Annotated in this window: 108 protein-coding genes (2 of these 108 cut by a window edge); 84 read left to right on the top strand and 24 right to left on the bottom strand. The window is 55.9% G+C overall.

Features of this window, described 5'->3' with window-relative positions:
- A protein-coding gene (locus tag ACK2JC_RS20575; protein ID WP_178621367.1) for a GNAT family N-acetyltransferase crosses the window boundary here: on the top strand, nucleotides 1-100 show its 3' portion. It extends 392 nt beyond the left edge of the window; the window shows 100 of its 492 coding nt (coding positions 393-492); its start codon lies beyond the left edge, outside the window; the stop codon is at nucleotides 98-100.
- 62 nt (nucleotides 101-162) lie between these two features.
- Here the strand turns inward: ACK2JC_RS20575 and ACK2JC_RS20580 are convergent, their stop codons facing one another.
- Nucleotides 163-921 (bottom strand): helix-turn-helix transcriptional regulator, encoded by a 759-nt coding sequence (locus tag ACK2JC_RS20580; protein WP_320937740.1) that lies wholly within the window; start codon nucleotides 919-921, stop codon nucleotides 163-165.
- Nucleotides 922-1129: 208 nt separating this feature from the next.
- On the opposite strand from ACK2JC_RS20580, the gene ACK2JC_RS20585 reads away from it, so the two are divergent.
- Together ACK2JC_RS20585 and ACK2JC_RS20590 are read left to right on the top strand one after the other, a co-directional pair.
- Nucleotides 1130-1297, top strand: a complete 168-nt coding sequence (locus tag ACK2JC_RS20585; protein WP_164468343.1) for a DUF4177 domain-containing protein — start codon at nucleotides 1130-1132, stop codon at nucleotides 1295-1297.
- 28 nt (nucleotides 1298-1325) lie between these two features.
- Nucleotides 1326-1607, top strand: coding sequence for a hypothetical protein (locus ACK2JC_RS20590; RefSeq protein ID WP_320937739.1), 282 nt, complete (start codon nucleotides 1326-1328; stop codon nucleotides 1605-1607).
- 125 nt (nucleotides 1608-1732) lie between these two features.
- Here the strand turns inward: ACK2JC_RS20590 and ACK2JC_RS20595 are convergent, their stop codons facing one another.
- Nucleotides 1733-2908 (bottom strand): IS110 family transposase, encoded by a 1176-nt coding sequence (locus tag ACK2JC_RS20595; RefSeq protein ID WP_368272759.1) that lies wholly within the window; start codon nucleotides 2906-2908, stop codon nucleotides 1733-1735.
- A gap of 300 nt (nucleotides 2909-3208) precedes the next feature.
- Between ACK2JC_RS20595 and ACK2JC_RS20600 the strand changes: the two genes are divergently transcribed.
- The 9 genes from ACK2JC_RS20600 to ACK2JC_RS20640 all read left to right on the top strand — a co-directional run bounded on the left by ACK2JC_RS20600 (nucleotide 3209) and on the right by ACK2JC_RS20640 (nucleotide 13426).
- Nucleotides 3209-4456, top strand: a complete 1248-nt coding sequence (locus tag ACK2JC_RS20600) for a hypothetical protein (RefSeq protein WP_368272396.1) — start codon at nucleotides 3209-3211, stop codon at nucleotides 4454-4456.
- A gap of 23 nt (nucleotides 4457-4479) precedes the next feature.
- On the top strand, nucleotides 4480-5544 hold the full coding sequence (locus ACK2JC_RS20605) for an AAA family ATPase (RefSeq protein WP_368272394.1): 1065 nt from the start codon (nucleotides 4480-4482) through the stop codon (nucleotides 5542-5544).
- Nucleotides 5537-6226, top strand: a complete 690-nt coding sequence (pnuC, locus tag ACK2JC_RS20610) for a nicotinamide riboside transporter PnuC (protein WP_320937799.1) — start codon at nucleotides 5537-5539, stop codon at nucleotides 6224-6226. Before ACK2JC_RS20605 ends, pnuC begins: the two co-directional genes overlap by 8 nt.
- Nucleotides 6227-6512: 286 nt before the next feature.
- On the top strand, nucleotides 6513-7817 hold the full coding sequence (locus ACK2JC_RS20615) for an ABC transporter substrate-binding protein (RefSeq protein WP_276952484.1): 1305 nt from the start codon (nucleotides 6513-6515) through the stop codon (nucleotides 7815-7817).
- 20 nt (nucleotides 7818-7837) lie between these two features.
- Nucleotides 7838-10354, top strand: a complete 2517-nt coding sequence (locus ACK2JC_RS20620) for an ATP-binding protein (protein WP_368272392.1) — start codon at nucleotides 7838-7840, stop codon at nucleotides 10352-10354.
- A 6-nt stretch (nucleotides 10355-10360) separates the two neighbouring features.
- Nucleotides 10361-10525 (top strand): hypothetical protein, encoded by a 165-nt coding sequence (locus tag ACK2JC_RS20625; RefSeq protein WP_368272390.1) that lies wholly within the window; start codon nucleotides 10361-10363, stop codon nucleotides 10523-10525.
- Between the two features lie 87 nt (nucleotides 10526-10612).
- Nucleotides 10613-11659 (top strand): ABC transporter ATP-binding protein, encoded by a 1047-nt coding sequence (locus ACK2JC_RS20630; RefSeq protein WP_276850428.1) that lies wholly within the window; start codon nucleotides 10613-10615, stop codon nucleotides 11657-11659.
- Between the two features lie 3 nt (nucleotides 11660-11662).
- Nucleotides 11663-12565: a carbohydrate ABC transporter permease gene (locus ACK2JC_RS20635; protein WP_118756041.1), complete on the top strand. Its 903-nt coding sequence runs from the start codon at nucleotides 11663-11665 to the stop codon at nucleotides 12563-12565.
- Between the two features lie 15 nt (nucleotides 12566-12580).
- Nucleotides 12581-13426, top strand: a complete 846-nt coding sequence (locus tag ACK2JC_RS20640; RefSeq protein ID WP_227167952.1) for a carbohydrate ABC transporter permease — start codon at nucleotides 12581-12583, stop codon at nucleotides 13424-13426.
- Between the two features lie 191 nt (nucleotides 13427-13617).
- Here ACK2JC_RS20640 and ACK2JC_RS20645 read toward each other — a convergent pair whose 3' ends face one another.
- Nucleotides 13618-14889: an IS110 family transposase gene (locus ACK2JC_RS20645; protein ID WP_411337726.1), complete on the bottom strand. Its 1272-nt coding sequence runs from the start codon at nucleotides 14887-14889 to the stop codon at nucleotides 13618-13620.
- Nucleotides 14890-15180: 291 nt separating this feature from the next.
- Between ACK2JC_RS20645 and ACK2JC_RS20650 the strand changes: the two genes are divergently transcribed.
- The gene (locus ACK2JC_RS20650) at nucleotides 15181-16476 is read left to right on the top strand and encodes an alkaline phosphatase family protein (RefSeq protein WP_368271338.1); all 1296 of its coding nucleotides are present in this window, start codon (nucleotides 15181-15183) and stop codon (nucleotides 16474-16476) included.
- 59 nt (nucleotides 16477-16535) lie between these two features.
- Complete coding sequence (locus ACK2JC_RS20655) at nucleotides 16536-17882, top strand: ABC transporter substrate-binding protein (protein ID WP_118756038.1); 1347 nt, start codon at nucleotides 16536-16538, stop codon at nucleotides 17880-17882.
- Between the two features lie 466 nt (nucleotides 17883-18348).
- Here the strand turns inward: ACK2JC_RS20655 and ACK2JC_RS20660 are convergent, their stop codons facing one another.
- Both ACK2JC_RS20660 and ACK2JC_RS20665 read right to left on the bottom strand, forming a co-directional pair.
- Entirely contained in the window at nucleotides 18349-19740 is a 1392-nt protein-coding gene (locus tag ACK2JC_RS20660; protein ID WP_320938342.1) for a helix-turn-helix domain-containing protein, read from the bottom strand.
- Nucleotides 19741-19764: 24 nt separating this feature from the next.
- Entirely contained in the window at nucleotides 19765-21474 is a 1710-nt protein-coding gene (locus ACK2JC_RS20665) for a sensor histidine kinase (protein WP_320938343.1), read from the bottom strand.
- Between the two features lie 376 nt (nucleotides 21475-21850).
- On the opposite strand from ACK2JC_RS20665, the gene ACK2JC_RS20670 reads away from it, so the two are divergent.
- Entirely contained in the window at nucleotides 21851-22573 is a 723-nt protein-coding gene (locus ACK2JC_RS20670) for an MgtC/SapB family protein (protein WP_092367160.1), read from the top strand.
- Nucleotides 22574-22639: 66 nt separating this feature from the next.
- Here the strand turns inward: ACK2JC_RS20670 and dcd are convergent, their stop codons facing one another.
- Nucleotides 22640-23173, bottom strand: a complete 534-nt coding sequence (gene dcd, locus ACK2JC_RS20675; protein ID WP_092367163.1) for a dCTP deaminase — start codon at nucleotides 23171-23173, stop codon at nucleotides 22640-22642.
- A 154-nt stretch (nucleotides 23174-23327) separates the two neighbouring features.
- Between dcd and ACK2JC_RS20680 the strand changes: the two genes are divergently transcribed.
- From ACK2JC_RS20680 to ACK2JC_RS20730, 11 genes are all read left to right on the top strand, one after another.
- Nucleotides 23328-24434, top strand: a complete 1107-nt coding sequence (locus ACK2JC_RS20680; RefSeq protein ID WP_320938344.1) for a DUF2185 domain-containing protein — start codon at nucleotides 23328-23330, stop codon at nucleotides 24432-24434.
- Between the two features lie 160 nt (nucleotides 24435-24594).
- On the top strand, nucleotides 24595-25452 hold the full coding sequence (locus tag ACK2JC_RS20685) for a DUF6179 domain-containing protein (RefSeq protein WP_320938345.1): 858 nt from the start codon (nucleotides 24595-24597) through the stop codon (nucleotides 25450-25452).
- An 11-nt stretch (nucleotides 25453-25463) separates the two neighbouring features.
- Nucleotides 25464-26024 carry a DUF6323 family protein gene (locus ACK2JC_RS20690; protein WP_320938346.1) on the top strand — a complete coding sequence of 187 codons (561 nt, stop codon included), beginning with the start codon at nucleotides 25464-25466 and terminating at the stop codon, nucleotides 26022-26024.
- A gap of 123 nt (nucleotides 26025-26147) precedes the next feature.
- Nucleotides 26148-26351, top strand: coding sequence for a helix-turn-helix transcriptional regulator (locus ACK2JC_RS20695; protein ID WP_024735778.1), 204 nt, complete (start codon nucleotides 26148-26150; stop codon nucleotides 26349-26351).
- Entirely contained in the window at nucleotides 26348-26788 is a 441-nt protein-coding gene (locus ACK2JC_RS20700; RefSeq protein WP_227167943.1) for a hypothetical protein, read from the top strand. Before ACK2JC_RS20695 ends, ACK2JC_RS20700 begins: the two co-directional genes overlap by 4 nt.
- Nucleotides 26789-27020: 232 nt before the next feature.
- Nucleotides 27021-28289: a helix-turn-helix transcriptional regulator gene (locus ACK2JC_RS20705; RefSeq protein WP_320938347.1), complete on the top strand. Its 1269-nt coding sequence runs from the start codon at nucleotides 27021-27023 to the stop codon at nucleotides 28287-28289.
- On the top strand, nucleotides 28279-28653 hold the full coding sequence (locus ACK2JC_RS20710; RefSeq protein ID WP_320938348.1) for a DUF3592 domain-containing protein: 375 nt from the start codon (nucleotides 28279-28281) through the stop codon (nucleotides 28651-28653). The genes ACK2JC_RS20705 and ACK2JC_RS20710 overlap by 11 nt, the downstream gene beginning before the upstream one ends.
- Before the next feature lie 121 nt (nucleotides 28654-28774).
- Nucleotides 28775-29053, top strand: coding sequence for a TfoX/Sxy family protein (locus tag ACK2JC_RS20715; protein WP_227167940.1), 279 nt, complete (start codon nucleotides 28775-28777; stop codon nucleotides 29051-29053).
- Between the two features lie 60 nt (nucleotides 29054-29113).
- Nucleotides 29114-29620 (top strand): helix-turn-helix transcriptional regulator, encoded by a 507-nt coding sequence (locus tag ACK2JC_RS20720; protein ID WP_368271339.1) that lies wholly within the window; start codon nucleotides 29114-29116, stop codon nucleotides 29618-29620.
- 301 nt (nucleotides 29621-29921) lie between these two features.
- The gene (locus ACK2JC_RS20725; RefSeq protein ID WP_320938350.1) at nucleotides 29922-31850 is read left to right on the top strand and encodes an endonuclease MutS2; all 1929 of its coding nucleotides are present in this window, start codon (nucleotides 29922-29924) and stop codon (nucleotides 31848-31850) included.
- A 58-nt stretch (nucleotides 31851-31908) separates the two neighbouring features.
- A complete protein-coding gene (locus ACK2JC_RS20730) occupies nucleotides 31909-32904 on the top strand; it encodes an SPL family radical SAM protein (protein WP_118756027.1) in 996 nt (331 codons plus the stop codon).
- 96 nt (nucleotides 32905-33000) lie between these two features.
- Here ACK2JC_RS20730 and ACK2JC_RS20735 read toward each other — a convergent pair whose 3' ends face one another.
- Complete coding sequence (locus ACK2JC_RS20735; protein ID WP_411337732.1) at nucleotides 33001-33891, bottom strand: LysR family transcriptional regulator; 891 nt, start codon at nucleotides 33889-33891, stop codon at nucleotides 33001-33003.
- A 197-nt stretch (nucleotides 33892-34088) separates the two neighbouring features.
- Between ACK2JC_RS20735 and ACK2JC_RS20740 the strand changes: the two genes are divergently transcribed.
- The 12 genes from ACK2JC_RS20740 (at nucleotide 34089) to ACK2JC_RS20795 (ending at nucleotide 46311) form a co-directional block, all read left to right on the top strand.
- A complete protein-coding gene (locus ACK2JC_RS20740) occupies nucleotides 34089-35447 on the top strand; it encodes an acyclic terpene utilization AtuA family protein (RefSeq protein ID WP_320938351.1) in 1359 nt (452 codons plus the stop codon).
- Nucleotides 35448-35459: 12 nt separating this feature from the next.
- Nucleotides 35460-35774 carry a DUF4387 domain-containing protein gene (locus ACK2JC_RS20745; RefSeq protein ID WP_276952511.1) on the top strand — a complete coding sequence of 105 codons (315 nt, stop codon included), beginning with the start codon at nucleotides 35460-35462 and terminating at the stop codon, nucleotides 35772-35774.
- A 52-nt stretch (nucleotides 35775-35826) separates the two neighbouring features.
- Nucleotides 35827-36894, top strand: a complete 1068-nt coding sequence (locus ACK2JC_RS20750; protein WP_320938352.1) for a tripartite tricarboxylate transporter substrate binding protein — start codon at nucleotides 35827-35829, stop codon at nucleotides 36892-36894.
- A 33-nt stretch (nucleotides 36895-36927) separates the two neighbouring features.
- Nucleotides 36928-37422 carry a tripartite tricarboxylate transporter TctB family protein gene (locus ACK2JC_RS20755; protein WP_276952515.1) on the top strand — a complete coding sequence of 165 codons (495 nt, stop codon included), beginning with the start codon at nucleotides 36928-36930 and terminating at the stop codon, nucleotides 37420-37422.
- Nucleotides 37423-37503: 81 nt separating this feature from the next.
- A complete protein-coding gene (locus ACK2JC_RS20760; protein WP_302325610.1) occupies nucleotides 37504-38997 on the top strand; it encodes a tripartite tricarboxylate transporter permease in 1494 nt (497 codons plus the stop codon).
- A gap of 226 nt (nucleotides 38998-39223) precedes the next feature.
- Nucleotides 39224-40414: a phosphopentomutase gene (locus ACK2JC_RS20765; RefSeq protein WP_107436409.1), complete on the top strand. Its 1191-nt coding sequence runs from the start codon at nucleotides 39224-39226 to the stop codon at nucleotides 40412-40414.
- 159 nt (nucleotides 40415-40573) lie between these two features.
- Nucleotides 40574-41359 carry an SIMPL domain-containing protein gene (locus ACK2JC_RS20770; RefSeq protein WP_092367199.1) on the top strand — a complete coding sequence of 262 codons (786 nt, stop codon included), beginning with the start codon at nucleotides 40574-40576 and terminating at the stop codon, nucleotides 41357-41359.
- Between the two features lie 25 nt (nucleotides 41360-41384).
- On the top strand, nucleotides 41385-41753 hold the full coding sequence (locus ACK2JC_RS20775) for a VOC family protein (protein ID WP_092367202.1): 369 nt from the start codon (nucleotides 41385-41387) through the stop codon (nucleotides 41751-41753).
- Nucleotides 41754-42091: 338 nt separating this feature from the next.
- Nucleotides 42092-42757: a transcriptional regulator gene (locus ACK2JC_RS20780; RefSeq protein WP_092367205.1), complete on the top strand. Its 666-nt coding sequence runs from the start codon at nucleotides 42092-42094 to the stop codon at nucleotides 42755-42757.
- A gap of 14 nt (nucleotides 42758-42771) precedes the next feature.
- On the top strand, nucleotides 42772-44082 hold the full coding sequence (locus tag ACK2JC_RS20785) for an amidohydrolase (protein WP_368271337.1): 1311 nt from the start codon (nucleotides 42772-42774) through the stop codon (nucleotides 44080-44082).
- Nucleotides 44083-44370: 288 nt separating this feature from the next.
- A complete protein-coding gene (locus tag ACK2JC_RS20790; RefSeq protein ID WP_320938355.1) occupies nucleotides 44371-45891 on the top strand; it encodes an AbgT family transporter in 1521 nt (506 codons plus the stop codon).
- A gap of 18 nt (nucleotides 45892-45909) precedes the next feature.
- Nucleotides 45910-46311 (top strand): Rid family detoxifying hydrolase, encoded by a 402-nt coding sequence (locus ACK2JC_RS20795; RefSeq protein ID WP_320938356.1) that lies wholly within the window; start codon nucleotides 45910-45912, stop codon nucleotides 46309-46311.
- An 89-nt stretch (nucleotides 46312-46400) separates the two neighbouring features.
- Here ACK2JC_RS20795 and ACK2JC_RS20800 read toward each other — a convergent pair whose 3' ends face one another.
- The 4 genes from ACK2JC_RS20800 to ACK2JC_RS20815 form a co-directional block, all read right to left on the bottom strand.
- The gene (locus ACK2JC_RS20800; protein ID WP_320938357.1) at nucleotides 46401-46994 is read right to left on the bottom strand and encodes an NYN domain-containing protein; all 594 of its coding nucleotides are present in this window, start codon (nucleotides 46992-46994) and stop codon (nucleotides 46401-46403) included.
- Nucleotides 46995-47165: 171 nt separating this feature from the next.
- Nucleotides 47166-48515 carry an MATE family efflux transporter gene (locus ACK2JC_RS20805; protein WP_092372070.1) on the bottom strand — a complete coding sequence of 450 codons (1350 nt, stop codon included), beginning with the start codon at nucleotides 48513-48515 and terminating at the stop codon, nucleotides 47166-47168.
- Between the two features lie 99 nt (nucleotides 48516-48614).
- On the bottom strand, nucleotides 48615-49415 hold the full coding sequence (locus tag ACK2JC_RS20810) for a helix-turn-helix domain-containing protein (protein WP_118756026.1): 801 nt from the start codon (nucleotides 49413-49415) through the stop codon (nucleotides 48615-48617).
- A complete protein-coding gene (locus tag ACK2JC_RS20815; protein ID WP_227167930.1) occupies nucleotides 49412-50128 on the bottom strand; it encodes a FadR/GntR family transcriptional regulator in 717 nt (238 codons plus the stop codon). Before ACK2JC_RS20815 ends, ACK2JC_RS20810 begins: the two co-directional genes overlap by 4 nt.
- A gap of 291 nt (nucleotides 50129-50419) precedes the next feature.
- Between ACK2JC_RS20815 and ACK2JC_RS20820 the strand changes: the two genes are divergently transcribed.
- The 15 genes from ACK2JC_RS20820 to ACK2JC_RS20890 all read left to right on the top strand — a co-directional run bounded on the left by ACK2JC_RS20820 (nucleotide 50420) and on the right by ACK2JC_RS20890 (nucleotide 68063).
- On the top strand, nucleotides 50420-51709 hold the full coding sequence (locus ACK2JC_RS20820) for a sugar ABC transporter substrate-binding protein (protein ID WP_368271336.1): 1290 nt from the start codon (nucleotides 50420-50422) through the stop codon (nucleotides 51707-51709).
- 197 nt (nucleotides 51710-51906) lie between these two features.
- On the top strand, nucleotides 51907-52662 hold the full coding sequence (locus ACK2JC_RS20825; protein WP_227167929.1) for a carbohydrate ABC transporter permease: 756 nt from the start codon (nucleotides 51907-51909) through the stop codon (nucleotides 52660-52662).
- Nucleotides 52655-53503: a carbohydrate ABC transporter permease gene (locus ACK2JC_RS20830; protein WP_368271335.1), complete on the top strand. Its 849-nt coding sequence runs from the start codon at nucleotides 52655-52657 to the stop codon at nucleotides 53501-53503. The genes ACK2JC_RS20825 and ACK2JC_RS20830 overlap by 8 nt, the downstream gene beginning before the upstream one ends.
- Before the next feature lie 18 nt (nucleotides 53504-53521).
- Complete coding sequence (locus ACK2JC_RS20835) at nucleotides 53522-53977, top strand: HIT family protein (protein WP_092366527.1); 456 nt, start codon at nucleotides 53522-53524, stop codon at nucleotides 53975-53977.
- Complete coding sequence (larA, locus tag ACK2JC_RS20840; protein WP_368271334.1) at nucleotides 53974-55263, top strand: nickel-dependent lactate racemase; 1290 nt, start codon at nucleotides 53974-53976, stop codon at nucleotides 55261-55263. The genes ACK2JC_RS20835 and larA overlap by 4 nt, the downstream gene beginning before the upstream one ends.
- Nucleotides 55260-56030, top strand: coding sequence for a glucosamine-6-phosphate deaminase (locus ACK2JC_RS20845; protein ID WP_320938231.1), 771 nt, complete (start codon nucleotides 55260-55262; stop codon nucleotides 56028-56030). Before larA ends, ACK2JC_RS20845 begins: the two co-directional genes overlap by 4 nt.
- 18 nt (nucleotides 56031-56048) lie before the next feature.
- Nucleotides 56049-57245, top strand: coding sequence for an N-acetylglucosamine-6-phosphate deacetylase (nagA, locus tag ACK2JC_RS20850; protein ID WP_320938232.1), 1197 nt, complete (start codon nucleotides 56049-56051; stop codon nucleotides 57243-57245).
- 7 nt (nucleotides 57246-57252) lie between these two features.
- Nucleotides 57253-58713 (top strand): AGE family epimerase/isomerase, encoded by a 1461-nt coding sequence (locus tag ACK2JC_RS20855; RefSeq protein ID WP_320938233.1) that lies wholly within the window; start codon nucleotides 57253-57255, stop codon nucleotides 58711-58713.
- 323 nt (nucleotides 58714-59036) lie between these two features.
- On the top strand, nucleotides 59037-60650 hold the full coding sequence (locus tag ACK2JC_RS20860; protein WP_320938234.1) for a glutamate synthase-related protein: 1614 nt from the start codon (nucleotides 59037-59039) through the stop codon (nucleotides 60648-60650).
- 539 nt (nucleotides 60651-61189) lie between these two features.
- Entirely contained in the window at nucleotides 61190-62521 is a 1332-nt protein-coding gene (gene aspS / locus ACK2JC_RS20865; protein WP_320938235.1) for an aspartate--tRNA(Asn) ligase, read from the top strand.
- Nucleotides 62522-62571: 50 nt separating this feature from the next.
- Nucleotides 62572-62865, top strand: a complete 294-nt coding sequence (gene gatC / locus ACK2JC_RS20870) for an Asp-tRNA(Asn)/Glu-tRNA(Gln) amidotransferase subunit GatC (RefSeq protein ID WP_107435594.1) — start codon at nucleotides 62572-62574, stop codon at nucleotides 62863-62865.
- 11 nt (nucleotides 62866-62876) lie between these two features.
- Nucleotides 62877-64376, top strand: a complete 1500-nt coding sequence (gene gatA / locus ACK2JC_RS20875) for an Asp-tRNA(Asn)/Glu-tRNA(Gln) amidotransferase subunit GatA (protein WP_320938236.1) — start codon at nucleotides 62877-62879, stop codon at nucleotides 64374-64376.
- Nucleotides 64373-65821, top strand: coding sequence for an Asp-tRNA(Asn)/Glu-tRNA(Gln) amidotransferase subunit GatB (gene gatB / locus ACK2JC_RS20880; protein ID WP_320938237.1), 1449 nt, complete (start codon nucleotides 64373-64375; stop codon nucleotides 65819-65821). Before gatA ends, gatB begins: the two co-directional genes overlap by 4 nt.
- Before the next feature lie 184 nt (nucleotides 65822-66005).
- The gene (locus tag ACK2JC_RS20885; protein WP_320938238.1) at nucleotides 66006-67295 is read left to right on the top strand and encodes an aminotransferase; all 1290 of its coding nucleotides are present in this window, start codon (nucleotides 66006-66008) and stop codon (nucleotides 67293-67295) included.
- 171 nt (nucleotides 67296-67466) lie between these two features.
- Nucleotides 67467-68063, top strand: a complete 597-nt coding sequence (locus tag ACK2JC_RS20890; RefSeq protein WP_276953251.1) for a hypothetical protein — start codon at nucleotides 67467-67469, stop codon at nucleotides 68061-68063.
- Nucleotides 68064-68155: 92 nt separating this feature from the next.
- Here the strand turns inward: ACK2JC_RS20890 and ACK2JC_RS20895 are convergent, their stop codons facing one another.
- Together ACK2JC_RS20895 and ACK2JC_RS20900 are read right to left on the bottom strand one after the other, a co-directional pair.
- The gene (locus ACK2JC_RS20895; RefSeq protein ID WP_092366496.1) at nucleotides 68156-69343 is read right to left on the bottom strand and encodes an iron-containing alcohol dehydrogenase; all 1188 of its coding nucleotides are present in this window, start codon (nucleotides 69341-69343) and stop codon (nucleotides 68156-68158) included.
- A 199-nt stretch (nucleotides 69344-69542) separates the two neighbouring features.
- Nucleotides 69543-70466 carry a LysR family transcriptional regulator gene (locus ACK2JC_RS20900; protein WP_092366493.1) on the bottom strand — a complete coding sequence of 308 codons (924 nt, stop codon included), beginning with the start codon at nucleotides 70464-70466 and terminating at the stop codon, nucleotides 69543-69545.
- A gap of 223 nt (nucleotides 70467-70689) precedes the next feature.
- On the opposite strand from ACK2JC_RS20900, the gene ACK2JC_RS20905 reads away from it, so the two are divergent.
- From ACK2JC_RS20905 to ACK2JC_RS20940, 8 genes are all read left to right on the top strand, one after another.
- Entirely contained in the window at nucleotides 70690-71151 is a 462-nt protein-coding gene (locus tag ACK2JC_RS20905) for an Lrp/AsnC family transcriptional regulator (RefSeq protein ID WP_092366490.1), read from the top strand.
- Nucleotides 71152-71187: 36 nt separating this feature from the next.
- The gene (locus tag ACK2JC_RS20910) at nucleotides 71188-72024 is read left to right on the top strand and encodes an aminotransferase class IV (protein WP_092366487.1); all 837 of its coding nucleotides are present in this window, start codon (nucleotides 71188-71190) and stop codon (nucleotides 72022-72024) included.
- A gap of 208 nt (nucleotides 72025-72232) precedes the next feature.
- On the top strand, nucleotides 72233-73210 hold the full coding sequence (locus ACK2JC_RS20915) for an FAD:protein FMN transferase (protein WP_411338523.1): 978 nt from the start codon (nucleotides 72233-72235) through the stop codon (nucleotides 73208-73210).
- A gap of 148 nt (nucleotides 73211-73358) precedes the next feature.
- Nucleotides 73359-73799: a GtrA family protein gene (locus ACK2JC_RS20920; RefSeq protein WP_092366567.1), complete on the top strand. Its 441-nt coding sequence runs from the start codon at nucleotides 73359-73361 to the stop codon at nucleotides 73797-73799.
- A gap of 7 nt (nucleotides 73800-73806) precedes the next feature.
- The gene (locus tag ACK2JC_RS20925; RefSeq protein WP_331681302.1) at nucleotides 73807-77043 is read left to right on the top strand and encodes a YfhO family protein; all 3237 of its coding nucleotides are present in this window, start codon (nucleotides 73807-73809) and stop codon (nucleotides 77041-77043) included.
- Nucleotides 77044-77055: 12 nt separating this feature from the next.
- The gene (gene argH, locus ACK2JC_RS20930; RefSeq protein ID WP_320938239.1) at nucleotides 77056-78435 is read left to right on the top strand and encodes an argininosuccinate lyase; all 1380 of its coding nucleotides are present in this window, start codon (nucleotides 77056-77058) and stop codon (nucleotides 78433-78435) included.
- Between the two features lie 184 nt (nucleotides 78436-78619).
- Nucleotides 78620-79309 carry a Crp/Fnr family transcriptional regulator gene (locus ACK2JC_RS20935; protein WP_024735744.1) on the top strand — a complete coding sequence of 230 codons (690 nt, stop codon included), beginning with the start codon at nucleotides 78620-78622 and terminating at the stop codon, nucleotides 79307-79309.
- 237 nt (nucleotides 79310-79546) lie between these two features.
- Nucleotides 79547-80221, top strand: coding sequence for a FadR/GntR family transcriptional regulator (locus tag ACK2JC_RS20940; RefSeq protein ID WP_276850520.1), 675 nt, complete (start codon nucleotides 79547-79549; stop codon nucleotides 80219-80221).
- 48 nt (nucleotides 80222-80269) lie between these two features.
- Here the strand turns inward: ACK2JC_RS20940 and ACK2JC_RS20945 are convergent, their stop codons facing one another.
- Nucleotides 80270-80764 carry a GNAT family N-acetyltransferase gene (locus tag ACK2JC_RS20945; protein ID WP_320938240.1) on the bottom strand — a complete coding sequence of 165 codons (495 nt, stop codon included), beginning with the start codon at nucleotides 80762-80764 and terminating at the stop codon, nucleotides 80270-80272.
- A 122-nt stretch (nucleotides 80765-80886) separates the two neighbouring features.
- Between ACK2JC_RS20945 and ACK2JC_RS20950 the strand changes: the two genes are divergently transcribed.
- Both ACK2JC_RS20950 and ACK2JC_RS20955 read left to right on the top strand, forming a co-directional pair.
- The gene (locus ACK2JC_RS20950) at nucleotides 80887-81039 is read left to right on the top strand and encodes a hypothetical protein (RefSeq protein WP_368280907.1); all 153 of its coding nucleotides are present in this window, start codon (nucleotides 80887-80889) and stop codon (nucleotides 81037-81039) included.
- Between the two features lie 92 nt (nucleotides 81040-81131).
- Entirely contained in the window at nucleotides 81132-81764 is a 633-nt protein-coding gene (locus tag ACK2JC_RS20955; protein ID WP_118756007.1) for a chloramphenicol acetyltransferase, read from the top strand.
- Nucleotides 81765-82031: 267 nt separating this feature from the next.
- Here ACK2JC_RS20955 and ACK2JC_RS20960 read toward each other — a convergent pair whose 3' ends face one another.
- Genes ACK2JC_RS20960 through ACK2JC_RS20975 form a run of 4 tightly spaced genes read right to left on the bottom strand, consistent with a single transcriptional unit; the run spans nucleotide 82032 to nucleotide 86398 of the window.
- Nucleotides 82032-83030, bottom strand: a complete 999-nt coding sequence (locus ACK2JC_RS20960; protein ID WP_320938241.1) for a DUF4340 domain-containing protein — start codon at nucleotides 83028-83030, stop codon at nucleotides 82032-82034.
- 12 nt (nucleotides 83031-83042) lie between these two features.
- Entirely contained in the window at nucleotides 83043-84491 is a 1449-nt protein-coding gene (locus tag ACK2JC_RS20965) for a Gldg family protein (RefSeq protein WP_320938242.1), read from the bottom strand.
- Between the two features lie 34 nt (nucleotides 84492-84525).
- Nucleotides 84526-85392: an ABC transporter permease gene (locus ACK2JC_RS20970; protein WP_092366469.1), complete on the bottom strand. Its 867-nt coding sequence runs from the start codon at nucleotides 85390-85392 to the stop codon at nucleotides 84526-84528.
- Entirely contained in the window at nucleotides 85376-86398 is a 1023-nt protein-coding gene (locus ACK2JC_RS20975) for an ABC transporter ATP-binding protein (protein WP_320938243.1), read from the bottom strand. Before ACK2JC_RS20975 ends, ACK2JC_RS20970 begins: the two co-directional genes overlap by 17 nt.
- A 276-nt stretch (nucleotides 86399-86674) precedes the next feature.
- Here ACK2JC_RS20975 and ACK2JC_RS20980 point away from each other — a divergent pair, with 276 nt between their 5' ends.
- Entirely contained in the window at nucleotides 86675-87130 is a 456-nt protein-coding gene (locus ACK2JC_RS20980; protein WP_320938252.1) for a putative ABC transporter permease, read from the top strand.
- 177 nt (nucleotides 87131-87307) lie between these two features.
- Here ACK2JC_RS20980 and ACK2JC_RS20985 read toward each other — a convergent pair whose 3' ends face one another.
- A complete protein-coding gene (locus ACK2JC_RS20985) occupies nucleotides 87308-88567 on the bottom strand; it encodes an argininosuccinate synthase (RefSeq protein ID WP_118756130.1) in 1260 nt (419 codons plus the stop codon).
- A gap of 278 nt (nucleotides 88568-88845) precedes the next feature.
- Between ACK2JC_RS20985 and argC the strand changes: the two genes are divergently transcribed.
- From argC to ACK2JC_RS21010, 5 genes are all read left to right on the top strand, one after another.
- Nucleotides 88846-89886, top strand: a complete 1041-nt coding sequence (gene argC, locus ACK2JC_RS20990; RefSeq protein ID WP_320938244.1) for an N-acetyl-gamma-glutamyl-phosphate reductase — start codon at nucleotides 88846-88848, stop codon at nucleotides 89884-89886.
- Between the two features lie 164 nt (nucleotides 89887-90050).
- Entirely contained in the window at nucleotides 90051-90515 is a 465-nt protein-coding gene (locus ACK2JC_RS20995) for a GNAT family N-acetyltransferase (protein WP_368272381.1), read from the top strand.
- A gap of 25 nt (nucleotides 90516-90540) precedes the next feature.
- Nucleotides 90541-91773, top strand: coding sequence for a bifunctional ornithine acetyltransferase/N-acetylglutamate synthase (argJ, locus tag ACK2JC_RS21000; RefSeq protein ID WP_320938246.1), 1233 nt, complete (start codon nucleotides 90541-90543; stop codon nucleotides 91771-91773).
- Between the two features lie 14 nt (nucleotides 91774-91787).
- Nucleotides 91788-92684: an acetylglutamate kinase gene (gene argB / locus ACK2JC_RS21005; RefSeq protein WP_276953766.1), complete on the top strand. Its 897-nt coding sequence runs from the start codon at nucleotides 91788-91790 to the stop codon at nucleotides 92682-92684.
- Nucleotides 92677-93921: an aspartate aminotransferase family protein gene (locus ACK2JC_RS21010; protein WP_320938247.1), complete on the top strand. Its 1245-nt coding sequence runs from the start codon at nucleotides 92677-92679 to the stop codon at nucleotides 93919-93921. Before argB ends, ACK2JC_RS21010 begins: the two co-directional genes overlap by 8 nt.
- Before the next feature lie 177 nt (nucleotides 93922-94098).
- Here the strand turns inward: ACK2JC_RS21010 and ACK2JC_RS21015 are convergent, their stop codons facing one another.
- Entirely contained in the window at nucleotides 94099-94695 is a 597-nt protein-coding gene (locus tag ACK2JC_RS21015) for a TetR/AcrR family transcriptional regulator (RefSeq protein ID WP_118756000.1), read from the bottom strand.
- Nucleotides 94696-94861: 166 nt separating this feature from the next.
- Between ACK2JC_RS21015 and ACK2JC_RS21020 the strand changes: the two genes are divergently transcribed.
- Genes ACK2JC_RS21020 through ACK2JC_RS21030 form a run of 3 tightly spaced genes read left to right on the top strand, consistent with a single transcriptional unit; the run spans nucleotide 94862 to nucleotide 98578 of the window.
- Complete coding sequence (locus ACK2JC_RS21020; RefSeq protein WP_320938248.1) at nucleotides 94862-96853, top strand: FAD-dependent oxidoreductase; 1992 nt, start codon at nucleotides 94862-94864, stop codon at nucleotides 96851-96853.
- 17 nt (nucleotides 96854-96870) lie between these two features.
- Nucleotides 96871-97773, top strand: coding sequence for a hypothetical protein (locus tag ACK2JC_RS21025; RefSeq protein ID WP_320938249.1), 903 nt, complete (start codon nucleotides 96871-96873; stop codon nucleotides 97771-97773).
- A 52-nt stretch (nucleotides 97774-97825) separates the two neighbouring features.
- Nucleotides 97826-98578, top strand: a complete 753-nt coding sequence (locus ACK2JC_RS21030) for a hypothetical protein (RefSeq protein ID WP_118755998.1) — start codon at nucleotides 97826-97828, stop codon at nucleotides 98576-98578.
- 81 nt (nucleotides 98579-98659) lie between these two features.
- Here the strand turns inward: ACK2JC_RS21030 and ACK2JC_RS21035 are convergent, their stop codons facing one another.
- Nucleotides 98660-98857 carry a hypothetical protein gene (locus tag ACK2JC_RS21035; protein WP_320938250.1) on the bottom strand — a complete coding sequence of 66 codons (198 nt, stop codon included), beginning with the start codon at nucleotides 98855-98857 and terminating at the stop codon, nucleotides 98660-98662.
- A 401-nt stretch (nucleotides 98858-99258) separates the two neighbouring features.
- Between ACK2JC_RS21035 and ACK2JC_RS21040 the strand changes: the two genes are divergently transcribed.
- Genes ACK2JC_RS21040 through ACK2JC_RS21060 form a run of 5 tightly spaced genes read left to right on the top strand, consistent with a single transcriptional unit; the run spans nucleotide 99259 to nucleotide 105327 of the window.
- The gene (locus ACK2JC_RS21040) at nucleotides 99259-100662 is read left to right on the top strand and encodes an efflux RND transporter periplasmic adaptor subunit (RefSeq protein WP_368271194.1); all 1404 of its coding nucleotides are present in this window, start codon (nucleotides 99259-99261) and stop codon (nucleotides 100660-100662) included.
- Nucleotides 100663-100670: 8 nt separating this feature from the next.
- On the top strand, nucleotides 100671-101561 hold the full coding sequence (locus ACK2JC_RS21045) for an ABC transporter ATP-binding protein (RefSeq protein ID WP_302325633.1): 891 nt from the start codon (nucleotides 100671-100673) through the stop codon (nucleotides 101559-101561).
- Complete coding sequence (locus ACK2JC_RS21050) at nucleotides 101555-102766, top strand: ABC transporter permease (RefSeq protein ID WP_227167899.1); 1212 nt, start codon at nucleotides 101555-101557, stop codon at nucleotides 102764-102766. Before ACK2JC_RS21045 ends, ACK2JC_RS21050 begins: the two co-directional genes overlap by 7 nt.
- A gap of 13 nt (nucleotides 102767-102779) precedes the next feature.
- Entirely contained in the window at nucleotides 102780-103979 is a 1200-nt protein-coding gene (locus tag ACK2JC_RS21055; protein WP_320936226.1) for a TolC family protein, read from the top strand.
- Between the two features lie 34 nt (nucleotides 103980-104013).
- Nucleotides 104014-105327 (top strand): TolC family protein, encoded by a 1314-nt coding sequence (locus ACK2JC_RS21060; protein ID WP_320936225.1) that lies wholly within the window; start codon nucleotides 104014-104016, stop codon nucleotides 105325-105327.
- Nucleotides 105328-105619: 292 nt separating this feature from the next.
- On the opposite strand, the gene ACK2JC_RS21065 is transcribed toward ACK2JC_RS21060, so the two are convergent.
- Complete coding sequence (locus ACK2JC_RS21065) at nucleotides 105620-106321, bottom strand: response regulator (RefSeq protein ID WP_092366403.1); 702 nt, start codon at nucleotides 106319-106321, stop codon at nucleotides 105620-105622.
- A complete protein-coding gene (locus tag ACK2JC_RS21070; RefSeq protein ID WP_368271193.1) occupies nucleotides 106314-107915 on the bottom strand; it encodes an ATP-binding protein in 1602 nt (533 codons plus the stop codon). The genes ACK2JC_RS21065 and ACK2JC_RS21070 overlap by 8 nt, the downstream gene beginning before the upstream one ends.
- A gap of 258 nt (nucleotides 107916-108173) precedes the next feature.
- Between ACK2JC_RS21070 and ACK2JC_RS21075 the strand changes: the two genes are divergently transcribed.
- The 7 genes from ACK2JC_RS21075 to ACK2JC_RS21105 all read left to right on the top strand — a co-directional run bounded on the left by ACK2JC_RS21075 (nucleotide 108174) and on the right by ACK2JC_RS21105 (nucleotide 115230).
- On the top strand, nucleotides 108174-109466 hold the full coding sequence (locus ACK2JC_RS21075) for a TrkH family potassium uptake protein (RefSeq protein ID WP_368271192.1): 1293 nt from the start codon (nucleotides 108174-108176) through the stop codon (nucleotides 109464-109466).
- 35 nt (nucleotides 109467-109501) lie between these two features.
- Complete coding sequence (locus tag ACK2JC_RS21080; RefSeq protein WP_092366394.1) at nucleotides 109502-110182, top strand: potassium channel family protein; 681 nt, start codon at nucleotides 109502-109504, stop codon at nucleotides 110180-110182.
- 126 nt (nucleotides 110183-110308) lie between these two features.
- Entirely contained in the window at nucleotides 110309-110716 is a 408-nt protein-coding gene (locus ACK2JC_RS21085; protein WP_276950573.1) for a hypothetical protein, read from the top strand.
- Between the two features lie 98 nt (nucleotides 110717-110814).
- Nucleotides 110815-111384: a Uma2 family endonuclease gene (locus tag ACK2JC_RS21090; RefSeq protein WP_302325643.1), complete on the top strand. Its 570-nt coding sequence runs from the start codon at nucleotides 110815-110817 to the stop codon at nucleotides 111382-111384.
- A gap of 270 nt (nucleotides 111385-111654) precedes the next feature.
- Nucleotides 111655-114012 (top strand): GH25 family lysozyme, encoded by a 2358-nt coding sequence (locus ACK2JC_RS21095; RefSeq protein ID WP_368271191.1) that lies wholly within the window; start codon nucleotides 111655-111657, stop codon nucleotides 114010-114012.
- Nucleotides 114013-114029: 17 nt separating this feature from the next.
- Nucleotides 114030-114662 carry a hypothetical protein gene (locus tag ACK2JC_RS21100; RefSeq protein ID WP_368271190.1) on the top strand — a complete coding sequence of 211 codons (633 nt, stop codon included), beginning with the start codon at nucleotides 114030-114032 and terminating at the stop codon, nucleotides 114660-114662.
- Between the two features lie 22 nt (nucleotides 114663-114684).
- Nucleotides 114685-115230 (top strand): hydrolase, encoded by a 546-nt coding sequence (locus ACK2JC_RS21105; RefSeq protein WP_320936221.1) that lies wholly within the window; start codon nucleotides 114685-114687, stop codon nucleotides 115228-115230.
- A gap of 112 nt (nucleotides 115231-115342) precedes the next feature.
- Here ACK2JC_RS21105 and ACK2JC_RS21110 read toward each other — a convergent pair whose 3' ends face one another.
- Nucleotide 115343, bottom strand: partial view of a hypothetical protein gene (locus tag ACK2JC_RS21110; RefSeq protein ID WP_320936220.1) — a 1-nt sliver only. Its footprint extends 662 nt past the window's final position; a 1-nt sliver of its 663-nt coding sequence is all that appears in the window; the start codon falls outside the window, past its right edge; only part of the stop codon is in view: it crosses the right edge, with 1 base visible at nucleotide 115343.

Consider the following 115343-nt stretch of genomic DNA (forward strand, 5'->3'; position numbering starts at 1 on the left):
GGGCGCAAAGCAAGACGGAATGTGGCGGTCGTCCATTGACGGACGTTCGATACCGCATTTTGTTTACAATGATAATCAGCCCCATCCATCTAAAACATAAACGTTGAAAATCCGCAGCATAACCGCCAATCCGGTTGCGCTGCGGATTTTGCCGTCTCAAAATTAAAACGCGCTGAAGATATCGGCTATAATCCCCCACGTACCCGGAAACATTTCCGTGATCGCCCGTCTCACATCCCCGGAGCGAAAGCCCTGCTCAAATCGAAACACGATGTCCCCCGTCGCCCGGTCCCCGATGGCGATAGGGCCGTGGGCGTAACCGCCGGCTGCGATCTTCGAGGCAATGGCACAGCCGCCGATGGAATAGACGCCAAAGGCGCAGCCTCCCACGGCGAACAGCCCGATTGCCAGCCCGCCAAAGGCCAGCGAGCCCACTGACAATCCGCCAGCGGAGACTAAAAGTCCCAGTGAGAGGCCGCCCAGTGAGAACATACCCAGGGAACAGGCGCCAAAGGACAGAATACCCACGGCCAGCCCGCCGATAGCGATCACCCCCCGGGACAAGTTTCCTACGGCAATGATACCTCTGGCCCGGCGGGGGCCATGTCCGAGATTGATATGAACCAGAGGGGCTCCGAACAAGGTTCTTTTACTCTTATATTCGTAATGCCAGACAGCGGGCACACCGTTTATTTCCACGGCCCTATCGCCGTGGTTCTCCGCCGCATGCCCCACCAGCTCATCTACCGAAATCTGGAAATAGTCGCTGAGCTGTACCAGCTTTCCAAGCTCCGGCGTCGTGTCGCCCAGCTCCCATTTTGATACCGTCTGCCGTGTGACGCCCACGGCTGCCCCCAGTTGTTCCTGGGATAAGCCCTTTTGTTTTCTCAATTTGATAAGCCGCTCGCTGAATGCCGTCATTCGTGTCCTCCTCATAACTGATTTCAGAAGAAGTATAACAATTTCCAACCATAATTTCTACCAGGAAGGCCGGGAAAACTGTCAACTGAAGTTAACATTGGCGTTTGGAAGTGAATTTTGCGTTGAATTTCAACATAATCTCCCATATAATTAGGATCATATAAGAGCAGCACGGCTGATACAGGCAGAGGAAACGGAGGTGTGAGGAATGAAGCAGTATGAATACAAATTTGTCAAATCCAAACTTAAAGTGGGATTTGATTATGACAAAAAAGTGGCGGATATGGAAGCGGAGTGGAACGAGCTGGGCTCCCAGGGGTGGAAATTCTGCACATGGGCAAATGATGTGATGGTGTTTATGAGGGAGCGCCAGTGACTGAACCGAAGCCGGGAGGGGAGAACAAATGAACTACGAGGACTACATTGAGCAGGGGTTAAACGGCGAGGCTCCGTTAAAGCTGATTATGCGTGGAAGCATCCAAAATTCAGGCAATGAAAAGGTGGGGGTGGTGTCGGTGGCATACGCCACCCTGGACAAAAAACTGGCGGAGAGCAAAATAAGGGAGCTGGCGGCTGAAAATCCCAGCCATTACTATATGGTGTACAGCGTCCCGCTGGATGTGGACCTTACAACCCTGTCCCATTATCCGTCTATCGCGATATCAGGAGACGATTTGAAGGATTGAGGTGACAAACTATAAATAGTCAAGAGGATTTTGAAAAAATTTTCCTTTAGTAAAAATGGGTAACTTTAATAGACCATCTGAATGCAGTGTATTTCAGATGGGAAAAGGGTTATTTATGTAAGTAGCTATCTGAGCTTCAGCGCGTTAAAGTCTACCCCCTGCCTCTCCAATGCATAGATGACTCTAACAAGCTTCTTCGCCACATGGGTGACAGCAACCCTGTGTGGCTTGCCTTCTCCTCGTTTTTTGGCATAGTAAGCAGCAAATGTCATATCGAAACGGATTAGAGGAAGGCAGCAATTAATAAGGACATACCGGAGCTGAGACGAGCCGTGTTTCACCATCCGCCCTCCGTGTGATTCGGTTCCAGAATCGTTTATACCGGGTTCAATACCTGCAAATGCGAGCATCTGGGCCGGTGTTGAAAAGTTTGATATATCTCCGTATTCCGAATAAATGACGGCGGCAGATATAGGCCCGATGCCGGGAACAGACATATAGTGAGGATGCACTTCCTCGATCAGCCGGTTGATTTCCTTTTCAAGTGTGTCAATCTCTTTTATGAGAGACTTATATAGGGCAAGCAGGCTGTTCAGTTCCACATCAAAGATGGAGTTGTTTACGCCGACCGTATTGGCAGCAAGCTCCTTTAACCGAATGAACTGCTGGGGAGAAAATTTTCCTCTTGACAGGGAGCGTAGCTTCTCATAGGCTGCAGAATTCATTTTTACCATTTTTTCAGCAGAACCATAGTTTTCAAGAAGATAGAGAGCAGTCTTGGATAAGCGCTCATGAAAAAACGGCTTGAATTCAGGGAATGTGTGATCCAAGACATTTGTGATTTTCACAAGATAAAAAGAGCGCTGGCGAATGAGCCGATCTCTTAAACGTGTTAGTGACTTTAAGGAATAAGAGTGGTAAAATCCTTTTGAATGGGGTTTGTATTCAACAGTCATTAACCACCGAGCTATTGATTCGCAGTCAACAGAGTCGGTTTTGGTACGCCTGAGAGATGTGGATTTCTTGTATTCCTTGATAAGAAGTGGATTAATTTCCATGAAGCTGTGGTGGGCATTTTCAAGGAAGAGTTCAAGATTGAGGGCATAGTGTGCTGTTGATTCAAACCCTATTTTTATGTTATCTGGATTGGAGAGGGAATTAAAAACAGTAAGCAACTGTTCAAAGCCAGCTTTATCATTTTTAACGGTAAGTTTTGAAACAATCTTTTGATCAACTGCCGATATAATACAGCAATCGTGTTTGTACTTGGAAATATCAATTCCGACAAAGTACATGGCCATAGAGTAATACCTCCTGATAAAAATATTTTGAGCACTGTTGTCTTCCACAGGGAATTCGGCTGTGTAATCACGTAAATAGAAACGTCAGGCGTTAACAAACTGATTAACAGTAATAGACGAAAAGCTGTGGTCTGAGTCACCTCGGAACAGTCAAAGCTGTAAAAAGATAGGTACAGATCCACAGTGCCAAAGTAAATATATCAGATAAGGATTGAATAACCCAGTAGAACCTGGGAGAAAGGAAAATCCAATCACTTTCTAATATGATTGGATTATACGTAATAAGAGGAAGGTGATTCAATGAAAGAAATTGAGTTGGCCAAGATAATTGAACAGATGGTTCCGCAGTTATATTTGCTGGACCACCCGATCCGCCCGAATTGGGGAACGCTTTTAGATTTGATAATAAACGGCCGGAAATTTTATTATATCACGTATAATACAGGCAGAAAGGGTGGGCCAATCAGGGACCTTTTCGAATTTATTGAGGAAAATTCCCGTTGTTTCTGCGAGTTGGACCTAAACAGTGGGGAATTGGAACGAAAATGCGTGGAGAGAGAGATCGCTACAAAATGGCTGGAGATCAAGACCTCCATCAGCCAAAGGGAATGGGGTAAAATTTTAGATCATATTGGTAAAATGCAGAATCGTACCTATGAGAATCTTCCCATTGTCAAAAATATAATTATTGATCCGGAAGCCACGGGCTATTTGGATTTTTCCGAGGCCAGTGAAATGAAATTGATTGATGTGATGGGCGGGTCGAACTACGTCTATTTTATAGCCGACAAGGAGTTCCGGATTGCTGATTATAAAGAAGTCAGCTGGAATGAAATCAGCGATAAACCCGATTATTCTTCTGTCCCTAACTTTTTGCGGCCGTTTACCAGCGTGATGAAAGCAGGACAGGTGGGCATTGCGCTAACGCGTACAGGCGATGTGATCATATACAATGAGGAGCCATTCAATCATGATCAAATGATTATTTCCATTCGGAAAGGCGATATCACGGTTTATCAGGGCAATATGGTAAAGAACTTATTCCGGGATGTTTTGAAAGCTGCGTACAATGTGGCCTGCAATCTATTTGATATATGCTGGGATATAAGCTACAGAAGGCATGGCGCATTGATCGTGCTTGTGCTGGATGATGATTACGAGAAGCACATCGTAAACCGGGAAAGCATATTGGGACACTCGGAAGCCATGGGGATTCGGAAACATTTAGCTGCGGCAATCGAACGGATATCATTGTTAAACAGGGGGCAAATTGCAGGGAGAAATACATTTTTGGAATTGTCCTCTGTGGACGGCGCGGTAATATTGGAACCTCATACAGGACAAGTTAAAGCGTTCGGTTCTATTATTGAAACGGCGGCATCCGTCCATGGTATTTCCGGGGCGAGAACAACTGCCGCTGAATCGGCCATTAGCTATGAAAATATGCAGCCCATCAAAATAAGCAGCGACGGGGATATCACGCTGTACCGGAAGATAACGGATCTGGATACCGGTGAGGAGATAACCCTCCAATATAAATTTTATTAAATCAAAGAGGAAAAAGTCAAACTATGCACAATCATTTCATAACATCCGACAACCACCCCTTCACCTGCGGCCTTTACGGCGGCAGCTTCAACCCGCCTCACCTGGGCCATGTCCGCTGTATCCTGGAGGCGGCAAGCCGCTGCCGGACGCTGATTCTCGTGATCAGCAGCGGGAGCCGCAGGGAGGAGATCGACGTCCGGGTGCGCTACCGGTGGATTTACCGGCTGACCAGCCATCTGGCCCATGTGAAGCTTTTTATTTTGGAGGACGACGCCGGAAGCAAGGAAGCCTACACCGAAGAATACTGGCAGCAGGACGCGGACAAAGTGAAGGCATTTGCCGGTCAGCCAATCGACGCCGTTTTCTGCGGCAGCGACTACGGGGAGGACAGCTTCTGGTCCCGCTGTTACCCTCAGGCCCAGCTGATCATCCTGCCCAGAAACGGCATGTCGTCCACCGAACTGCGGGCGGATATTTACGGGCACTGGGACTGGCTCCCCAATGTTGTGAAGCCCTATTATGTGAAAAAAGTGCTGATCATCGGCGGGGAGAGCACCGGAAAATCCACACTCACCGTCAACCTGGCCAATTACTACAATACAAACTATCTGGAGGAGGTGGGCCGGGACATCTCGGAGCGCTCCGGCACGGATCTTTTGATGATCCCGGAGGATTTTACCGACATCCTGCTGCAGCACAAGACGAGGGAGTTGGAGGCGGTTGAGCGCAGCAATCGGGTGCTCTTTGAGGACACGGACTGCCTGACCACCCTGTTTTATATCGGATTTCTGGAAGGAAGGGAAAAGGAGAAAAATGCCGCCCTGGCCCAGGCCATCGCAGGGCTGAACCGCTATGATCTGATCCTGTTTCTGGAGCCGGATGTGGAATTTGTCCAGGACGGGGGAAGAAGCCCGGTGATCGCCGCGGACCGTCAGAAGTACAGCGAGCAGATTCAGGAGATTTACCACAGCCTTGGCTTTGAATATGAGGTGATACGCGGGGATTATAAGCAGCGGTTTGACCGGGCGGTGGAGTTGGTGGATCGTATGCTGGGAAACGTAAATGAAAGAGAGGCAGATCATGCTTAAAAAAATCAAGTCCAGCCTCACCCCCTTCCAATGGTTCGAGGTTCTGGCGGTGACTGGCTTTACCATCTATTTTGCAGCCATTGACCGGGAAAGCTCCTGGTGGTATCTTTTGATCAGTTCGGCGGCGGCTATCTGCGGCATCTTCTGTGTGGTGCTCTGTGCGGCTGGGAAAAAATCCCAATATTACTGGGGATTTGTGAACATAACCGCCTATATTGTGGTGGCCTGGTACAGCCGCTATTACGGGGAAGTGATGCTGAACGCCCTGTATTACCTGCCAACCCAGTTTGTGGGAATGTATTTCTGGAACAAGCATTACAGCCAGACCACGGGCATTGTAAAATGTAAGAAAATGAAGCCAAACCTCACAGCGGTTCTGGTGGCCGCGTCGGCGGTCTGTATCTGGCTCTACCACATTTTCCTGTCCAGGCTGGGAGGAAACGCCACCTGGCTGGACAGCGCCAGCACGACCTTTTCCGTGATCGCCAACGCCCTGATGGTACTCCGGTACCGGGAACAATGGCTGCTGTGGATCATTGTGGATGTGGTGACCGTGATCATGTGGGTCCTGGCAGGGGATTGGATTATGACGACCATGTGGTCCGTCTACCTGTTGAACGCCTGTTATGGTATGATCACCTGGACGCGGATGAACCGGATGGAAAATGCGGTTAATGAATAGGGTGGAGGTTTCCTTGCCAAGGAAATGAAACCACGATGAATGGCGGTACGCTCCGTTAAGGGGGAACGTATCGCCGTTTTTTTTGTGGGGAGATCAGAACGAGGAAAGCGTTACATTTTCCCCCATTTGTTGCTATTCACCCCATTCTTTGCTATAATTATGTTATTTGGTATATGAACATAACGTCTGATGAAAAAAGTCCGGGACGGCTGGTCCGTACGCGCGAAACTGTCCGGCGCGGTGGTACAGATCGGAAACGCCGCGGGCTTTAAGAGAGGGACAAAGGATGACAAAAAATTATAGAAACGCTCTGCTTGCGGCTGCTTTGGCGGGACTGCTTTTATCCGGCTGCGGGCGCGTTGATTCCCCCAATGAACTGCAGCTGGCTCCCACAGAACCGGATAAGATTGTGATCAACCTGTTTACCTCCATTGAATCGTCGGAAACGTCCAGTTCCAGCCTTTACCGGGACCTGATCGCCGATTACAACGCCCAGAGCGGCGACGTTGAAATACGGGTCAGCGGGCTGTCCACGGCGGACGGCTACAATGAGGCGCTGGAAAACCGGTTGGATAACGGAAAAGATGTGGACCTGTTTATCGTCAACGCGGACACGGTCAAGGCGCTCAATGCGAAGGGCTTTTTTTATGATCTCTCGGACCAGCCCGTGTTTCAGGAGCTGAATGAGTCGGCCAGGAAGCAGGCCATTGTGAAAGGGACGGCCTACTGCCTTCCCACCAAAATGACGGCTTACGGCCTTTATGTCAATGAAGGGCTTTTGCGGGAATACGGCCTGGAGCCGCCTGAGGACGCGGAGGAATTTTTATACTGTTGCCAGGTCCTCAAGGAAAACGGAATTACGCCCATCGGCATCAACCGGTGGTACGCCATGACGGTATTTGCCATGGCCCGGGGGCTCTACCCCATTTACCAGGCCGAGAATACGGACGAGATCATCGCGGGGCTCAACGACGGCAGCATTAAAATCAGCGAATACATGCTGGAGGGCTTCCGGTTCTTTAAGGAGCTGGTGGACAAAGGGTATTACGGGGACAATCTGACCGTGGAGGGGGTGGACGCCATCCGAGCCGACACCACCGATTGGGAAGGATTCAGGGACGGCAAAGTCGCCTTTGTGGTATTTCCCGCAGGTAAGGAAGAAGATATTGAGCGGGAGGTCCCGGATATGGACTTCATCCAGCAGGGCATCCCGGCCCTGCCGGACGGCACCATAAGCCTGCCGTCCATTGGCACCCGCATCTGCGTCAACGCCAGGGGCGCCCATGTGCCGGAGTCCCTGGAGGTATTGGAGTATCTGACCACCCATAAGAAAAACGAGCTGAACAACGGTGCAAGCAGCATTCTGCCGGTTTTCGAACATGAGGAATTTGACCTGGATCCCAGGCTGCAGGCGCTTTACGACGACGCCTGCTCGCCGGGACAGATTCCCATCGAGGACATGTCGCTCTGCTTTGACTATTGGGGCACAACACGGACTTTATGTCTGGAAATGATCGGCGGGGCGACGCCGGAGGAAGCGGCGGCAAGCTACGACCGCATACAGCTTGAGGCGGTCGCAGGAGCGCAGTGATTGAAAGGGAGGTAGTCGTGTTGAAGCAGGCAAATCAAAAAAGACATCGATACCGGAACACGGCGCTTTTGATTATGATTGCCGCCTCCTGCATCGGCGCGTTTCTGATGGGCGCAGAGGCGATCCGGAGCATCCGCTCCAATGTGCGCAGCACCACGGTCCAGGTGATCCGGGAAATTACCAACAGCAAAAGCCAGATGCTCACGGCGATTTTAAACGATACGGAGCGGGATCTACGCGGCCTGGCCGCTTCCCTGGATGCCTCGATGGACATTTCCTCAGCCACCGCCCTGTTGGAGCGATTTGAGAACGATCACACAGTCAGCGGCCTGACCGTGATAGACCGCGGGGGACAGGCGCTGTACGGGCCGGAGAACGCGCATCTGTTAAAAGGGATTCCGGAGGAGTTTGCCGCAAAGGTGGCGGTGGACGGTTTTGAAATGTCGGATCCCCTGATTGATGAGAACGGCGGCCGCAGGGTGCTGTTTGGAACCGCGCTTACCGGCGGCAGGATTCTCTACGCCAGCATCCCAGCCGCGTCCATGCAGAAGGCCTGCGGAGAGACCACATATCTGGGGGAAGGGTACAGCTATATTCTGGGGCGGGACGGCAAAATTGTCATACCGCCGGTCCGATACAATTACGAACAGGTCTACGAAGATATCGGACATCTGCTGATTTACGCGGACAACCCTTCGGACCGGGTGGGGGAGTTTATCGAGGCGCTCAATTCCGGGTCCACCGGGTCCGTGGTTTTTCAGATCGACGGCCAGGAGCAGCTCTTTTGCTTTGAACCCGTGTATGAGAAACGGGGCTGGCAGCTTGTCACGGTTGTGCCGCTGCGCGAGGTGGAGAAGGACGGAGCCCAGATCGTTTCCACGGCCATGGCGATGGCAACGGTGATTATCGGCGTTGTGGTCGCGGCGTTGACGGCAGGTTCCTATTTCTATTGGTCCATGCAGCGCAGGCAGCAGGAAAATGACCGTTTCCTGTTAGACATTTATCAGGCTATATCGGAAAATACGGATACAGTGATTTTTATACTCAACGCCAGGAGCGCCGTGCCGGATTATGTGTTTGAGAACAGCGGCAGAATACTGGGTATCCCTGCGGAAGAGTTTTTAGAACAGGAACCGCAGCAGGCGAAGGACAGCGCCTTTCGGAGCAGACTCCAGGCGATCCTGGAGGAGCCCTGGCCGCCGGAGGGCTGCACGCGGGAGGTACATACCTATAACGAACGCCTTCACCGCGATATGTGGCTGAAAATACTGGTCTGTCCCTTCATTTTGGGAGATGAGAAGAAATGCATCTACGCGGTCACGGATGTGACCCAGGAGCACAACGACCGGGAGAAGATCGCGGCCGCGGTTGTGGCGGCGGAGCAGGCCAACGCGGCAAAGAGCAGCTTTTTCTCCAGCATGTCCCATGACATGCGTACGCCGATGAACGGCATCGTGGGCATGACCGCCATTGCCAAGCGCTGTCTGGGCGACCCGGACCGGGTGCTGGACTGCCTCAATAAGATCGATTTCTCCTCCCGGCATCTGCTCAGCCTCATCAACGACGTGCTGGATATGAGTAAAATTGAGAGCGGTAAGCTGGCGCTGGTCAGCGAACCCTTTGACCTCGGGGAACTGCTTCAGGGGCTTGAGGCGATCCTGCGGCCTCAATGTGAATCCAAGGGGCAGACCCTGACCTTTACCGTGAAGATCAGCCACTCCAGGCTGATGGGCGACACGCTGCGCCTGAATCAGATTTTCATGAATCTGCTGTCAAACGCAGTGAAATTCACACAGGAAGGCGGGTCCATTTCCTTCACCGCACAGGAGCGGGAGCAGCGCGGAAAATCTCCCACCTTCCGGTTTACAGTTGCGGACAATGGAATCGGAATCGCTCCGGAAGCCCAGAAGATCATTTTCACCCCCTTTGAGCGGGTGTCCGACAGGTTGGTCCACCGAATTGAGGGCACCGGCCTGGGGCTGGCCATCACCAAAAACCTGATCTCCGCCATGGGAGGCCAGATCACCTTAAAGAGCGCTCCGGGCCGTGGCTCTGCGTTTACGGTGGACCTGGATCTGCCCCTGCAGGAGGGCGAGCTGCCGCCCGTTCCGGTTTCCGAGGAAGTCACCCTGGACGAGAACTCGTTTGCCGGCAGAAGATTTCTTCTGGCCGAGGACAATGCGATCAACCAGGAGATCGCGGTGGAACTTCTGACCGCGTACGGCGCGAAAGTCGAGACAAGGGACGACGGAAAGCAGGCGTTTGAAGCCTTTGCGGCCTCGGCGGAGGGCTATTACGATGCCGTGCTGATGGACATACAGATGCCGGTCATGAACGGATACGAGGCGGCCGGAAGAATCCGGGCCTGCGGCCATCCACAGGCCAAAAGTATCCCGATCATCGCAATGACGGCGAACGTATTTGCCGAGGACGTCCTGGCGGCCCGAAACGCGGGAATGGACGCACACATTGCCAAACCCATCGATCTGACGAAGCTGTATCAGGCGCTGAAGGAGAAAATGGACGCGGTGGATTAATGGAATATGGTATGGAAAAAGGCGCGGTATCCTCTGTCGGGGGATGCCGCGCTTTTGGCGTTTTATGGCGGGGTGGAGCTTTGGGGCGGGGAGCGTTTGGCGGACGGAATCAAAAAGAGCAACATTTCTTGGAAAATGAGCAAAACAGGCCGGGCGGAAACAATGGTATAGTTAACCCAGAAACAAAACACGAAAGCGGATGAACGGTCTGTAACGCGGCCCTTTCACCGTCAATCAATAAAAAGGGAGTGCGAAGATATGGGGGCTATACAGTTAAGAAATGTGAAAAAGAAGTTCGGCAGCGACGTTGTGATTGAAAATCTGAATCTGGACATTGCGGACGGTTCTTTCACCGTTTTGGTGGGGCCGTCGGGCTGCGGCAAATCCACCACCCTGCGGATGATCACCGGGCTGGACGAGCCCACCTCCGGGGACATTTACATCGACGATCACAAGATCAACGACCTGACACCCGGCAAGCGGGACATCGCTATGGTGTTCCAGAACTACGCTCTGTATCCCACCATGACGGTGCGGGAGAACATCGAGTTCGGCCTGGAAAATAAAAAGGTTCCCAAAGAGGAGCGCAAAAAGCGAGTGTCTGAGATCTGTGAGATCGTGGGACTCACCGAGTACCTGGACCGGAAGCCCTCCACTCTTTCCGGCGGCCAGCGCCAGAGAGTGGCCCTGGCCAGAGCCATGGTCAAGCAGCCCAAGGTATTCCTGATGGACGAACCGCTCTCCAACCTGGACGCCAAACTGAGAGGCCAGATGCGCGTGGAGCTGATCAGCCTGCACAAGAAGCTGGGAACCACCTTCGTCTACGTGACCCACGACCAGGTGGAGGCCATGTCCATGGCGGACGACATCGTGCTGATGAAGGACGGCTACATTGTCCAGCAGTCCAATCCCAGGGAATTGTACAACAATCCCAACTGCATTTACGCCGCCCAGTTCATCGGCACTCCGCAGATGAACGTGGTGGACAATATTCTGCCCCAGGGTATGAAGCTGGGCTTCCGGCCTGAGAAAATGTACCTCCAGGAGATTCCCGAGGAGCACATTCTAATCCGCGCGGACATCGTAACCAAAGAAATGCTGGGCGCGGAGACGATTTACTCCCTGGACAGCCGTTACGGACGCCTTACCGCCAAGTCAGAGCACGAAGCGGAGGACGACAAGATGCTGAGCCTGTCGGTGCCGTTTTCCGCAATGTACCTCTTTGACCAGGAAGGGAAGCGGATTCCGATGGAAGAAAACCACAGACAGATGATCCGGGAAAAATTCACAGAGCAGGGGGTGTAGGCCGTGAATAAGAAGAAAATAAGCGCCAGCGAGAAGCGCGACCGGCTCCTGGGTTTTGTGACGGCCATGCCTGCCATGGTTTTGCTGTTTATTTTTACCGTGTATCCGGTATTTTACCTGCTGTACTACTCCATGTTTTCCGGCAGCCTGATTTCCACCAAAAAGACCTTTGTGGGCCTGGACAACTACAAGGAGCTGTTCGTCTCCGAGACCTTCCACAAGGTTCTGATGAATACGGTGGTCTACACTGTGCTTTTCGTGGTTCTGACCATGGTGCTGGCAGTGATCATCGCCGTGTGGCTCAACGGTTCCAAGCACAAGAAGTTAAACAGCGCGGTGGAGGGATTTATCTTTACGCCCCATGTCATTTCCATGGTTTCGGTCTCCATCGTATTTCTTTGGCTGATGGACCCGGACACCGGATTTTTAAACATGGTGATCACAAAGCTGGGCGGGTCTAAGTTCCCGTTCCTCTCAAGCCCGTCCACGGCCATGTTTTCCCTGGTGCTGGTGATGGTGTGGAAGAGCGTGGGATATTACGTGCTGTTAATCATGGCGGCGCTTCAGACCGTTCCCACCAGCATCTACGAGGCCGCGGAGCTGGACGACACGCCCAAGATCCGGACATTTTTCAAGATCACTCTGCCTATGATTTCGCCGACCATCCTGTTCACCTCCGTTGTGGCGTCCATCGCATCCTTCAAGATCTTTGACTCCGTAAACGTTATGACCCAGGGCGGTCCGGTGGATTCCACCAATACGCTGGTTTACTACATTTATTCCTTTGCGTTCCGCTACGGAAAGCCGGGAATGGCCTGTGCGGCGGGCGTGGTGCTGCTGGTTCTGGTCTGCATCATGACCTATGTCCAGTTCGGCGCAGGAAAGAAAAAAGTACATTACCAGTAAGGGAGGGAAAACGTCATGCAGGAGAGCAATTCATCGATTGTGTTGAGAAAAGTCGGACGGGGGTTGAACGTCTGTTTAAAATTGTTTATCATTGTGATCATCGCATTTCCTTTTTACTGGATGGTCAGCACGTCCTTAAAGGACTACACCGAGGCGCTGCAATTTCCGCCCACGCTGTTTCCCAACAGCGTTCACTGGGAAAACTACGCCCATGTGTTTGAGATCGTACCCATCGCGCTGTATTTCAGGAACTCCGTGATTGTCAGCATCTTTGTGCTGGTGCTCCAGTACCTGATTATCGTGCCTGCGGCTTACAGCTTCGCCCGCCACGAGTATTTCGGCAAAAACCTGTTTTTTGGGATCGTGCTTCTGGGACTGATGATTCCCCAGCAGATTACCTTCCTGCCGGTGTACTTCATGTTCAGTAAAATGAAGCTGTTAAAAACCTTTGTACCACTTATTTTACCATTTATTTCCAATCCGTTCGGAATCTTTATGCTGCGCCAGTATTTCATGCAGATTCCACAGGAGGTAATCGAAGCGGCCAGGCTGGACGACGCCAGCAACATGAAGATCATGTTCAAGGTGATGATGCCCATGGCCAAACCGGCTTTAATCACCATCGGGCTGCTGTCCTTCATCTCTACCTGGAACAGCTACTTCTGGCCGTTGATTATGACCTCCAGCGAGACCTTCCGGACGCTGCCCGTGGGAATCGCAGCGCTCAAATCCTCTGAAACCCTTCAGATGTGGCATATTATCATGGCCGGCAACGTGGTCCTGGTGCTGCCCATTCTGCTGGTATATATGTTTGCAAGCAAGAAAATCCGCAATTCCTTTGTTTACTCCGGTATCAAATAAGGAAAACGGGAGAGAAAACGCCGCCGCTCAGGAGGAAAGCTAAAATCCGGCATTCCGGCCCGGCGGCCCGCAAAATCGAATAAAATTGCAAAAAGGGGAAAAGAGTGAAAAATAAAGTGGATTTTGGGGCGCACTTATATAAGGGTTCATAAAACCCCTGATTTTGCGATTGTTTGACAATAGAATAAAGATTAGTTATCGTTGCGCTTCACTAACTTAGAACTATCGTAACCAAGACTTTCAAGATAGGCAAAAACATTGTTTTCATTCAGAACAACACGCTCTACATGGTTTTGAGGCTTCATCAATTCCTCATAGTCAGCAGGGGTAAAAGGTTTCTTTTCCGAGACCATATGGTAAATACAGACCATCATCATTCTTGCGATGGCAATGATTGCTTTCTTATGGCCACGACGCTTTTTGATTCGCCCATATTTGATTGCAAAATAAGGCTGCTTTTTGTTTTTGATTGCGGCAAGGGCACACTGTACCATCATCGGTTTCAAGTAAGCGCCTGCTTTGGCAATTCGGACAGATTTTTTCTTACCTGCGGATTCATTGTTGGAAGGAGAAAGTCCACACCAGGAACAGAGGTGTTTGGCATCATCAAAAATGTTCATGTCAACGCCTGTTTCTGCGAGAACAATGGTGGAACTTAACTCTGTCATGCCGGGCATGGTGCTGACAAATTCCACAAACTCATAATAAGGTTTGATACGGACATAGAGTTCCACTTCGGTCTGGGTAATCATACCGTCAAGATATTCCAGATGGCCAAGGGCCAGTTCCAGTTTTTTTGCCTGGTCTGTTTCAATGTTGCAGCCTCTGATTGCTTCGATGATTTCATCAGACTTGGCTTTGGCCCCTTTTTTTATCAGTTTTCGGACAGCCTTTTCGTCAATGGAATCAGCGGTATGCTCCAGCAGATAAGACATGATTTCGGTTGCTGTTTTGCCGAAAGGGTCAGAAAGCACGCTGGCAATGCCGACATTGGAAACGGTCATACAGTTCTGGATGCGGTTCTTCTTAGAGGATTTCATGCAGACCAGCTTAAAGCGGTATCTGGCAAGTTCCCGGAGCTGGCGGAAATCCTTGGGAGGGATAAAGGAACATCTGACAAGGTCAAATTTGTAGAGGTCGGCAATCCATTTTGAATCCTTTTTGTCCGTTTTCTTGCCTTTGATAGCTTTGACATATTTGGGATGTGTAAGGCAGACCTCTATGTCCTTTTCGAGATAATTAAAAATAGGAATCCAATACTTTCCTGTGGATTCCATACAAACGTGATAACAATTATTCTCGATAAGCCAGTTGTGAAACTTTTGAATATCCGAGTTGATGGTTGAAAAGGATTTTTGCCTGTATTCGGATACTCCGTCCCTGTTAGTGATTACGATGGTTGCAACGATAACATTTTTGTGGACGTCAAGCCCACAGCAGATGGGGTATTTTAACTTCATCATAAGTATCACCACCTTATAAAAAGGAATAGCAACAGTGACTGTCATCCTGTGACTGAATAAACATGGTTTATTACCAATGATAAGAGTCCGGGCTCAAAGTCCCACTTGTTTGTGCTTGAAAGGATGACGGCACATATAATGATACGGGGTCGGAATAAATTCGCCACTCCTCCTTCCGTGCTCTGTAGTGTATTGCTATTCCCTACAGGGATTATAAATCAAATAGTGGAGAGGTACAACATTTTTTCATAACTTGTTTGTGCCTTGAGCGAAGCGAAAGGAATGACAAAAATGATGAAAAAGAAATTGTTTGTATTATCGGTTGATTCCTTGTTTTTCAATGATGTAGAATGGCTGAAGGACTGTCCGAATCTGTACGGGATCTACAAGCGCGGCAGCGTGGTACAGAAAATGAAGTCCACCTACCCGGCTATGACCTACGTGGCCCACTCGACCATGATGACGGGCTGCCACCAGGAGAAGCACGGAATCTACCACAACGAGAAGGTGGAGGTGGGCGTGGCCCATCCGGCCTGGCACTGGTACCGGCGGGAGCTGGGGACCGACACCATTTTCGACGCGGCCAAAGCGGGCGGCTACACCTGCTCGGTCATCAACTGGCCGGTGACCGGAGGAGACCCCAGTATCGATTACCTGGTGCCTGAGATCTGGTCCGACGATCCAAAGGGCGACTCCAGGCCAAGGTTCCTCACCGTCTGCTCCCCGGGGATGGAAAAGCTCTTCGACAAATACGGCCACATGCTGCGCTGGAAATACCAGCCGGAGCTGGATGATTTCGGAGTGGCCTGTTTAAAAGAGATTCTTCGGGATCATCAGCCGGACGTAATCATGCTCCACCTCTCCTATCTGGATCACGCCCGCCACAATTTCGGAGGATTTGCGCCGGAGGCCAAACACGCCCTGATGGAGTGCGACCGGAAGATCGGCGAGTTGATGGAGATTCTGAGAGAGCAGGGCGTTCTGGACCAGACCAATTTCTGCGTCATGGGCGACCACGGCCACCTGCCGGTCAAGCAGGTATTTAACCCCAATATTCTGCTGGTCCGGGAGGGACTGATCCAGCTGGACGAGGCGGGTATGGTGAAGGATTACAAGTGTTACATCCACTCCGCAGGGCTGTCGGCCCACGTGGTGTTAAAAGACCCTGAGGACCAGGAGACGCGGGCCAAAGTGGAAGCCCTTCTGAAGACCTGGGTCGAAAACGAAGCCTACGGTTGTGAGCAGATTTTAAACAAAGACCAGATGGCGGAACACCATTTGGCAGGCCCCTTCGACTATGTCATCGAGGGCCGTCTGGGAACTTCATTTGGAAATAACTGTAAAGGCGAACTGATCTGTCCCACGGATAATTCCGATTACAAGCTGTCCGTATCCGCCCACGGGCATCTGCCGGAGAAAGGGCCTCAGCCCATATTCTTCGCAGCCGGCCCGGACATCCGGGAGGGCGTGGTGATCGAGCGGGGAGAACTGATCGACGAGGCCCCCACCTACGCGGCTATACTGGGCGTGGAGATGCCCTGGGCCCAGGGGAAGGCGATGAGAGAAATCCTGAAGCAGGATTCTTGATAGAGGAAAATTCTACCTGTGCAAACGCTCAGGGGAAAATAAAGGAGGAAAAAGAAGAGATGAGGAAAAAACTAAGTATTGTATTGGCAGCAGCGATTGCGGCGGGCTCCCTGGCGGGCTGCGGCGGTTCGGGAACCACGGAGACAAAGGACACAGCGGCTGCAAACAGCTCCGCGCAGGCTGGTTCCGAAGCGGGGGCGAAGGAGGAAGCGGCGCCTTCCGGCGACAAGATCAACATTGAGTTCTGGCACTGCATGGGATCGTCCAACGGCGAGCTGATCCAGGAGATCACTAACTCGTTTAACGAGTCCCAGGACAAGATTTTCGTAAAGGCCGTGCACCAGGGTTCCTACACAGACGCTGGAACCAAGATGCAGGCAGCCCTGGCAGCCGGAGAAGCTCCCGTTCTGGCTCAGATGGAGATCGGCATGCTGGGAATCTTTGCGGACGCGGAGCAGCTGGTGGATTTACAGAAATTTGTGGATGCGGAAGGGTATGACATTGGCGACTTTATGCCCGGTCTGCTGGACTGCTCCTACTACAACGGCGAGCTGGTGGCGTTACCCCACTCCAGAAGCGTGCCGGTGCTGTACTACAACAAAGACCGCTTTAAGGACGCCGGGCTGGACGAGAATCAGCCGCCGGTGACCTGGGATGATTTGAGAGCGGATGCTAAAGTGCTGACAGCAGACGGAACCTACGGTTATTCCTGCCCCCTTGACCAGTGGTATTACATGGCGCTGGTAATGAATGCGGGCGGCCTGATCTTTAACGAGGCGGGCGACGGCATCGGATTTGCCGGAGAGAGCGGAGCCAAGCCCCTGCACCTGTGGCAGGAAATGATCGCCGAGGGAACCATGCACGTGCCGTCCGGCCAGGATTACAACTCCTCCGAGGCATGCAGAAATGCATTCGCAGGGGGCACGGCGGCTATGATCATGCAGAGCAGCGCACAGTTAAAGGGCCTGGAGAAAACCTGTGAGTTTGAAGTGGGTGTGGGCGCGATTCCCAAGGATACCACGTTGTCCTATCCGGCGGGCGGTTCCAACCTGCTGATGTTTAAGGGGCATACAGACGAGGAAGAGGCAGCAGGCTGGGAGTTCCTGAAGTTTATGACGAATACGGAAAATGCGGTCAAATGGGCGAACGGAACCGGTTATCTGCCCACCAGAAATAGCTGCATGGAGTCTGAGGAATATAAGAAGATGGTAGAAGAGGATCCCAACCTTCAGATCATTGTGGATCAGGTGGAGTATAGCACTTACAGGATTCCGTTTATTCCGCAGTATCAGGAAGCGAAAGAAATTTTTGCGAATGAGATTCAGAAGTGTATTTTAGAGGATAATTATAGCCCGGAGCAGGCTGTGGCGGGAATGGAGGAGAGAGTGGGGAAATTGTTTAAGTAGGATGGAGTGAAAGAGACGCGTGCGCGGGTTTGAGGTGATCGCGACGTGAGCGGCAGGGGGGCGGGGACGGAGGCTCCGGGCTCCGCGGTTTGAGGGACTAAGGCCCCAGAAACCGGAAAAGACGGGCACCGCTCCGAGCTCCGGCGCCGGCCTTATGCCGGCCCCTCCGCCTCCGCTTTGCTCCGGGCTTTGAGAGCCCTGCGCAATCCCGCCTTTTCCGGTCCCTGGGACCTAAGTCCCTCTAAACCGCTCCACAGTCGCCTCCATCCCCGCCCCCCTGCCGCTCACTCCCTGACGTCTGTGACGCGCACGCTGGCGTTTCAGGGAGTGGGAGGGCGGGGGAAAATAAAAACGTCTTTGGCCGTTAGTGTACTGAGGTATGAAAGTATAATGACGGGCGGAGGCGTTTTTTGATGCATAGGGGGAGGGGATTTGGTGAACCCCTGTAGTTTTGCGGGAGGGGTGATTATTTTGGCGGTTTGCCGCCGATGTCTTTTCGGTATTCTGCGGGGGTGCAGCCCTCGTGTTCGAGGAAGAGTTTGGTAAAGTGGCTTTGGCTGTAATATCCACAGGCGGTGGTGATTTCCTTGACGGACAGGCGGGTGGAGAGGAGGAGTTCTTTGGCGCGGCTGAGGCGTAGCTGGGTGACGTAATCGTTGTAGCGGATTCCCAGGGTACTCTTTAATAGGTTGGTGATGTGGTTGGCGGAGAGGCCGAAGCGTTCGGACAGCTCTGCGGTGGAGAGGTTTTCCGCGTAGTGTTCCTGGATGAAGCGGATGATGGACTGGGCTTTGGAGTCCTGGTCCGAGCCGCTCACGAATTCCCTGGCGGCCTGGGCCAGTTGTTCTTTTAATGCGGCTGCGTCCGGAGGGATTTCTACGGGGCGGTCCAGGGTCAGGGAAAGGAAAACGCACAGGTTTTCCTGGTGCTTTTGCAGCTCTTCATGCCGGTAAAACTGGTTTACGATCAGCTCCGAACAGTTGGAAAATGCGGTGTAGTCCCTGGCGGTAAAGGCGGCCCGCCATTCCAGGCAGGTCCGGCAGAAATCCAGCTTGACCGGGCTTACGTCCATGAGCGGGGTCAGGTAGTAAAAGCTTCCAAGGCCCAGAAGCACCCGCAGGCAGGAACGGTCCATCAGGGAGGTCAGGGAGGCTTTCAATTCGCCGGGATCACTGGTGATGGAGGCGGCGAAGCAGGTGAGCCCCTTCGGGTAGGGGAAGGCGGAGAGGCTGCGGTACATTTCCAGCAGATAGTCGGATTTCTCTGAAAAGCACAGGAGCATCAGACCATGCTCGGTGAACACGCTCACCAGGTGGCCGCCGTAGGACTGAAACGGGGCCTGGATCTGTTCCGGGGAAATGCCGCCGGCATCCACATTGACCATCATCAGACCGCAGTAATGGCCTGCAAATTCGTTGAAATAGCTCTCCCTCCGGTTCAGGGTGCTCTCCAGCCAGTTGCGGAACACGTTCTTTTTGTGCTCCAAGTTCAAAAGGACCTGGCTTCGGGCGGCTTCCACCGTTTCACGGATGGTCTTTAAGTCCAGGGGTTTCATCAGGTAATCGTCGACCTTGAGCTTGATCGCCTGTTTGGCGTACTCAAATTCATCGAATCCGGTCATGATGTAATAGCGTGTGAAGGGCGCGATCTCCCTGGCCTGACGGATGGCTTCCAGACCCGATGGGCCGGGCATTTTAATGTCCACAAAGGCCAGGGCGAATTCGCGTTCCCCGAGGGCGTCCAGCATCTGATGGCCGTTGTATGCATGAAAAACAGTCTCCTCACCGGAGCAGGTGTGGATCAGCTTTTCGATGGAAATGTGGATTAAAGGTTCGTCGTCTACAACTAATATGTTCATAAGCAATCACCGCCTGTTAAGTGTTTAAGACTGGTCCGCCGGGGTTTGGTCCGGGATTACCAGGGCCTGAATAGTGGTGTCCGCCACCCGGTAGATATACAGGCGGACGTCGGGATTCCAAATGTGAATCCGGGTTTCCACATTTTTAATTCCGATGGAATCCGGCGAATTCAGCTGTTCCGGTGTAAATCCCACCCCATTGTCTTCAATGATGATATATAGGGTGCCCTGGTTCCGATGGATGTCAATGCACAGGGAACAGGGCGTTTCACTGGGTTCGATGCCGTGTATCACCGCATTTTCCACCAGGGGCTGCAACAGGAGCTTGGGAATGCAGAGGGGGCGCAGGCTGTCGTTGCAGTGGATTTCGTAAGAGAGGCGGTTGCCGAACCGCAGCAGGCAGAGGGAGCAGTAGTCCTCCAGGAAATCCAGCTCCTTTCCGATGGTGGTGCTGTTGTCCTTGCTTAACACGTACCGCAGCAGATGGGCAAAGGAGTAAAACGCGTCGTTTAAGGTTTCCTGCTCCCCGATCTGGTTTAAGGTGATAAAGCTATAGATGGTGTTGATGATAAAATGGGGCTGGATCTGGGACTGCAGGGCCTGAAGCTGTAGGTTTTTCTGGGCAATGGACAGCTCATATTCATTTTTGATTTTTTCCTGGAGCTGGTGGGCCATGGTGTTGATGGAGGCGCCGATTTCATTGAACTCCCGGACCGGCAGAGGCTGGCAGCGGGAGGTGAGATTTCCCTCCTCCAGCTCTTTTAAGGTGGATTTAATGTGGTAGGTGGGGGCTTTGATCCAACGGTTTCCCTTGCGGAACAGGATGTAGGCGATGCAGACTCCGGTTACATAGCACAGCAGTGTTGCCAGCATAAACCGGGTGATCTGATCTTTGATATAGGTGTTGGACAACAGCACGTGTACGGTCAGGGGATAGTTGTCCAGCCGCTGGGAGTAGTTGCTCCAGGTGTTGTGCCCGAAGGAAAGCGTATGTCCGGACAGGGAATCCACCAGAGCCTGATCCACCCGGGTGTTGGAGTAAATCAGCTGGCCGTCGTCGTTGGTGAAGAGAATCATCAGGGGCGAGGCGCTGGTGAGACTGGAAAACAGATTCTCCAGGGCGTCGGTTTTAAGGTTGACCATGATGATATTGTCCTGTTCCGGGGAAAAGATATTGTTCAGCTTTCGGGAAATGTAAAAGCTGCCGGTGTCGATGAATTCCTGGGACGGATCCTGCTCGTCCTGGGGCACGATGGCGATCCGGCCCTGCTGCTCCATGGCTTCCAGGTACCACTGGCGGGAGGTTAAGGGATTGACGGTGGGCAGGTACTGGTACCAGTCCGTGGAATTGAAGTACAGAACCTTCTCGTCGGACATGACCACCAGGTCCCCGAAGTCCTCCCGGGAATAGGTGGTCAGCTGAAGCAGCTGGCCGATTTCCTTGCTGACCTGGTTCTGCTCATAAGGAGTCAGGTCGTCCATGGAGGACCTTGACTGAAAGTAGGAGTGGTAGTAGGGGGCTTTGGTGATATTGTCGATATCGTTGATGTACTTGGTGATATAGGCGGAGATCAGCTTCATGTTATTGACCGCCTGATTGTTGATCTCGCGGTACTGACGGCTGCTGAACAGGTAGGAGACCAGGCAGCTGACCAGGATCATGGGAAGCATAAAGCTGATAATGAAGCTGGAGAACAGCTTTCGGGAGAGGGACGCTGTCTTGAATGTGTTCATGGGGGACTGCCTTTCATCGTTGTGTCGTTATTACGCATTGCCGGCAGCTGAAGGCTGTCGATCAGAGATACGTTTTTTAATTATACTTTGTCACCAGCCGCCAGGCTGATGATAAGCAATACGTTTCCTTGATTATACTTTGTCACCAGCCGCCAGGCTGATGATAAGCATTGCATTTCCTTAATTATACCAAATGGGGGTGGGCTTATCAAGGAATTGTGGCATATGCCATCGGTCGAAAAGTGCAGGATAATGTCGAAATGAACAAAAACAAAGCTGGTTTCAACTGCGAACCTATGGTATATTTATATCAGTATCCGGTAAGGAAGTTAAGTTGCTTCGGACCCGGAGACAATGATGTCAGGAGGGTGGACAAATGGTAGAATTTTTAGGGGATGTTTTGTATGATTTGAAGGAGTTTTCGGACACGCGCTTTGAAGTGGTGGCGCTGTTTCGGATGATCGTGGCCTCGATCTGCGGCGGGCTGATCGGATTGGAGCGGGAGATGAAGGGAAGGCCTGCGGGACTTAAGACCTTTTCCCTGGTCTGCGTCGGGGCGACCCTTGCCATGATCACCAACGAATACATATCCAGGAACTTTGGGGGCAGCGGCGATTTGGCCAGAATGGCGGCCCAGGTCATCAGCGGAATCGGTTTCCTCGGCGCGGGCACCATCATTGTGACCGGCACCAACCAGGTCCGGGGGCTCACCACCGCTGCGGCGCTTTGGGTGACGGCGGCGTTAGGAATCTCGATTGGCGCCGGATTTTACTTTGGCGCGTTCGGCGGCGTTGGGGTGATTTTCATGTCGTCCATGACCTGCAAGATAATTGACCGTATGGTGATGGGGACATCCCGCATCATGAAGATTTACGTCGAGGGAGTCAAAGAGGAATTTATGCTGTTGCTGATTCAGTATTTTTACGATCAGAATATCCGGATTGTAAATCTGGTCAGGCGTTCCGAGAACAAATGGTACAAGAAGGACACCTGCGTGATGATCGAGCTGGATCTGGGAAAACGGCAGAAGCATGCACGGATTCTGGAGGATATCCGAAAAATGGAAGGACTCCGGTACGTGGAGGAGATCAGAACCTGATGGAATTATAAGATGAATCAAACGAGACCGGTCCGCTGGGGCCAGTCTCGTCTTGTGAGAGGCGTTTTACAGCTCGCCGTCCAGGTAAACCCGTGATCCGGTGGCGCCCCGCTGCCCCTGGTATTTCCCATTATAAGGGTTCAAGGCCATGGCGTCCATCTCAGCGAACACCAGCTGTCCCACCCGCCGCCCGGCCTTTAATTCGATGGCGCAGCGGTTGGCGTTGAACAGCTCCAGGGTGATCTCGCCTTTGAATCCCGGGTCCACCCAGCCGGCGTTCTGGATAAACAGACCCAGCCGTCCCAGAGAGCTTCTCCCCTCCACAAACGCCGTCAGGTTGTCCGGCAGTTCAAAATACTCCATGGTGGTGGCCAGCACGAACTGGCCGGGCAGGAGAATATAGGTGTCGGTCCGGATGGTTTTATAGCTGGCCGCGGTTTCCAGGGAAATCACGCCGGTGGACAGGTCCTCCACGATGCTGAAGGTGCTTCCCAGGCGGATATCCACGCTGGCAGGCTGGATCTGCCGTTCCTCAAGGGGGGAGATCACCAGGGTCTTGTCCGCCAGCAGCTTCATGATCGTTTGATCCGATAAAATCATAGCCGTTTCCTCCAATGTACAATATCTATCATCTTATCGCATAAATGCCGCGGATTCAAGCGGTGTTCTGCCTGGCGGACATTGTATTTGCAGGAATTTTTTGGTACCATACAGATATGGCGGCGGAGCCAAACACACTTGAGGAGGAATTACCATGGGAATGTTCGATCGATTAGTCCCCAAAAAGAAACAGCCCCCAAAACCGCAGCAGGAGTTCAGACAGTACATCTCCGGCGCGGGGGCCTGCATTGTGAGCAAGTCCGTGTTGGAGCGGAGAACTGCGCTGAGATGGTTGTTCCGGGAGGACAACGGGATCGGAAACGGGTGGGTCGCCTTCGGGGCTTCGGATACCCAGGAATACCTGGATCAGGCGGAAAATCTGGCGGTGGTGGACTTCAACACCCTGGCCAACGTTGAACCCGCGGTGCTGAACGTGCTCTATCTGCCGGTGGGCGCGGACCTGGAATTCAAATCGGATCAGAGCGGGAAATATTTCGTGGACACCAGGACCGGAAAGGAGATACGGGAGCCGGTGAAGCATCCGGGCCAGGCCGCGTTTGAGAAGAATCTGAAATTTTTGAACCAGACCAGTTATCCCGCGGAATTTTTCAGGGGATTATTTGAGAAGGATGATCTGCTGGAGCCGTTTGTGATCGGCGAGGCGGACTTCCCCAGCGGTGAAATCGTGCTGGCGGACCCGCTGGTATATCTGGGCGACCGGAAATATTCTACCTTCCTGAATCGGACCATACCAGCGGGCGCTTACCCGGTGGAGCTGAGTATCTGCTGCTCGCCCATCGTGGGACTGCGGGTCGCAGCGGCAAAATTAAAGATCAGCAGCCGGCCCGTCAAAGGGTATGAGCTGGCCATGCCCAGGGGATACACCGTGGAACAGCTGAATCAGCCGGGTGTTTTCAGCTTTTTTGGAGTGGATGCCGGGATGGCCTGCTTCTGCGACGCCGCGGTGGCGGATGAATACGCCCGTTTCCTTGAAAAATGGTCCGGTGAGAACCCCGGCAAGAACCGGTACGACGATTATTTTGCCCAGGAGTTCCGCCGCAGCTACGAAGCACATCCCCAGGTCCAGAGGGAGGGCGGAGATTTTGTGGTCTGGAAATTGCCGGAGAGCGGGCACCGCATCGCTATGTTTGCCAGCGGAATGGGCGACGGAATCTACAGCGGCTACTGGGCGCTGGATACAGAGGGGGAGCCGGTGGAGCTGATCGTCCCGTTTATGAATCCACCGTATTTCCGGGGATGATGTTTGAAGGAAAATGAACCGTTTGTAAGAGGAACGCAACAGGGAGAGATGCCGTCATCTCTCCCTGCATCTATTATAAGCCTTATTTTCCCGGATTTCCAGACTTTAAATGTGAAAATTTCTGTAGTAAACTCTAAATTCACGGAAAGGAGATGGGGATATGGCGTATATGGGATATGAGGCGGCGGACCTGCTTCCTCTGGTACAGGAGTTGACGGAGCGCTATACCAGTAAGGCGAGCACCTCCGTGCCCTGGGAGACGGCGCAGCAGCTGATGGAAGCGGTGCTCTACTGCATCGGCGAGACGCAGGAGACCGGAAGCGGGCCGGGACAGAACCGGGAATTGTCGGGCGGTGAAATGCTGACGGCGCGGGAGGCCTACGACCTGGGATACCGCCTGGTGATCCGCAGGACGGAGGAGGCCCGGAAGCTTTACAACAAATGGATCGTATCCTTTAACGGGTATGGGTGCAGCGTTTACCGCAAAACAGTGACGCGGAACATCCCGGGATTCTTCAAATGGTACGACCCGCGTTTTAATCCGCAGCAGGATTTTACAGGGCTGGACTATCCGGTTCCCGGGGATCTTGGAAAACGGCCGGGGATCGACCGGGTGGACCGCTATCTGGCCTGTATCTGGGCGGAGCAGCGCTTTCTGGGGAGTCTGTCCCCGGACTACGTCGGAGCAGTGTTGACGGCCCGGGGACAGGGCTGGCGGGACCTGCCGGTCAATCTCGGTGAGATTGTGCTGCGAAAGATCCTGGTCCATCTGCTGCTGGGAATCTCGCCGGAGGAGACAGCGCTGGAGCCGGACAAGTATGAAATGCTGGCCGCGGCGGTGGAGACTGTCTCCGGGGAGCGTTTGGCGGAGAGACTGCGGGGGCTGTCGCGGCGTCTTGCCGCCCGGTATTTTCCGGGAGACGAGGCGCTGGCGGCTTACCTGGACTGCTATATTCCCGGGATTGCGGCGGAACTGGCAAACGGGGCGGCGCACGGCTGCCTTCAGCGGATTGTTTAAGGGAGAACGGTATGGAGAATATGTTAGAACTGCTTTTGGCGGAGCAGCGGAAGGCGGATTTACAGAGGATTTTGAGATGCAATGAAAAGACGGGGCAATACGGCCTCGCATTGACCGAAAAGGACGCCCGGGAGCTGATGGCCTGCCGGGAGGATTCTTTGAAAGAGAGCAGGAGAGTCGAGTTCGGGGAGAGTATTCTGCCCGCTGTGATTGAGGCTTTCTGCGATTCGGCGTACATCCATCAGGACCAGTATGTGGAGGTACTCGGCCAGCTGCAGGAACTATTTTACATGTATAAAAATGAATCTCAGGACGAGCTGACGGACGCAGAGCTGCTGGACTTTATGCGGAGGCAGTTTGAGAACATCTGCTTCGGGGACCTAGACTACCTGAGCGGCACCTGCCTGGAACGCTTCGCCCGGGCTGTGCGCTCCGGCTGGCAGTGTGGCATGCAGCGGGGCCGCCGCGACGAATATTCTCTGGGGGAAGCGGATAACGATTATGGGGAGCTGGACGAGGAGACGCGGTGGGAGTATGAGGTTTATCGGGTGAAGTTGGAGGACGTGGAGTAGAAGTGGGGCCGAGGGGGAGACAGATGATGAGTTCACAGATGATGTAAAGGAAACTTGACAAGATGGAGTTTTTGCTCTATACTGAATGTAAAGGAACCTTTACAAAATGAAAGGAGGAAGCGCTTGAAAAACAGAGTGGAACAGCTGCGCAAGGAGATGGGCCTGAGCCAGGAGGAGTTCGCCCGGGCGCTGCGAGTATCGCGGCAGACCGTCAGCTCCATCGAGAATGGGAAATATAACCCGTCGCTGGAGCTGGCCTTCCAGATCGCCGACTTTTTTCAGAAAACCATTGAGGAATTGTTTTTGTGGAAGGAGAATGATCAATGAAAAGAAGTTATCTGTGGACAGGAGTTGCGTATTTTGTGGCAGGATTACTGCTGGCCGTAGCGTCCGCGGCTGCATCCGGGAAGCTGCAGAGTTTGTTGGCCGGTTTCGCGGGCGGTGGGATTTTCGGCGGTCTGGCGACCATGGGACGATACTATTACTGGACCCGGCCCGGCCGTGTGAAGCGTTACCAGGAGAAGCAGGAGGAGGAAGAAATCTGCCTGAAGGATGAGCGCAATGAGATGCTGCGGGACAAAGCGGGGCGTTACGCGTATATTCTGTCCCTACTGGTACTGGCTGTATCCACCGTTCTGTTTTCCGTTCTGCACGCACTGGAGATCGGTCATTTCTATGGGTTGATTATGTATCAGAGCGCGCTTCTGGTGTTCCTCTATGTGGCGGGAATCTGGATTTACCGGTGGTTGAAAGCGCGCAACTGAGCGGGGATCGCAGGGATAATTGTTCCTGTGTGGGAAAATGCCCTGGGCCAAAAAACCTCGGGTACGAGATGCTCCCCGGGGCAGGATGTTCACCTGGCCCAAACGCACCACGTACAAAATCTCTGCCCTGCGCCAGGTAAACCGGCGGTAGACAAAAACGCCCGCCAGGTTGATTTCCCCTCCCTTGTATTCCGGGCGGCGGTAGCTTACACTTAATGCAGGAGGTGGAAACATGAACATTGGCACGACGATTGTGAATTTGCGGAGAGAGAAGGGCGTGACCCAGGAGCAGCTGGCCAGAGCCGTGGGCGTCTCAAAACCGGCGGTGAGCAAGTGGGAGACCGGGCAGAGCTGCCCGGATATCCAGCTCCTGGCGCCCATTGCCCGGTATTTTGGCGTGACCATCGACGCCCTGCTGTCCTTCACCCGGGCGCTGCCACGGGAGGAGGCGGACCGGTTGGTGAAAGAGATTCCCGGTATATTCGAGCGGGACGGTTTTCAGGCGGGGATGGAGCGCTGTGCGGCCCTGGTGCGGGAGTACCCGGACAGCCAGTACCTGAAGCTGAAGGTAGCTGGGCTCTACACCACCTGCGTCCTGCATTTCCGGGAGGAGGATCGGACGGAGGAGAATCTTGCACGTTTCCGGGAGTACGCCCTGGAGCTGCTGGAGGAAATTTTGTCCGGGGGCGAAAGCAGATATTGGGTGCAGGCCAAGGGGATTGCGGCCTGCTGTTATATGCAGAGCGGGGACTACGACCGCGCGGAAGCTTATCTGCGGGAGCTCCCCGTCCCGGAGATCGACCCGGACAGCCTGCTTCCCGCGCTCTGTCTCTACCGCGGGGACTGGGAACAGGCCGCGGCCGTCAGCCGCAGGGTGATCAGGCGCTACGGCAATATGGCGCTGCAGGGGATGGTGACGCTTCTGCGGTCTGCCTGGGAGCTGGAGGATTGGGACACGGTGCGCTGCGCCTCAGAAGCCAGCAAAACGCTGGAGGAAATGCTGGGCTTCAGGACCGGAACCGGATGGCATTACAAGCTTCTGCTGGCTATGAGGGAGAAGGATAAACAGGCGGCGGGAGCGTGTTTTGAGCGGTATGTGGAGACGCTGGTGGCCGGAATCTGCGGCGAGGCGGAGGGCTATGGACGGGTGGATGGCCACGGACCAGCGGATGTTCACGGGGAGGCGGATGACCACGGACAGGCAGACGGCCACGGACATGCGGACGTTCATGGGGAGGCGGACGGCCACGGGCCTGCGGACGTTCACGAACAGACGGATGTCCAGAAGGACGATCCGCCCTACGACCGGTCAATACGTCTGGCTGGGCCGGGAAATACCATTGACCGCAAGGACCGCATTCTGATTCTGGAACAATACCGCCTTTCCTTCGGCACGGAGGAACCTTACCGGACTCTGGTGGGCACCGGGGCCTATGAGCGCGGCATGGAGAAGCTGAGAAACACCATTCTCAGACAAAAGGAGGGCGGAAATGGAGCGTGAGCGGATGGTCTGTCTGACTTTGGCCGCACTGTGTGCGGTTTACGGAATTTACCAGATGATTCTGCTGCTGCGGCACCGCAGCCATACCGCGGATGTGCAGGCGGTGGTGATGAGCGTTTCCAGCGCCCTGCCGGAGCGCGTGAAGCGGAACAATTCCAAGTGGGCTCAGGTATCCTATCAGGTCGATGGAATTACCTACCGTCCCCTGGAGCGTGTGCAGGTGCCCATGGCCTCTGTGGTGGGAAGCCGCGTCACCGTGCATTACCGGCTGGATGATCCAGGACGCATTGCGGTGTTTTCCAGGACCAGGCTGGCGGCCTCCGCTATATTGGCGGTTGTACTACTGATTCTGGGCGCAATATAAGACCATACAATAAAACAGCAAATCAAAATGACAGGGGGGACACGTCTTGACTGAGAACGGCATTCCATTTCCATACAGAAATAAAGCCGAATAGCAGGACGGACCCCCATGGAGGTACAGAATGGGTGAATTATCAAAGCAGCCGAATATCGGCGCGGTGGTGGAGGAGCAGTTGAACCAGGTGGGAATCACCACGCTGGAGGAATTGAAGGAGGCGGGAAGCCGTCAGGCATGGCTGCGCATTCTGGCGATTGACAGCTCGGCCTGCATCCACCGGCTCTACTCGCTGGAAGGCGCAATACGGGGAATCAAAAAATCCCAGCTCCCCCAGGACGTGAAGGACGATCTGAAGGAATTCTACAACCATGTGAAGGGAAAGCCGGGCAAACAAGCGAAATAATCTCCATGTCAGGAAAACGCGCGAAAGTGCCTCATTTCATTGGTGGCGTTCCTCCGCCATCTGCGCTACAATCGGGATATACAACGAATGGAGGAGGAACCGGCTATGAGTTTAGGCAATCACTTATTCGACGCGAGAAAAAACAAAGGACTGTCCCAGGAAGCGGTTGCTGAGAAACTGGGCGTCAGCAGACAGACCATCTCAAAATGGGAGACCGACGAGACTCTGCCTGATATCCGGCAGTCGAAGCGGCTTGCGATGCTGTATGGTTTATCCCTGGACGAACTGATCGAATTTGACCTGGACATCAGGGAAATACAGGACGTCATCGACAGAACCAGCGAAACGGTGTCCGAAAAAATAGACTGGACAGAGGCGTGGAGCAGAAAATATCCCGTGCTGGCCCGGTACCAGAGCGAGGTGGATATCCCCTATTACGCGGCGGGTCTGTGGAAACTGCTGATCGATCTGGAAAAGAAATACGGCTATAACGACCTGGACGCCTTCCTTGTGCTGAAGGATATCCTGGCCGTGGTCTGGAAGAGTAGAAAAGCACAGCAGAAATAAATTCCAGTTGACAAACCCTCGGGAAGCCTGCTATAGTAAAGAAAATATTTTTGATTGGAAGTGTCTTTTTGTTAATTGTATCTGAGATGGAACGCAGCTAACTGAATGCGAAGGGTAAGAAAAGGTCCGCCGTGGCGGATGTGTTTTTTCTGTACCCTGAATCCAGAACAGATCGATGACAGCGGACATGGAATGCCCATGCACGTATCTGCTTTTGGTACCGCATGGGCTTTTTGCGTTCCATCCTTTTTCGTATCCGAATATAGATAATAGCCAGATGAAAAGGAAGGAAACAGATACAATGAACACTACATTTGACACACTTGGATTTACTGAAATAAAAGACATGCTGGCTCAGCGCGCCATTTCCCCGCAGGCGAGGGAAATACTGTTGGCGCTGCGTCCCTTTTACTCTGAGTCGGAACTGCGCCGGAATATGCGGGAGACCACCCAGGCGCGGCAGATGCTGGATCTGGTGGGACAGCCGCCGTCCCCGGTTATGGAGCGGACAGAGCAGTGCCTGGAGAAGGCGGTCCGGGGTGAAATGCTTCTGCCCGAGGAGGCGGAGGGCGTCGGCATGTTCCTCACGGCGGTCAGCCGGATGCGCTCCTACCTGGAGCGGGGAAAAACGTCGGGAATCGCCCTGGCTTACTACACGGAGAACCTGCATCCCCTGGAGGAACTGAGGGAGGAAATCGGGCGGACCGTCCGCGGTGGGCAGGTTGACAGCTTCGCCACGCCCTGCCTGTCCCGCCTCAGAAGGGAGCTGGAGGCCCTGGAGGAGAAGATCAAGGAGAAGGCCGAGGGGCTTCTGCGGGTGAAAAAGAGCTGCATGGCCGAGTCCTTCGTGGTGCAGCGCAACGGCAGAATCTGCCTGCCCGTCAAAAAGGAGTACAAATCCAGGGTGGAGGGCAGCGTGATCGACCGCTCCTCCTCCGGGGCCACGCTGTTTATCGAACCCGCCGCCCTGTCCCGGCTGCGGGAAGAGCTGGAGGTGCTGCGCATCGAGGAGGACTGCGAGGTGCGCCGCATCCTCTACCAGCTGACCGACGAGATCGCGGGATACGAGGAAGTGATGCGGGATAATCTGCGCATGCTGGTCAAGCTGGACGTGATCTTTGCCCGGGGCAAACTCAGCTCCGATCTGGGGGCGGTGGAACCGGAGATCAACACGGATGGGCGCATAGAGCTTGCCGGTGCGCGCCATCCCATGATTCCGGCTGACACTAATGTCCCGCTGGATTTCCGGCTGGGCGGCGGGGCCCGGGGAATCGTGATCACCGGGCCCAACACGGGCGGAAAGACCGTGGCCATCAAGACCGTGGGACTGTTCGCATTGATGGCGGGCAGCGGCCTGCACGTCCCCTGCGAGCGCGCCGATATCTGCATGGCCAACCAAGTGCTCTGCGACATCGGCGACGGCCAGAATATCGCGGATAACCTCTCCACATTTTCGGCTCATATCCAAAATGTGCTTGATATCCTAAAACGGGTAACACGGGAGAGCATCGTGATCCTGGACGAGCTGGGCTCCGGCACGGACCCGGCGGAGGGCATGGGCATTGCCGTGGCCATTTTAGAACAGCTGCGGGAGAGCGGCTGCCTGTTTCTGGCGACCACCCATTATCCCGAGGTGAAAACCTACGCTGCCGGGCACGAGGAGATTCTGAACGCGCGGATGGCATTTGACCGGGAGAATTTAAAGCCGCTCTACCGGCTGGAGATCGGAAAGGCAGGGGAGAGCTGCGCCCTCTACATCGCCAAGCGCCTGGGCATGCCGGATGACATGCTGGAGATGGCGGCCCAAAGGGCCTACGGCGGCATTTCCCGGGAACTGAAAACGGAGCTGCGGCTGGAAGAAGGCCAAAAAGTCCGCCTGCCCAAGCTGCCATCGCCCACCCTTGAGAAGATGCAGAACCGAAAAGCATTGCAAAACCGTTACAGTTCCTTCAATCGCGGGGACTCGGTGACGGTATACCCGGAGCAGGTGATCGGCATCGTGGTGAAGCCCGAGGACGACATGGGAAATGTGCTGGTGCAGGTGAAGAAGGAAAAGCGGCTGATCAACCACCGCCGCCTGAAGCTGAAGGTGGCGGCCTCCCAGCTGTACCCGGAGGACTACGATTTTTCCATCATTTTCGACTCGGTGGAGAACCGGAAAGCCCGTCATCAGATGGGCAAACACCATGTGGAGGGACTGGTGATAAACGCCGGGGCGGACGGGGAATGATAGTTTCCGCCGCCGCGGCGCATACTAAGGGAATCAAGTGACAGAGAGGAACACGCCGATGAAGTTTGATTCCGTTTACTACGAGCCGGACAGCCTGAAATACCCCCTGGGAATCCACCTGCGGGAAATGTTTCAGGACCTGCCCTGGATTCCCATCGAAAACCACAATTCCATCAAGGAAATGCAGGAGAAGCCCAACTCCGAGTTCGGGCGGATGAAGCGTTTCCTGATCGTGGGGACCAGGAAAACCCACAAATACGTGGAGAACCACAAGGTGTCGGACTACCTGGTCCCCTACACCTCCTCAGGATGTACGGCCATGTGCCTGTACTGCTACCTGGTCTGCAACTACAATAAATGCGCCTACCTGCGGCTCTTCGTGAACCGGGAGGACATGCTGGACCGGCTGATCAAACGCTCATTCAAGAGCGAGCGCCCCCTGTGCTTTGAGATCGGCAGCAACAGCGATTTGATCCTGGAAAACACCATAACGGGGAATCTTTTATACACGATTCCCAGGTTCGCAGAGGAAGGCCGGGGAAAGCTCACATTTCCTTCGAAGTTCCACATGGTGGACCCGCTTCTTACCCTGGACCACCGGGGAAAGGTGATTTTCCGCATGAGCGTGAATCCTCAAGAGGTGATCAGCCGGATTGAGCTCGGCACCTCCCCGTTAAAAAAGAGAATCGAGGCCGTGAACCGGATGTGCGAAGCAGGATATCCCTGCGGCCTGCTGATCGCCCCGGTGATCCTGGTGGAGAACTGGCGGGAGCTTTACACCGGCCTTCTGGAGGAACTGAGACAGGGACTTTCAGAGAAAATGAAGGGCCAGATGTTTTTAGAGATCATTCTCATGACCTACAGCTACGTGCACCGCGCCATCAACGGGGAAGCGTTTCCCAATGCGCCGGACCTCTACGACCCGGAGCGCATGACCGGCCGCGGCCGGGGCCGGTACTGCTACCGGCAGGAGAGCAGGGAGGAGTGCGAAGCGTTTCTGCGGGGGGAGATCGGACGGATTTTGGGGGATGTGCCGATTTTGTATATCAGTTGAGGGAACAGGGGGGGCACCCACTGCCCATTGCAATCAAATATCAGGGACCGGTACCCCCGGAGATGAGCGTTCATCCCGGGGACACCGGTCCCCTTTTTATGTCTGCCCCAGTGGATTGTTTGAAAAATACTCTTTCAGATGTCCAATGTAGGCCATATATGCGTCGAAATGGCGGCATTCCTCGCTGTAGATCAGGTTTGTCTTGTACAGGTAGGGAGAGCCGTCTTTGTGGTAGATGGGCTGGTGATAGAGATTGTCCGAAACGTCGATGCGCAGGTTGGAGATGATGGCCCAGCCGAAGCCGGCCTTTACCAGATTGACCATGTTGCGGGAGTCCCCGTACACCTGCACCTGGGCCGCAGGCGGCGTACCTCCTTCAAAATGGTCGCTGATCCACTGTTCCATCTGAAGCGTCACCGGCGAGCGCATGCAGTTGCTCACAAAAGGCCGGGTGCACAGCATCTCTTCCGTGACGGGCTCCGAGGAGATGATTTCCAAAGGCTCCTCAAATATCTCCACCGACGGGCCGTTCCACTCGTGGGGGCCGCGGATCACCGCCATCATCAGGCGGTTGGTATCCATCATGTTGCGCAGATTCAGGCTGGGTTCCACCGTCAGCGTCACCTTGATTTTGGGGTATTGGTCGCAGAACTGCCGGATCTGGGGGACCAGAAACTTGTTCAGGAACGTGCTGGTCACTCCGAGGTTTACCAGGCCGGACAGTTCCCCTCCCTTCTGGCGTACATAGGAGGCGATGTCCTCCTCGTACTGAAGCATCAGGCTGGCAAAGGTGTACAGCCTGAGCCCGGCGCTGGTCAGCGTCACGCCCTTGTTATTGCGCAGAAATAGAACCTCATCGAATTCCTGCTCCATCCTGGTCAGCCGGTAAGATACGGCCGGCTGGGAGATGAACAGCTTCTCTGCCGCTTTGGCCATACTCCTGTCACTGTACAGCGTTTTGATCAAAAGCCAGTCAATTTTATCCATACGATCCCCCCTTCCGATCATTTGTTTCCGTGCAATAAACGTTGTTTATTGCGAACATAATTATTATATTCTTGTTGGAAAACTCAGTCAAGTGTAAACTGGATTTATGCAGAAACACTACATATTAGTCGAAAGATTTTGCAAAACCGTTATTTTGCACAACAAACCGTTCTGAGAAAGGAGTGTAAACAACAGTTATGGGTGAACACAAAAAAGAGGTTTGCGTTCTGGCGGCTGCCGGAATGCTGGGTTCTTCCTTTGACAAAGTCGGATTTTATCATGCGCTGGAGCAGAATCCCGACGTGATCGGCTGCGACTCCGGCACATCGGATTCCGGCCCCTTCTATCCCGGCGCGGGAAAGCCGCGCATGAACCGCAGAGCTGCAAAGCGGGACCTGGAACTTATGATTACCGAGGGTGTCAAGCGGGGAATCCCGGTACTAATCGGCTCCGCGGGAACCGCGGGGGCGGACCCCAATGTGGATTGGCTGGTGGAAATTGCCAGGGAAATTGCGGCGGAGCAGAAGCTGCACTTTAAATTAGCTGAAATCAAGACGGAGCTGACTCACGACCAGCTCCAGCATTACATGGAGGAGGGCAGGCTTCATCCTTTGGAGGGAGCCCCGGAATTTACCGACCGTGATCTGGATTCCCTGGCCCGTTGCATCTCCGTGATCGGGGCGGAACCTTTTATCAAGGCCCTGGAGGACGGCGCCCAGGTGGTCATCGCCGGACGGTCCACGGACACCTCCATCTTTGCCGCGGTTCCCACCATGTACGGACTGGGCAACGGATTTGCCTGGCACGCAGCCAAGGTGCTGGAGTGCGGAACGCTGGCCACCGTGTTCGAGAAATACCATGGGAGTATGCTGGCCTGGATACGGGAAGATTCTGCGAGTATCGAGCCGGGGCATCCTGAGATGACCGCATCCCCGGTATCCATTGTGAGCCACACTCTGTATGAGAACACCAACCCATTCCGCCTGCCGGAACCGGGGATTGTGATGGAAACAGAGGACGCCTCCTATGAGCAGGAGACGGAGCGCAGAGTGAAAATCACCGGAACCAAACTGACCAAAGCGCCTTATACGGTCAAGCTGGAAGGCGTGAAATTCGAGGGTTACCGGCGGGTAGCAGTGGCCGGAGTATCTGATCCCCTGATCTTAAAGCAATTTGACAGCTGGCTGCAGACCTGTGAGCGGGATGCGCGCAACAAAATCCGCGCGGGTATGGGCCTGGAGCCGGAGGAGTACCGGCTGCGGCATCTGGTCTATGGCAATCCCAAGGACCCCGACACAGAGTGCGTGGGCATAGTATTCGATATCATCGCCCGGAGTCCTGAGGAGGCGGACGGCGTCATTTCCAACGTATGGCACACAGCCCTGCACGTGCCGATCCGGGATTGGGAGGGCGCCCAGAGCCAGGCGGCGTTCCCGTTCTCGCCGCCGACCCTGATGACCCAGGAAAACGGCGCGACCTACTCATTCTGTCTGAACCACGTGATCGAAGTGGACGATCCCCTGGAGACCTGCCGCTTCACCTACTATGATCTGTAAGGAGAGCTTGACGTGAAAAAATTATATGAATTGGCGAAACTGATCCGTTCCAAGAACGCGGGCCCTTTTATGGAATCCATTGACATCCTGTTCGCGGATCGTGAGACCTACGATAAGGTTCTGGCTACCGGAGCGCTGTCCACAGCTGCCGTGGCTGAGTTGTACAAGGTAGATGAAAGCAGCGTCAGCCAGCACAATCTTCCGCTGGCCAATGCGGTCAAGTTCTCATTTCCGCGCAGACATCCGTCCGGCGATTTTCTGGACGACGATCTGTACGGCTGCCAGCAGCACCGCCCGATGGTCAATCTGGAAATTCCGTTGGATTGAGGCCGGCGGCTGAGAAACCATAGACAGAATAAAAGAAATGGGGGAAATTATAATGAAATCCAAAAAATTGATGCGTATATTATCCGGTTTGGTGAGCGGAGCTATGCTCCTGTCCCTGTGCGCCTGCGGCGGCTCTGGCGGTTCCGGCGCTAAGGAATCCCCGGCCCCCGCAGCAACGGAAGCTGCAAAGGATGCGGGAAGCGAGGCGGTCAAAGAGGCCGGAACCGAGGCGGCCGCCTCCGGCTTTCAGTTTGACCACCGCATTGAGATTATGGTTCCGGGAGGAGAGGGAGGTGGTCTTGACACCACGGTCCGCAAATTTGCCACCTATCTGGAGAAGGAGCTGGGCGTATCCATCGTGGTCAGCAACCGCTCCGGCGCTTCCGGGATCACTGGCTATACCTGGAGCCACAACCAGCCGGCGGACGGATACAAGTACCAGTTTACCGCCCCCTCCGCCATTATTGCGGCGGCTCAGGGGCAGTGTGAGTTTGATTTGATGAGCGAGATCGTTCCGGTCAGCGGGCTGGTCATGGCGGAAGGCATGTTCTTTGCAAGCCCCAAAGCGCCGTTTAAGGACGTAAATGAGATGATCGACTACTGCAAGGCCAATCCCGGCAAAGTGACCGTCGCCACCGATTCCCCCAACGGAATCAGCGGAGCGATTATCAATGAATTCTGCGACCAGGCGGGCATTGAACTGAAGTGGATCACTTCTGAGTCCAATGAGGGTACCATTTCCGTGATCGCAGGGGATGTGGATCTGGTTATCAATACCTGGAGCGACGCGGGCGCGTATGCGGAATCCGGCGATCTGGTGCCTCTCGTAGTGATGGCGCAGCAGCGCAGCGACATTTACCCGGATGTTCCCTGTTCCGGTGAGCTGGGCTATACCTCCGATCTGGGCTTCTACCGCGTATTTACCGCGATGAAGGGAACGCCCCAGGAGGCGGTGGACGCGTTTGAAGCGGCGGTGCACAAGGTTGCGACCACCAACGCCGAGTGGGCCCAGTGGCTGGAAATGAACGGTATGGGAAATACCTTTGTCTGGGACGCCGACGAGCTCTCGGAAATATTGCAGAACACCTACGACACAGCGGTGGAAATGAACAAGAAATAAGCGGTCGACAATACCTCAGAAAGGGAGAGAAGCATGGGGGAATTACTGTTTAACGGCGGGCTTTTGATCTTCTTCATCGCCATGTTCATCTATTCCGGCCAGATTGAGATCTGGGAGGGGTACTTTGGGGCCAGATACTGGCCGATGATGCTGATTGTGTTCGCCATTCTGATCTTTGCCGCGAAAACCTATACCATTTTTAAAAAGCTCCCCAAAGCGGAGCGGCGGTTTTCGCCGGAAATATTTCACCTGAAGGAAACGGGTGTGAAAAAGCTGCTTGCCTCATTTGTATGGGTGTGCTTTTACGCATGGCTTCTGCCTTATGGCGGTTATGTGCTGTCCACGATCCTGTTTGCCATGGGCCTTTCCTGGCTGCTGGGAATGCGCAGCATTCCAAAAATGTTCCTGTCCGCCCTGGTGGTTACCGCCATCATTTACGCCGTATTCGTCTGGGGGCTGGATGTGATGCCGCCGCGGGGAATCGGGCCTATCTACGAGTTCAGTTCGTGGCTGGAGTATCTGATTTAAGGGCGCGGCGGGCGCGGGGCGGATGAACCGCCCCGCACATCCGGTTGACTGACATATTGCAAAGGAGTGTGAGCGATACTTATGGATTTATTGATGACCGGCATTCAGTCGGTATTTCAGCCCATGATCCTGCTGTGGATCGCCGGCGGCGTGTTGATGGGCGTTATTTTCGGGGCGCTGCCCGGAGTCAGCGCCACCATGGCTATCGTGCTGTGCATCGGCTTTACCTACTCGATGCCCCCGGTGGTGGCCATCGCCTTTCTAAGCGCGGTGTACTGCGCGGCCATCACCGGAGGCAGTATCACGGCAATTCTGTTCAAGATTCCGGGAACGCCCTCCAGCGCAGCCACGGTTCTGGACGGATATCCCATGGTGCAGAGGGGAGAGGCTGGCAAAGCCCTGTCCATTTCCCTGATCTGCTCTGCGCTGGGCGGCCTGGCCTCCGCGATCATCATGTTCGCGCTGACCCAGCCCCTGATGAAACTGGCGCTGAAATTCAGCTCCTCGGAGCAGTTCGCCGTGTGCTTCCTGGGTTTGAGCATTCTGATTTTCCTGGACGAGGACAACAAACTGAACACCTTCGCCTCCGCTATTATTGGTTTGTGGCTGGGCACCATTGGTCTGGACAGTTTTTCCGCGGTTCCGCGTTTCACCTTCGGCACCTCCAAGCTGTTGGACGGAGTCGAGGCCCTGCCGTTTATGCTGGGTATGTTCGCAGCGGTGGAAATATTCAGCCAGATCCGCAAGCCTTCGGACCGCAGCGCCTATTCCAGCGACAAGCAGGCGGATATTTCCCGGCTGGTGAGCCTTAAAGAGATGCTGGCGATGAAGTGGACGGTGCTCCGCTCCGGTGTTTTGGGAAGTATCGTGGGCATTATGCCGGGAGCAGGCGCGACCATCGCCTCCTGGCTGTCCTATACGGTTGAAGCAAAGTGCAGCAAACATCCTGAAATGCTGGGCAAGGGCGATCCCCACGGAATCGCAGCGTCTGAGACCGCCAATAACGCGGCTACCGGAGGCGCCATGGTGCCGCTGCTGGCCATGGGTATTCCGGGCAGCAACGCGGCGGCCATGATGATGACGGCTCTGGCTATTCACGGCGTCCAGATGGGGCCCATGCTGTTGAAGGCCCAGCCGGAATACCTGTCCGCCACATTCATTTCCATGATTCTGGCCAATATTACCATGGTGTTCATTTCTCTGGGCGTGGCGAAGATGTTTGCCAAAATCCTTAAGATCCCCTATTATGTGCTGGGAACCTTTATCATGCTGCTGGCGATCACGGGCTGCTACGCGTACCAGGGAAATATGACGGACGTGTATCTGATGATTTTCGGAGGAATCTTCGGGTATTTCTTTAAGAAATACCATTTCAGCACTTCGGCGCTGATTCTGGGCCTGGTGTTGGGCCCGATGACGGAGCGCCATTTCCGCCGCGGCATGTCCATGAACCAGGACAGCCTGATGGCATTCTTTGGCCGCCCCATCACTATGGCGATCATGTTGATTTTTGTGGCAATGTACGGATATGCATTTTACAAGAGTTTTAAAGCCAAGCGTTCAAAGGCGGGTTAAAATGGTTCTTTGTCCGGCGCGGGATTTCTGGCGGCTTCCGGTTGACACCGGCGGCCGCCTTTTTTGTGCGTCCGGCAAGAATGCGCCCGGTCGCCGTGAAAAGAAGCGTCCCGCCCCCCGCCAACACTCCCGGTTGGCGTTTCTGTAAAAGTGTGGTATAGTATTGTTATTCTTTTGGAACGCTGTTGACAGCACACATTTTACAGAACGGTTTAAGGAGGCAACAATGAAACCATACAAGCGCATTTTCACCATTGTGATTGATTCCATGGGCATCGGAGACGGGCCGGATGCGGAGCGGTTCGACGATTTGGGGTCCGACACCCTGGGGCATATCGACGACCATATGCCGGAATTTGACATCCCCAATATGGCGAAGCTGGGTATCGCCAGGCTTCACCCGCTCAAACACGTGAAGTCCCCGGAGCGTATTCTGGGCTACCAGCTGCGGCTGGCGGAGACCAGCGTGGGCAAGGACACCATGACCGGGCACTGGGAAATGATGGGGCTCAATATCACCAAGCCCTTTAAAACATATACGGACACCGGGTTCCCCAAAGAGCTTCTGGATGAGCTGAGCCGCCGCACCGGCCACAAGATCGTGGGCAATAAATCCGCCAGCGGCACGGAGATTCTGGATGAGCTGGGGGAGCACGAGATCGCCACCGGGGATATGATCGTCTACACTTCCGCGGACTCGGTGCTTCAGATTTGCGGAAATGAGGAGACGTTCGGCCTGGATGAGCTTTACCGCTGCTGCGAGATCGCAAGGGAGCTGACGCTGCGGGACGAGTGGAAGGTGGGCCGGGTCATTGCAAGGCCTTATGTCGGACGCAAAAAAGGCGAGTTCAAGCGCACTTCCAACCGCCACGACTATGCCTTAAAGCCAACCGGCCCCACCGCTCTGGACGCCCTGAAGGCGGGCGGCTTTGACGTGATCAGCGTGGGTAAGATCAAGGACATTTTCGACGGCGAGGGGATTACCGAGGCATATAAATCCAAGAGCAGCGTCCACGGGATGGAGCAGACCATCGAGCTGGCGGAGAAGGATTTCCATGGGCTGTGCTTTACAAATCTGGTGGATTTTGACGCCCTGTGGGGCCACCGGAGAAATCCTGAAGGGTACGGGGAAGAGCTGGAGCGCTTTGACAAGAATCTGGGCGTACTGCTGGGCAAGCTGCGGGAGGACGATCTGCTTCTGATCACCGCGGACCACGGCAACGACCCCACCTACAAGGGCACGGACCACACCCGGGAAATGGTGCCGCTTCTGGCTTATTCCCCGTCCATGGAGGGCTCCGCGGTTCTGGAGGACGCCCCTACCTTCGGCGTGATCGGAGCCACCATCGCCGACAACTTTGGCGTGGAAATGCCGGAGGGAACCATCGGCAGCTCGATTCTGGAACAGCTGAAATAGGACGTCGCAGAAGGCCGGAGAACTGTCAAATCTTAATAAAAATGCCACTTTTTTTCCAAAGCAGGTATGGTATAATAAGGAAACATAGCTCTTATCATCGACCTGGCGGTCAATGACAAAGTATAATAAGGAAACAATACCGAGAGAAGGAGGAAAAGGATGGAAGAAAATGGAAACAACAGCAAGGGCGGCCTGTTTCTGCAATATCGTCCGGTGTTGATCGCGCTGATTGCGGGTATCTGCGCAATCATCTGTGTGAGTATTTTCACCGGAAACATTATCCAGTACAAGAAGAACGCGGGGGGCACGGGGATCACGGCCACCGGGTCGGCCAGCGTGGATTTTGAGTCCGACCTTGTGGTGTGGCGGGGAAGCTTCTCTGTGCAGGGGGATACACCCAGGATAGCTTACAGCAGTATCAAAAAGGACGGGGAGATCGTAAAGTCCTACCTCAGGGACAACGGCGTGACCGACGATGAGATGGTATTGAGCTCCGTCAGCATTTCCCCCACCTATACGTCCCAGTATGATGAGGAGGGGAGGTATCTGGGCGATATTCAGTCCGGATATGAGCTGACCCAGAGCATGACGGTGACCAGCCAGGATATTGACAAGGTGGAGCTGATCTCCCGGGACATTTCCAATCTGATCGAGTCCGGCGTGGAGCTTCAGTCCAACCTGCCGGAATATTACTACACCAAGCTGGATGAGCTGAAACTGGACCTGATCACCAAGGCTACCGCCAATGCCAAGGAGCGCATCGACCTGGTGGCTTCGGGCTGCGGCGCGCAAACGGATCAGCTTCTGACCGCCAGCCTGGGCGTGTTCCAGATCACGGCCACCAATTCCGGCACCGAGTCTTACAGCTATGGCGGTTCATTCAACACAAGTTCCCGGTTTAAGACGGCCAACATTACCGTGCGGCTGAATTATTCCGTGAAGTAAATGATAAAATTGGAGGATTAAAGGAATGGCAGACAAGAGCGCAGCAGAGTTATTTGACATGAAGGTGGCCCACGTGGGGCTTAACGCAGCAAACGACGGCGAGGCGGCCGGAGTGGCCGGCGATTTCCTGAAGCTGATGGGACTTCCCATCCGCGAGACCCCGCTGTCCTATTTTAACGGCGACCTGGTGGAGATCATGAAGGAGAACGGCCGTGGAACCCACGGACACATCGGTTTTTCCGTGAACGACGTGGAGGCGGCCATCCGTTACTTCGAGGAGCGGGGCTTTAAGTCCATCCAGGAGACGAAAAAGTTCGATGAGAACGGCAAGTGCTTCTTCACCTACTTTGAGGGGGAGATCGGCGGCTTCGCGATCCACATTGTACAGCAGTAGCGGAAACTGAGAATCTCGTGCCATCCTGGTTCCGGGAGGAGTGCGGAGATTTGCCCCGCGGGCTTTCGGGCATTGCCTGAAAACAGGGGACGGTACAGCCGGTGTCTAAGCTCAACTACCAAAATTCCCTTAGAAACACGCGGCTGCCGGGATGGCATTTATAAAAACTCCATGGGATGCATTGCGCATTCCATGGAGTTTTTTTGATGTGATGGAGTGGACTGTTTTTAAAAGTTTTGCCCCCTCACATTGTATTGCTAAAAATATATGATATAATTGACTTAAAATATTTTAATAAATACTTATTAAAAAATTTGAAATAAGATTGAGGGATAAAAATGACGATTGACATGAAAGAAACGATCAGCCCGTATTTTTTAGCGTTGAGGCCGGTGCTGATTCAGATCGGAGAGACCTTTGGGCCGGACTGCGAGGTCGTGCTTCACGACTTCAACCATCCGAAAAGCTCAGTTGTGATGGTGGTGAACGGCGAGGTGACGGGCAGGCATGTGGGACAGACCTTTAATGATCTGATGTCCATTATCCAGTCGCCCTATCTGAAAAACGACTGTCTGAATAATTATATCAAGCACTCAAAGGATGGAAAGCTATTGAAGTGTTCCACTTCTCTGCTCAGAAACCAGAGCGGAGAGGTGGTGGGGGCGATCTGCATCAACTATGATCTGAGCCGTCACATGCAGATCAAGAAGCAGATGGACGATTTCTGCCGGGGAATCGATCTGGAAGCCAAGGAGGAGAGCGCGGACCTGCTGGGCGAGGGAGTCAGCGATATTCTGCGGCAGATTTTGGACCGGACCATCTCGGACGCGGGTATTCCCGTGTCCGCCATGAGCAGGCAGGATAAGATGGATATCGTGCGTTTCCTGGATGAAAAGGAAGTATTTTCCATTAAGGGTTCCGTCGAGGAACTGGCCAAGCAGCTGGCCGTCTCCCGTTATACCATATATAACTATTTGGACGAAGTGCGCAATCGAAAAGAATGAAAGGAGGTGATTCTGTGGGGGATCAAAGAACGGAGACCCTGTCGGAGTACATGATCCGGGTCCGCAGGGATATCCACAGACATCCGGAAACGGCCTGGACCGAGTACCGCACCACGGCTTTAGTGGCCCGGGAACTGGAAAAATGGGGTTACCAGGTGCTGTTGGCGGAGGAGGTGCTGGATTTGGAGTCCCGATCGGCGCTGCCTGCGGCCAGACAGCTGGAGCTGGCGGAAATGAGAGCAAGAGAGGAGGGAGTGGACCCTGAGCTTATGCAGCGCATGGCCGGGGGAAAGACCGGCGTGGTGGGAATTCTGAAGCGCTCGGAAGGGCCGGTGGCGGCGCTTCGGGTGGACATGGATGCGCTGGAGGTGACGGAGTCAGCCGAACCGGATCACAGGCCGGCGCAGCAGGGATTTGCATCCGGCCACGAGGGAATCTGCCATGCCTGCGGTCATGACGTTCACACGGCCGTTGGTTTGGGTGTCGCGCGGATTCTGGCGGAGGATCAGAGCAGGCAAGGGACGGTGAAACTTATATTCCAGCCGGGCGAGGAGGGGATGCGCGGGGCGCGGGCGATGATGGAGAGAGGGATCGTGGACGATGTGCACGACTTTTTCAGTCTCCACGTGGGGATCCGGGCTCTGGAAACCGGTGAAATCGTGACGGGCTGCGACGGCTTTCTGGCCACCAGCAAGTTGGACGCCGTATTTCACGGAGCCACGGCCCATGCCGGAATCTGTCCGCAGGAGGGAAAGAGCGCTCTGTTGGCCGCTGCGGCGTCCTGCATCGGCATGCAGGGGATTCCACGGCACGGGGACGGCAGTTCCAGAATCAACATCGGCGGCATAAGCGCCGGTGGAAACAGCCGGAATGTGGTCCCGGATTACGGCATCGTAAAGTTTGAGACCCGGGGCGGTTCCACTGAGATCAACCGGTATATGGAGGCGGAAGCGCGCAGAATCTGCGAGGGTGCGGCGCTGATGTACGGTGTGTCCGTGGAAGTCCGTAATATGGGCAGCGCAGAGGGAAGCGACAGCGACGGGGAGCTTATGCAGGTGATCCGGGCGGCCGCAGAGCGGAGCGGAGGCGTTCACAAAATTGTGGAGAAAAAGAGCTTTGACGCCTGCGAGGACGTGACGTACTTTATGAACCGGGTCCGGTCGAACGGGGGAAAGGCGGCGGTTATGATGCTTGGAAGCCGTCTGGCGGCGGGACATCATTCCGGCAGTTTCGACATTGATGAGAAGTGCATGGAAATCGGGGCGGAAGTGTTGAGCCGCGCCATAAGGATGCGATTGGAAGAGGAAACGAGACAAAAAAGCTGATTCACAATTCACGAAAACAGGTCTGCCAACCAACGTAAACGCGAGTGAAATCAGCTTTTTCATTGTATCATACCTTCAACCAAAGGTTGACGATAAGGAATACGTTTCCTTATTATACGATGTCGTTAACCAAAGGTTGACGATAAGGAATACGTTTCCTTATTATACGATGTCGTTAACCGAAGGTTGACGATAAGAGATACGTTTCCTTATTATACCATAATCGCCGGAGCTTATCCACGGTTTGCGCGGATTAATTTCTGACGATTCTGTTAAGGAGGGTTAAAGATGAAAGAGAAGGAGAATTCAGGTTTTCAGAAATTTCTGAATGGAGTGGAGCGCGTGGGTAACAAGCTGCCCCATCCATTTACGATGTTTATGATGCTGACGGTGATGATTGTCGTCATCGCTCAGCTTCTCAACGGCTTTACCGTTCCCATCCCCGGGGGAAAAGAGGAGGCGGTTGTCAACGGTATTTTAAACAAAGCCGGATTCCAATGGTTTGTCAACAACATACTGGCTAATTTTATTGCATTTCCGCCCTTTAAAACAGTGTTAGTCACCATGCTGGGCGTGGCAGTGGCGGACAAGACCGGGTTATTTGAAGCGCTGTCAAAGAAGTTTCTGCTGAGAATACCGCCGTATCTGCTGACCGCCTCGGTGATTTTCGTGGGCGTCATGTCGAATCTGGCGTCGGATGCGGGGATCGTGTTTATGCCCGCGCTGGGAGCGGCGCTGTTTGCGGTGGTAGGGCGCAGTCCCATTGTCGGTATCGCGGCAGGGTATGCCTCCGCCGCCTCCGGGTATTTTGCCAATCTGATGATCACAAGCCACGATGCCAATCTGTCCGGCATCTCCCTGTCCGTGATGGACATTGTGCCCATTACAGCCAGCGCGCCCATGAACGTTACGGTCAACTGGTATATGGCAATCGCCTCCACGCTGGTGCTGGTTCCCATCGGCACGTTTGTGACGGACCGTATCATTGAACCCAAGTTTGGGCGGCTGGAGGGTCTCAATATTGTGGTCAATGATTCCGACCGGGACGTGTCCCCGGCTGAGGTGAAGGGACTGAAGGCGGCCGGCCTGGCGCTGCTCGTCTACCTGGCGGCCATCGCGGCAATGGCGATTCCTGAAAATGGATGGCTGCGGGATATGGAGACGGGAAAAAGTATGCTGACACAGATGGATCCCATTATTCCCATTATCGCCCTGGCGTTTTTTATCGTTGGCACCGGATATGGTTTTGCCTCCGGAAAGCTGAAGAGTGAGAAGGACGTGATCCGATGCATGACCGAAGGCATGAAGTCCATGGGAGGATTCCTTGTGATCGCCTTCGCCGCCTCGCAGCTGATCGGCATTTTCAAAAAGACCAATCTTGCCACGGTTCTGGCCATCGTCGGCTCAGAGGGATTGGAGGCCAGCGGAATCAACGGCGTTCCGCTGATCGTGATTTTTATTTTGTTCCTGGCATTTATCAACCTGTTCCTTTACAGCGGTTCTTCAAAGTGGGCGCTGCTGGCTCCGGTGTTCATCCCCATGTTCGGGCTGCTGGGCTTCTCGCCCGCGTTCACCATGGCGCTTTACCGGATTGCCGACTCCTGCACGAATATTATTTCGCCGCTGTTCCCCTACCTGCCCATCGTGCTGGGGCTGACGATCCAGTACAAAAAGGATGCCGGCATGGGCACGATCATGTCCATGATGGTGCCGTACTCCATCGCGTTTACCGTTTCCTGGATCATTCTGGCGGTGGTGTGGTACCTGCTTAAGATTCCAGTAGGGCCGGGAGCAGGCGTTTTACTATAAGCATTGGAGAGGAAGCGAATGATTAATAAGATTATAACGGACAACGCGCCGGCCCCCAGGGGGCATTACTCCCACGCGGTGGAGTGGAACGGATTGATCTTTCTGTCCGGCCAGCTGCCCATCGACGTCGAGGGGATTCCCAGGGCGGATTTGAGCGTGGAGGAACAGGCCAGGCTGGTGCTTCACAATCTTAAGCAGGTGCTGGCGGATTCCGGCAGCAGCTTAAATCATGTGCTCCGGGCGGGCGTTTACGTCTCCGATATCGCCGACTGGGACCGGGTGGACCGGATTTACAAGGAATTTTTCGGCGGTCACCGCCCGGCCAGATCGGTGGTGCAGGTGAACGACCTGCATTTCGGTGCAAAGCTGGAGGTGGAGCTGGTGGCCGTGAAGGCCGAAAAATCCGGGCAGACCGGATGAGACAGAGGACGGCGCAGCAAAAGCCGCGCCGTCCGTTTTGAACGAATATGATGTTGGGTGCCCCGGCCATTGGCCGGGGATTTTAAGTTTCACCGCTTTTTCTTCTTTTTCTTCCCCTTCCCATCCCTCTTCTCCTCCGTTTTCTCCTTCACCCGGTCCAGCCGGATGTCCTCCAGGTAGGCCAGAAGCTGAGGGTCCACGTTGTCGAAGAGGCGGTTCTTTTTGGAAGGGATCTGTTTTAAGTGGCGGAGATTGATCTCGTCGTTGGTCTCTTTGATCTCCTTTTGCAGGTCCCGGGCCGACAGGCGCAGAGCGCCTTTTCCCAGGATGATCACCTGCTCCAGCTTGTCCGAGGTGGCCACGGCCACCTGGTAGCGCCGGCCGATCTGCTGGGTCACCTTCTCGATGTACTGGTCCGCGGTTTCCGCTTCCTTGGTAAAGATCACGTGGATGTTGTGGTAGCGGATGACCTCGCCGGGATTGCCCTTGACCTTGTAGCCGTCGAACACCAGGATCACCTGGCATTTCTTGTAGCCTTGGTAATTGCAGAGGATGTCCTGAAGTTTGGTCCTGGCCCCGTCCAGGTTGACGTCGGCCAGCTCCTTTAACTCGGGCCAGGCAAATATAATGTTGTAGCCGTCCACCAACAGGTATTCGCAGGTCATGGCGCGCACACCGTCCATTTCATAGATTTTCAGTAACAGTTCAGACGGCGGGAAAATTGGCGCGGGAAGCCGCGTCAAGCTCGATTGTAAGCGGATTTTCGTGTCAATTTTCACATCGGATGGACATCCGATGCTTCTTGGCCGAGCTTTTTCGGTCAAGAAGATGAGCCGTCTGAACTGTTATGATTTTCAGTCCAAAACTTTTATTTTTTCCAGGTAGATCTTGCGGAACAGGATGGTGCTTAGGATCACGGAGGTGATCTCCGCGATGGGGATGGAGTACCAGACCGCGTGGAGTCCGAACTCCCGGGCGAAAAAGTAGGCCAGGGGCAGGATGCAGACCAACTGTCTGGCAATGGACACGATCAGGCTGTAGACGCCGTTTCCAAGGGCCTGGAACACGGAGCCGACGATGATGCAGTACCCGGCAAACAGGAAGCTGAGGCTGATGATCCGCAGGGCGGGCACGCCGATGGCCAGCATGTTCTCGTCCGCCTGGAACATCATGAGCAGGTCCCGGGTGAACAGCTGGAACACCACCAGGCCGATGAGCATGATGCCCACCGCGATATAGATGCTCATGCGCACCGTTGCCATGATACGCTTTTTGCTTCTCGCGCCATAGTTGTAGGCTACAATGGGAATCATGCCGTTGTTCAGACCGAAAATGGGCATGAAGATAAAGCTCTGGAGCTTGAAGTACACGCCGAACACCGCAACCGCCGTCTCGGAGAAGGCGATGAGAATCTTGTTCATGCCGAAGGTCATCACCGAGCCGATGGACTGCATGATGATGGAGGGCACGCCCACGGCGTAGATCAGGCGGATGGTGCGTCCGTTGGGCGTAAAGCCTTTGAAACGAATGGTGACGTCGTGGTTCTTGGTAGCGTTGAACATCAGCGCCAACAGCATGGCTACGATCTGTCCGAACACGGTGGCCGCGGCCGCGCCCTGGATGCCCATCCTGGGGAAGCCAATCAGGCCGAAGATCAGGATGGGGTCCAGAATGATGTTGATGATGGCGCCGGTGCCCTGGGTGATCATACTGTAGATGGTCCGCCCGGTGGACTGTAAAATGCGCTCGAACATCATTTCCCCGAAGATGCCCATGCTGAAAATACAGCAGATTTGCAGATACTGGGTGCCCAGGCGGATGATCTCCTGGTTGTCCGTCTGGCTCTCAAAGAAGAGACGGGAGCCGAACAGGCCGAACAGGGCGAAGGCCACGAAGCCCAGGAAGGCCAAAAATACGCCGTTGGCGGCCGCTGAGTCGGCATTTTTCTGGTTGTGCTCGCCCAGCGAACGGGAGAGCAAAGCGTTGACGCCCACGCAGGTTCCGGCGGACACGGCGATGATCAGGTTTTGAACGGGGAACGCCATGGACACGGCGGTCAGGGCGCTCTGGCTGATCATGGATACGAAGATGCTGTCCACAATGTTGTACATGGCCTGGACCAGCATGGAGATGACCATGGGTAAAGACATTGTGACGAGCAGGCGGTTGACGGGCATGGTGCCCATTTTGTTTTCTTGTGTCATAGATATAATACTCCTTTTTCCTTTGAACGGCGAATCGATTGCAGTCGCCCAATGCACGAGGACTATTGTACAAGTATATCATAGGAAAGTCAAGAAAAGTCAGAGCGTCAGGGAGCGGGCGATGCGCTTTTTGTACTCGCCGGGGGGAATTCCCTCCTTTTCCTTGAAAACGCGGCTGAAATAGTGGACGGACTTAAAGCCCGTGGACTCGGCGATCCGGGTGACGGAATCCCGGGAAAAGCACAACAGCTCCCGGGCCCTGGCCAGACGACGGTTCCCGATGTACTCGATGGTGGACTGGTTGAAGGTCTTTTTGAACAGGCTGTTCAGCTGGCGCGCGTTCACCCGGCAGGCTTCGCAGAGGATGTCCGAGGATAAGTCCTCCCCCAGATGGCGGTCGATGTAGGCGCAGGCCTCCGCCAAAGGCCCCTCGGGACGCCGGGCGATCCGGGGGCCGCGGGAGAAGCCCCGGCCTGTGCGGTACGAGGCCGCGGCCAGGGGGATCAACAGCTGTTCCAGGTAAAGGGAACAGAGAGCTTCGTACAGGGGCCGCTTTAAAATGCACTCGTGAAGAATCTCCATCACCAGGCTGCGGTGCTCCGGGGAGGCGGGCAGCAGTCTGGGAAGGCGGGCGATCTCCGCACCCATGCGGGGGGAAGGGCAGGTGAAGGGCAGGTGCAGGATGGTCAGGGTGGAACGGCTGCCCGGACTGGGCACGGCCACCTCCAGGGAGGGGAACAGGAATAAACTGTCCCTGGAGCAGGTGTGGCTGCTGCTGTCCACGATCAGCACGCCGCTCCCGTCGAACACGTAGAATAAGTGAAAGTTCTGCCCCCCGGCCAGCGGCAGGAGCGGCTTGTCCAGAAAATCATAGCCGGTCAGGCGGATGTCCTGTATCATGAGCGCTCCTTTCCGTAGTTATCCTGCATAATGTTCTTGGCATAGTTGACGCCGCCCTCAATGTGGGCGTTCATCAGGCCCGCCGCGCTGACGCTGTCGTGCTTGGCGATGGCCTCGTAGATCTTGCGGTGGAAGATCACCGAGTGCTCCAGGGCGTTTAAGGGCGTGATGCCCATGCTGATGGAGCCCTCCACCAGGTCGCTGAGCAGTTCCTGGATGGTAATCAGAATCTGATTGTGGGTGCACTTGGCCACCGCGTAGTGAAACTGCAGGTCCAGCTCATTGTACTGGCGCAGCTTGCCGGTGCGGGCGGCCTCCGGCATCTTGGACAGGGGCAGCTTCACCTGGGCTAAGTCCTCTGCGGTGGCGTTTAAGGCGGCCAGCTCCGCGGATTTGCACTCGATGATCTGGCGGATCTCGAAAATGTCCTTCAGGCTGTTGTTGTCCATGCTCAGCATAGGGAGCAAAGTTTTGATGTAGGCCGCGGGCGTGATCTCCCGCACAAAGGTGCCGGCCCCCTGGCGGACCTCCACGATGCCCATGACGTCCAGCTTGTGCATGGCTTCCCGGACGGTGATGCGGCTGACGCCGAATTCCGCCGCCAGCTCGGACTCCACCGGAAGCTTCTCGCCTGGGCGGTACTGCTTGGCTGTGATCATGGCGCGCAGCTGGTCCGCCACCTGGTCGGACAGCTTGATTCTCTGTACCGGCATAACTGAATCCCTCCTTCCACGGATCATCGAAATCATATGATGATTATATCATATGGAGGTATATTTTTCAAATATTACATAAAATATGGCGGGAAAACGGGAAAATCTATACAGTTTACAAGAAGTTCGTTTAAAACTTGTAAAAAATCATGTCAAAAAATGTAAATACAATCTCAAGGAAAACCGATATAATAAAGACACTAAATTTGATGGGAGGAAGTAACCTATGAGAAAACTGAGGAAGTCTGTTTCTGTGATCCTTTCCGTAGCGATGCTGGCCGCTCTGGGCGGTTGTTCTTCCGGAACTTCGGCTCCGGCCGACACGGCGGCGCCCACCACCGGCGCAACGGCGGGAGGGAGAGTACGGCGGAAGGCGGGAGCGCGGCCCAGACCGAGGCGCAAAAGGCGGGCGAGGGCACGGTCATCACCTACGTTACCCTGGGCGACACCGGTATGGAGCTGTTAAAGGAGGCTGCGGCGGAATTCAAAAATGAGACCGGCATCGAGGTGAAGCTGGAGAGCTGGGCCTACAGCGACGCGTATCAGAAGATTTTAACCCTGGCCGAGGGCGGCAACATGCCGGACGCTATGTACGGCTTCTCGTCCTGGACCCAGCAGTTCAAGGAGGCCGGGTACACGGTGGCCATTGACAGCCTGATCAGCAAGGAGCTTTACGACGACTTTTCACCCGCTGCCCTGGACGTGTGCAAGGTGGGCGGAGAGCTCTGGGCCATGCCGTCCTACATGTCCATCCGCGGCATGCTGTTCAATAAGAACCGCATGGCGGACGCGGGAATCGAGAAGCTTCCCACCACCTGGGAGGAATTTCTGGCGGACGGGGAGAAGCTGACCGATCCCGCCTCCGGAAAATACGCCTACGCCATGGTGGCGGGCCATCCCAAGAACACTCTGGACTGCTTCCTGCCCATTCTCTGGGCTTACGATGCGGACGTGATGAACGCGGACGGCACGGCCAACGGCTTCAACAATGAGAACGGCGTGGCCGCCTTACAGATGTATGTGGATCTGGCCAAATACGCGGTGCCGGACTACGGACAGGCCGATATCAACAGCACCCAGAACAACTTTACCACCCAGATCGCGGCGGCTTATTTCCACAACGCCCAGGGTCTGGCGGCGCTTAAGGAAGCGGGGGAGGACTACAGCTGGGCCGAGATCACGGAGCCCCTGGCAGGGCCTAACGGTTCCCGGTATTCCCTGGGCGTCATGGATGTGGACCTGGTGTTCAACACCGGCAACCAGGAAGCGGCTGCCAAATGGCTGGAATTCTGGCACACCGCCAAGTACCAGGGCCAGGTGATCAACCAGGCCGGATTTGTTCCCAACCAGCAGAGCTACTTCAAGGAGATTCCGGAGTTTACCGACCCCAGCAACGTGATGGTGGCTCCCTTTGCGGCAATGGAACCCATGGCGAAATTCAAACCCTCCATCATCTGTTGGGAGGAAGTGCAGAAGGCCATGGCGGACGCTGTTACAAAGGCGGTTATGGGCGAGATCAGCGCGTCGGAGGCCATGGAACTGGCAGGCAAGCAGGTGGACGAATTACTGGCAAAACAATGACAACGAATCAGCGGGCGGAATCCTTTCCCGCCCGCTTTTTTAGATGAGGGGGACCGGCAATGAATGGTTTATCGAAAAAAGAAAAGCGCGATAAAGCGGTTAATTTATGTTACGTTCTTCCCATGCTTGCGATTTTTCTCGTGTTTATTTTATACCCGATCACACAGGTTTTTTACATGTCCTTTTTTGAGCGGAGGGTGAACGGAGACATGATCTTCGTGGGCCTGCAGAATTTTGCAGACCTGTTCGCCAACCCGGATACGCCGCGCATGTTTAAGAACACCTTTGTGTGGGTGTTCGTGGGCGTGGCGTTCAAATTGATCCTGGGGCTTCTCATGGCCCTGATTCTGTACAAAAAATTTTTGGGCAAGAAAATGATGACAGCCATCATGCTGATTCCCTACGCCATGCCGGCTGCGGTGTCCTGCATGATCTGGCGTCTGATGTATAATCCCATGTTCGGGCACATCACCCAGTTTCTGATGGATACCCATATTCTGGGGCTGCCCGTGGATTTCCTGGGAAATTCCAAGACCTCGCTGATTGCGGTGATGATTGTCAACATCTGGGCGGTGGCGCCGTTTTGCGCCCTGAACATTCTGTCCACCATGTACTCCATCCCCTCCTACATCTACGAGGCGGCCCGGATCGACGGGGCTAACGCATGGCAGCAGTTCTGGTCCATCACCATGCCTCTCATCACCTCCTCGGTGCGCACGCTGGGGCTGCTCATCGGAATCTGGGCCTTCAACACCTTTGACGTTATCTATATGATGACCCAGGGAGGACCGGCCAACTCGTCCTCCATTATGGTGAATTTTATCTACCAGAACGCGTTCCAGTTCAACAACCGGGGCTACTCAGCGGCGATCAGCGTGGTCAGCTTCCTGATCCTGTCCGTGTTCGCGGTGCTCTATGTGAATTCCAAGGGGGAGGATACGCGGTATGAATAGTTACAGAGTCAAACGAAATGTAAAAAAATTCCTTTTCCTGCTGATGGTGCTTCTCATCATCGTGACCCTGATGTTCCCGGTGGCGGCCATGATCTCGGTGTCCCTAAAGAAGGCCAACGACGTGTTTACCATGCCGGTGACCTGGGTTCCCAAGGTGTTCGCCTTTGAGAACTACGTGCAGGTGTTCCGGAAAATGCACATTTTAAACGGCTTCAAGGCCAGCCTGGTCATCACCGGAATGACCATCGCCCTGATTATGGTGATCGCCATCCCGGCGGCCTACGCCTTTTCCTGCCTGAATTTTTACTGCAAAAAGCAGATGTATTACCTGGTGCTGGTGAGTCAGATGTTCGCGCCGGTTATCGTCATTATCCCGCTCTATACCATGATGAACAAGATGGGATTGATCGACAGCTGGCTCAGCCTGGTGCTGATGAACACCACCTTCAACCTGGCGTTTATTGTGCTGATGTTGAAAGCCACCTTCGACGGGGTTCCCAAGGAGGTGGTGGAGGCGGCGAAAATCGACGGCTGCAGCCCGTTTATGGTGATGACAAGGATCTTTCTTCCAGTGTCCAGCACCGGGATCGCGGTGGCGGTGATCTTCGCCTTCACCCGGACCTGGAACGAGTTCCTGTTCGCCTTCACCTTTATCTCCACCACGGAGAAAAAGCCCATTATCGTCAGCCTTTACGAGATTTTAAAGAACAATCCGGCGGTGGGAATCCCCTGGCATTATGTGATGGCCGGGGCCATGTACACCACCGTTCCGCTGGTGATCCTGTTTATCTGCATCCGGAATTATATTACCGGGGATCACACCGCGGGAGCGATTAAATAAATAGGGAGGATATTTGTCATGGAAAATGTGAAGGGATGCTATTACTGCGACCAGGATGAGGGGTTTCGCAGCCTGTTGTTTAAAATCTGCGATCTGAAGGCTTCCAGCGTGTTTTTGTGCAAGGACCAGACGCTGCCGGGCCGCTGCACCATTATGTTCAGGGACCACTATAACGAGCTGTACGAGATTCCCAAGGAGGAGCGGGACGCGTTTATGGACGACGTCTGCGCCCTGGCTCAGACCATAAAGGAGCTGTTTGGGGCCGACAAGATCAATTACGCGATCTACGGCGACGAGGTGACTCACGTGCATTTCACCCTGTGTCCGAAATATAAGGGCAGGCTGGGATGGGGCGGCCCCTTTGTGCTGTTCCCTCAGGAGCAGGATAAAATCACGCTGACCGACGATTTGTACCGGGAACGGATGGAGCAGATCGGCGCGGCAGTAATGGAAAAGAGAGGTATCAGGCCATGAAAATCAGTCTCCCTTACGGAAATGAGATGGTGGGCATGGAGGTGCCGGATCAGTGTTTTATCGGCATGATCGACCCGCCTGAGGCCCAGCCCGCCGGGGACCCGGAGCGGATGATTCTGGACGCCATCGAGAACCCCATCGGCGGTCCGAAGCTGGAGGACATCGTGACCCCGGATAAGAGGATCGCCGTGATCGTGGACGACGGCTCCCGCCCCACGCCCATAAGCACCATTCTGCCGGTTTTGCTGGATCAACTGATCCGCTGCGGGGCCAGGCGGGAACAGATCAAGATTGTCATCGCCCTGGGCAGCCACCGCTATATGACGGAGGACGAGATGCGGGAGCGGGTGGGGGAGGAGATCTACCAAACCTACCCGGTGGTGAACTCCGAGTTCCGGGATCCCGAAAAGCTGGTTTATATCGGGGACACCGAGGAGGGCGCCCCCCTCATGGCCACAAGCTCCGTGATGGACGCGGACCTGCGCATCGGGGTGGGAAATCTGGTTCCCCACCCGGTGATGGGCTGGGGCGGAGGCGGAAAGATCATTTTTCCCGGCGTGGCAGGGGAGGACACGGTCTCCTATTTCCACCTGAAAGCCAGCCTCTACGACGAGAACATGTTCGGGCTGTCCACCACCCCCATCCGGGATATGATGGAGGGCTGGGTGAAGCTGATCGGCCTGGACTTTATCATCAACACCATTCTGACCCCGGAGTTAAAGCTCTGCTGGGTGGTGGCCGGGGACTACGTGGCCGCCCACCGGGAGGGCGTGAAGATCGGAAAGCAGGTGCTGGGCAGCAAGGTGACGGAGAAGGCCGACGTGGTGATCGTCAGCTCCCATCCGGCGGACCAGGATTTCTGGCAGTCTCCAAAGGCCATGTACGGGGCGGAACCAGCCCTTAAGGGGGACCGGGGCGGCACCATGATTATGATCAGCCCCAACTATGAGGGCATCGGGCCGCACCCGGAGTATCCGGAATACATGGCGAGGGACGACGGCGACGCCATCGTGCGGGCCTGCATCGCAGGGGAAGCCATTCCCGGCGACCGGCTGGCCATCGCCGTTGGCAACAGCATGTCCAAGATGCGCCGCCGCAGGAAGCTGGTGGTGGTTGGCGACGGCGTGACCGGGGAGCAGATGAGCGCCTGCGGCTGCAAATATTATCCCCTGTCCGCGCTTCAGCAGGCCATCGACGACGCGGTGGCGGAGTACGAGGGCTGCCGGGTGGCGGCCATGAGCGGAGGCGCGGAGGCATTTTTATACGATGAAGGAGAATCCATATGACGATCATAAAAGACTTTTTTGCGGATAAGCTGCACGTGATGGTGTTCGACACCCGCGAAGCCATGGGGCGCATGGCGGGAGAGCAGGCCGCGGCCCGCATCCGGGAGCTGCTGGCGGAAAAAGAGGAGATCAATATCATTTTCGCAGCCGCACCCTCCCAGAATGAGACCCTGGAAACCCTGGTAAGCGCGGAGGGAATCGACTGGACCCGGGTCAACGCCTTTCACATGGACGAGTACGTGGGGCTGGACGCAGCGCATCCGGCGGGATTTCGCAATTATTTAAAACGCAAGGTGTTCGACCGCCTGCCCCTTGGCTCCGTCAACCTGATCAACGGAAACGCGGAGAATCCGGAGGAGGAAGCGCGGCGCTACGGTCAGCTTCTTGCAGAGCATCCGGCGGATATCTGCCTGCTGGGCGTGGGCGAGAACGGCCATCTGGCCTTCAACGACCCTCCGGTGGCGGATTTTAACGATCCGGTGTTCGCCAAGGTAGTGAAGCTGGAGGAAAAGTGCCGCCTGCAGCAGGTCCACGACGGCTGTTTTGAGGAGATCGGGCAGGTGCCGGGCTACGCCATCACGGTAACCATTCCGGGGCTGACGGCGGCGCGGTCCATGTTCTGCAGCGTGCCCGCAGCTACCAAGGCGGAGGCGGTGCGGGACATGTTAAACGGACAGGTGTCTGAGCGCTGTCCGGCCAGCATCCTGACCACCCACCCGGACGCGGCCCTGTATCTGGACCGGGATTCCGCAAGCGGTCTGTTGTAAAAAGACGGGAGGTATTCCATGAGCATACATTTTGTAAACGCCGCAGTGATCTACCCGGACCGGGTGGAGCAGGGATTTGTCACCGTGGAGGGACACCGGATCAAAGCCGCCGGAAAGGGGCTTCCGGAGACCGGACAGGGGGACCAGGTGTATGACCTGAGAGGAAAGTACCTGTCCCCGGGATTTGTGGAGATTCACAGCCACGGCGCGGGGGGCTGCGACTTTATGGACGGCACCGCGGAGGCGGTGATCACGGCGGCAAAGACCCATTTGCAGCACGGCACCACCACGCTGTTTCCCACCACCCTTGCGGCCAGCCGGGAGGAGATTTTAAACAGCATCGACGGGCTGCGCTTGGCAAGGCGCATCATGACGGACGGGCCGGAGCTGCCGGGACTGCACATGGAGGGACCCTATCTGAACCGGAAACAGAAGGGGGCCATCGACGAACAATACATCCGCGACCCGCAGCGGGAGGAGTACGAGGAGTTCATCTTCTACGGCGAGGGAGCCATCTCCCGCTGGACCCTGGCCCCGGAGCTGCCGGGAGCCATGGAGTTTGCCCGCTGTCTGCGGGACCACGGCATCGTGCCCTCCATGGGCCACACCGACGCGGAATACAGCCAGGTCCTGGAGGCGTACCACAACGGAATCAACCACGTGACCCACCTCTACTCCGCCATGTCCGGCATGGTGAGAAAGGGCGGCTTCCGTTACCCCGGTCTGATCGAGAGCGCGTTCTGCATCGGCGATCTAACCGTGGAGGTCATCGCCGACGGCTGCCATCTGCCGGTGGAAATCCTGGAGATGGTGTACCGCTTAAAGGGGCCGGAGAAGGTGGCGCTGACCTGCGACTCCATGCGCTGCGCCGGACAGAATGTGAAGGAATCCGTGCTGGGAAGTTTAAAGAACGGACAGCGGGTGATCATCGAGGACGATGTGGCCAAGATGCCGGACCGCACGGCATTTGCGGGCAGCATCGCCACGGACGACCGGCTGGTGCGGGTGATGTACCACCGGGCCAGGGTGCCGCTGTGGGACTGCGTGCGCATGATGAGTCTGACCCCGGCCTCGATTATGGGACTGGCGGACCAGGTGGGCAGCATCATGCCGGGAAAGACGGCCAATCTGATCAGCTTTGACGAGGACATCCGCGTAAACGGCGTAATGGTGCAGGGCAGCGTGGCGTTCGGCTCCTTTGGGGCCGGGAAATGAGGGGGAAATGGACCGGAATGAACTGCTTCGCCTGAAAGGCTTTTATGAAAATGAACTGACCAACCGCATCCTGGCGTTCTGGCTGCCCCGGTGCGAGGACCGGGAGTACGGCGGGTATGTGAACTGCTTTGACAACGCGGGGGAGAAGCTTCAAAGCTACGACAAATACACCTGGAGCCAGGGAAGGTTTGTGTGGGTGTTTTCCAGGCTTGCTGTCACAAAAGCTGGGATTTTTTCCCGGAAACAGCGGCAGGAGTTCTTGCGGCTGGCAAAGACAGGGCGGGATTTTCTGATTCGCCACTGTCTCATGGGGCCGGAGGATTGGCGCTGCGTTTATTTGATGGAGCGGGACGGAAGCCCCAGGCACGTGGAGGGCTGGGAGCCGTTGGACATGAGCATCTACGCGGACTGCTTTGTGGTGCTGGCCATGGCCGGGTATGGGGCCGCGGCCGGAGACCGGGAGGCTTATGCGTTTGGAAAACGGCTCTATGAGTCCATTCTGGAACGGGTGAAGTCGGGAAGGTACAATATTCTGCCTTACCCGCTGTCGGAACGGTACCGGGCCCACGGAATTCCCATGATCCTATCCAATGTGACGAAGGAGCTGCATGAGTCCGCGGCCCTGCTGGAGCCGGATTCCGGGTACTGCATAGTGCTGCGGGAGCGGTTGGGGGGATTTACGGACGATATTCTGAACCATTTTGCGGATGAGAGGAATGTGATCCACGAGGTGATCGCCGCGGACAACCGTCCGGTGGAGGGGCTTTTGGGACAGCACGCCAATCCCGGGCACACCATCGAGGACATGTGGTTCATGATAGAGGCGGCGGACCTGCTGGGCCGGGAAGAACTGGTGCCAAGAATCGCCGGAATAACGGCGCAGGCGCTGGAGATCGGCTGGGACCGGGAATTCGGGGGGATCCTGCATTATAGCGCGGTGACGGGTGGGCCGCCGGTGGGGGCGGAAGAGCTGTCGGCGGAGATGGAGCCTGTGAAGGCAGGAGGGCCGCCGGTGGGGACGGAAGAGCTGTCGGCGGAGATGGAGCCTGTGAAGGCAGGAGGGCCGCCGGTGGGGACGGAAGAATTGTCGGCGGAAATGGAGCCTGTGAAGGCAGACGTGCCGCCGGATGGAGCGGGGGCTGTTATCGAGCCCGTGGAACGCCAGGTCCGGGAGGGCTGGGGAGATAAGCTGTGGTGGGTGCACTCGGAGGCGCTTTACACCACGCTGCTGTGTTACCACCGCACCGGCGAAGCGCGGTTTCTGGATTGGCATGAGAAGGTGTTTTCCTACACATTCCGGACATTTCCAAACTGCGACCCTGAGGTGCGGGAGTGGAAGCAAATCTGCAAGCGGGACGGAAGTCCCCAGGATAAGGTGGTGGCCCTTCCGGTGAAGGACCCATTCCACATCACGCGGAATTTGATCCTGATTTTGGAATTGCTGGAAACAATGATGGAAATGGACTGAGACGGAAGCGTGAGTACGCCCCGGCACCGGAAGCGGTGCCGGGGCGTACTGGCGTTACTGTACACTCCGTTCCCAGTAACACGCTTCGCGATGCACAGAAACGGCAAAAAACGCCGTTTCGCACTGCTATCCTCGGGTTTTCTGTGACTTCCGCTGCGTTCCACTCACAAAAAACGCCTCGCGGGATATTGCCTGTGAACCGTAACATACTGGCTTCTTGTTTTGGAATCCTGTACGAGATTTCATGGACATTTGCATTCTTTTGTGATATTATAAGAATAGTTACTATTATTGAAGATCGGAGTAATTGGAAAGAGAAGGGTATGGCAGTTTATCGCTGTAGATTTTGTGGGTCAATGTATGATGAGGAGAAGGAAGGGGTGCCGGTGGGCGAACTGAAGGTGTGCCCGGTATGCCGGGTGGCCGCGGATAAGCTGGTGAAGGTGGATGATGTGGGGGATGCGGGAGAAACGGTATCGGGTGTGTCGGCGACCGGAGAGGTTGCTGCGCCGGAAGCCGGAACTGCCGCTGTGACCGGGGCGACTCCTACATTCGATCCCACCGGCGCTGTCGGCACTGAGCCGGCACAAACGCCGCCCGCCTCGGTTACCTGTCCCGCCGTGGCACCCGGTTCCGCCATGGCACCCGGTCCCGCCGCTGCACCCGGTCCCGCCGCTGCACCCGGCCCCGCCGTGGCTCCCGGTCCCGCTCCAGCTCCCGCCTACGACCCCGAGTACGCCAGGGTCAACACGGACAGCCGCTTCATGGACGATATCCACGAGATGGCGGTGAGCGGCAAGAGCATCATCGCGGCCATGGGGACCCGGATGCCCATGCCGGGCTGGGACGACATTCTGATCCTGGGTGCGCAGTTAAATCCGCCGCCTCTGGACGAGCACGCGCCGGTGAGCACCAGAACCGTGATCGGGAAACACGCGAAACAGCCCATGGTGCTGGAACACCCCGTGTACATTTCCCATATGTCCTTCGGCGCGCTCTCCAAGGAGACCAAGGTGGCTCTGGCCCAGGGCAGCGCCATGGCCCGGACCGCCATGTGCTCCGGCGAGGGAGGGATTCTGCCCGAGGAGATGGATGCGGCCTACAAGTACATTTTCGAGTATGTCCCTAACCTCTACAGCGCCACGCCGGAGAACCTGCGCCGGGCGGACGCCATCGAGATCAAAATCGGCCAGGGGACCAAGCCAGGGATGGGAGGCCATCTGCCCGGAAGCAAGGTGACGCCTGAGATCGCGGCCATCCGCAACAAGCCCCTTGGACAGGACGTGATCAGCCCCTCCAAATTCCCGGGGATCGACACGAAGGAGGATTTGAAGGCGCTGGTGGACCGCCTCCGGGAGGAGTCCGGCGGAAGGCCCATCGGTATCAAGATCGCGGCGGGCCGCATCGAGCGGGATCTGGAATTCTGTGTGTTTGCGGAGCCTGACTTCGTGACCATCGACGGCCGTGGGGGAGCCACGGGGGCAAGCCCCAAGCTGATCCGGGACGCCACCAGCGTGCCCACCATTTACGCCCTGCACCGGGCAAAAGCCTATTTAAACAAGGCGGGGAGCCCGATCCAGCTGGTGATCACCGGCGGACTGCGGGTGAGCTCCGACTTCGCCAAGGCGCTGGCAATGGGCGCGGATGCCGTGGCCATCGCCTCCGCGGCCCTGATGGCCGCAGCCTGCCAGCAGTACCGGATCTGCGGCACCGGCATGTGCCCGGTGGGAGTGGCGACCCAGGATCCCCAGCTGCGCAAGCGGTTTCCGCAGGAGGCGGCGGCCAGAAGGGTGGCCAACTACCTGAACGTGACGCTGGAGGAGCTAAAAACCTTTGCCCGGATTACCGGACACGAGGACGTTCACGGGCTCTGTGTGGAGGACCTTTGCACAGTCAGCCGGGAGATTTCAGAATTTACGGATATTCCCCACGCCTGAGGCGGGAATGGGTGGACAAAACTTAATTATTTGCAACGTTTTGAACATTGATTCATTTTGGCCTTGACTTTTCATGCGTCTTGCGCTATTTTAGATGGTATTAAATCAAACCGGCGAAGATGAGAGTCCGCGCCGGGGGAAAAGCTATGAAGGAGACTCTTGCCTGAGGAATGTAACAGGGAGGGGGCGTCACCGATTGAGAGCGCCGCCGCGCAGGACTGGGCGAAGGGAACACTCCGGAGCTGGTATGTCGAACCGGTGTCTGTTTTGCGCGCAGGGGCGTCGATAGTAGGCATACACGTTGCACACGTTACGTGCCAAGAGTGGGGAACCGGTCAGCCGGAACCCAATGCGGGTGGTACCGCGGGAATGTTTGAAAAAACGACATGATCCCGTCCCGGAATACGATTTTGTATGTATTCCGGGGCGGGATTTTTTGATGCGCGGGACGCCGCGCCGGACCCCGGGGCCGTTTACAGCCCCACCCGGAATCCATACAGGAAACTAATCCACTTGTATGCAGAAATGAGGTAGACACTATGGAATTCATCGAAGGAGTCAGAGAGAAAGCGGTAACGGAGATCCGGCAGATTTTGTCCGGCGGCTGCGAGGGCAGGGAGGTCCGCGTAAACGGCGCGGTCCACACTATCCGCAGCATGGGCGAGGTGGCGTTTGTGGTGCTGCGCAAGGCCGGGGGCCTGGTGCAGTGCGTATACGAGGAGGGGCTTACCAATTTTGATATCCGAAACCTGAAAGAGGAATCCGCGGTGGAAGTGACCGGGACGGTGAAACGGGAGGAGCGCGCGCCGGGCGGATATGAGATCCGCTTAAAGGAGCTGCGGGTTTTGTCCCAGCCTGCGGCCCCGCTCCCCATTGCGGTGAGCAAATGGAAGCTGAACACATCCCTGGAGACCAAGCTGGCCCTGCGCCCTGTCTCCCTGCGCAACCTGCGGGAGCGTGCAAAATTCAAGATTCAGGAGGGCATCGTCAGAGGCTTTCGGGAGTATCTGCTGGGCCAGGACTTCACGGAGATCCGCACCCCCAAGATCGTAGCCAGGGGCGCGGAGGGCGGTTCCAACGTTTTTAAGCTGGATTACTTCGGCAAGAAGGCGGAGCTGGGTCAGAGCCCGCAGTTTTACAAGCAGACCATGGTGGGGGTATTCGACCGGGTGTTTGAGGCCGCTCCGGTGTTCCGGGCGGAGAAGCACAACACCACCCGCCATTTAAACGAGTACACCAGCCTGGATTTCGAGATGGGCTATATCGACGGCTTTGAGGATATCATGGACATGGAGACCGGAATGCTTCAGTATGTGATGGAGCTGCTGGGCCGGGAGTACAAAAAGGAGCTGGATCTGCTGGGGGTAACCCTGCCCGACGTGTCCAGAATCCCGGCGGTCCGGTTTGACCGGGCCAAGGAGCTGGCCGCGGAAAAATACCAACGCAGGATCCGCAACCCCTACGATCTGGAGCCGGAGGAGGAGTTGCTGATCGGACGGTATTTCAAGGAGGAGTACGGCAGCGATTTCGTGTTTGTGACCCATTATCCCTCAAAAAAGCGCCCCTTCTACGCCATGGACGATCCGGCGGACCCCAAATACACCCTGAGCTTTGACCTGCTGTTCAAGGGGCTGGAGGTGACCACCGGCGGCCAGCGGATCCACGACTACGGGGAAATGCTCAGGAAAATGGAGAAGCGGGGCATGGACCCCGAGGACATCGCCTCCTATCTGATGATTTTCAAATACGGAATGCCGCCCCACGGCGGCTTGGGGATCGGTCTGGAACGGCTGACCATGCGCCTTCTGGACGAACAGAACGTCCGTGAAACCGCTCTGTTCCCCAGGGACGTGACGCGGCTGGAACCCTGACAGATTGAAACCTTATCCGAAAAATGATCAGACTGAAAGGAGATCCGATTATGGCTAATAGAGTGGACGATGCAACCATCGAATATGTAGGGATTCTGGCAAAGCTGGAGCTGTCCCGGGAAGAGCGCCAGGCGGCCAAGCGGGATATGAGCCGTATGCTGGACTATGTCGACAAGTTAAATGAACTGGACACGGAGGGCGTTGAGCCCATGTCCCATCTCTTTCCCGTGCACAACGTGTTCCGGGAGGACGAGGTGACAAATACGGACAGCCGGGAGCAGATTCTGGCCAACGCACCGGAACAGAAGGACGGCGCTTTCAAGGTGCCGAGGACCATAGAATAGGGGGGAGAAACGTGAACCGTATATTGGATTTAACAGCCCTGGAACTGGGCAGACAGATAAAAGCCGGGGCGGTGAGCGCCCCGGAAGCGGTCCAGGCGGTCCTGGAGCGCATAGCGCAGGTTGAACCGGACCTGAACGCCTACGTCACCGTGGACGGCGACCGGGCCATGGAGCAGGCCGGGAGAGTCCAGCGCTACATCGAGTCGGGAGAACTCACCGGCCCTCTGGCCGGAGTGCCGGTGGCAATTAAGGATAATCTCTGCACCAAGGACTTAAAGACCACGTGCAGCTCCAGGATACTGGAAAACTTTGTGCCCACCTACACCGCTTATGCGGTGCAGAAACTGGAGGAGGCCGGGGCAGTGATTCTGGGCAAGACCAACATGGATGAGTTCGCCATGGGAAGCACCACGGAGACCTCGTATTTCGGCCAGACCCGCAATCCCTGGAACCGGGACCATGTGCCTGGCGGCTCCTCGGGCGGCTCCTGCGCGGCAGTGGCGGCGGGAGAGTGCTTTCTGGCCCTCGGCTCGGACACCGGCGGCTCCATCCGCCAGCCCAGCTCCTTCTGCGGCGTGACCGGCATTAAACCCACCTACGGGACGGTATCCCGCTGGGGCCTGATCGCCTACGGCTCCTCCTTGGACCAGGTGGGGCCGGTGGCCGGAAATATTTCGGACTGCGCAGCGGCCCTGGAGGCCATTTCCGGTCACGACCCCAGGGACAGCACCTCCATGGACCGGAAGGACTGCGATTTTACCGCCGCGCTTCAGGACGACGTCAGAGGGCTGCGCGTTGGCCTGCCCCGGGACTATTTCGGCGAGGGCCTGGACCCGGAGGTGCGAAAGGCTGTGCTGGACGCGGCCCAGGCGCTGCGGGAGAAGGGCGCGCTGGTGGAGGAATTTGACCTGGGTCTGGTGGAGTACGCCATCCCCGCCTACTATGTGATCGCCTCCGCGGAGGCCAGCTCCAACCTGTCCCGGTTCGACGGCGTGAAATACGGCTACCGCACCCCGGACTATGAGGACCTTCACAGTATGTACAAGAGAACGCGCTCCGAGGGCTTCGGGCCGGAGGTGAAGCGGCGTATCATGCTTGGGTCCTTTGTGCTCAGCTCCGGCTACTACGACGCCTACTATTTAAAAGCCCTGCGAACCAAGGCGCTGATCAAGGCGGAATTCGACAAGGCATTCAAACGTTTTGACGTGATCCTGGGGCCGACGGCGCCGGGCACTGCGCCGCTTTTGGGCAGTTCCCTGTCGGACCCGTTAAAAATGTATCTGGGCGATATTTACACCATCTCCGCCAACCTGGCGGGCCTGCCCGCCGTGAGCCTGCCCTGCGGCCTGGATTCCAAAGGGCTGCCCATCGGCGTGCAGCTGACCGGGGATTGCTTCAAGGAAAAGGAGATCATCCGCACGGCCTACGCCTACGAGCGCACCAGAGCCTGGGGAAAACCGGATTTGACGGCGGTGGGCACAGACGCCGCGGGAAGGGGGAAACGCATATGAGCAAACAGTATGAGACCGTAATCGGCCTGGAAGTCCATGTGGAGCTGGCGACCAGGACGAAAATATTCTGCTCCTGCTCCACGCAGTTCGGAGGCGCGCCAAACACCCACACCTGCCCGGTGTGCACCGGGATGCCCGGCTCCCTCCCGGTGTTAAACCGCCAGGTGGTGGAGTACGCCCTGGCCGTGGGCCTGGCGACCAACTGCCAGATCAACCAGTATTGCAAATTTGACCGCAAAAACTATTTCTATCCGGATAACCCCCAGAACTATCAGATTTCCCAGCTGTACCTGCCCATCTGCCACGACGGATGGCTGGAGATCGAGACGGAGTCCGGCGGCAGTAAAAAGGTGGGCATCCACGAGATCCACATGGAGGAGGACGCCGGAAAACTGATCCACGACGAGTGGGAGGACTGTTCCCTGGTGGACTACAACCGCAGCGGCGTGCCGTTAATCGAGATCGTGTCCGAGCCGGACATGCGAAACGCGGCCGAGGTCATCGCCTACCTGGAAAAACTGCGTCTGATCATCCAGTACCTGGGCGCATCGGATTGTAAGCTCCAGGAGGGCTCCATGCGGGCGGATGTGAACCTGTCCGTGCGGGAGCTCGGAGCGCCGGAGTTCGGCACCCGAACGGAGGTGAAGAACTTAAACTCCTTCAAGGCGATTGCCAGAGCCATCGAGGGGGAGCGGAAACGCCAGATCGAGCTGTTGGAGGAGGGCAGGGCCGTGGTTCAGGAGACCCGCCGCTGGGACGACAACAAGGAAAGTTCCAAGGCCATGCGCTCCAAGGAGGACGCAAAGGATTACCGGTATTTCCCGGACCCGGACCTGCCGCCGGTGGTCATAAGCGATCAGTGGATCAGCCGGGTGAAGGCCGCGCAGCCCCAGATGCGCACGGAAAAGATTTCCTATTATATGGAAGCGTTTGGTCTGCCCCGCTACGACGCAGAGCTGATCACCGGTTCCAAGCGGATGGCGGATCTGTTCGAGGAGACGGCGGCCATCTGCGGCAGGCCCAAGGAGGTTTCCAACTGGCTGATGGTGGAGGCCATGAGGCTTTTGAAGGAACATGAGATGGACCCGGACCGGATGCATTTTACTCCCGCCCACTTAGCGGCTCTGATCGGGCTGGTGGAGCAAAACGTGGTCAACCGGAATGTGGCCAAGACCGTGTTCGAGGAGATCTTTTTAAATGACGTGGACCCGGAGCGGTATGTGGAGGAGAAGGGGTTAAAGGTGGTCAGCGACGAGGGGGCCCTGCGGGCAGCGGTGGAAGCGGTGCTGGAGGCCAATCCCCAGTCCGTGGCGGACTACAGAAACGGCAAGGAGAAGGCCATGGGTTTCCTGGTGGGCCAGACCATGCGCGCCATGAAGGGAAAAGCCGACCCGGCCCTGGTCAACCGCCTGGTGCGGGAACTGCTGGGAACCGTCCGGCCATAAGCAAACAACAATGTATAAAATCAGCTTATAAGCCGTACTTTTATCAATATAAGAAAATTTTGTATTGACGGACCAACCGGTTAGTGATATGCTTGGTTACAATGCAGGAAAGTGTAGATGGTACGAGGACAAATGTCTGCACACCGGCAACAAAAATGAAAGAGATGATCATGAGGAGGAAATTATGAAGCCATATGCGGAGATGACCAAAGAAGAATTGATTGCGCTGCGCAAGGAACTGAAAGCCCAGTACCGCGAGATGCAGGGAAGGGACCTGAGGCTGGATATGTCCAGAGGCAAGCCCAGCGTGGAGCAGCTGGACTTATCCATGGGAATGATGGATGTGCTGAGCAGCAATGACGACCTGACCTGCGAGGACGGCACGGACTGCCGCAACTACGGCGTTCTGACCGGTATCGACGAGGCCAAGGAGCTTCTGGCTGATATGATGGAAGTCAACCCCGATCTGATCATCATTTATGGCAACTCCAGCCTGAACGTGATGTACGACACCGTGTCCCGTTCCATGACCCACGGCGTCATGGGAAACACTCCCTGGTGCAAGCTGGATAAGGTGAAATTCCTCTGCCCCGTTCCCGGATATGACCGGCATTTTGCCATCACCGAGTATTTCGGAATTGAGATGATCAACGTGCCCATGACCAAGGATGGCCCGGATATGGATATGGTGGAGGAGCTGGTCTCCACGGATTCCGCCATCAAGGGAATCTGGTGCGTGCCCAAATACTCCAATCCCCAGGGTTATTCCTACTCCGACGAGACGGTGCGCCGTTTTGCCCGCCTGAAACCGGCGGCCCCGGATTTCAGGATTTACTGGGATAACGCCTACGGCGTTCACCACTTATACGACCACGACCAGGATCATCTGATCGAGATTCTGGCGGAGTGCAAGCGCGCGGGTAATCCCGACCTGGTGTACAAATTCGCCTCCACCTCCAAGATCAGCTTCCCGGGTTCCGGAATCGCCTGCATCGCGGCTTCCTTAAACAACCTGGAGGACATCAAGCGCCAGCTGAAGTTCCAGACCATCGGACACGACAAGGTGAACCAGCTGCGCCACGTGCGTTTCTTCCGGAATATCCATGGCATGGTGGAGCATATGCGCAGACACGCGGACATCATCCGCCCGAAATTTGAGGCTGTGGAGGAGATTCTGGAGCGGGAGTTGGGCGGCCTGGGAATCGGCGAGTGGACCATGCCCAAGGGTGGCTACTTCATTTCCTTCGACTCCCTGGACGGCTGTGCAAAGGAGATTGTGGCCAGATGTAAAAAGGCCGGCGTGGTGATGACCGGCGCGGGCGCCACCTACCCCTACGGCAAGGACCCCGACGACCGCAACATCCGCATCGCGCCCACCTATCCGCCCTTAGGCGACCTGATCACCGCCACCGAACTGTTCTCACTGTGTGTGAAGCTGACCAGCGTGGAAAAACTGTTAAAAACCATGGATTGAGATCGCCTTTTCAGGAAAATGATTCAAGTGTAAAAGAAACGCCTTCTTCAGATAATGATAAGGAGCGGCCGACCGGCAGACTGATGCCGGCAGGTCCGCTCCTTTAATTGATTGTAATGGAACGCCGGCGCAGCCTGGGTTCCATCGGATATCTGAGAGGAGGCGGAGAATATGGAAGCGGGAAACCGGCATTTCCGGGGAAAATACGATCTGTTTACGATATATCTTGTGCCGGGGCTGACCATTTTTCTGGCCTCACTGGGAAACTGGTTCGACACCAATCTGTCGGTGCTTGGAAACACCGGCGGACGCCGGGGCCTTCTGATGCTCTGGGGATGGATCACGGGAATCTATTATTACCGGTATATGTTGTATTTATTTCAGCTGGGCCGTTACCGGGGAGCGGCCGGGAGATGGCTGCTGGCTGCGGCCGGGATTTTTATCATGACCGCTGTGGTGATTCCCTACCTGCCGGAACAGGAGCCTGGGGAGGCGGCGCTGCACGTGATTCTGGCGTTCTTCTCGCCCATCCTGCTGGCCGCCGCCCTGGTGGCGTTCCTGCGCGATCTGAGCGTGAAGAACCGTCGGCTTTTTAGGGAAGCCTGGGGAGCCATGTGGGGGATCGCTGCGCTGTCTCTGGTTCTGCTGTTTGCCGCGGGGTTTATTACCAGCTTTCTGGAACTGTTTCTGGTGATCGGGACCTGCGGGTTTTTGCGGCATGTGGAACGGATCTTGCTGCGGCAGAGGAGCCGGATAACCGGACATTAGAAAAGGCGGAAAGCCCTTGCGCTTTCCGCCTTTCCTGTGAGGCAGTAAAAAACAAACCGTTTATAGGTTGTTCCCAATAGGAATGGAAGCGATTAGAAATCAACTTCCTCGTCATAGAAGCAGCATTTCAGCAGCTTCGCCATCTGGTCCGGGTTGATGGTTCTGGGGTTGGAGCCTGTGCAGGCGTCGCCTACGGCCAGTTCCGCAACCTTCGGCAGCTTATCCATAAATTCCTTCTCGTCGATGATTCCGCCTTCGTAGTCCTTTATGCAGGTGGGAATCTCCAGCGCCTTGTTCATTTCCAACAGGCGTCCGATCAGGGCGGTGGTCAGCTCTTCGTCCGTGGTGCCGGTCAAACCGATGAATCTGGCGATCTTAGCATATCTGGCAGCGGCCTCAGGTTCTTTGGCATTGAACTTGATTACTTTGGGCAGGTACATTGCATTTGCACAACCGTGAACAATGTGGCCGCCGGAATATGCTGCGCCGGTCTTGTGGGCCATGGAATGGACGATTCCCAACAGAGCGTTGGAGAACGCCATACCGGCCAGGCACTGGGCGTCATGCATCTTATCGCGGGCTTCCATATCCCCGTTATAAGATGGGATCAAATACTCGTTAATCATCTCGATGGCATGGAGCGCTAACGGGTCGGTGTATTCGCAGTGAAGGGTGGAAACGTACGCCTCGATGGCGTGGGTCATGGCGTCCATACCGGTGTGAGCGGTCAGCTTCTTGGGCATGGTCTCGGCCAGGGCCGGGTCTACAATGGCGATATCCGGGGTGATGTTGAAGTCAGCCAGCGGATATTTGATACCCTTGTTGTAGTCGGTGATAACGGAAAATGCGGTAACCTCGGTGGCAGTGCCGGAAGTGGAGGGAATCGCACAGAATTTTGCTTTGGTGCGCAGGGTCGGGAAGCTGAACGGTGTGATCAGATCCTCGAAGGTGGTCTCCGGGTACTCGTAGAACGCCCACATAGCCTTGGCTGCGTCGATGGGGGATCCGCCGCCGATGGCAACGATCCAGTCGGGACCGAACTGCCGCATGGCCTCGGCGCCCTTCATCACAGTGTCAACGGAAGGATCAGGCTCTACGCCCTCAAACAGCTGGACTTCCATGCCAGCTTCTTTTAAGTAGTCCACGACTTTGTCCAGGAAGCCGAAACGCTTCATGGAGCCGCCGCCCACTACGACAATCGCTTTTTTGCCGGTCAGCGTCTTAAGCGCTTCCAGTGCGTCTTTTCCATGGTACAGATCTCTCGGTAATGTGAATCTCATTGTCAACCTCTCCTTTTCTGCACAAAATTTATTAGCGGTGACATCACCGGTTCTCTCCGGGTCTATCACTTTCGTTATTTCTTTAACGATTACATCATACCACGGCCGGGCGATTGTGGGTAGATACAAAAAAGGAATACCGGTATGCCATTATCGGTATCCCTCTCTGGGGCTTCCTATTTATATAGGTAGAAACAGCTCACGAGAGCTGGCTGACCAGCCTGCGCAGGCAGTTTACCAGCTCCTTTTCCTCGCGGGACATGCGGTAGCCGCTTCGGTAGACCAGAATGTCCTTGTGCAGGTTCCCTGGGTAGGTGCATGGTTTTTGAATCAGGGCCAGGGAGTTTAACAGGTCGTAGGGGACCGGGGAGGTCCACATGAAAGCGCCGGGGAGCTGGCGGAGAAGCTCCAACTGGCTGCCGCGGTCGTAGATGGAAATGATCTTGCGGGAGCTTCCGCTGACCGAGGGGGAGTCCTCCGGCTCAAAGCTGAAGGAAGGCGCCTTGGTATCCCCCTGAACCAGCTCCACGTAATCGCTCAGGTCCAGGTAGGTCAGATCGCCGCGTTCCGCCAGGGGATGGCTGGCGGACATCAGCAGGTTACAGGAAAATTCCCAGAGGTCCTGGCTCTCCAGATTCTCGTCCTGAAGCATTTTCTGGTAATAAGGGACGTAGAGGGACTGAAAACGCACGATCCCTAAGTCAAAGGTTTTGCCGGAGACGCCGCGGATAATGTCCCGGGAATTGGTCTCCCGGTAATCCACCTTCATGGTAGGGTAGTCCGTCATCTGCCGCATGAAGGACGCAAAACCGTAGGAAATGTAGCTGGCCCTGGGGGCCGCCAGGCTGACGGTCAGGGTGCGCCCCGTGTCCTGCTGGCACAGGGCCTCGATCTGCTCCTCCTGGACCAGAATGGCCTTGGCATAGCGGAGAAATTCCTCCCCCCGCTTGGTGGGAACCATACCCCGGCTGGTGCGGTCAAAGATAGGGCAGCCTAAGTCCCGCTCCAGCTCCCGGATGATTTTGCTCAAATGAGGCTGATTCATATAGAAATTCTGCGCCGCCTTGGTGATGGAGCCGGTTTTTTCCACCTCGACGGCATATTTTAAATAAGAAAGATTCATAGTGTAACTCCCCGAAAAATGTGGTATAATAAGGAAACGTAGCCCTTATCGTCAGCCTGGCGGCAGACGACAAAGTATAATAAGGAAACGTACCCCTTATCGTCGCCGTTATTGCCAACCCGTGGCCGCCGGCTGCCGAAAAGGGGAATCAGAAATCAGAAACGTATATTTGATTATAATACACGAACCGCAAAATGAAAAGGAAAAGAAGTGAGGACTTTTTATGGATCAAATGGATTGCAGGATTCTGCATATTTTAAAGGACAACGGCCGGGAGACCGCCTCCGATATCAGCAAAAAGGTGCACCTGTCTGTCTCGGCGGTGTTGGACCGGATCAAAAAGATGGAGGAGTCCGGGCTGATTAAGGGGTATACCGTGGTGGTGGACTCCAAGGCCATGGGCAACGACGTGACCGCTCTGATGGAGATCAGCCTGGAGCATCCCCGGTATCACGACTCCTTTACCGAGGTGATCATGGGACATCCCAACATTCTGGACTGCTATTACCTGACCGGGGACTATGACTTTGTGCTGAAGATTTCCTGCGCCTCCTCCGACGAGTTGGAGCGCATCCACCGGACCATCAAAAGCGTGCCGGGAGTCTCCGCCACCAGAACCCATTTTGTACTCAAGGAGATCAAGAATACATACTCCGCCATTCCCGGGGAAGCGGCGGAAGCGTAACTGTTCAGACAACATACATAACTGAGGAGAGACATGATGAAAACGCTGGGTTATTACAACGGAACGTACGACGAGCTGGACCGGATGATGGTTCCCATGAACGACCGGGTCTGCTATTTCGGTGACGGGGTTTACGACGCGGGACCCTGCCGGAACTACCACATTTTTGCCATTGACGAGCACATTGACCGCTTTTTCAAAAACGCGGCCCTGCTGGAGATCCGTATGCCCTGCACCAAGGCGGAGTTAAAGGCTCTGCTTCAGGAGCTGGTGCAGAAATTGGATACAGGCGACTTGTTTGTATACTATCAGGTGACCAGGGGCACGGGGATGCGGGACCACCCGTTTACGGAAGGAACGGGAAATCTGTGGGTGACCTTGAAGCCCGCCGCGCCGCCGCAGCTGGCGGAGAAGATCCGGCTGATTACGATGGAGGACACCCGGTTCTACCACTGCAACATCAAGACCCTGAACCTGATTCCCAGCGTTATGGCTTCCCAGAGGGCCAAGGAAAAAGGCTGTCAGGAAGCGGTTTTCCACCGCGGCGACCGGGTCACGGAGTGCGCGCACAGCAACTGCCACATTTTAAAAGACGGGCGTCTGATCACCGCTCCCCTGGACAATCTGATTCTGCCGGGAATCGCCAGGGCGCATCTGATCAATATCTGTGAAAAACTGGGGGTTCCCGTGGACGAGAGACCCTTCACCGTTGCAGAGCTGATGGCGGCCGACGAGGTGTTGGTCAGCTCGTCCAGCAAATTCTGCCTTTCCGCCTGCGAGGTGGACGGCAAGCCGGTGGGCGGCAGAGCCGCAGCGCTTTTGGAAACGATCCAGAAAGCGGTGGAGCAGGAGTTTTTGACGCAGACGGAGTAGCGGTCAAAGCGAAAAACAGAACCGGCGAGCTGCCTAAGTGGTTGCGAACGGGTTGCTGTCCGCAGGTAATAGCCCGCGAACTGAGCGCAGGACACAGCCGGGCCCGGTGCCCGGCTTGACTTTTGTGATCGCCAATGCTAGAATGGTTCCCATGATGAAAAATATAAAATTTGGCCGCAGAATGGCGGCGTGGATCAGCGGAATATTGATTGGAACGGCTTGTCTGACGGGATGCGCCCACGGGGGCGGGACACCGCTCAGCCAGTCGTCTTTTTTGTTGGATACCTTTGTGACGGTGACGATTTACGGGAGCCGTCATATTTTCCCCCAGAAAAATCAGGACATACTGCAGGGCAGCATGGATCTGTGTAAGAGCTATGAGGACCTGCTGAGCACCACCCGGGATACCAGCGAGATCTATAAGATCAACCACCGGGAACCGGGAACCAGGTCCATGACCGTGTCGGAGGATACGGCCAGGGTGATCGAGCGCGGGCTGGAATACGGCCGCATGTCCGGCGGAGCCTTCGACATCACAGTGGAGCCGCTTAGCTCCCTGTGGGATTTCAAGTCCAATGATCCGCAGATTCCGGACCGGGCGGAGATCGAGAAGGATCTGCACATGGTGGATTACCGGGCGATCCGGGTGGAAGATTGCCAGGTGCTGTTTGACCGGGACGACACGCGCATCGATTTGGGAGCTATTGCGAAGGGATTTATCGCGGACCGGCTTAAGGAGTATCTGGAAGAAAATGGAGTTACCAGCGCGGTGATCAATCTGGGCGGAAATGTTCTCTGCCTGGGCGAGCGGCCCGACGGGGAGCCGTTTAAGATCGGCCTGCAGAAGCCCTTCGCCGACCATCAGGAAGCGGTGGCAGCCTTAAATATACGGGACATGTCGGTGGTGTCCTCGGGCGTCTATGAGCGGCATTTTGTCAAGGATGGGGTGAATTACCATCACATACTCAATCCGCGGACCGGATTTCCCTATGAAAATGGTCTGGTTCAGGTATCGATCATTTCCAAAGAGTCGGTGGACGGGGACGGCCTAAGCACCACCTGCTTTGCCCTGGGACTGGATCGGGGGATCGAACTGCTGGATTCCCTGGACGATGTCTACGGTATTTTCATGACCGAGGATGGGGAACTGCATTATTCCCGGGGAGCCAGGGATTTCCTGGAGTGAGGCCTAACGGCGTCCTTTCCGGGCGTGAAGAAAGCGCCTTTTACGGCGTTTTTTCTTTACTTTTCGGGGAGGGTATACTACAATAGTAGCGATATGTGCCGGAATGTGTTTGAAATTTCTGGAAAAACATGAAGGATCAGGTGTTAAAATGTTACAGAAACTGAAGGAAAAGTGTTTCAATTACGAGACGATCAGTTATATCATCTGCGGCGTGCTGACCACGGCGGTAGATTTTGTTTCTTATACCATATTCCGCAGGGGCGATGTCATCAGCGTGGAGCTGGCCCAGGGACTTTCCTGGGTGGCGGCGGTGCTGTTCGCCTACGTGGTGAACAAGCTGATCGTATTCCGCAATTTTAATCTGCGGCCCAGGTATCTGGCAAAGGAGATCAGCGCGTTTGTGGCGGCCAGAGCATTTTCCGGCGTTCTGACCTGGGTTATGATGGTCGGGATGGTCCGGCTGGGCGGAAACAGGGGCTTCCTGTATGAGATGTTCTGCAAGGCAGTGGTTTCCGCGGTGAATCTGGTTTTGAACTATATATTCAGCAAACTTTGGATTTTCAAGAAAACGACCGGTGAAGAAAGGTAAGACTGCCATGGAACGGGATGAAGTGGAGCGGGTAGCGCGGGAGCTGGATGAAATTTTGAGTATTGTCCAGCCGGATCAGACTGCCCGGGGCAGCGATATAGGGTTGACTGGAGAACATATGCAGAAGAAAAAGGCAAAGCCGGACGGCCGTCCGGCGGAGTGGCTGGATGAAGATTATACGGAAGGTTTGGAACCCGGCTCCAGGGAGCGGGCGGAAGGGCCTCTGTTCGGATCCGATGTGGAGGACGAGGGGATCGCTGCGGACTTAGAAGCGCTGAGACGCATTTCACGGAAAAACCGTCCGCCCCGCAGGGCGCGAAAGAGCGTTGAAGCAGGTACGGGAGACGCCGGGGAAACCGCGTGGGAAGACCGCGGGGAAGTGGAGTTTGACGGCGTAAAGGTCAGCTTTGGACAGGCGGAGTACGGCGGGGCGGAACCGGGCTATGATTTTGCCGGGAATGGCTATGACGGGGTGGAACGTGGATACGGGGAAGCGGGAGCGGATTCTGAGGGGATGTACGCCAATGAACCCCAGGCTTACGCCGACGCCCCCCAGGTTTACGCCGAGGACTCCCAGGTTTATGCCGAGGACTCCCAGGTTTACGCCGAGGACTCCCAGGCTTATCCCGGCGAAGCCCCGGCCTGGGACGAACAGGACATCGAACGGTACGACGATTGGAACGGCATGCAGGACCGTGACCGCCAGTATAACCGGCAGAATTCCGGCATGGCGGGGCGCAGGTCCGGTTATGAAGGGATTAAAAGTTCCCTTCATATCTTAAAGCCATCCGACGGCCTGCTGGCGGCATTTTTTGTGCCGGTGATTGTGATGATTATCGTATTCGCCCAGAGGGGAATTTTCCCCTTCGGCGAGGAAAGTTTTCTGCGTACGGACATGTACCACCAGTACGCCCCGTTTTTCTCCGAATTCCAGTACAAGCTGACCCACGGCGGCAGCCTGCTGTACAGCTGGGACATCGGCATGGGGGTGAATTTCTCCGCGCTGTACGCCTACTATCTGGCCAGCCCCTTTAACTGGCTGCTGGTGCTGTGTCCCAAGGCTAACATCATCGAATTTATGAGCTACGGGATTGTGCTCAAAATCGGCCTGGCGGGTCTGAGCTTTGCCTGGTATCTGCGCAGGCATTGCAGGACCAATGATTTCGGCGTGGGCTTTTTCGGGATTTTCTACGCGCTGTCGGGATATATGGCGGCGTACAGCTGGAACATCATGTGGCTGGACTGCATTATCCTGTTCCCGCTGATCATGTTGGGGCTGGAGCGCCTGGTGCGCAAGGGAAAGCCGTTTTTGTACTGCCTCACCCTGGGGGCGTCGATCCTTTCCAATTATTATATTTCCATCATGATCTGCATTTTCATGGTACTGTATTTTATCGCGCTTTTGATCCTGTATCCGCCGAAAAAGGCCGGTGGTTTTTTCACCGCCTGCGCCCAGTTCGCAGCGTTTTCCCTGGCTGCAGGCGGACTTGCGGCGGTGGTGCTGCTCCCGGAAATCTACGCGCTGCAGACCACTGCGTCGGGAAATTTTGATTTTCCCAAGACCCTCAGTTCCTATTTCCCGATTTTTGATATGCTGGCGCGGCATATCGGGAATGTGTCCGTGGAGATCGGACTGGATCACTGGCCCAATATTTATTGCGGCGTGGCCGTGTTCATTTTCTTCCTCCTGTATCTGGCGAGCCGGAAGATTTCGCTGCGGGAGAAGGCGGTGTACTGTACGCTGCTGGTCCTGTTTTTTGCCAGTTTTTCTACCAACATGCTGAACTTTATCTGGCACGGCTTCCATTATCCCAACAGCCTGCCCTGCCGTCAGTCCTTCATCTACATTGCCCTTATGCTGCTGATCTGCTACCGGGCGTACATGTACCTGGACGTGACGCCCTGGAAGCATGTGGCCATTGCGTTCTGGGGCTCGGCTTCTTTTGTGATTCTGGCGGAGAAGCTGGTGCAGAACAAACAGTTCCATTTTTCCGTGTTCTATGTGGCGCTTCTGTTCCTGGCGCTGTACGCGGGATTGATCTATCTGTATAAACGGCGCAGAAAGGGAGCAGACCTCGCCGTGCTGCTGGCGTTGGCCGTGGTTTCCATCGAGGCGGCGGTAAACACCACCGTGACCAGCGTCCCGACCACCAGCAGGACGGCTTACACACGGGACAACAAGGACGTGATCACCCTGATGAGCGAGGTGAATCCGCAGACCTTCTACCGTGTGGAGAAGGTGGACCGGAAGACGAAGAACGATGGGGCGTGGATGAATTTCCCGTCCGTCTCCCTGTTCTCCTCCACGGCAAATGCCTCCCTCTCAGACTTGTTCCGCAAGCTGGGCTGTGAGAGCTCCACCAACGCCTACAGCATCACCGGCAGCACGCCGCTGGTGGACAGCCTGTTCTCGGTAAAGTATGGGATCTATGACCAGGAGCAGGTGACGGGCGAACTTTTGAGCTTTGCCGGGCGCAGAGGCGATACCTGGCTGTACGAGAATCTGTATACGCTTCCGGTGGCCTTTATGCTTCCGAACGATGTGGAGGGCAACTGGATTCTGGACACCGCCAATCCGGCCTATGTGCAGAACGATCTGTGTAATGTGCTGGACACGCCGTCCGTGCTGGTGCCGGTGGAAACCATACCCAACGGCAGCAGACTGACGTTTACGCCGGATGTGACCGGAGATTATTATGTCTATGTGACGAACCGCAAGATCAAAGAGGTATCTGCGGTGGTGGGATCCCAGTCCCTGAATTTCGACAATGTGGACCGCGGCTACCTGTTGGAGCTGGGCACCTGCACGGCCGGGAACGAAGTGAGCCTGGAATCCCGGGACGAGGGGAATGTGGCGCTTCAGGTGGAAGTGTGGCGGTTTGATCCCCAGAATTTTAAGGAGCTTTACAGCCGTTTGAACCAAAACCCGCTGACCGTGACCAAGTGGACGGACGTGGGGGTGGAGGGGACGATTGTGGCGGACACCCCGGGCGTTATGTATACCAGCATACCCTATGACAAGGGATGGAGCGTCAAGGTGGACGGAAACAGCGTCACGGCCAGACCGCTGTTCGACACCTTCCTGGGCATCGATCTGAGCGCGGGAGCCCATACCATTTCCCTGTCCTATGAGCCGGAGGGCCTGAGGACCGGCGCGGTTATTACCGCGGGCAGCGCTGCCTTTGTGGGCATCTGCGCGGCCGTATATTTTGCTTTGAACCGAAGGAAAAAAGACGAGAGTTAGGAGAGTGAAGCCATGAAATTGTGGGGCGGACGTTTTACCAAGGAGACCAACCAGTTGGTGCATAACTTCAATGAATCCCTGTCATTTGACCAGAAATTTTACCGACAGGATATTCGCGGCAGCATCGCACATGTGACGATGCTGGCCAGGCAGGGGATTTTATCGGAGCAGGATAAGGTGGATATTATCCGTGGATTGGAAAGCATTCAGAAGGATTTAGACAGCGGAGCGCTTACCATATCGCCCGATTCCGGATATGAAGATATCCACTCCTTTGTGGAGGGCACTCTGACCGAGCGCGTGGGAGAGGCGGGAAAACGGCTTCACACGGGCCGCAGCCGCAACGACCAGGTGGCACTGGATATGAAGCTTTACACGCGGGATGAAATTCAGGAAATGGACGGCCTGCTGAGAGACCTGCTGGAGGAGCTGCTCGCTGTGATGGAGGCCAATCTCGACACCTTTATGCCCGGCTTCACCCATCTGCAGAAGGCGCAGCCCATCACACTGGCCCACCACATGGGGGCGTATTTTGAGATGTTCTCCCGGGACCGTTCCCGGCTCCACGATATCCGTGAGCGGATGAACTACTGCCCGCTGGGCTCGGGAGCCCTGGCCGGAACCACCTATCCGCTGGATCGGGCCTACACGGCAAAGCTTCTGGATTTCTACGGCCCCACCCTGAATTCCATGGATTCAGTGGCGGACCGGGATTACCTGCTGGAACTCTTGAGCGCGCTGTCCATTATCGCCATGCACCTGAGCCGGTTCTGCGAGGAGATCATTATCTGGAACACCAACGAGTACCGGTTTGTGGAGATCGACGACTCCTACAGCACGGGCAGCAGCATCATGCCCCAGAAAAAGAATCCGGACATCGCAGAGCTGATCCGCGGAAAGAGCGGGCGGGTTTACGGCGCACTGGTGTCCCTTCTCACCACGATGAAGGGGCTGCCGCTGGCTTACAACAAGGATATGCAGGAGGACAAGGAGCTGGCTTTTGACGCCATCGACACGGTGAAGGGATGTCTGCTGCTGTTTACCGGCATGATCTCCTCCATGACCTTCCGGAAGGACGTGATGGAGGCCAGCGCCAAGAAGGGCTTCACCAACGCCACCGACGCGGCGGATTATCTGGTAAACCGCGGCGTTCCCTTCCGGGACGCCCATGGCATCGTGGGACAGCTGGTGTTAACTTGCATCGGGAAGGGAATTGCGCTGGACGATCTGCCTCTGGAGGAGTACCGGGCGATCAGTCCGGTGTTTGACGAGGACGTCTACGAGGCCATCAGCATGAAAACCTGTGTGGAAAAGCGGACCACCGTGGGAGCCCCCGGCCAGGTGGCCATGCGGGATGTGATCGCGCAGTACAGGAAGCAGCTGGAGCAGTAAGGCCCGGTCTGCGCGGCAGTTCAAAGCTGCCGCGCAGGTCGGATCGCGACGTTTTAACCGCCCCCGGCGGGCATGAATTTGCCCCTCCGGGGGTTTTTGTGTCGATTGATGCTTGACGGTTGGATTCGAAAAATATATAATATTTACAGCATTAATGTTGTAAAAACAACGGAAAGAGGAACCGATGGAAGAATTTCTGCACATTTTACGGAAGTCCCCGCTGTTCTACGGGGTGAATGACGATGAGCTTTACACGCTGTTAAAATGCTGCGCGGCCGAGCAGACACGCTATGAGGAGGGGGAGTATATCTACCGCATGGGCGAGTCTTTGAACAGCATTATGATCATGCTCTCAGGCAGCGCCATGGTGGTGCAGGAGAATTTCTGGGGAAGGCAGGAGGAGCTGTTTCGGGTTAAGGAGGGGGAGATATTTGGGGAGTCCTACTCCTGCGCCAGGACCGCGGTGCTGCCGGTCAGCGTGGTGACCGAGGGACCCTGTGAGGTTCTGTTTCTGCAATATCAGCGGATGATCACCTTCTGCTCCCTGGCCTGCGATTTCCACACCCGGCTGATCCAGAATATGCTGCGCGTCCTGTCCGAGCACAATGTGAAGCTGGAGAACAAGCTGGAGCACATGTCCCGCAAGACCACCCGGGACAAGCTGCTGTCCTATCTCTCCCAGCAGGCGGTGGCCTGCGGCGGACGGGATTTTGACATCCCTCACAGCCGTCAGGAGCTGGCCCGCTATCTGGGCGTGGACCGGAGCGCCATGTCCAATGAGCTGAGTAAGATGAAGACGGAAGGGCTGCTGGAATTTCAGAGGAATCATTTTGTGCTTTATGAGAAGGCGGGAGCCGTGAACGGGCAGACGTGACGGGGGAGCAGGAACGCCAGGACACTTTGGGCGCGGGAGAGGCGGCTGGGACGCGGGAGCGGTGGCCTGGCGCGGGAGAGGCGGCTGGGACGGGAGAGGTGGCTGGGACGGGAGAGGTGGCCTGGGGAGAAGGAGAGAGGTGTCTGGCACAAGAGTGAACCGGGCTGGCGGCGGCCCGCCCGGCAAAACGGCTGTCCGGACGATGCGGCGGTCATATCAATTTACGGAGGTGATTTCATGGCGGGGAGTAAAATGCTGTCTCAGGATGTGGCGGATAATATCATGTCGATGATAACCATCGAAAAACGCTTTGGAGCGGGAGACAAGCTGCCAAACGAGACGGAGCTGGCCCATGAGCTGAACGTCAGCAGGACGACGCTGCGGGAGGCGGTGAGAATCCTGGTGGCTTACGGCGTGCTGGAGATCCGCCGCGGGAACGGCACATTTGTCACGGAAAAAGCCCGGCAGGGGGAGGAGATCCTGGGACCGCTCTCCGACGTGAAGGCCGATGCCGGGGATCTCTACGAGATGCGCCTGATATTTGAGCCCGAGGCGGCGTACCTGGCCGCGATACGCGGAACGGACGGGGAGATCAAACGGATTCTGGAGTGCGGGCGCAGAATTGAGGAAGCCATCCGGGAGGGCAGCGACCGCACGCAGCAGGAGCAGGCTTTTCACAAATCCATCGCCCAGGCCACTCACAACGAGTTTATGAACAAGCTGATGCCCATTCTCTACCAGGCCATTTCCAAGGGGGTGGCGCTTTCGGTCCAGGGCGGGCAGGCGGTCCAGGACACGGTTGCCGATCACCGGCTGATCATGGAATTTCTTTCCCAGCGGGACGCCGAGGGCGCCCGCAGCGCGATGAAGATCCATATTCTGCACGCGATCCGGGAGCTGGGGATTCAGTAGTCCACCCGCCCGGCGGTCAATGTCCACAAACCCGCCAAATGCCGCAGGTCACAGGATCCACCACAGGGTTTCGCCACGTTTCCATTCCGTAAAGCCGCAGCGCTGCAAAAGCTTCTGGGAGGCCAGGCCGTCCAGACCGGTCTCCGCCGTCACATGGCGCACATTGTCCTGGGATATGGCCCATCTGCACATGGCGCGGACCGCTTCCGTCATATAGCCCCGGCCCTCGTATTCCCTGCCGAGGCCGTAGCCGATCTCCACCAGGCCGCCGCTGTCCGGCAGGTCCTTGAAATCCGCGGAGCCGACCACCGTGCGGTCCGATTTGCGGATCAAAAACCAGAAGCTATGCCAGACGTAGTGCCCGGGATCCCTCTCTGCTGCGGCCAGCTGCCCGGCTACGATCTGGCGAAACAAGCCCTCCATGGGTTCTGCGCGGTACAGACAATTCAATTCACATTCTAGCCGGTGGCAGTCGTTTAACCACCATTCCAGCTGTGTGGGCGTCAGCGCCACAAGCTCTAAACGTTCTGTTTCAATGTTCACGATTTTTCCTTTCATTGTAAGAAACCGGATTTCCGCCGCCGGGGGTATTTAAAGTTGCGTTCCGGGGCGGCCCAAGACCTTTTGATTAGAGTTTACCAGAGCCGGTATGAGCGTGCAACTGTTTGGCGAAGGAGATGGCGGATGCGAAGGCGGACGCGGGAATTTTAACAGCTTTTATGGAGCTTTTACGGCACTTTTACGGCGTGCCTGCATCGCTGGCCATCTTATTGAATGCAGTGGGCTGCTGGCATAGCTTTCGGGCGATTGTTTTTTGAAAGACATCATATGTCATATTGACATCGTATGTATTTTGCAATAAACTGAATATAACCATAGGATGTCATACTGCAAACAGGAGGAATCAGATATGAGATGGATTGACTTAACCACGTGGGACCGGGCGATGCATTACCAGGTATTCAAAGACAGCGCCCAGCCCCAGTACAGCGTTACCTTTGATCTGGATATCACAGGGTTTCCCGAATGGGTCAGGGAGCGGGGCTATTCCTTTACATTTTCGCTGGTTTACGCCGTTACCAGATGCGCGAACCAGATCGAGGCGTTCCGCTGCCGCTTTGTGGACGGGAAACCGGCGGTATTTGACGTGATCAACACGTCCTTCACTTACCTGAACCGGGAAACGGGACTGTTCAAGGTGGTCAATGTGCCCATGCGGGACACGCTGGAAGAATACGCCGCCCTGGCGAAGGAGACAACCGAAAACCAGAAGGAATATTTTACCGGGCCGATGGGCAACGATATTTACCAGTTTTCACCATTTCCCTGGGTCAGCTTTACCCACATTTCCCATACGGATTCGGGGAGAAAGGACAACGCAACCCCTCTTTTTGACTGGGGAAAATATTACATACGGGATGGGCGTACCTATCTGCCGTTTTCCGTTCAGGTCCATCACTCCTTTGTGGACGGCATCCACATCGGCATGCTGGCGGACGCCCTGCAGGTCTGTCTGGCCGGAATTGAGAGCAGGAGCAGCTGACCGGCGCCCCTTCCATTTTCCAAAAGACAGCAAAAAAGCGGACGTGACATGTCCGCTTTTCTGCTGCGCTCCCTCCCGCGGAAGAACCGCTGCCGGAGCGCTTAAACGGTAACAATTCAGACGGCTTATCTTCTTGACCGAAAAAGACCGGTCAAGAAGCATCGGATGTCCATCCGATGTGAAAATTGGCGTGGAAACCCGCTTACAAGCGAGCTTGACGCGGCTTACCGCGCCAATTTTCCTGCCGTCTGAACTGTTACCTTAAACTCAATATTCTGCGTTTAAAACCTTATCCACATTCTCTTTGCCCGCCAGATTCACCGCCTTTGAGTCCTTAAGCTTCACGTAATACCCGGTTCCCTCCGGGTTCATGCTTCCGATCAGCAGCGTGGTGGTGATATCCTTGCCGTCCTTCCGGCAGGTCCAGGTCAGCGTCATGACCGGAGTCTCCAGACCGTAGCTTCCCAGCTCCTCGTCGGTGGCGTTATAGTTGACGCAGGACCGGATGGAGAGCCCGCTGACCGCCTGCGCCAGGTTGTTTAGCTGGGAGTTGTCGGGCAGCCGGTTGGCCTCCGTGTCGGCGGTGTCTCGGTACCAGGCGATATTTCCCTGTCCGTCCACCTCTTTTTTCACGAAATGGCTGGTGGTTTCTCCCTTTGTAATCGCGATATCCCGGATATCCGCGCCGGAAACGGTGGGCAGGGATTCGGTCTGGATGAAGTCGTACAGCCCCTTGCCGGCGGTTTCCGCAAGGGAGGAATCGATGGTGTAAACTTGGCTTCCGCCGGAGATGCAGGCGTAGTATTCTTCCGGCGCCTGATCGATATCCGAGGATCCGGCGGCCTTCACCTGATTGCCGATCAGCAGTGTGGCAGGGGTTTGCTGGCCGGTTGTGATCTCAAAGCGGATCTTCGGATCGGCAAGCCCGTAAGAAGCCAACTCATCCGCATTTTCCAGTTTGCGGGTGGCGGGCAGGGCGGCCAGCTGATCGGCCAGGTTGGTGAGTGTGGTTTGGCGGATCGGGCAGTCCCGGTCCTGAGCATAGTACCAGGTGCCGTTGTCCTCCACGAAATCCAGCCTTGCGTCTCCATTTTCGATGGCAATCCCGGTGACATCCCCAAAATCCGTCACATAGACGCGGGCGCTCTCGGCTTCCTGGAGCGCGCGGCCCGCACTCTGTTTCTGCTGCCAGGTCAGCCCGGCGTAGGCGGCGCACAGCACCAGAAGCGCTGCTGCCGCAAATGAGATTTTTTTAGATTGACTCATGGAAATGCCTCCTTACAGTTTCCGCCGTTTCATCCAGATCACGAAGCCTGCGATCAGGAAGATGACCGGGATCACGATGATAAACAGCGCGCTCCAGAGTCCGCCCGCGGTGATCATATTGTAGGTAACCTCCAGGCTCTTGGCCGGTATGGACAGATTCACGGCCTGGGAAATGTTGTGGGAAGCGGCGTTCATAAAAATGGTCAGGTTGGTGATGCTGGGGAACTGCTGCAGCAGCGAACCGTCGATCAGGGACGGCGCGGTGATCACCGTCAGGGTGGCTTCCGGCTCCGTTTCACCGTCCTGGGACTGGGCCTGAGCCTGGGAGGCTGTGGCGGCCTGGGAATCTTCGGAAGTTATGGCCGGCTCCGTGGCGGTGGCTCCCAGCACATAGGTTCCGGGGGTCTGCTCCTGGGTGGCCGGATCCACAAAAATACCGCTGTCCGTGGTGGTCAGAAACGGGGCTACGGTCAGTCCGTCACGCAGATTCTCCGAGACGGTCATACCCGAGGGATTTAGCAGCAGGGCCGGATCCTTGCTGGTGATTCCGGTCAGCATGCCGCCGGAGAACTCGTACTCCGGGAAGAAGAGAAACGGATTGTTGTTGTAGTATTGTCCCGGCGCCGTGTCCGCCACATATCCATTTTTCAGCTCCAGTCCGTAATCCGCGCACAGGGAGCTTAAGTTGGGATTTCCGGACTCTGTGTAGCCGGTGAGGATCAGCACGTGTCCGCCCTGCTTCAGATAGCCGGAAATCATGTCCTTTTCATCCACCGCCAGGTCGGTCTGCGGGTTGTTGATCAACAGCAGCTCACAGTCCCCGGGGATGGCCCCTTCCGTGAGCAGATTTAAGTCGTGGACCTGCATGTTGGATTTTTTCAGGGCGTCCGTTACCATGTCCGGGAGTGTGGATTCCTTGTGGCCGCTCAGTTGGTATATGTTGGTCTCCGTGTCATTTGCCACGTAGGAGATGGCGCTGGTGAGCTGTCCTTCCCCGTCAAAGGAAGATTCCTTGTACTGCTGATACTGGTAATAAGCCATTAAATCTATTTGGATAATATCCGTAAATGGAATCGATTGCGTCTTACCTGTGTCGGGGCAGCTGACCAGCACGGTATTCGCCTCCGTGTTCAGCGTGCTCAGAACATCCGGGTGAAGCACCGGATCCTTGACCTCAACGGTGACATGGTCCGAGAGGTCCGCGTACAGCCCGGCAAAGTGGGTGATACGCTCGTCGATGCGGTCGGGGTCGCCCACGATATAAATGTTTACATCTTTCGTCAGACCGCCAAGCAGATCCCTGGTGGTGCCGCTCAGGGAAAAAATCTGGTTGGTGCTCAGGTCCAGCCTGCGGTATTTGGCCGGTACGGTGCCTGCGATCAGGTTGACCACAATGACGGCGGCGATGACGATGACGGTGAAAATGGCCACAATGCCGCCCTTTTTAAGATTTTTGTTCATATTCTGCCTCCTGCTGCTATGAAATGTATCACGGTTAGCTCCATCTGCGCTTTTCAATGGTCTGTACGGTCAAAAACAGCATGATGAAGGCTGCGCTCACATAATAGAGCAGTCCGCCCAGATCCAGGATATGGTCGTTTACCACTGTGTTGAACACATCCGCCAACACGATCTTGCCCAGCAGATGGGTCAGCGCCCGGTCTAACAGGGATTTCTTGTAAAAGTAGACGGCTGCCAGCGCCGCCGCTCCGACGGCTTCCAGGCCAAAAGACAGGGGAGCGCAGCCGGTAAGGCGGTACAGCACAAAGGCCAGCAGGGTCAGCAGCAGCAGAAGCCCGATGAGGGAGTCCCGGGCCGATGTGGGGATGAAGCTGATCAGATTGGGCCACAGGGTGAGAAGCAGCAGCACGCCGAAGGTTCCGGCGGCCGCGATGAGCTGGCTCTCCGTCAGGGAGGAGATAAACAGTCCGATGGCGATGTAAACGCAGCCCAGCAGGAAGAAGGTCAGGATCGCGCCGTAGTCCTCGGCCAGATAGGCGGTGCCGCTGGCCTTGATGATCAGAGGACAGAGGCAGGAGATGGCCATGGGAATAGCGAACACGGTGACCATGGAGAGGTATTTACCCATGACAACGCTCCAGAGGGAGACGGGGGAGGTGAGGAGCAGCTGGTCCGTGCGGGAGTGGTGCTCCTCGGACATGCTCTTCATAGTCAGCACCGGAATGGCGATGAGCAGGATAATCAGGATCGCTCCCAGGGTGTAGGAAAAGTAGGGATATCCGCCCAGCATGTTGGTGGCCATAAAATAGATGCCGATGAACATGGTGACAAAGGCGATGAACACATACCCGGTCATGGAATAAAAATAAGATTTCAGCTCGCGCTTATAGATCGCTCTCATGTTCGCAGTCCTCCTGTCTTGTCTGTTTTTCGTCCTCTGTCAGCTCCAGGAATACTTCCTCCAGGGAGGCGTGAACCGGCACCATGGCGAGAATGGGAAGCCTGCGGTCCGCGCAGGCGTAGAATACGGCCTCCCGGACGTCGCGGGAGGGGGACGGTTCCCCGGAGGCCGCCTCCACCTCCCCGTTTGCCGCCCCGGCGTAGTCCAGGGATACCTGGCAGACGCCCGCCTCGCCTGATTCCAGAAAATGGATGCCGGAAATCTGCGGCACGGTTTCCAGAGCGGCGCGGACATCCTCTGCGGAGCCTTTGACGGACAGGTTCATTCCCCCGGCTCCGGCCATCTGCCGCTCCAGGTTTTCCGGGGTGTCGCTGGCGATCAGCTTGCCGCGGTTGATGATAAGGATGTGATCGCAGACCGCGCTGACCTCGGACAGGATGTGGGAGCTGAGGATGACCGTGTGCTTTTTGCCCAGGCCGCGGATCATATCCCGTATCTCGATGATCTGTTTGGGGTCCAGACCCACGGTGGGTTCATCCAGAATGATCACCTGGGGCTTTCCTAAAATCGCCTGGGCCATGCCCACCCGTTGCCGGTAGCCTTTTGAGAGGTTTTTGATCAGCCGCCCGCTGACGTCCGCGACCTTGACTAACTCCATGACCTCCGCCACAGCCTCCGACCGGGAAGCCCTGGGGATTTTTTTGAGGCTGGCGGCGAAATCCAGATATTCCCGCACCGTCATGTCGGTGTAGAGGGGCGGGATCTCCGGAAGATAGCCGATGCCGGATTTAGCGGCCTCCGGTTCCTCCAGAATGTTGTGGCCGTTGATCAGCACCTCGCCCGAGGTGGCGCCCAGATAACCGGTCATAATGTTCATGGTGGTGGATTTTCCGGCTCCGTTGGGGCCGAGAAAGCCGTAAATCTGGCCGTCCCGGACCGTAAAGCTTAAATGATCCACCGCCATATGTCCTCCGTAAGATTTAACAAGATCTTTCACTTCAATCAATGGTACTCTCCTCCTGTCTGTCAGATTGCCGTATTCTGCCGTTGAGCCGGCATCATATCAAGAGTTAGTTTTAGCCCTGAATTGTGATGAAAATGTGATGGAACTATGATATTGCTGTTAAATTTTGGCCGTAAAGGAAACGAAAATCCGGGAAAAGAGCAGGGAAGGACGCAGCAAAGGGCATTTCCGGGAATGAGCGCTGCCGTTCAAACGGTGGACAGATCGGGGAGGGATGTGCATATCTTTAACAGAGAGAAGAAATTCGGGGGACGGGAGATGGGACACCGGCTGTTGAATAAGTATCTGGTGCTGATGGATGTGGGCGGGGCGGTGTATGTGCTGTTGGAGCTGGCCTGGCGGGGGCGCAGCCACTGGACCATGTTTGTGCTGGGCGGATTGTGCTTTATCGGATTGGGGCTGATCAATGAGGTAATGCCCTGGGATATGCCGCTGTGGGAACAGGTGGCCGTTGGCGTGCTATTGATCACGGCGCTGGAATTTTTCACCGGCTGTGTTGTAAACCTTATGCTGGGCTGGCAGGTGTGGGACTACAGCGACCTGCCCTGGAACATTTTGGGGCAGGTCAGCCTCAAATACAGCGCCCTGTGGCTGCCCGTGAGCCTGGCCGGGATTGTGCTGGACGACTGCCTGCGTTACCGGTGGTTCGGCGAGGAACGGCCCCGCTACAATCTGGGTCTTACCCGGAAATGGAGGTGGAGCGTGCGGTTGTGAGCGCCATCCACCGGCAGTACGCTGCGCCCCGCCTATGGGAGGGGATCACGTTTTTATACCGCAAAAATACCGCCCTGTAAATGCCGTGAGGCTGCTTGACAGGGCGGTGCTTTATGCCGCTTTATGCGGAATTGTATTTATAATTATTGATTCAGGGGTATGCATATTAACGCATAATTAACCAGCGTAGGAGGCGTCGATCTTCTTTCCGGACTTCTTGGCTTCCTCCAGCTCCGCCATCTTCATGGCGCGCACCTTTAAGGGCAGGCCGAACAGGGTGATGAAGCCGTCCGCGTCGTGGTGGTCGTACAGGTCGCCGGTGGTGAAGGATGCCAGGGACTCGCTGTAAAGGGAGTAGGGGGAGATAGTCCCGGCCTTGATGATGTTGCCCTTGTACAGTTTGAACTTCACGGTGCCGGTCACATACTTCTGGGTGGACTCCACAAACGCCTGCACAGCCTCCCGCAGGGGGGTGAACCATTTGCCCTCGTAGACGATCTGGGACAGCTTGTTGGCCATGTCCTTCTTGGCGTCCATGGTGGCGCGGTCTAATACCAGCTCCTCCAGCTGCATGTGGGCCTCCATCAGGATGGTGCCGCCGGGAGTCTCGTAGATTCCGCGGGACTTCATGCCCACCACGCGGTTCTCCACAATATCCACGATTCCGATGCCGTGCTTGCCGCCCAGCTCGTTCAGGGTGCGGATCACGTCGGAAACCTTCATGGACTTGCCGTTCACGGAGGTGGGTACGCCCTCCTCAAATGTGATGGTCACGTACTCGCCTTCGTCCGGCGCTTTCTCCGGGCGCACGCTCATCATCAGCAAATGGTCGTAGTTGGGCTCCAGGGACGGATTCTCCAGTTCCAGGCCCTCATGGCTGATGTGCCATAAGTTGCGGTCGCGGCTGTAGCTGCTGTCCATGGAGAAGGGCAGGTCGATGCCGTGCTGCTTACAGTATTCGATCTCGTCGTCCCGGGACTTTAAGGTCCACACGTCGGTCATACGCCAGGGAGCGATGATCTTTAAATCGGGAGCCAGGGCCTTGATTGCCAGCTCGAAGCGGATCTGGTCGTTACCCTTGCCGGTGGCGCCGTGACAGATGGCGGTGGCGCCCTCCTTGCGGGCGATGTCCACCAGGCACTTGGCGATGGCGGGACGGGCCATGGAGGTTCCCAGCAGGTACTTGTTCTCGTAAACAGCGTTGGCCATCACACAGGGCACGATATAGTTGTCGCAGAAATCGTCCACCAGATCTTCGATGTATAATTTAGAAGCGCCGGACAGCTTTGCCCGCTCATCCAGTCCGTCCAGCTCGCTGCCCTGACCGCAGTCGATACAGCAGCAGACCACCTCATAGCCGAAATTTTCCTTTAACCACGGGATGATGGTGGTGGTGTCAAGCCCACCGGAATATGCTAAAATCACTTTCTCTTTCATCATAAATACCCTCCTGAATCGATCATTTATATTTTTTTCACTTGTGTGTGATTTGACTTTCATAAATATACACCACAATTTAAAAAAATGCAATAGGAAAAATTAAATTTACAAAAATGTTGCATATTATTCATTTGGTGTGTATAATTATGAACATGACATCAGCCCCGGACCTTTGATGGGACTGGAAAATGCTTCCGGCAGCGGTTATTGGGGCTGCCGTCAACAGGACGGCGGCGAGCCGGAAACAGATTAATTATGAAGGTGAGGAAGAGATTATGATCAAAGTTGGTATCATCGGTTCCACTGGATATGCGGGCGGCGAGCTGGTACGGCTCCTGCTTCAGCGGGAGGATGTGGAAATTAAATGGTACGGCTCCAGAAGTTATATCGGCCAGGACTATGCTTCGGTTTACGCCAACATGTTCCAGTTGGTGGACGAAAACTGTATGGATGATAATATGAAGGAACTGGCCGGTCTGGTGGACGTGGTATTCACGGCCACGCCCCAGGGGCTCTGCGCATCCCTGGTGGATGAGGAAATCCTGTCAAAGGTGAAAGTCATCGACCTCAGCGCGGATTTCCGGATCAAGGACGTGGGCGTGTACGAGCAGTGGTATAAGCTGAAACACGCCTCTCCTCAGTTCATCGGCGAGGCGGTCTACGGGCTGCCGGAGGTGAACCGGGATCTGGTGAAGTCGGCCAGACTGATCGCCAACCCGGGATGTTTCCCCACCTGTTCCTTCCTGTCGGTGTACCCGCTGGTGAAGGAAGGGCTGATCGATCCCAATACCCTGATCATCGACGCCAAATCGGGTACCTCCGGCGCGGGGCGCGGGGCCAAGGTGGACAGTCTCTACTGCGAGGTCAATGAGAATATCAAGGCCTACGGGGTGGGCGTGCACCGGCACACGCCGGAGATTGAGGAACAGCTTTCCTATGCGGCAGGAAAGCCGGTGACCGTCAGCTTTACCCCACATCTGGTTCCCATGAACCGGGGAATCCTGGTGACAGCCTACGCCTCCCTGACGGGAAATGCCTCGGAGGAGGAGCTGCGGGCCGCCTACGAGAAGTATTATCAGAAGGAATATTTCGTCCGCCTGCTGAAACCCGGCGTTGTGCCTCAGACGCGCTGGGTGGAGGGCAGCAACTTTGCGGACGTGAACTTTAAACTGGACTCCAGGACCAACCGGGTGGTGATGATGGGCGCCATCGACAATATGGTGAAGGGCGCGGCTGGCCAGGCGATACAAAATATGAACCTGATGTTTGGGCTGGCGGAACATACGGGGCTCAGGCAGGTGCCGATGTTCCCGTAGAAGGGAACGGCGGGGGTGACCCCGCCAGGTGCAGCGCAGAGGCGGCCGTGGCAGGCGCAGGGCAGAAGTGACCCCGCCGGGCGCAAGAGATACGGCCTCCAGGCCCCGCAAGCCACCACGCCTCCCGTACCGTACAAAATGATACAAGGAACGAGGATTTTAAAATGGCAGGAACAATGGACGTGATCATCCGGGAGATGACCATTGAGGATTACGGGCAGGTATATGAGCTGTGGACAGAGATTAAGGGTTTTGGCATCCGCACGGTGGACGACTCCAGGGAGGGCGTGGAGCGTTTTCTGCGGCGCAATCCCACCAACAGCGTGGTGGCGGTGCAGAACGGCCGGATCATTGGAAACATCCTCTGCGGCCACGACGGCCGCACCGGCTGCTTTTATCACGTCTGCGTGGCAAACGGCTACCGCAAGCACGGCATCGGCTACCGCATGGTGCGGGCGGCCATGGAGGCGCTCCAGAAAGAGGGCGTCAGCAAGATCAGCCTGATCGCCTTCAAGCAAAACCAGGTGGGAAACGCCTTCTGGAAGGGCATCGGCTGGGTGGAGCGCGGGGACATCAACAGCTACGAGTTCATTTTAAATGAGGAAAATATCACCCGGTTCGTCCGGTAGAGCAGATTGAAAGGGATGGAAAAAAATGGGAGAGATTAGGAAAATACCCGGCGGCGTAACGGCGGCAAAGGGATTCAAGGCGGCTTCCACCGCTGCGGGAATCAAATACAAGGACCGCCCGGACATGGCGATGATCTACAGCGAGGCGGACTGTGTGTCCGCGGGCACCTTTACCACCAACCTGGTGCAGGCCGCCCCTGTCAAATGGGATAAAAACCAGGTATACGGCGGTGCGGCCGCCAGAGCCGTGGTGGTCAACGCAGGCATCGCCAACGCCTGCACCGGGAAGGAAGGCATGGAATACTGCGGCCAAACAGCAGGGGCCTGCGCGGCGGCCCTGGGCGTGCCGGAGGACAGCGTGCTGGTGGCCTCCACCGGCGTGATCGGCATGCAGCTGCCCATGGACCGCATCGAGGCGGGAATCCACGCCATGGCCCCGCTGCTCTGTGGCGGGGAGGAGAGCAGCACAAAGGCGGCCAAGGCCATCATGACCACGGACACCAAACACAAGGAGGTCGCCGTGGAATTCGAGCTCGGCGGCGTCACGGTGAAAATGGGCGGCATGTGCAAGGGTTCAGGTATGATCCACCCCAACATGTGCACCATGCTCAGCTTCGTGACCACGGACGCGGCCATTTCCAAGGAGCTGCTCCAGCAGGCCCTGAGTACGGACGTCCAGGACACTTATAACATGATCTCCGTGGACGGCGACACCTCCACCAACGACACGGTGCTGCTGCTGGCCAACGGCATGGCCGGGAATCCGGTGATCACTGAGAAAAATGAGGACTACGCCGTTTTCTGTCAGGCACTGAACTACATCAACGAGACTCTTGCGAAAAAGATGGCTGGGGACGGCGAGGGCTGCACGGCGCTGTTTGAGGTGAAAATCGTGGGCGCGGACACCAAAGAGCAGGCCAAAGTATTGGCCAAATCCGTGATCACTTCCAGCCTGACCAAGGCAGCCATCTTTGGCCACGACGCCAACTGGGGGCGTATCCTCTGCGCCATGGGCTACTCCGGCGCTCAGTTCGACCCGGAGCGGGTGGACCTATACTTTGAGAGCGCCGCGGGCAGCATGCAGATCATAAAGGACGGCGTGGCCGTGGACTACAGCGAGGAGCAGGCCACAAACATCCTGTCCCAGCCCCATGTGACGGCGGTGGCGGATGTGAAAATGGGCGGGGCAACGGCCACGGCCTGGGGCTGCGACCTGACCTTTGACTATGTGAAAATCAACGCGGATTACCGCTCATAATGAGGAGGATGAAAATGGAACTGGAGCCGGGAATTATGCACAAGGCGGCGGTGCTCATCGAAGCCCTGCCGTACATACAGCGTTTCAATCGGAAGATCGTGGTGGTCAAATACGGCGGAAGCGCCATGGTGGATGAGAACTTAAAAAAGCAGGTCATCCAGGACGTGGTGCTGTTAAAGCTGGTGGGCTTCAAGCCCATTATCGTCCACGGAGGCGGCAAGGAGATCAGCCGCTGGGTGGGCAAGGTAGGCATGGAACCCCATTTTGTGGGCGGCCTGCGGGTGACCGACGAGCCTACCATGGAGATCGCGGAGATGGTGCTCAATAAGGTGAACAAGAGCCTGGTGCAGCTGGTAAATGAACTGGGTGTGAAGGCCGTCGGTATCAGCGGCAAGGACGGCATGATGCTGCGCTGTAAGAAGAAATACTCCGGCGGCGAGGACATCGGCTATGTGGGCGAGGTGACGGAGGTGGATCCCCAGATCATCTACGATCTACTGGAGAAGGATTTCCTGCCCATCATCTGCCCCACGGGCTTTGACGAGGAGTTTAAAACCTATAACATCAACGCCGACGACGCGGCCTGCGCAGTAGCTACCGCCATGAAGGCGGAAAAGTTGGCATTTTTGACGGACGTGGAGGGCGTTTACCGGGATTTTAACGACAAGGAATCCCTGCTCTCGGAGATGACCGTGGACGAGGCCCAGGCTTTTGTGGACAGCGGCACCCTGGGAGGCGGGATGCTGCCAAAGCTGCAAAACTGCATCGACGCCATCCGAAGCGGCGTTTCCCGGGTCCATATCCTGGATGGGCGAATCCCCCACTGTCTGCTGCTGGAAATATTCACGGACAAAGGAATCGGCACCGCGATTTTCAACTCCGCGGAGGAAGAGAGGTTTTATCATGGCTGACCAGAAGGTAATCGATCAGGCGGAGCGGGTGCTCTACAAAACATACAACCGCTATCCCGTGGTATTTGACCATGGAAAGGGCGTGACCTTATACGACAGCGAGGGAAACGCCTATCTGGATTTCGGCGCGGGCATCGCGGTCATGGGACTGGGCTACGGGGACGAGGCGTTTAATCAGGCGGTGAAGGCGCAGGTGGATCAGCTTACCCACATATCCAACCTGTTTTACAATGCGCCGTCGGCCGACGCAGGGGAAAAACTGCTGGCGGTATCGCAAATGGATAAGGTTTTTTTTACCAACAGCGGCACCGAGGCCATCGAGGGCGCGCTGAAAATTGCAAAGCGCTACCATTATAATAAGCTCCACGAGGCTATGGGGGACGGGGCCGACGGCTGCGAGGATTGGGAACCGGATATGACCGGGGAGATCATCGCCATGAACCACTCCTTCCACGGCCGCAGCCTGGGGGCCTTATCCGTAACTGGGAATGCCCATTACCAGGAGCCTTTTAGGCCCCTGATTCCGGGGATCAAATTCGCGGAGTTTAACAATCTGGACAGCGTGGAAGCGCTGATCAATGAGAAAACCTGCGCCGTGATTCTGGAGACCGTTCAGGGCGAGGGTGGCATCTATCCGGCCACGGAGGAATTTTTAAAGGGCGTGCGCGCCCTGTGCGACCAGCACGGCCTGCTGATGATTTTGGATGAGATCCAGTGCGGCATGGGACGGACCGGCCACATGTTCGCCTGGCAGGGCTACGGGGTCAAGCCGGACGTGATGACCGTAGCCAAGGCCCTGGGCAACGGCATGCCCGTGGGCGCGTTTCTGGCCTGCGGTCCGGCCGCCGCGGCCATGGTGCCCGGGGACCACGGAACCACCTACGGCGGCAACCCGCTGGTGACCGCGGCCGCGGCCAAGGTGCTGGACCTGTTTGCAGAGCGCAGGATCGTGGAGCATGTGAGGGAGATCGGCGGGTATCTGTGGGATACGCTGGAAAAACTGGCGGCGGAGTGCCCGCTGGTGAAGGACCACCGCGGTCTGGGCCTGATCCAGGGCCTGGAGTTCACCGTGCCCGTGGGGCCGGTGGTGCAGGAGGCGCTGCTGGGCCAGAAACTGATCCTGATCTCGGCCGGAGCCAATGTGATCCGGTTTGTGCCGCCGTTAGTGATTGAGAAGGAAGATGTGGACGAGATGGCGCGGAGGCTTAAGGCGGCGATTGGGGCGGCGGAATCGTAGAAAAACATAAAAAACGTAAAAAACGATGATACGGAAGAGGTGAACGGCGATATCCGGCGCTAAAGTAACAGAGGCCGGGATAAGCATGAGAGATGTGGAAAACTCATGCTTATCCCGGCCTTTTGGTATGGCAGCAGGAGGCTGCAACGCGGTACGGAAGAAAAACAAAGCCGGTCGTCAGCCCCGCCCTGCGGTGAGGTTGTCCAATAGAAAATCCAGGTCCCTGGCAGACTGTTCCATCAGGTCGTAGGCGTAGTCGTGGAGGCACCAGTCCAGAATCGTGCCCCGTCCCACACGCAGAAGAAAGTCCGTGATCCCACCGGCGTTCATGGTGGAATGGAAGAGGCCTTGATCCATGGCCTGCTCCACATAGTTCAGAACCGCCAGATAGTAGGAACGGTCCTTGCGGGTGATGTAGCTGTCTTTGATGGAGAGCTGGGAGATGTAAAGCTCCTTGGCGAACTGGGCCCCGTTATCATAGATATACTGGTTCAGACTCAGCACGATGTGGCGGATGGCCTTCACTGGATCAGGCTCTTCATAGGATTCTAAAAATTCCGTCAAACCCACGTCGTAGGAGGCGAAACCCTGAGCGATCAGATCCTCCTTGGAGGAGTAGTGGTGATAGAACGCCCCGGTGGAAACCCCACTTTTTTCACAGAGCCTGCGGATGGTCAGAGCAGGGTAACCCTGCTCGCGGATCAGTTCGTACGCGGTATACAGCAGTTTTCGTTTTGTGGTCATGGCTTGTTTCTGCCGGTTGGTTAATTCCATTTTCCATCCTCCGTTTTTGTGGTGGGCAAACAGCGCTTATGGGCTATTTTAGTATAAAATGTTGAAAAAAACAAGGGAAGCGCGTTGACATTTTACCGTGGATCTGTTAAACTTCATTTCAGATAACATGTTCGGCGAACATTGATATGTGAAAGGAGAATGGAATATGAATACCAAGTATGCGGCTTTATTTGAACCGGCGTATATCGGCAAATTAAAGCTGAAGAACAAGATGGCAATGGCTCCCATGGGCCCGATCGGCTATGCGGATCCTCATTTCGCCTTCAACCAAAGGCTCCAGGATTATTACGTGGAACGGGCGAAGGGCGGGATCGGCCTGATTATAACGGGGGTCTGTACGGTTAATGTGGACGTGGAGGGGATCGGATCCCCCGGGATTCCCTGCGTTACCAAAAATCCCAAGGCATTTGTACATAACGGAAACCAGATGAATGAGCGGATTCATGCGTATGGGGCGAAGATATTTCTTCAGATGACGGCCAACGCCGGCAGAAGCACCATGCCTGGGATGGTTCAGAACTATATCGCTCCGTCGGTTCAGGAAAACCGTTTTGATCCGTCGCTCCTGCATCGGGAGATGACGAAGGAGGAAATCCGGCAGTATACGGGGGATTTTGTGAAGGGGGCGGTTATCGCCAAACGGGCCGGTTTTGACGGTGTGGAGATTCATGCGGTTCATGAAGGGTATCTGTTGGACCAGTTCGCCATCGCGTTGTACAACCACCGTGAGGATGAGTACGGAGGAAGTCTGGAGAACAGGCTGCGTTTTGCCACAGATATTGTCAGAGGGATCAAGCAGGCCTGCGGACCGGATTTCCCGGTATCACTACGGTTCAGCTTAAAGAGCTGTATGAAGGGACTGCGCCGGGGAGCGCTTCCGGGGGAGACCTATCAGGAGGCCGGCCGCGATATCGAGGAGGGAATCCAGGCTGCGAAGATCCTGACAGCTGCCGGATATGACGCCCTGAACGTGGACGCGGGCACCTACGACTCATGGTATTGGAATCATCCGCCCATGTATTTTGAGGAGGAAGGGATGTACCGCCCCTTTGGCGAAATTCTGAAAAAAGAGGTGGATGTGCCGATTATTCTGGCGGGCCGGATGGAGAATCCGGACATTGCCGTGGAGGCACTGGGGAAATCCTGCGATATTGTGGAGTATGGACGCCAGCTGCTGGCGGATGCGGACTATCCGGAGAAGCTGCGCAGAGGCCGTCTGGATGAGGTCCGTCCATGTCTGGGCTGCCACGAGGGCTGTCTGGGCCGTATTTCCAGAGGACCGGTGTCCTGCGCGGTGAATCCGGCCTGCGGGCGGGAAGCGATCTATGGGATTACGCCTGCGCCAAAGCAAAAAACCGTACTAATTGTAGGAGGAGGCGTAGCGGGCTGCGAGTGCGCCCGGGTGGCGGCTGAGCGGGGCCACAAGGTCATACTCTGCGAGAAGTTGGCGCGTCTCGGCGGAAATCTGATTCCCGGCGGCGTGCCGGAATTCAAGCGCTACGACCATCAGCTGGTGCGCTGGTACGAGCGTCAGCTGGAGCTTCTGGGCGTGGAGGTGCGCCTGGAGCAGGAGATGAACGCTACAGAGGTGGAGCAGTTCCCGGCGGACACGGTTGTCATTGCAACCGGGTCCGTACCGGTCAAGCTGCGCCAGGAGGCGCTGGCTGCGGCCGTGAGCGCGGACGACGTGCTGATGGGGAGAGTTGTGCCCGGAGACAAGGTGGTGATGATCGGCGGCGGCCTGGTGGGCTGCGAGACCGGACTCTGGCTGGCGAAGCAGGGAAAACAGGTGGCCGTGGTGGAGATGCTGCCGGAGATTTTAGGCGGACCCAAAGCGCTGCCGTTCATGAATTATTCCATGCTGCTGGATCTGATGAATTACCACGGAATAAAGATTTTAAAGGGCGCCGCGGTTACCTCCATTTGCGGAAATACCGCGGTGGTGCGGCAGGGAGAAAACACGCTGGAGCTGGAGGCAGACACGGTGATCTCGGCCGTGGGCTACCGGTCTGAAAACAGTCTGTACGAGGCGGTTAAAGGGATGGACCGTGAGATTTACAATGTGGGGGATTCCAGCCAGGTTCACAATATTATGTATGCAGTCTGGAACGCCTATGAGGTGGCAAGAAACATTTAACGAGGAGGAGAATTGAAATGGCGAAACAGTATGAGCATCTGATTATCAACGGAATCCGCTGGGTGGATTCCCTGCCGGACCACGAAGGCTCCGTGGGCGGAAAGGGATTTCCGATTCTGATGAATGGGGATTTAGTGCCGGAGGCTGAGGCCTGGGTATGCCCCACTGTATTCCAGATTACCGGGCGTCAGTCTGAGATTGTGGCTGCGGGGACCGGGGCCAAGGCCAACCCTCACATCCATGACGCGGACGAGATGTACCTGATTGTTGGTGAGAAAGGGGCTGTGGAGTTCTGCATCACTCTGGGGGACGACGTATACTATCTGGAATCTCCCAGTGCGGTGTATATCCCGGCAGGCCTGCCCCATTCCATCCGCCCCACCCGGTTTGACGAGGGCTGCTACGGCGGCTCCTGCCAGGTGTACTTAAGCAGGGATTATGTGACCAGACCGGTTCCGGAACACCCGATGAAGCTGGAAAACACGGAGCATCTGATTGTGCGGGATATCCAGTGGGTGAAGAGTCTGCCGGATCACGAAGGCTCCGTTGGGAATCTGGGCTTTCCAATTCTAATGAATGGAGATCTGGTGCCGGAAGCCAACGCCTGGGTGTGCCCAACGCTGTTTCTGGCAACTGCGCGCCAGGTGGGGATCGTGGAAGCGGGCACCGGTCCTAAGGCCAATCCCCATACACATGAGGGGGACGAGATGTATCTGATCCTCGGCGATCAGGGCGTAGTAGATTTTCAGATTACCCTGGGAGACGACGTTTACGACCTGACCTCTCCCTGCGCGGTGTACATCCCCGCCGGTGTTGTGCACTCCATCCGCGCTACAAAATTTACGGAAGGCCGCTACGGCGGCTCCTGCCAGATCTATCTGGACAAAAATTATGTAACGAAGCCGGTTTCCAAAGAATAGCTTCCGATCTCCTCCCTTTTGTCGTATACTAGTGATAAAAGGGGAGGGGCATATGAATTTTGAAGAATTTTTTAACATAATGATCGAAAGAGATATTCTGAATAGTGTAGTGCCGATTATAGTCATTATTGTTGGATGGATTCCTGGTGCCATTAAGGTATTATGTGACGCAGATAAATATTGGAAATGTTCAAAAAATATGTCAGCGCAAAACAGCTATATTAAATATTTCTGGTATATTTATGTCTGGGGACTGATAATTTTAGTTCTAGGTAGTCTATTTGCTACCGCAATCATGAATTTGATTCGAAGTCCTTTTTCAGCAAATACCAAAAGGAAGGTATATTTGGTTTTTAATATAATCAGTTATGCGATATTAGGCTATGCTTGTTTAAAGCCATTTGTGGAGGGAAAGGAATTTAAATACAAAAAGGCATATAAATATACGGCTATGATGACACAAGTGTTCGCTTGGACACCGTTTATAACAAGTGCTATGATTTGGATTGTACTTTGGAGATGGCCGAATAGGGGACTCAGCTTAATCGTCATACTATTATGCCTGGGTATTGAAGTATCTGCGTTTGTTGTCTTTGATGATAAAAGTACCACGGAGTTTCAATATGCTACTTTTTATCTAAGTGATGGCACGGTCATTTCGAAAGCGGATGCCGATACCAGTTATCAAAAGGGTAATTGGATCGTTGCAAAGTATAAAGATTCAGAAGAAGTCCGTTTTCGAAAAAAGGATGTGAAAAGAATTGAGTATTGCAATCAGAAGGAAGAGGGAGAAACTGTCTGTTAAACGGCGCTTTTTGGCGTGTCTGTTTTAGGCGATCTCCTCGATCATGTTCCAGAACCAGCTGGATTTCAGTGATCTCGCTTTTTACCTTGGCGAGATCCTTTTTAATATCAGCGGTATCGTCGCTGCTTGGTATTGACCGTCTGGCAAATGCAATTCCTCCACGTTCCGTTTCAAGTCCTGGATCATCTGGAGCAGCAGCGTTTCTGTTTTAGAAGCCCTGGCGTTTACAACCGTTTCCATCATAAATTTTAACACTTGTAAGTCTTTTTCTTCTAACATTGTTCCACACCTCCGCTCGATGGACTGTCAAAGAATATGTCTTTTAAACAGTCCCCTTCCCGCATTCCCCTCAAATCGCGTTATCATTTATCTCTTTATACAGAATAACATATTCCCGCCGCCGGAAACATAGAAATCTTCGTAAAATGAACGGCTGCCGGTAACAGCGCCTGTTCTACCGTTCATTTTGTCTGTCCATATCCAAATTCCACCAGATTCTTTAAGAATTCTTTAACTTTAATTTATAAAATGTTAGAGATTTTATAGATGAAAGATTTAACAATCTCGCTTATAATAGTGAACATATGAGATGAGTTTGTCTACCAAGCTTGTATTTGTAGGATACTTATGATATAACCGTACTAATAAGATTGGTACAGTTTAGGGAGCAGGAGGTTTGTATGGATAGCGAGTATGACAAGAAGGACCTGACGGAGTCGGAGTTGATTGACCGGCAGGTGGAGGAAATCATGACGGACGAGGATTCGGCCGATGGCAGCGGCAAGCGGAAGAAGAAACGCAGGAAAAAGGCCCGCTCGGGGGAGAAACCTTCCTTAAAAGAGCGGTGGAAGGGATACAGCAGAAAGCGCAAGATTATCACCGTGGTTGTGGTTCTGGCAGCCGCTGCATTCCTGCTGTCCCGCTGTGGCAGGGGAGAGAAGGGGCCGGTGGCCGTACCTGTGAACGTTATGTCCCTGACGCGCCAGCCCATCAAGGAGAAGCTGTCGGTCAGCGGTCCCATTTCCGGCACGGACAGCGTGGACGTGGTGTCCAATATCCACGCGGAGATCATTACCATGAATGTGAAGGAGGGCGACAAGGTCACCAAGGATCAGATTCTGGCCGTACTGGATAAGACGGATTTGGAGCGGGATCTTCAGGTGGCCCAGAACGCCTACGATCTGGCGGTAGTGAATAAGCAGGAGAAAGATAAGAGCGAGGCCCTTGGTTACGAGAAGGCCACCCAGGATTTGAGAAAGGCCCAGGCGGATTACAACCGCAACAGCGCCCTGTACGCGGCCGGGGACATTTCCCAGGTGGAGATGGAGCAGTCGGCCAATGCCTTAAACGACGCCAAACGCCAGGTAGAGGGCTACAACGTGGTGAACGGCCGGGGCGCGGCGGACGCATCCTATGAGCTGCAGGTTCAGAACGCGGCCATCGACCTGGAAAAGAAGAAGGAAGAGCTGGAGAACGCGGAGATTAAGAGTACCATCGACGGAACCGTGGTGCGCGTGAATTCCAAGGTGGGACAGTTCGCGGATAAGGTGGAGGACGACAAACCCATTTTCAGCATCGAAAACCTGGATCAGCTGGAGATGGAGATCAAGATCAGCGAGTATTCCATCGGCAAGGTGCAGGTGGGGCAGACGGCTGTCATCAGCGCTGACATCCTGGACGGTGAAACCGTTGAGGGCGAGATCATAAAGATTTCCCCCACCGGCGAGGAGAAGGGCGGCGGCTCCACGGAGCGCGTGATACCAACCACCATTCGAATCGACGGCTCGAATTCCAAGCTGATCGCAGGGATCACAGCTAAGGCGGAGATCCTGATCCGGGAGTCTGAGGATGCCTTTGTGGTGCCGGTGACCTCCCTGATCGACGACGGCGAGGCGACTTACATAGCGGTTGTGGAGGAGCAGAAGGTGCGCAGGATTCCGGTGACCCTTGGCGTGGACGGCGATGTGAACGTGGAAGTGATTCCCGCGGACGGCTCAGAGTTCACGGAAGGGATGCAGGTCATCCTCAATCCCGGACCCATGACGGTTGACGGGGCTCTGGTGACAGTTCTGCCGCAGATGTAGGAGGCCTTATGAAAAAGAAAAAATGGGGCTTTAAAAAAGTGGACGGCGGCCTCGAGATTTCAAACGGCGGAGAGGGGAACAAAAAATGGGGCATTATGCTCGGACTCCCCTACATCGGCGGTTCTGTGGGCCGGTACATACGCAGAAGGAAGAAGGACCTTTTGAAGGCCTCCGCCAGCGACCCGGACGGGCCGCTGCTGCGCCTGGAAAATCTGGTGAAGATTTACGACACCGGCGCCATCAAGGTGCTGGGCCTTAAAAAAATCAACCTGACCATTGGCCGGGGCGAGTTTGTGGCGATTATGGGCCATTCCGGTTCCGGCAAGTCTACGCTGATGAATATTCTGGGCTGCCTGGACCGCCCCACCCTGGGGCATTATTACCTGGACGGCCACGACACGGCTTCCATGACGCCGGATGAGCTGTCGGACATCCGCAACCGGAAGATCGGCTTTGTGTTCCAGTCCTTCAACCTGATTTCCCGCACGTCGGCTTTGAAAAATGTGGAGCTTCCCATGACCTACGCCAGAGTGCCGAAGGCCAAGCGGCAGCAGCGGGCAAAGGAGCTGTTGGAGCGGGTGGGGCTGGGAGAGCGCCTGGGCCACATGCCCAACGAGATGTCCGGCGGACAGCGCCAGCGCGTTGCCATTGCCAGGGCGCTGGCCAACCAGCCGCCCCTGATTCTGGCCGACGAGCCAACGGGAAACCTGGATACGGCCTCGTCCATTGAGATTATGGAGCTGTTCCGGGAACTGCACCAAGAGGGGGCCACCGTGGTGGTGGTTACCCATGAGGAGGACATCGCGGCCTTTGCGGACCGGATCATCCGGTTTGGCGACGGACAGCTTTTGAGCGATACGATCAATGATCATCACCAGGAGGAGGGGGAGACATGCTGATTGAAAATATGATGATGGCATTTTCCGCCATCCGTTCCAACAAGATGCGCTCCGCCCTGACCATGCTGGGAATTATCATCGGCATTGGCTCGGTTATTTCCATCGTGTCCATCGGCGATACCATGCGGAAAATGTTTTCGGATCTGTACAAGGACGTGGGAATCACCCAGGCGTACATTTCCATCGGCTACTGGGTGGACGACGTGCGCCAGAGCGACTATTTTACGCTGGACGAGATGGAGCGGGCCAAGGAGGCCTTCGGCGACAAGATCGCCTACATCGACAGCAGCGCCTACACCTCAGCTGAGGCCACTCACAAGCGGACCAAGGTGAATTTTGATTACAACGGCATCGATTACAATTACCAGGACGTACAGCCGGTGAACGTGGTGTACGGCCGTTACCTGAACGAGGGCGATATCCTGGGCCGCAAGCGGAACGTGGTGATGGACACGGACAGCGCAATGAAGCTTTTCGGCGTGGAAAATGCCGTTGGCAAGACCTTCCGCACCACCCTGTACGGTTCCACCGATGAGTTCACGGTGGTGGGCGTTTACCGAAAGGAAATGAATGCGTTCCAGGCCCTGATGATGGGCGGCAGCTCGGATAAGGGGTCGGCGTTTATCCCTTACACCCTGCTGACCTGGCCCAACGACTATTTTTACCAGCTCCATGTGTACGCGGCGGACGATGTGGACCTGGACCTGTTCTTTGAGCAGTTCAAGGCTTACGCGGCCAAGATGCACGGCCGGGAGCCGGAGGATATGTACATGTACACGGCCATGCAGGAGATGACCTCCGTGGATACCATGATGGGCGGAATGTCCATGGCGGTGGGCGGAATCGCAGCCATTTCCCTGCTGGTTGGAGGCATCGGTATCATGAACATCATGCTGGTGTCTGTGACGGAGCGGACCCGGGAGATCGGTATCCGAAAGGCGCTGGGGGCCAGAACCCGGGACGTGCTGATCCAGTTTCTGACCGAGTCGGCTATTCTGTCGGCATGCGGCGGTATTATCGGCATCCTGATCGGCGTGGGCCTGGTGACGGCCGGAGGCGCGGCTCTGGGGATGTCGGTGGTGGTGAAGCCCAGCGTCATCATTATCGCGGTATCATTCTCCGCGGTGGTGGGCATTTTCTTCGGTCTGTACCCGGCTTCCAAGGCGGCCAAGGCTGATCCCATTGACGCGCTGCGCTATGAGTAAGGAGGAACAACATTTGAAGGATAACAGATTGAAACGCGGGGCCATGGCGGTGGGCGCGGTGGGCATGAGCTTATTCATGACGGCTGCATTTCCCATGAGCGCCCTGGCGGGCAGCCCGGAATTCGCCTACACCCAGGAGAAATGGGCCGCGCTGCGGGACAATGTGATGGAATATGAGGAGTTAAATGACCTGATTCACGAGTACAACGCCACGGTGCTGAACAACCGGGCGGAGTACGACGACTACCGGGGCAAGAGCAGCGACCGTTTCAAGAACGATTACGCGGACACGGTTCAGGACCTCTACGACGCCAGCGACAAGATGTTGGAAAATGTGGACGAGGACCAGCCGGGATACGCCAGCGCCCTGGCCGGGTCCATTTCCACCCGCATTCAGGCCCAGCGTATGCAGGAGACGGCGGACTCGGAAAATATGGACGGCGGTATTAAAAAGCTGGAGTACGACCGCCAGGAGGCGGAGCTGGTGCGCACGGCTCAGACGAAGATGAACCAGTATTGGCAGAAGGTGAAAAACAGGCAGAGTCTGGAAGCCTCTTTAAGCCTGGCCCAGGCGCGTGAGAGCGCCGCGGCCGTGCGGGTGCAGGCGGGGATGGAGCCCCAGGCGCGTCTGATGGAGGCTCAGGAGGCGGTGCAGTCTGCCCAGGCGTCCATTCAGGCAAGCGATCAGGAGATGGACACGGTCCGCAGGGAGCTGTGTCTGCTCACGGGCTGGAGCTACGACGCATCGCCGGAAATCCGGGAAATACCGGTGACCCGCACGGTGGATCTGGGAGCCATTGATTTGGAAGGCGACAAGCAGCGGGCCGTGGAGCAGAACTATGCCCTGCGGGCGGCTAAAGGAAAGATGAACAACACCAATTACGGTACGGTTCAGAATAAAGTGCTGCAGGTCAATGTGGGCGAGGCGGAGCAGAAGATCAAGACGGATGTGGAAAACCGTTACCAGAACCTGAAGCAGGCCCAGTCGGACCAGGATCAGGCGGCTGCGGAGCTGGCGCTGGAACAGAGAAATCTGGACGCGGCCAGCCGGAAGCTGGAAAACGGATCGATTAAACGCAACGAATACCTGGAGATACAGGATGGATACGCTGCCAAGGCGGCTGCGGAGCAGGTGAGCGCTTTAAAGCTGACCCAGGCCCAGGAGGATTACTGGTGGGCCGTGAACGGGCTGGCGGACGCGGGGAGCCTGTAGACGGTTGGGATTGACGGGAGTTGAGGGATGGATCATGGATAGAAGATTGGCTGAAAATGAAAGACAACTGAATCAGAGATGTGAAACCATGCCTGGCATGCCCGCGTCCAGCGGTTGGCGGCTGGACTGTGAAGGCCGGGAAATGCAGGGCGGAGAGGCCCTGGGACGGCGGAGCAGAAAGGCTTTGGGACGGCAGGGCAGACAGATCCCGGGACGGCAGGGCAGCGCACTGAAAAAGGCTGCTGCCTTGGTATTGGCCGCCTCTCTGGCCCTGGGGGGCGCGATAACGTCCCTGGCAGAGGAGGCAGGAACGGCCGCTGGTTCCCAGCAGATTGAATACGCGGATTTAGAGCAGCTGATCAAGGGAGCTAATCCCGAGGTGCAGGCCAAGCGGGCTGATCTGGACCACTGGGTGGGCGAGTACGAGGCCGCCCGGGATGAGATCATGGAAAACCGCGCCAGGCTGCGGGAGGACGCGAGGGAGCTGAAGGACGACGGGGACCTGGAGGGGTCCAGGCATTATCTGGAACAGGCGAAAATGTTAAAGGAATCCGCCGATCAGCTGGATAAGCAGATCCGTTCTCTCAACAGCGCTTCCAACACCATGGATATCCGTCAGACCGAGGACACCGCGATCCTGGCGGCCCAGGACGTGATGGGGACCTGGCACAGCCTGAGTCTGGACCGGGAAAGCGCCGGGGCAAAGCTTGAGGCCGCGTCCTACAAGAAGGAAAAGCTGGAGCGCCAGCTGGCGGAGGGTATGGTTACCCAGGCCGATGTGGATCAGGCGGAGAAGGATCGGATGGCGGCCCTGGGCAAGGCAGAAGCCCTGGACGGGGAGTTGAAGCAGATGAAGCGGGAGCTGTGTCTGCTCACCGGCCATACCTATGACGCCGCGGTTGAGATTGGCGCGCTGCCTGCCGCCGACCTGGAACGGGCGGGCGCGCTGGACCTGGAGGCGGATAAACAGACGGCCTGGGGAAACAGTTATGAGCTGCGCAGCCAGCGTCATAGCGGGTTTTCCGGGACTAATAAGGAGAGGCACAGCAGGGATCGGTCTGTGGAGGCTGCGGAACAGGGGATGTATACGCGCCTTACTTCTCTGTATGGCCAGGTGCAGACTGCGAAAACTTCCTGTGAGGCGGGGCGGACGGCGCTGGCGGGGGCGGAGATGGATTGGAAGGCGATATCACACAAGCATGAGTTGGGGATGATCAGCCAGGAAGAATATCTGACCGCGAAGGTGGCTTATATGGAAGCAAGGGCGGCCGCGGGGAGAGCGGAGATTGAGATGCTGGGGGCGCTGAACCGGTATGATTGGGCGGTGAAGGGGTTGACGTTGGAGTAGGACGGAAAGGTACGTCCAGGCCGCGGGAGGCGGTACGGAGACGGGTTCCAGAGGGCCATGCTACTAAGGCTCCGGCAGCACAAAAGGAAGGGTACCGAGGACATTCACACCGTATTCCTGAAGGAATACGCTGTTCAGGTCCTCTCAAAAGCTTGCTTTGAGGCAAGCTTTTGCCCCTTCCTTTTGTGCTGCCGGAGACTAAGTAGCATTGGCCCTCTTCCACACGCCTCCGTCCCGCCTCCCACGGCCTGGACTGGCGTTTCCGGGCGTTAGGGAGGGGGAAAAGGATATTTTATTCCACCCGAATCATCCGATACCCCACCCCCACATGGGTCTGTATGTACCGTGGCTGGCTGGGGTCGGCCTCTATTTTTTTGCGCAGCGAAGCCATGAACACCCGCAGGGAGGCCACGTCGCCTTCCCAGGAGCTGCCCCAGATTTCCTTGGTGATGAAGGAGTGGGTCAGGACTTTGCCTACGTGGCGGGCCAGGAGGCAGAGGAGTTTGTACTCGAAGGGGGTCAGGTGCAGTTCGTTTCCGTCCAGGGAGGCGCAGCCAGCGGCGAAATCGATGGTGAGGCCGCCGTTGGTGAAGATTGCGTTTTCTGCTTCTGTGGAGGCGGAGAGGTACTGGAGGCGGCGCAGGGTTGCGCGCAGCCTGGCGGTCAGTTCCTCCACGGAGAAGGGTTTGGTTAAGTAGTCGTCGGCCCCGGCGTCCAGCGCCTCGATTTTGTCCCGGTCCTCGCTGCGGGCGCTGATGACGATGATGGGCATCTGGGACCAGGTGCGCACCTTGGCGATCACCTGGACGCCGTCCATGTCGGGAAGTCCCAGGTCAAGCAACATAATATCAGGCTGCTGTGTGGCGGCGCTCAGGATGGCCTGGGCGCCGTTTTCAGCGGTGTGGTAGCGGTAACCTTCCATTTCCAGGGTGGTGGAGATCAGGTTTTTGATGGCTTTGTCGTCCTCGACGATCAGAATCTCCGGTTTATTCATGCAGGTCAACCTCCTCAATGGGTAATGTAAACTGAAAAACGCAGCCGTGGGGAATGCGGTCCGACACGGTGATCTGTCCGCCGTGGGCGGTGACGATGGAGCGGCAGAGGGCCAGTCCAAGGCCCATTCCGCGTTTGCTGTCCGCCGGTTTATTGGATGCGGTGTAGAACATATCAAACACCCGCTCTTTGGCGGAGTCCGGGATGCCAGGACCGTCGTCGGCGATCTCAACCACGGCGAAGTCCCCGCGGCGGAAGGCCCGGACCTGGATGTGGGAGCCGGGAGGCGTGTATTTAATGGCGTTGTCCACCAGGTTGATGATCACCTGGATGATCAGCCGGGAATCCATGCGGGCCAGGAGAAAGTCGCCCTCCTGGGTGACGGACAGGGTGTGCTCGCTGGCCTTGCGGTTGATGTGGCGCATGGCTTCGCCGATGACTTCCTCCAACAGCTCGCCTTCCATGTTCAGCTGCATGGTGCCGCCCTCCATGCGGGTGATGCTCAGCAGATTTTCCACCAGATTGATCAGCCACATGGAATCGTCATAGATGTCCTGGCAGACCTGCTTTTTGCGCGTCTCCGCCAGGTGGCCGGTGTCGTTTAAGAGAATACCGGCGTTGCCGGAAATGCTGGTCAGGGGCGTGCGCAGGTCGTGGGAGATGGAGCGCAGCAGATCGGCGCGCAGCTGCTGGGTCCGGGCGTTGGCCGCCTCTTCCTCACGAATGCGGCTTAAACGCTCTTTTTCCATGGCCATGGCGCATTCGCCCAGAATGGCCTGGATCAGGTTGTCCTCGAAGTCGTCGGGGCCGGAGCCGGAGAAGCGGACGCCGATGATCCCATAGAGGGAATCCGCGCCGCTAATGGGGCTGTAGCGGAAGGAGGTGCCGGGCAGGGTGTCCGTGAAAGCGCCGGTCTGTTTTTGCTGTAAACAGGCCGCCCGGGCCGCGGACCGTTCCTCCAGGGTGTCGGGGGAGGGACCTCTGCGCCCCTGGTCCGGTGTGGCCGTACAGAACAGTTCCGGGGCGCCGGGACCTTTTTCCCCTATCGGACAGAACAGGGTGTCGCGTTTCAACAGCTTGTTGAGCTGGGCGGCGGTGAGCCGCAGCAGGCCCTCGGCGCTGTTTTCCTGCTGAAGCAGTTGGTTGGTCTCCAGGAGCACTCCGGTGCGGTAGGCCGCCAGAGAGGCGATTCTCGCCTGGCGTTTGAAGCGGGCCGCAAAGGAGCTGGTGATGAAAGCGGAGATCAGCATGACCAGCAGTGTGAACTGGGTGTCAATGTCGTCGGCTTTGAAGGCGTACCGCGGCGTGGTGAATAGGAAATTGAATACCAGCACACAGACTGCGGAGGCCAGGAAACCGTATTCACGGCGGGACACGAATCCGGCGATGATGAGCACGGCTAATATGTCCAGGGTGATGATATTTGCCTCGGAAAATCCCAGCTTTTGCAGGATATCGCAGAACAGGGTGACGACTGCCAGCACTCCCAGAGTCCAGGCCAGATCCCTGCGGTTGATGAGCGGCGGCCGGAATTGGCCCACAAAGGCCGGAAGAGCCGGTTCCGCCGGGGAATTTTCTATGTTGCTGTCAAACATGGACAGGTCCTCCTATAATTGGTAATCCTCCGGAAGGGGAGGATGTGTATCCTGATGATAAGGGATACGTTTCCTTATTATACTTTGTCGTCAACCGTAGGTTGGCGATAAGAGATACGTTTCCTTATTATACCATAATTTTCACCTCGCTGCCCCCCATCTTTATAAAATCTTTATGCTCCCTTTATCCCGATAATACTCCCTTAATGAGAAACATGGTATGGTGGTAGCAGAGAATGATAACGGGGAGGAATATTAATGAAATATATACGGAAACAGACACCGGCCAGGATTCTGGCGCTGGGGTTTCTGGCGGTGATCCTGCTGGGCTCATTTCTGCTCATGCTGACCTGCTCGGTCCGTCCCGGGGTTGATCTGCACTATGTGGACGCGCTGTTTACGTCCACCAGCGCGGTCTGCGTGACGGGGCTGATCGCCGTGGATACGGCGGATACCTACACGGCCTTCGGCCAGGCGGTTGTGGCCGCGCTGATCCAGATCGGCGGCCTGGGCGTGACCTCAGTGGGAGTTGGTTTTATCCTGGCTATGGGCAAGCGGGTGAATTTAAAGGAACGGCTGCTGATCCGGGAGGCAATGAACCTGGATTCCGGCCGGGGGCTGGTGAGCCTGGTTAAAAATATTCTCAAGGTGACGCTGGTTTTCGAACTGGCGGGCGCGGTTTTAAGCTTTCTGGTGTTCCGGCGGGATTATCCCTTTGTACACGCTGTGGGAATCAGCCTGTTCCACTCCATCGCGGCCTTTAACAACTCGGGCTTCGACATTCTGGGCGGACTTAAAAATCTGTCCGGCTACCGGGACAACGTGCTGCTCAACCTGACTACCGCGGGCCTGATTACCTTTGGCGGTTTGGGCTTTCTGGTGATTATGGACATTGTGCGCAAGCGCTCCTTTAAAAAGCTGTGCCTGCACTCCAAAGCGGTGATCACCACCAGCGCCATCCTGCTGGTGGTCGGAACCGTGTTGATCCGCATGACGGAACAGATCACCTGGCTGGGCGCGTTTTTTACCAGCGTTTCCGCCAGAACCGCAGGATTTTCTACATTTTCCCTGGGAAACTTTACCAACGCAGGGCTTCTGACAGTGACGGTGTTAATGTTTATCGGGGCATCCCCGGGGTCTACCGGCGGCGGTATCAAGACCAGCACGCTGTTTACCCTGTTCCATACGATCCGGGGAGCGGCTACCAATGGGGAGCCGAGGGCATTTTACTATCAGATTCCGCAGGAGGCATTTTACAAGGCGGCGGTGGTGAGCACGTTGTCGATGCTGGTGGTCTGCGCAGGTTCCTTTGCCATGTGCGTGCTGGAGCCGGGGCTGGGATTTATGGATATTCTGTTTGAGATCACATCCGCGTTCGGCACGGTGGGCTTATCCACGGGGATCACCACGGGATTGGGGCCGGCGGCTAAGCTTTTGGAGGTCGCGGTCATGTACATCGGGCGGCTGGGGCCGCTGACCATCGCGTCGATCTGGATTTACAAACCACGGACATCGGTTTCTTATCCAAAAGGGACTATTTCAATCGGATAATATCAATAATTGGATTATAAAGGGAGGTATTTATTATGTTTGGAAAACAGAGACAGGAGGACGCAACGTCCTATGGAATTATCGGAATGGGAAGGTTTGGCAGCGCCCTGGCCTGCACCCTGGCGGAGGCTGGAAAGGAAATTCTGGTGCTGGATCAGGATGAGGAGAAGGTCAGGCGGATGCGCAGCTATACGGAGCACGCCTATGTGGTGCGGGATCTCCAGAAGGAGACGCTGCAGGAGACGGGAATTCAGAACTGCGATCAGGTGATTGTGTGCATCGGCGACAAGGTAGACGTGAGCATTCTGACTACACTGAACGTGATTAATCTGGGCGTGCCCCACGTGGTGGCGAAGGCCAACAGTCCGGAGCAGGGCGAGATTTTAAAGAAGATCGGCGCGGAGGTGGTGTACCCGGAGCGGGACATGGCGATCCGCCTGGCCAAACGGCTGATCTCCGGCCGGGTGTTCAACCTGTTCGAGCTGGATGAGCGCACGGATATCTCGGAGCTTAAGATGAGCGGCGTGCTGGCGGGACAGACGGTGGAGAAAGCCAGCCTGCGCCAGCGCTACGGGGTCAACATTATCGCCATCAGCCACAGTGGCCAGCTGACCACGGACGTGCGGCCGGACTATGTGCTGAAACAGGAGGATTCCCTGGTGGTGATCGGGGACCGGCAGAAAATACGGCAGCTGGGGGACGATTTGGTGGGATAGGATGTATCAGACAAGATACGGTGGACCGGGCTGTCAGGATATGATAAAATAATGGTCAAGGTGGGGATATCGAATCCTTACGAATCTGAAATGTCGTGTGCAACATTTTGGGGAAAGGGACCATAAATGAGCTGGGATGTATTGCTGATCAGAACAAAAACGAACCGTGAATCCATGGACGAGATAAAAAGTGAGAATATCATTCCGTTCAGCCAGGCGGAAATAGCCCATGAGATCGGGAAGCTTGCGGCAGAGCTTGGCGCAGTCTGCGATTGCCAGGATTTGTCATGGCAGAATCTTGACAGCGACGTCTGGTCCATTGAGTTCAATATTGGGAAAAATGCGGAGACAGAGTCGGTTATGCTGCATATCAGAGGCGGCGAGCCGAAGGAGGTGTTGGCCCTTCTGCCGGTGGACTTGAACGCCCGGCTGATCGATTGCAGCACAGGGGAATTCATCAGGCCGGGCGAAGCGACTTCATTTGAGCAGTGGAGGGCGTATCGCGATCAGATTTTAGGGCGGAATGAGATGTAATTGGTGGAAAATGAGTGGAGAATGGGTTATACTAAATTGTGAGAGCAGACGGTATGTGATTATTGCAATTTCTGATTGATAAACGATGAGGTGAGTTTATGCCATTGCCGAAACAAAAGGATTATACAATCGAAGATATTTATGCTTTACCCGATGGGGAGCGGGCGGAGTTGATTGACGGCCAGATTTATTATATGGCCCCTCCGACCAGGACGCACCAACGGATTGTAACAGAATTGACTGTTGTAATCCATGAGTATATTAAAAAGAATCATGGTAAATGTGAAGTGAACGTATCACCCTTTGCGGTTTTTTTGGATTCGCTGAAGGATAAAACACAAAATTATGTTGAACCGGACATTTCGGTTATCTGTGATAATGAAAAACTGGACGATAAAGGATGCCATGGATCGCCGGACTGGGTAATCGAGGTGGTATCGCCTTCCAGCAGAAGGCTGGACTATGGACGGAAACAGGCGCTTTATTTGGAAAATGCCGTAAAGGAATACTGGGTGGTTGATGCGGCACGCCAGACTGTGACGGTATACAATCTGATGGATGATTGGATACCCTCTATATACGGATTTGCTGATAAAGTGAGGGCCGGACTGTTTGAGGGGTTAGAGATCGACTTTACAGAAATAAAAAAATTTGTTGGCGGCGAGTAGCGTTTGTTTGGATAGTATTGGAATACTGTAGAAAACTTGATCCGGCCCACCGGTTGTACGGGCGCTGCGGATATGATAAAATATGGGGGAGGCAAAGGCTTCCCAAAACTGGGATTCGCTTCTCAATTTGGAGGCGGCAGGCACTGCTGATTGAAATGGTGCCTGCCGCCTTTTGCCGAGTGTAATGGGCCGCAGGCGGAGTCTGCGGGCGATTGCCGAGCGGGAATAAAGGCCGGACTACTGGCCACTGACTGATCGATAGGAGCGTCTATGGAAGAAAAACAGAAAAAACGCTGGAAATTCTGGCGGTTTGCCCTGCTGGCGGCGGTGCTTCTGACCGCGGCTGGGGCCGTCTACGGCTACTGCGGATATAAAGGGTACATTTTGCTGAACCACCCCTCCCGCCTGCGCTACCCGGTGCGCGGGGTGGACGTGTCCCATTACCAGGGGGATATCGACTGGAGCGCTTTTGAGCGCCAGGGCATCGAGTTCGCCTACATCAAGGCCACAGAGGGCAGCGGCATGGTGGACGACCGGTTTTGGGAGAACTGGGACAAGGCCAGGGAGGCGGGGATCAAGGCCGGGGCCTACCACTTTTTCAGCTTTGACAGTCCGGCCCAGAGGCAGTTCGAAAACTTCGTCAGGGCGGTTCCCGCGTACCGGGAGATGCTGCCGCCCACCGTGGACTTTGAGTTTTACGGGGACAAAAAAAATAACCCGCCGGACCCGGCGGCCACCCGGGAGCAGCTGAGTATTTTGCTGGACAGCCTGGAGGCGCGGTACGGCGTGAAGCCGATGATCTACGCGGCCAGGGATACCTGGGAGCTTTATCTGAAAGGGCATTTTGACGAGTACCCGCTCTGGATCCGCAGCATTGTGACCCGGCCCCGTATTGGCGGGAATAAATGGACCATCTGGCAGTATGCCAACCGGGGCCGTCTGGAGGGGTATACCGGTGGAGAGAAGTTTATCGACTTAAACGCCTTCTGCGGCAGCCGGGAGGCCTGGGAGGAGTGGTCCGGGAGTTACAGCCGGGCAATGGACGCCAGGGGGACTCTGGCGGAAATGGACGGCTTCGGCCTGCTGATATCTAAGGACCATCAGATTGTACGGCAGAACGGCAGGATGATCGTAACCCGGGAGTTGTCAAAGGATTCCTACCGGATGCAGCGGCTGAAAATTTCCAGCCACCCCATCCCGGATGATTTGGGGGAGCTTCCGCTGCAGCGCAGCGCCTGGTGCCTGAAAATGGGAATGGACCTGACGTCCGGCCTGCCCATGCGGGTGAGCCGTTATCCGATGCCCGGCGGGGATATGGCCTATCGGGCCGTGGACATCCGCAGCGGGGACTGGGCGACCGCGCAGATCGTGTGGTTTTTCTTCGGCAGGGATCGGATTTACGCAGTGGAGGAGGCCGACACGACGGACAACGGGGAGGTCATGACATTTTCAAAGATGATCCGCCAGGGCCGGGTATTTCTGGACGGCAAAACAGTGTTGATTGACGAGGAAAATGCACCCGGCGTGCTTTGGCAGGAGACGGTTGGCGGAGACGGTGCGCTGCGGCCGGATACGAAAAAGCGTGGAGACGGCGCTCCGCGGCCGGAGACGAAGGCGCGCGAAAACAACCTCCTCTGGCTGGAAACAGAGGCGCGCGGGGATGGCGGCCTTGAACTGCGCATTTACAGCGAAAATGGGCTGGCGGCCGCTCAGCCGGTCAACACATTTTCCTGTGGGAGCAGGGATGTGAGGGTCTGGGTAGACAAGGATGTAAACTTTGACGGATATCATGATATCCAGATTATGGAAGGCGACACCTGGCATATCTACCTCTGGGACCCGGAGCAGGGGCAGTTCAGGCAGGAGCTGGACTACGGCCCGATGCTGCGCCCGGAGACGGACGCGGGATTTTCACTGGACAGCGAACAGGAGCGGGTGAAACTGCACTACAATGACCGCAACGGTTTCAACGGAAATGGGGCCGCGCTGGCAGAATGGCGCGGGGACCGCCTGATGCTGCTCAGGATGATGGAATTCCCTCCGTCCCCTGGCGACGATCCAGACCGCGCATTTCCAGTGCGGGTGGTGGATTTCCCGGAGGGGCGGGAGCTTGACGGTCCGTTTTACAGCGATGAACCCGGCGGGGGACAAATGCTATTCGAGGCGCAGTGGACGAAGGAGGAGTACGAGGAAAAACGCGAGGCGGTTGAGGCGGTTTTCTACAGGGATCTGCCGTTTAAGGGGGATTTTGCGCGCAGTCTGTGGGCCGGGGATGTGTTTTACGATCAGAGCCGGATACCGGAATCTTTCCGGAACTATTTAAAGTCCGCTATGGAGGCGGGAAATGAGAAAGAAGCGCTGCTTGCGATCCGGGAGTCTGTGGAGCTGACGCCACCCCAGGTGAAAGCGCTGGCCGCAGAGAATCCCGACCTGGATTGGTGGGTGCGGGAGATTGCATCCAGCCCGGACGGAGCGGCGGTATTTGTGGAGGCGGACGGCGACGGGGATGGGATCGGGGATATTTCCGCAGAAATTTACCTGGGCGGCACCGGCGGTTTCACCCAGTTCGTGTTTTTTAAAGGGCAGGGGGACGGGAGTTACCGGGAGACCAGCATTACAGCCACGTGAAGGAGGAATTTGCCTATGTGAGCTGGGAGGGCAGGTCCTATCTGGTCAGGACCGGTTACGATTACGGGGCCAAGTTGTACGACGGGTTTTCCGTCTACGCCTACGAGGACGGAAAACGGGCCGGGGCACTGCGGCTGGCCCTGGAGCCGGAGGGATTTTCCGTGGAAACGGAGGAGGCCCGGCCTGGATATGAGGCGATGGCGGAGAAGATTTCCGCTGCGGGCCTTTCCGCGGCCCTGGACACCGGGGCGTGGCCCTACGAGCCGAAGGTGACGCTGGGAAGCGGGGAGACGGAGGTTGGAGAGGGGATTTATTCCAGCGACGTGTTCAACACCGGGGAGCCGGTGGAGTATGATAAGTACAACTGGTATTCCAGCAACATGTACACCCGGGACGGCGTGGCGAGCAGCCTATTTGCGAAACTTCCGCCCATCCAGTGGTCGGATTTTACCGGTGACGTGGTGATGTTCTGGGTGGAGGCGGCGGAGGACAAAAATGTGATCTGCTTTCTGGAGCGGGACGGACTGATGGATTACGCGGTCAGCGGCTGGCGGTATGAGGGCGAACAGGCGGAGAACGTGTTCCGGGTAAAATGGACGGGCGTTCGCAGCATAAAGGAGCAGCCGTTGCAGGAAAGAAGCGGTGTGTGACGGCGGGAAGGAGATTGGATCGGTGATCTATTTTACGTCGGATTTGCATTTTTTCAATCGGAAAGCCCTGAGCGTTGGGCAACGGGTGTTCGGGAGCGCGCAGGAGCGGCAGGAATTTCTGGTGCGGCAGTGGAATAGCACGGTGGGGCCGGAGGACGAGGTCTATCTGCTGGGAGATAGTTCCGATGGGAAGGGTGAGGAGACCGGGCGGCTGCTTGGGAGCCTGAACGGCCGGAAATATCTGTTGATCGGCAACAATGAGCGGTATTTGGAAGATCCGGCCTTTGACGTCTCGGTTTTCCAGTGGCGCAGGCAGTATTTTGAGCTGAAGGCGATGGGAACCAAGTTCATTTTGTTTCATTTTCCCATTGAAGTGTGGACCGGGTACAAGAAGGACCGGATTCATTTGCACGGGCATCTGCACCGGGTGAAGCCGGTCTGGGAGCCGATCCGGCGCTATGAGGTGGGGGTGGACGCCCACGACGGCAGGCCCGTGTCCATTGAGGAGATTTGGGAGGCGGTGAAGGACCTGCACAATATGGACCGGACGGTGGAAGGCGTGTGGTGAGTCATGGCGGGCCGAAAGGGGGAGACTTATGAGGTAAGGAATAGCGGGCTGCCATTATTGGTGCCCGCCGTTTTTGCGCAGAAGATGATCAACTGAATGTTTCATTTGTCATT

The sequence above is a fragment of the Enterocloster lavalensis genome, from assembly GCF_046603895.1.
GTDB lineage: Bacteria > Bacillota > Clostridia > Lachnospirales > Lachnospiraceae > Enterocloster > Enterocloster lavalensis.

Excerpts from the sequence above, each read along its gene's own strand:
- ACK2JC_RS20660 (WP_320938342.1), bottom strand. The coding sequence starts at position 19,740 with ATGAACATATTAGTTGTAGACGACGAACCTTTAATCCACATTTCCATC.
- ACK2JC_RS21095 (WP_368271191.1), top strand. The coding sequence starts at position 111,655 with ATGGAAGAAAAACAGAAAAAACGCTGGAAATTCTGGCGGTTTGCCCTG.
- ACK2JC_RS20800 (WP_320938357.1), bottom strand. The coding sequence starts at position 46,994 with ATGGACGGTGTGCGCGCCATGACCTGCGAATACCTGTTGGTGGACGGC.
- ACK2JC_RS21090 (WP_302325643.1), top strand. The coding sequence starts at position 110,815 with ATGCCATTGCCGAAACAAAAGGATTATACAATCGAAGATATTTATGCT.
- gatB (WP_320938237.1), top strand. The coding sequence starts at position 64,373 with ATGAGCAAACAGTATGAGACCGTAATCGGCCTGGAAGTCCATGTGGAG.
- ACK2JC_RS20885 (WP_320938238.1), top strand. The coding sequence starts at position 66,006 with ATGAAGCCATATGCGGAGATGACCAAAGAAGAATTGATTGCGCTGCGC.
- argC (WP_320938244.1), top strand. The coding sequence starts at position 88,846 with ATGATCAAAGTTGGTATCATCGGTTCCACTGGATATGCGGGCGGCGAG.
- ACK2JC_RS20585 (WP_164468343.1), top strand. The coding sequence starts at position 1,130 with ATGAAGCAGTATGAATACAAATTTGTCAAATCCAAACTTAAAGTGGGA.
- ACK2JC_RS20890 (WP_276953251.1), top strand. The coding sequence starts at position 67,467 with ATGGAAGCGGGAAACCGGCATTTCCGGGGAAAATACGATCTGTTTACG.
- ACK2JC_RS20690 (WP_320938346.1), top strand. The coding sequence starts at position 25,464 with ATGGAGAATATGTTAGAACTGCTTTTGGCGGAGCAGCGGAAGGCGGAT.
- ACK2JC_RS20665 (WP_320938343.1), bottom strand. The coding sequence starts at position 21,474 with ATGAACACATTCAAGACAGCGTCCCTCTCCCGAAAGCTGTTCTCCAGC.
- ACK2JC_RS21050 (WP_227167899.1), top strand. The coding sequence starts at position 101,555 with ATGCTGATTGAAAATATGATGATGGCATTTTCCGCCATCCGTTCCAAC.
- ACK2JC_RS20590 (WP_320937739.1), top strand. The coding sequence starts at position 1,326 with ATGAACTACGAGGACTACATTGAGCAGGGGTTAAACGGCGAGGCTCCG.
- gatC (WP_107435594.1), top strand. The coding sequence starts at position 62,572 with ATGGCTAATAGAGTGGACGATGCAACCATCGAATATGTAGGGATTCTG.
- ACK2JC_RS20730 (WP_118756027.1), top strand. The coding sequence starts at position 31,909 with ATGAAGTTTGATTCCGTTTACTACGAGCCGGACAGCCTGAAATACCCC.
- argJ (WP_320938246.1), top strand. The coding sequence starts at position 90,541 with ATGGGAGAGATTAGGAAAATACCCGGCGGCGTAACGGCGGCAAAGGGA.
- ACK2JC_RS20645 (WP_411337726.1), bottom strand. The coding sequence starts at position 14,889 with ATGATGAAGTTAAAATACCCCATCTGCTGTGGGCTTGACGTCCACAAA.
- ACK2JC_RS21060 (WP_320936225.1), top strand. The coding sequence starts at position 104,014 with ATGGATAGAAGATTGGCTGAAAATGAAAGACAACTGAATCAGAGATGT.
- larA (WP_368271334.1), top strand. The coding sequence starts at position 53,974 with ATGAAAATCAGTCTCCCTTACGGAAATGAGATGGTGGGCATGGAGGTG.
- ACK2JC_RS20935 (WP_024735744.1), top strand. The coding sequence starts at position 78,620 with ATGGAAGAATTTCTGCACATTTTACGGAAGTCCCCGCTGTTCTACGGG.
- ACK2JC_RS20765 (WP_107436409.1), top strand. The coding sequence starts at position 39,224 with ATGAAACCATACAAGCGCATTTTCACCATTGTGATTGATTCCATGGGC.
- ACK2JC_RS20900 (WP_092366493.1), bottom strand. The coding sequence starts at position 70,466 with ATGAATCTTTCTTATTTAAAATATGCCGTCGAGGTGGAAAAAACCGGC.
- ACK2JC_RS20805 (WP_092372070.1), bottom strand. The coding sequence starts at position 48,515 with ATGACACAAGAAAACAAAATGGGCACCATGCCCGTCAACCGCCTGCTC.
- ACK2JC_RS21065 (WP_092366403.1), bottom strand. The coding sequence starts at position 106,321 with ATGAATAAACCGGAGATTCTGATCGTCGAGGACGACAAAGCCATCAAA.
- ACK2JC_RS20955 (WP_118756007.1), top strand. The coding sequence starts at position 81,132 with ATGAGATGGATTGACTTAACCACGTGGGACCGGGCGATGCATTACCAG.
- ACK2JC_RS21075 (WP_368271192.1), top strand. The coding sequence starts at position 108,174 with ATGAAATATATACGGAAACAGACACCGGCCAGGATTCTGGCGCTGGGG.
- ACK2JC_RS20655 (WP_118756038.1), top strand. The coding sequence starts at position 16,536 with ATGAGGAAAAAACTAAGTATTGTATTGGCAGCAGCGATTGCGGCGGGC.
- ACK2JC_RS20795 (WP_320938356.1), top strand. The coding sequence starts at position 45,910 with ATGATTAATAAGATTATAACGGACAACGCGCCGGCCCCCAGGGGGCAT.
- ACK2JC_RS20625 (WP_368272390.1), top strand. The coding sequence starts at position 10,361 with ATGGTATGGAAAAAGGCGCGGTATCCTCTGTCGGGGGATGCCGCGCTT.
- ACK2JC_RS20595 (WP_368272759.1), bottom strand. The coding sequence starts at position 2,908 with ATGGCCATGTACTTTGTCGGAATTGATATTTCCAAGTACAAACACGAT.
- ACK2JC_RS20920 (WP_092366567.1), top strand. The coding sequence starts at position 73,359 with ATGTTACAGAAACTGAAGGAAAAGTGTTTCAATTACGAGACGATCAGT.
- ACK2JC_RS20995 (WP_368272381.1), top strand. The coding sequence starts at position 90,051 with ATGGCAGGAACAATGGACGTGATCATCCGGGAGATGACCATTGAGGAT.
- ACK2JC_RS20760 (WP_302325610.1), top strand. The coding sequence starts at position 37,504 with ATGGATTTATTGATGACCGGCATTCAGTCGGTATTTCAGCCCATGATC.
- ACK2JC_RS20860 (WP_320938234.1), top strand. The coding sequence starts at position 59,037 with ATGGCAGTTTATCGCTGTAGATTTTGTGGGTCAATGTATGATGAGGAG.
- ACK2JC_RS21085 (WP_276950573.1), top strand. The coding sequence starts at position 110,309 with ATGAGCTGGGATGTATTGCTGATCAGAACAAAAACGAACCGTGAATCC.
- ACK2JC_RS20940 (WP_276850520.1), top strand. The coding sequence starts at position 79,547 with ATGGCGGGGAGTAAAATGCTGTCTCAGGATGTGGCGGATAATATCATG.
- ACK2JC_RS21020 (WP_320938248.1), top strand. The coding sequence starts at position 94,862 with ATGAATACCAAGTATGCGGCTTTATTTGAACCGGCGTATATCGGCAAA.
- ACK2JC_RS20830 (WP_368271335.1), top strand. The coding sequence starts at position 52,655 with ATGAATAGTTACAGAGTCAAACGAAATGTAAAAAAATTCCTTTTCCTG.
- ACK2JC_RS20895 (WP_092366496.1), bottom strand. The coding sequence starts at position 69,343 with ATGAGATTCACATTACCGAGAGATCTGTACCATGGAAAAGACGCACTG.
- ACK2JC_RS20985 (WP_118756130.1), bottom strand. The coding sequence starts at position 88,567 with ATGAAAGAGAAAGTGATTTTAGCATATTCCGGTGGGCTTGACACCACC.
- ACK2JC_RS20615 (WP_276952484.1), top strand. The coding sequence starts at position 6,513 with ATGACAAAAAATTATAGAAACGCTCTGCTTGCGGCTGCTTTGGCGGGA.
- ACK2JC_RS20810 (WP_118756026.1), bottom strand. The coding sequence starts at position 49,415 with ATGATACAGGACATCCGCCTGACCGGCTATGATTTTCTGGACAAGCCG.
- ACK2JC_RS20845 (WP_320938231.1), top strand. The coding sequence starts at position 55,260 with ATGACGATCATAAAAGACTTTTTTGCGGATAAGCTGCACGTGATGGTG.
- ACK2JC_RS20680 (WP_320938344.1), top strand. The coding sequence starts at position 23,328 with ATGGGAATGTTCGATCGATTAGTCCCCAAAAAGAAACAGCCCCCAAAA.
- ACK2JC_RS21015 (WP_118756000.1), bottom strand. The coding sequence starts at position 94,695 with ATGGAATTAACCAACCGGCAGAAACAAGCCATGACCACAAAACGAAAA.
- ACK2JC_RS20905 (WP_092366490.1), top strand. The coding sequence starts at position 70,690 with ATGGATCAAATGGATTGCAGGATTCTGCATATTTTAAAGGACAACGGC.
- nagA (WP_320938232.1), top strand. The coding sequence starts at position 56,049 with ATGAGCATACATTTTGTAAACGCCGCAGTGATCTACCCGGACCGGGTG.
- ACK2JC_RS20685 (WP_320938345.1), top strand. The coding sequence starts at position 24,595 with ATGGCGTATATGGGATATGAGGCGGCGGACCTGCTTCCTCTGGTACAG.
- ACK2JC_RS20750 (WP_320938352.1), top strand. The coding sequence starts at position 35,827 with ATGAAATCCAAAAAATTGATGCGTATATTATCCGGTTTGGTGAGCGGA.
- ACK2JC_RS20775 (WP_092367202.1), top strand. The coding sequence starts at position 41,385 with ATGGCAGACAAGAGCGCAGCAGAGTTATTTGACATGAAGGTGGCCCAC.
- ACK2JC_RS20605 (WP_368272394.1), top strand. The coding sequence starts at position 4,480 with ATGCACAATCATTTCATAACATCCGACAACCACCCCTTCACCTGCGGC.
- ACK2JC_RS20910 (WP_092366487.1), top strand. The coding sequence starts at position 71,188 with ATGAAAACGCTGGGTTATTACAACGGAACGTACGACGAGCTGGACCGG.
- ACK2JC_RS20640 (WP_227167952.1), top strand. The coding sequence starts at position 12,581 with ATGCAGGAGAGCAATTCATCGATTGTGTTGAGAAAAGTCGGACGGGGG.
- ACK2JC_RS20670 (WP_092367160.1), top strand. The coding sequence starts at position 21,851 with ATGGTAGAATTTTTAGGGGATGTTTTGTATGATTTGAAGGAGTTTTCG.
- ACK2JC_RS20710 (WP_320938348.1), top strand. The coding sequence starts at position 28,279 with ATGGAGCGTGAGCGGATGGTCTGTCTGACTTTGGCCGCACTGTGTGCG.
- ACK2JC_RS20740 (WP_320938351.1), top strand. The coding sequence starts at position 34,089 with ATGGGTGAACACAAAAAAGAGGTTTGCGTTCTGGCGGCTGCCGGAATG.
- ACK2JC_RS20650 (WP_368271338.1), top strand. The coding sequence starts at position 15,181 with ATGATGAAAAAGAAATTGTTTGTATTATCGGTTGATTCCTTGTTTTTC.
- dcd (WP_092367163.1), bottom strand. The coding sequence starts at position 23,173 with ATGATTTTATCGGATCAAACGATCATGAAGCTGCTGGCGGACAAGACC.
- pnuC (WP_320937799.1), top strand. The coding sequence starts at position 5,537 with ATGCTTAAAAAAATCAAGTCCAGCCTCACCCCCTTCCAATGGTTCGAG.
- ACK2JC_RS20715 (WP_227167940.1), top strand. The coding sequence starts at position 28,775 with ATGGGTGAATTATCAAAGCAGCCGAATATCGGCGCGGTGGTGGAGGAG.
- ACK2JC_RS20970 (WP_092366469.1), bottom strand. The coding sequence starts at position 85,392 with ATGAGAGCGATCTATAAGCGCGAGCTGAAATCTTATTTTTATTCCATG.
- argB (WP_276953766.1), top strand. The coding sequence starts at position 91,788 with ATGGAACTGGAGCCGGGAATTATGCACAAGGCGGCGGTGCTCATCGAA.
- ACK2JC_RS20780 (WP_092367205.1), top strand. The coding sequence starts at position 42,092 with ATGACGATTGACATGAAAGAAACGATCAGCCCGTATTTTTTAGCGTTG.
- ACK2JC_RS20630 (WP_276850428.1), top strand. The coding sequence starts at position 10,613 with ATGGGGGCTATACAGTTAAGAAATGTGAAAAAGAAGTTCGGCAGCGAC.
- ACK2JC_RS20755 (WP_276952515.1), top strand. The coding sequence starts at position 36,928 with ATGGGGGAATTACTGTTTAACGGCGGGCTTTTGATCTTCTTCATCGCC.
- ACK2JC_RS21040 (WP_368271194.1), top strand. The coding sequence starts at position 99,259 with ATGGATAGCGAGTATGACAAGAAGGACCTGACGGAGTCGGAGTTGATT.
- ACK2JC_RS21045 (WP_302325633.1), top strand. The coding sequence starts at position 100,671 with ATGAAAAAGAAAAAATGGGGCTTTAAAAAAGTGGACGGCGGCCTCGAG.
- ACK2JC_RS20705 (WP_320938347.1), top strand. The coding sequence starts at position 27,021 with ATGAACATTGGCACGACGATTGTGAATTTGCGGAGAGAGAAGGGCGTG.
- ACK2JC_RS21035 (WP_320938250.1), bottom strand. The coding sequence starts at position 98,857 with ATGTTAGAAGAAAAAGACTTACAAGTGTTAAAATTTATGATGGAAACG.
- ACK2JC_RS20700 (WP_227167943.1), top strand. The coding sequence starts at position 26,348 with ATGAAAAGAAGTTATCTGTGGACAGGAGTTGCGTATTTTGTGGCAGGA.
- ACK2JC_RS21070 (WP_368271193.1), bottom strand. The coding sequence starts at position 107,915 with ATGTTTGACAGCAACATAGAAAATTCCCCGGCGGAACCGGCTCTTCCG.
- ACK2JC_RS21030 (WP_118755998.1), top strand. The coding sequence starts at position 97,826 with ATGAATTTTGAAGAATTTTTTAACATAATGATCGAAAGAGATATTCTG.
- argH (WP_320938239.1), top strand. The coding sequence starts at position 77,056 with ATGAAATTGTGGGGCGGACGTTTTACCAAGGAGACCAACCAGTTGGTG.
- ACK2JC_RS20790 (WP_320938355.1), top strand. The coding sequence starts at position 44,371 with ATGAAAGAGAAGGAGAATTCAGGTTTTCAGAAATTTCTGAATGGAGTG.
- aspS (WP_320938235.1), top strand. The coding sequence starts at position 61,190 with ATGGAATTCATCGAAGGAGTCAGAGAGAAAGCGGTAACGGAGATCCGG.
- ACK2JC_RS20960 (WP_320938241.1), bottom strand. The coding sequence starts at position 83,030 with ATGAGTCAATCTAAAAAAATCTCATTTGCGGCAGCAGCGCTTCTGGTG.
- ACK2JC_RS20600 (WP_368272396.1), top strand. The coding sequence starts at position 3,209 with ATGAAAGAAATTGAGTTGGCCAAGATAATTGAACAGATGGTTCCGCAG.
- ACK2JC_RS20725 (WP_320938350.1), top strand. The coding sequence starts at position 29,922 with ATGAACACTACATTTGACACACTTGGATTTACTGAAATAAAAGACATG.
- ACK2JC_RS20815 (WP_227167930.1), bottom strand. The coding sequence starts at position 50,128 with ATGCCGGTACAGAGAATCAAGCTGTCCGACCAGGTGGCGGACCAGCTG.
- ACK2JC_RS21010 (WP_320938247.1), top strand. The coding sequence starts at position 92,677 with ATGGCTGACCAGAAGGTAATCGATCAGGCGGAGCGGGTGCTCTACAAA.
- ACK2JC_RS20770 (WP_092367199.1), top strand. The coding sequence starts at position 40,574 with ATGGAAGAAAATGGAAACAACAGCAAGGGCGGCCTGTTTCTGCAATAT.
- ACK2JC_RS20580 (WP_320937740.1), bottom strand. The coding sequence starts at position 921 with ATGACGGCATTCAGCGAGCGGCTTATCAAATTGAGAAAACAAAAGGGC.
- ACK2JC_RS20980 (WP_320938252.1), top strand. The coding sequence starts at position 86,675 with ATGGGACACCGGCTGTTGAATAAGTATCTGGTGCTGATGGATGTGGGC.
- ACK2JC_RS20855 (WP_320938233.1), top strand. The coding sequence starts at position 57,253 with ATGGACCGGAATGAACTGCTTCGCCTGAAAGGCTTTTATGAAAATGAA.
- ACK2JC_RS21025 (WP_320938249.1), top strand. The coding sequence starts at position 96,871 with ATGGCGAAACAGTATGAGCATCTGATTATCAACGGAATCCGCTGGGTG.
- ACK2JC_RS20925 (WP_331681302.1), top strand. The coding sequence starts at position 73,807 with ATGGAACGGGATGAAGTGGAGCGGGTAGCGCGGGAGCTGGATGAAATT.
- ACK2JC_RS20835 (WP_092366527.1), top strand. The coding sequence starts at position 53,522 with ATGGAAAATGTGAAGGGATGCTATTACTGCGACCAGGATGAGGGGTTT.
- ACK2JC_RS20735 (WP_411337732.1), bottom strand. The coding sequence starts at position 33,891 with ATGGATAAAATTGACTGGCTTTTGATCAAAACGCTGTACAGTGACAGG.
- ACK2JC_RS20965 (WP_320938242.1), bottom strand. The coding sequence starts at position 84,491 with ATGAACAAAAATCTTAAAAAGGGCGGCATTGTGGCCATTTTCACCGTC.
- ACK2JC_RS21080 (WP_092366394.1), top strand. The coding sequence starts at position 109,502 with ATGTTTGGAAAACAGAGACAGGAGGACGCAACGTCCTATGGAATTATC.